Origin of the sequence: Paenibacillus sp. y28 (assembly GCF_037137075.1) — a bacterium.
GTDB lineage: Bacteria > Bacillota > Bacilli > Paenibacillales > NBRC-103111 > JBBBNV01.
The window spans coordinates 1-103,088 of record NZ_JBBBNV010000016.1; the positions used below are offsets into that span (position 1 = coordinate 1).

The following is a 103,088-nucleotide window of genomic DNA, read 5'->3' on the forward strand; positions in this document are numbered from 1 at the left end:
CAAGCCTTTCAAATGGGCATACAAGGGTAAAGCCCTGAGCGTTTAAACGTTGGCCTATTTGCGGAATATAGCACTAGTTTTACGTTTTGAGGATAAGGAAGAACAGAATGTGTTCCAACTATTGGACATTGGAGGAGAACAACTCGTAATTACCGACAATGACGAATTTCTTTGTTAGCATAAAGATTCAACCAAGTCTTCAATATGATTTGTTTGTAAAAAAAGACGCTTCTTTCCCACAGAATTATGATGATGGAGGCGTCTTGCCATAGGGGGAATCGGAAATCAGGCAGTCAGAACGACGTCCTTAGGTTGCGGGTTTCCCCGAAGAAGCTTTTGGCGTATTCATGCTTCACTTCCGAACTGCCTGCGCCCCGTTTAAAACAAATCTTTATTTTTCTTGTAAAAAATCCAGCAGGAAATGACCATCGCAGCCAGCAAAATGTGTATTCCCCAGACCAGCAGCCAGATGCCGAGCGGATTGCCCATGACGCTCACCTTCTTCTTGTTGTTTATGCATTAATGTACACAATGAGGGCGATGACACATGCGATTGTGATGATGAGATAGATCCATGAAAGTCTGGACCAGTTGGCTTTTGTTTTTTGGTCATACCGGGGGTTGCCTTCCCGGTTTTTCTTGGAGACGCCGACCATAATGGTAGCCACGAGTGCAATCAGCATAATGACGGCGAATAAAATATAATAAGGAATTAATGATGACATATTCGATCCCCTCTTTGCGGCGGTTGTTACACCAGAAATATACCAAGCTTTGGCCCGGGAGTAACCATCCAATTGCAGCAGATTTAGCCCATCCAATCCCCATCCAATCCCCATCCAATCCCCATCCAATCCCCATCCAATTCTCATTCAATATGGCAAAAAAGCCGTCAGAACAAGCAATCACAGAAGCGAACGCAGGGCGCGGGCAAATTGGGCGATTCCGTGTCCGATTTCGTTCAGCCCCGGTCTGGCGAAGCTTAACCGGACGTGTCCCGGTCTGGAGCCGAAGACTGTGCCCGGCATGAACACGACTCCGCGTTTGATGCACTCCTCCAGCAGCTTGAAATCATCCACCGCGGAATGAAGCTTGCACCAGAGGTTCAGGCCTCCGTGGGCAGGAACAAACTGCACTTCATCCCCCAGCTCCCGGCGCAGACAGGCCATCATTTCCCGCTGCTTGGCGGCCAGCGACTGTCGGAGCAATCCGATATGCTCGTCAAACAGCGAAGAGCTGATGAATTCGTTGGCCAGCCACTGCGGGATGACGCTCAACCCGAAATCCATCTGCTGTCTGGCATCGGCCAGCCGGCCGACCACGGATTGAGGGGCAATCAGCCAGCCAATCCGGAAGCCGGAAGCGGCGATTTTGGACAGGGAGCCGACATACAGCACGGACCCGTGCGTATCGATGGATTTCAAGCTTTGCGGAAGCTCCCCGTAAAAGGAGGTAAGGCTGAACGGATCGTCCTCTACAAGCGGAATGCCGAGCTCCGCTGCAATGCGGAGGAGCTGCGCGCGTCTGGACGGGTGCAGGATGCTGCCGGTCGGATTCTGGAAATTCGGATTTAAAAACAGCATTCGAATCCGGTGCTGCCGGAATAAGCTGATGATATCCTCCGGCTGGATGCCGTCTTCCTGCACGGGAAGCGGAAACAGGCGAAGGCCCGCCGATTGGAACATCGGAAGCGAGTACGCATAAGAAGGGTCTTCAATCGCGACGGCATCCCCGGGCGCCAATAAGCATTGAGTAATAAGGTAGAGGGACTGCTGGGAGCCGGACGTGATTAAAATGGACGATTCCGTCGTTCGGATATTGAGCCGCTGCTCCAGGAATGGAACGAGGCTTTGCCGCAGCGGCAAATAGCCCTGCGGATCGTCATAGCCAAGCGTGGCTTCGAACGGGGCCTGCTTCAGCAGCTGCTTAACCGCGGCATTGGGAAACAAGTCGGGCGACAACTCGCCGCTGGCAAAATCGATAACCGGCGCTTTGACGCGGAGCACTTCCCGGATACGGCGGATAAGCGGCAGGTTCGGGGCGAATGTGCCGCCCTCCACATAGTTGCGCCAATTGGGAGACAAGCCGTCCGCCGGTCCCCAAGCCTGCTTGCTTACCATCGTTCCGCTTCCTGTCGTGCTCTCCACAATTCCCTTGGCCCTTAATTCCGCATAGGCTTGTACCACGGTGCTGCGGTTGACCCCTATCAGGTCGGCGAGCCTCCGCTCCGACGGCAGGAAGCTTCCCGGCGGAAACTCGCCATAGAGCATTCGCCGCTCCATTTGTTCTGAGATTTGCTGGTAGAGCGGCTTTTTACTTGTGCGATCCGGCTTCCACATCATTATCACCATTTTAATCAGGATAGTGACTCTATCGTACCCAAAATAAGGCACGGCGTCGACCGTGTGATAAATGGATGGGCGGATCTTCGGGGAAATGGACGGTTACAGCTTCCGGTATCGTCAGTATGATGGGCTTAGAACGGATTGTCATGTCAAAAACAAACTGAGGTTCGTGCAAGTTATTTTCCCGCCAAATCATGTAAAGGGGCTGTTTTTATGAGTAACCAGCAGGTTCGTGTGGCCGTCGTGCAAGCGGCTCCGGTTTTGTTTGATAAGAGCTCGGCGTTGGAGCAGATGATGCTTTGGACGCAGGAGGCAGCCAGGCAGCAGGTCCGGCTGGTCGTGTTCCCGGAAGTATTCGTGTCCGGGTATCCGCGGGGGCTGTCGTTCGGAACCCGGGTAGGCAGCCGGGCTGCGGACGGGCGCAAGGACTGGCACCGGTATTGGGAAAGCTCCATTCAGGCTCCAAGTGAAGACACGGCGCGTCTGGGGGAAATCGCCAGAGAAGCGTCTGTTTATCTGGTGGTCGGGGTAGTCGAGCGGGATGCCGAATACAGCAGCGCTACGCTGTACAATACGGTGCTTTATTTTGGTCCGGACGGATCGCTGCTCGGCAAGCACAGAAAACTCGTTCCGACCGGCTCGGAGCGGCTGCTGTGGGGCCAGGGCGACGGGAGCACATTGACCGTGGTCCAGACGCCGTTCGGCCGTATCGGCGGGCTGATTTGCTGGGAAAATTATATGCCGCTCGCCAGAATGGCGATGTACGCGAAAGGCGTGGATATTTGGATCGCTCCGACAGCGGATGCCCGGGATACATGGCAGGCTACGCTTCGTCATATCGCGTGTGAAGGCCGCTGCTTCGTTCTGTCGAGCAATCAGTTTGTCACGAAGGACACCTATCCGAAGGATTTGGCTTACTATGGGGATATTGCAGAGGAACCCGACATTTTGTGCCGCGGTGGCAGCGCCATTGTCGGACCGCTGGGGGAGTACGCCGCTCCGCCGTTGTTTGATCAGGAGGGCCTTCTGATCGCCGATCTGGATATGTCGCTGGTGGCGCAGAGCCGGTTTGATTTCGATGCGGTCGGCCATTACAGCCGCCCGGATGTTTTTCAGCTGCGTGTGAATGAAGCGGTCCAGAAGCATGTTCAGTTTGAGCCGCTGTAAGTAAACTTGCCTAGTTGGTTAGTTCCCGGCTCCGCCGTCCTTGACCTAAGGACAGCGGGGTTTATTTTTGCGTTCTCTTTGGTTAATTTGGTTAATCCGAACAAATGTACAGGATTGTCTGTATTTTTTAAAACCTTCCCCGGCGGATTACGTGATGTAGATAGAATCCTTTCTTTATGTACTTGTCACAACTTGTTATAACTTGTCATCAAAAATAAATTTCTGCAAGCCGCTGTAAAGTTTTGTAGAATACAAAGGATGAGGACGAATTAAGGACACAAGCCGGCTGATAGCCGATTGGCAAGCAGAATACAGAGAGGTGAATCGAATGCACACTCGCAATGTAAAAATTATCGGTACGGGCAAGTACATGCCGAAGCGCCGTGTGAGCGATACGGAGATGGACCGCCTGCTTGGTGTGCCGGATGGCTGGGTGCGCAAAAAAACAAGTGTCCGCTACCGTTATTTCGCCGGGGAGGAGACAGCCTCGCAGATGGGGGCGCGGGCAGCTTATGCAGCGCTGGAGTCAGCGGGCTTAGCCTTTGAGGAGGTGGATTGCCTCGTCTCCACGAGCGGGACGATGGAGCAGCCGATCCCCTGCACTGCCGCGTTGATTCAAGAGGCGATGGGGCAGCAGCAGTCCGGTGTTCCTGCATTTGATATCAATTCCACGTGCTTGAGCTTTGTGGCCGGGCTCGACGTGATGTCCTACATGGTGCAAGCGGGACGCTACCGGCATGTGCTGCTGGTGTCGACCGAAGTGGCCTCCAAAGGGCTGAATTGGCAGCAAAAAGAAAGCGCCGCCCTGTTCGGCGACGGAGCGGCTGCAGCGGTGATCGGTCCGTCCGGTCCGGGAGAGCCGTCGAAAATTTTGTCCGCTGCAATGGAGACGTACAGCGAAGGGGCGCATCTGTCCGAAATCCGGGGCGGAGGCAGCGGGCTGCCCGCAGGGAGCTGCGATCAGACGAAGGCCGAAGATTATTTGTTTGATATGCAGGGCGAGGCGATTTTTCGAATGGCCTCTAAGCGCCTGCCTGCGTTTCTGGATCGCTTGTTAAACGATGCCGGGAGCGAGATCAAGGACCTGAAGCTTGTCATCCCGCATCAAGGCAGCGCCATAGCCATGGAGCTGTTAAGACGCAAGCTGCGCATTTCCAAGGAGCAGCTGCTTTATATTACGCCCGATCATGGGAATACGATTGCGGCTTCCATTCCGATGGGGCTGCATGAGGCCGCCAGTCAAGGGCTTATCAAGCGGGGAGACCGGCTTTTGCTGCTCGGCACCTCGGCCGGATTAACCTTGGGAGGGGTTGTGCTTGATTATTAACCAAGGCGGCGGTTCCCTGCGCGGGACGAGGGTCTTGATTACCGGAGGGCGTGCTCCGGCGGCTCTGGAGCTGGCCCGTCTGCTGTCGGCCGCCGGGTGTGAAATCCATGCGGCGGACAGCATCCGGCACCAGCTGTGCGGCGCTTCCAGGGCAGCGGCCCGCCGCTATGAGGTTCCCGGCCCGGCCCGGGATATGGAAGGCTTCATAGCGGCGCTTGAGCATATTATAGAACGCGAGCGGATAGACTGGCTTATTCCTACCTGCGAGGAAGCCTTTTATGTGTCTGCCGGCGCAGAACGGTTAGGGCGGCTGTGTACGGTATTTGCCGCCCCGCTGCCCCAGCTGCGGAGATTACACAGCAAATGGGAGTTTATCCGGCGGGCGGAGGCGCTTGGATTTGCCGTGCCGCATACACAGCTGGTCCGGTCGCCGGAGGAATGGGATGCTGCCTATGCAGCGCTGGCTCAGGGGCGGCCTGCGGCTTCCTTGGCACAAGGCTATGTCGCCAAGCCGGAGTTCTCGCGGTTTGCGGCCAAGGTTCATATGGTACGCCCCGGCGGGGATAGGGCGCAGCGACTGCAGCAGCCGGATGCTTCCGGGAAAGCGGCAGGCGCAGGCGAAAGCCATGGAGCAGGACGGGCGCTATCCGCCGGGAAGCGGGAAAACCATACAATGGCCGGAGCCGCCGGAATGGAGCTGATTCAAGCCCCGCTGGCGGCGGACTGTTATCCTTGGGTCATCCAGCAGCTTGTTCCAGGGCGGAGCCTGTGCACCTACAGTATTGCTCACCAGGGACGCCTCGCCGCTCATGCGGCTTATGCCGCAACTTATCATGTTCATGGGGGAGCCTGCGTTTATTTCGAGCCGCTGTTCCACCCGCGCGCGACGGAATGGGTGCGGCGGTTTGTGGAGCTGGAGCAGTATACCGGCCAAATCGCGTTTGATTTTATCGAAACGGATGAAGGGGAACTGCTTCCGATCGAATGCAATCCGCGCACAACGAGCGGCATTCATCTGTTTCGGCCGGCTGACGGGCTGGCCAGTGCGATCCTGGCAGCGGACGAAGCACAGGGCGCGCTGCTGGAGCCTCAGCCGGGAACACGTAGAATGCTAGCTTTGCCGATGCTGTTGTACGGTATCCGGTCGGACCGATCCTGGAAGGGCTTCGGGACGTGGCTTCGCAAAAGCGCTGCGGCCCGGGATGTTGTGTTCCGCTGGACGGATGCGCGTCCCGCAGTAAAGCAAGCCCTGCTGCTATGGGAGCTGTGGCGGACTGCAGCGGCGCAAGGCGAAACCGTACTGGAGGCTTCTACCAGTGATATTGAATGGAACGGAGGGACGCGATGAGGGCGCTTGTTACAGGAGGCACCGGCTTTCTGGGAAGCCGTCTGGCGCTTCGGCTGCATGAAGCGGGCTGGGAGGTGACGGCGACGGGCCGGCGGAAGGACCAAGGGGACGCCTTGCAGCGCAAGGGCATCCGTTTTTTTCCTGCGGACCTGCGGGATGAGGAGCGAACCGCTGCCGCGTGCAGAGGACAGCAGGCCGTATTTCACTGCGGCGCGCTCTCCGCCTCCTGGGGACCGTACCGCGATTTTTATGACTGCAATGTCAAAGGGACCGAGCATATCATTGCCGGCTGCAAAAGGCATGAGGTGGAGCGGCTTATTCATGTCTCGACACCGAGTGTTTATTTTGGCGGCGCGGACCGGACGAATGTCCGGGAGACGGATGGCGTGCTGCGCCGCCAGGCAAGCGCCTATGCGGCAACGAAGCGGCTGGCGGAGCTTGCTGTGGAGCGGGCCTGCTCGGAAGGGCTGCCTGCGGTTATGATTCGGCCGAGGGCGTTGTTCGGGCCCGGGGACACAACCATTCTGCCCCGGTTAATTGAAGCGAGCCGCACCCAAGGAATTCCGCTGATTGACGGAGGCGGCGCGCTAATCGATTTGACCTATGTGGATAATGCGGTGGAGGCGCTGCTGCGGTGCCAGGCGGCCCCGGATGACATTATTGGACGGGCTTACAATATTACGAACGGGGAGCCGATGCCGTTTGTGGAGGCGGCCGAGAAGCTGTTCGGCAAGCTCGGTCTCCCGCTCCGCTACAAGCCGCTGCCATATGCAGCGACATACAGCGCAGCCGCGCTGATGGAGCTGGCCTCATGGCTGCTGCCTGGCGGCAGGGAGCCCCGGCTTACCCGGGCGGTGGTCGGGATGCTTGGCCGCAGCCAGACGCTGGACATTCAAGCGGCCCGCAAGGATCTCGGCTACTCCCCGGTTATCAGCGTGGATGCGGGGATGGATGCTTTTGCCCGCTGGTGGAGGGAGAAGCATGAGCGTTAACCAAAGCAAGTCATATCGCGCTGAAGGGGGGCCTGAGGCGGTGAAGGTCAAGCTGCGGCTGTTCGCGGCCGGCTGCTGCACACACCCGGAGTGGGTGACGCTGCAGGGCGGGTCCCTGCGCAGCAGCCGGATTCCGGCGATATTCGCTTGTATCGAGCATCCCCGACTTGGCGTGATTCTGGTGGATACCGGCTACTCAGCGGAATTTAGGAAGGAGACCCGCCGTTTGCCGGCCCGCCTGTATCGATGGATTACGCCGGTCACGTTCGAGGAGAAAGACCGGGCTGTACATCAGCTTGGGGCTTGCGGGATGACGGCCGAACAGGTCCAAAGCATCATCATTACTCATTTTCACGCTGATCATATCGCCGGGCTGAAGGATTTCCCTTCCGCCAGGTTTTTGTATTTGCCCGAGGCATATGACGCGGTAAAGCGGCTGCAGGGCTTGTCCGCGCTGCGCAGAGCTTTCCTTCCGGGGCTGCTGCCGGAACGGTTCGAGCAGCGATCCGCGCTGATTGATCGGGATCGGCAGGTCAAGCTGCATGCCGATGTGCCGTTTCCTTATGCGCTTGATGTACTCGGGGACGGAAGCCTGCTTGCGGTCGATCTGCCCGGCCATGCCGACGGCCAGATCGGGTTATTTTTGTCCACAGAGCAGCATGACTATTTCCTGTGCGCGGATGCGGCCTGGTCCAGCCGCGCCATCCGCGAGAATCGGCCGCCGCATGCTGCAGCAGAAGTCATCATGCCCAGCCGCGAGCAGTACCGGGACAGCTTCGGGCGGCTTGTAGAGCTGCATCGGTGCCGCCCCGAGCTGCGTATCGTGCCGTCGCATTGCCCGGAGGTATGGGCGAACTGGACGGCGGAGGGGGGACAGCTCTAATGGTCATGGATCAGCTTGGTATCGTTTACCGTTATGTATTAACCCGGTACGGGCGCGGCTGGAAGGACCGGGCGGCGCTGGAGCGCTGGCAGGAGACGCAGGTACAGCGGCATTTGGCCAAGGTACGGAGCAACTCTTCGTTTTACCGGGAGCTGTGGGGGAATCGCCCTCTATCCGAATGGCGGGATTTTCCGATCATCGATAAGGATCTGATGATGGAACACTTTAATCGGCTTAATACGGCAGGCATTCGAAAAGAGGAGGCGTTCGCTCTAGCTCAGCAGTCGGAGCAGACGCGGGACTTCACCCCGATGATAGACGGCGTCACGATCGGCCTTTCCTCAGGAACCTCGGGGCACCGGGGGCTGTTTCTCGTCAGCGCAAAAGAGCGTCGGGCCTGGGCCGGGGCGGTGCTGGCCAAAATACTGCCCGGCCCGCTGACCGGCCGTCACCGGATTGCGTTCTTCTTAAGGGCGAACAGCAATTTGTACGGAACGGTCGGCAGCCGGAGGCTTCAATTTGCCTTCTATGATTTGCTGCAGCCGCTGTCGGAGCATGTACGGCGGCTGAATGAGCAGCCGCCCAGCCTGCTTGTAGCTCCGGCCTCCATGCTGCGTCTGCTTGCCGAACGAAAGAGGGCCGGGGCGCTGCGCATTGAGCCTGAACGCGTCGTCTCTGTCGCAGAGGTGCTTGATCCGATGGACCGGCACTATATCGGGGAGACGTTCCGCCAGACGGTCCATCAGGTGTATCAGTGTACGGAAGGCTTCCTGGCCTCGACATGCGCCTATGGAACGCTGCATATGAATGAAGATATTGTATACATACAGAAGGAGTACATTGATCAGGAGCTGCGCAAATTTGTTCCAGTCATTACCGACTTCTCCAGAATGGCGCAGCCGATGGTCCGTTACCGGTTGAACGACATTCTCACCGAACGGCAGCAGCTCTGCCCCTGCGGATCGCCGTTTCTGGCGATTGAAGCGGTAGAAGGGCGCTGCGACGATTTGTTTTATTTTAAGGCTTCATCCGGAGAAGGGCTGGTTCGCGTGTTTCCCGATTTCATCGCACGGGCCATGCTGGCGGCCTCGGATGACATTCAGGCGTATCAGGTAGTGCTGCATGCGCCCGACCGGATGGAAATCTCGCTGCAGACCGGATCGGCGGATCAAGACACCGCGCGCAAGGCGGCGGCCGCCGCCATACATACGCTGTGCGTGCGCCTGGGCTGCCGGCCGCCGCTGGTTACGTTCACGGAGTATGTGTTTGTTCCGGGAGAACGGAAGCTGCGGCGCGTCGAACGGCGCTTCGATGTGGACGGCGATGCTTTGCTCATCCGGTAAGGAACGAAATAATAGGGAGTGAAAGGGGGAGAGAAGCATGAAACAGACTGAACCCGTAGCGCTGGTGACTGGCGCTTCCAGCGGCTTTGGCCTGCTGACAGCGGTCGCCTTGGCCCGGAGGGGCTATCGCACGATTGCGACGATGCGCAATCCCGAGAACAGCACGGATCTGCTCAAGAAGGCGGCAGCGGCAGGCGTAGAAGAAGCCATAGTCGTGCTTCCGATGGATGTGACGGATCAGGCGCAGATTCATCAAACCGTCTCTGCGGTGCTTCAGGCGTATGGCCGCATCGATGTGCTCATTAACAATGCGGGGTTTGCTGCTGGCGGATTCGTGGAGGACGTGCCGATGGACATCTGGAGAAAGCAAATCGAAACGAATGTGTTCGGGGTTATTGCGGTAACGAAGGCGGTGCTTCCCGCCATGCGGCAGCGCGGGTCAGGCTGCATCGTCAATATTGGCAGCGTGGCCGGTCGGATCGCTTTTCCCGGTTATGGGCCGTACAGCACCTCGAAATTCGCGCTGGAGGGCTTTAGCGAGGCCCTGCGGCTGGAGATGAAGCCGTTCGGCGTGCGGGTTGTTCTGCTTGAACCGGGGCCGTACCGGACGGACATCTGGCAGAAGGGCTTCGGCTCCATGAGCGGCCGTGCCGATTCGCCCTACCGCCATGCCCTTCAGCGTGTGCTGCGCTATTCCAAGAAGGCGGCGGAAACCGCCCCCGATCCCGCGCAGGTCGCGGACCGAATTGTGCAGATTGTGGAATCCGCCCGCCCGAAGCTGAGGTACCTCCTGGGGTGGAGCCCGGCTTTGTCGCTTATGGGCAAAGCGCTGCTGCCCTGGCGCTGGTATGAATATATTGTGGAGCGGCTTATGCGGTGAAGCCGGCGGCTGATACGGATCAATGCGTACGCTGTCCCAAAAACAGGAGACCTCGTCCAAGTACGGCGAAGTCTCCTTCTTTGACCCTAAATGTCTAAGAGAATTACCTGGCGTAAGAGAGTAAAAGCTCCCGTGCCGGCTTCCGGAGGCGGCTCCCAGCGCGCCGTATTTCGCTGCATGGCGGAGGTCTGCCGACCCGTATGGTTTTACTGCAAGAAGGCGATCGGTCTCTCGCATGAGGCCGAGCATACGGCATCCTTCCAGAGCGGCGTAGCCGCTACGCCAAATAAAAGGACCTGGTCCGCTTGCTGCCGCTGTTCAGGTACAGCGTTCCCTTCCAGCCGCTCCGGTGCTTCTTCAGCTCAACGGCCTGGAGGTCGATTGCTGTGTTCATATGATCCGCCACGGTAACGAATGTGTCGGTCAGCTTGTCCGTCAAATCCTCCAGAAACATCCCGGAATATGTGTTCTCGGGTAAACTCACCGGTACCCACCGGTTTGCGTAAAAAATACGAAATAACAAGGCGCCCATCCCTTTCTGGTTTTGTGAGGAAGTCCGTTTTCTGCTCCAACCAGTGTATCAAGCGAACCTATAATAAAACTATACAAGCAGGATCGGGCAAAGCGCTGCGCCTTTGCAGCTACACGAATTAACCGAGCGATTCTCGCTGGTTCATCGGCTCAGGAGAACAGGATGTCTCCACGGGTTCGCAGCTTCGGCATGCTCAGTCACCTTTCCGTTGTGCTGGCTTATGTCTGAAGCAGATGGCTTCTAGTCCTGTGCGTGCATTGTGACGAATGGGAGCCCGGCCAGATTTGTAGGCTTTTTGTGGTTCAGGCGGCTATACTCACTTGTTGAGCCTTTCACTACACAGCCAATACAGAATCCGGTATGATAGAACAGTAGAACCATCGAGAAGAGACGCTTACAAGCCAGCGGGCAAGCCAGAAAGGCTATCGGAAAAGATACGGTGCATGTTCGGAGAAGAGGAACTGGAGGGCCATATGAAAGCGTTGTTGGTTGATGATGAGCATTTGGCATTACAGCAGCTAAAGCACATGCTGGAGCAGGAAATCGGCGGAGTGCAGGTCGTCGGGATGTTCTCCGATCCGACCAAGGTCCATGAGGCTGTCCGGCAGCTTCAGCCTGACGTTGTATTTCTGGATATCCACATGCCGGGAATTCAGGGGCTTCAGCTGGGCGAACTGCTGCAGGCCAGTTACCCCGCGGTGGAGGTCGTATTTGTCACCGGCTACGATCAGTATGCGCTGCAAGCGTTCGAGCTGTATGCCCTGGATTATATTATGAAGCCGGTTCAGCTCGACCGCCTGCAGAAGACACTGCAGCGGCTGACTGATAAAATGGGGGCGCCGGCGGCGGCCGACCAGAACACGGAAGCGGCAATCATTTGCTGCTTCAAGCATCTCCGCTATAAAATGCCGGGCGAGGAGCCGCAACCGCTCAAATGGCGCACGAGCAAGGCCCGCGAGCTGTTTGCCTTCTTGCTGCACAACCGGAACCGCACAATGGACAGGGAGGTGCTGATTGAGCTGCTCTGGCCGAGCTTTGACGTGATGCGGGCGGCGCAGCAGCTGTATACTGCCATCTATCATATCCGCCAAACCTTGAAAGGCTGCGGACTGGATATGATCTCCATTACCAGCGGTGATTTGGAGGTCGGATACCGGCTGACACTCCATGAAGTGCGAATCGACACGGACGAATGGGAAGAACAGGTGAAGCAGCTGGAACGGATTAGCTGGGAGTGCGCAGCTGATCACGAGCGGGTCATGAATATGTATGAAGGGGACTATTACGGGGAGTACGAATACCTGTGGGCCGAGCACGAACGGGAGCGCCTGCGTCTGCTATGGCTTCATCACGCCCAGAACCTGAGTGGTTTTTATATGGAGCAGGGGAGCTTGCAGGCGGCGGTGTCCATCAATCATAGCATTCAGCAGCAGCTTCCTTATGAAGAAACGAGCTATTTTACTCTGATGAAGCTGTATCATGAGCTGGGCCGCCCGGAGCTGGTGGAGGAGCAGTATACGCTGCTGCTGTCCAGGCTTGAGGGCGAGCTGGAATCGGCGGTTGATACGGAAATTACTGACTGGTATGAGGATTGGAAGCAGGTTTATTTCTAATTTGTGCTGTGCTGCGAAAAAAGCCAATCGACGAGAAAGCAAAGGCCCCTAAGCCCGCCTGATGGCGAGAATCGGGGCCCTTGCTTTTTTTCAATTCGGGCCTGCTCCATACGTAATAGGATACGGATACCTTTCACGCAGTCCGGCACAGCAGCCGTGCTCACGTATTCGGCCCGCGGGGACAAAGCTCGGATTCAGATTGGCAGCCAGCCTTAGAACGTATTGTCCATCATCACATATCCATGGTCCAATTCGATTTCAACGAACCCTGCCAGGGACTTCGGCTTGTACCCGGCAGGCTTATGACTGCCCATGAGAATCATATTGCACAGGTCAGCCGCATCTCGGCCCGGCAAGCAAAAAACCGTGGTATACGCATAGGTTTGCCGAAGAGTCGTATGGACCGCGTGAAGCAGCTTGTCGTGATTTGCTCTTCCCATCAGATTGAGAAGAACGGCTCCATGCGGGGCCAGCTTGTTCGCCGTCATATCGAAAAATTCCGTGGTCATCAGATGAAGCGGGGTGCCCTTTTTCGTAAAGGCGTCCACAATAATGTAATCCAGAGCTTCCGGCTGCTGGCGGGAAAGAATGTCGCGCCCGTCACCGATGACGACATTATCGAGGCGGTAATCAAAAAAAGCTTTGCTAATCTCTACGACTTTTTCGTCGATTTCGGCAACCGTAAACTGTTTATCCGGGTAATGGCCGGGAATGGTGCCGATTCCGTGTCCAATCATGAAGACGCTGTCAAACGACGGCCGGTTGAATTCCATAAGATGCATCATGGCACGCGGGTATTCCAGCACGATACGCTGCGGGTTCTTTAGATCAATAGCGCCTTGTACGGCATGATCCGAAAACTGCAAAAACCGGAATTTGCCCATTTCCCCATACAGCTGGGTAGCTTCAAGAACCGAGATTTCATTCCAGCTGCTGGACGCCTTCGTAAGTATATGCAAGGTCATCGCTCTCCTTTGGTGCGTCCCGGCAGGCGAATCCCGGTTTGGAGATTCGATCAGGTGCTCGTGGCTGGGGCAACGGATTAAAAGTATAGCAAATCCCGGCGGAGATTTCTAATTTAAACAAGGGGGAGTGAAGCGTATAAGGCGAATTCGCTGTCCTGGTTATGAACAAATCCGCAGACGTATGAACAAGAGAACAACGACTACTTGCCGCGGAGGCGGCGCTTCGGCGCTAGGGGGCAGCCAAAACCTCAGTCACGGACGCGGCTAAACTTCTGATTCCGCCTCAGTCTGCCCTTCCAGCTCAAGCACTACCGACGTTTTGACAGGCGCTTGCGGCAGCCTGCAGCGCTCTCAAGGACTTCGCCTTGCACGCCGATTACTTCTCCGGAATCCGCTTTACAACCAGGAAGGCGAGCAGGAACAAGCCGATATAGCCGAACAGCGTATACAAATGGGAAAGCAGCATAGCATAGCTGATTTGACTGACGATAAAGCAGGCGAGCAAGATCGTCACAATAAGCAATTTGGTCGAGAGGGCGGGGTATAGGCTCTGAATCTGCCTTGTCATCCCGAATACGTTGCCAATCAAGGTGGTAAAGATTTCCCCGTAGATGACCAGAATAAACAAGATGTGCATGAAATGGCCCAGCTCCCTGATGACCTCTGCCATCGGGATGTCAAAATTCAAAATTTGGGGCATCAGCGAATTCATGGAGACATGGCTGGTCAGCAGCAGCAGCCCAATCCCGATTCCTCCCCAAATCCCGCCCCAGGTCAATATCTGCTCATCCTCAATCTCCTTGCCCAGCGGAACGAGCACAGCCTGAAGTGTTGTCAAATTCAGAGCGACATATGCAAACGGGCTAATGATCCATTCCAAATGCTGTACCTGCTTCAGCTGCCAGGCGCTTGTGCCGAACAGGGCGTCGGCCGAAAAATAAGAAATCCCGACAACGAGGGCGAAGAACACCATCATCGGTACAACTAGCGTATTGATAAGCAAAATGCCCTTCAGCTGGCGGCTCAGCACCAAGTAAATCAAAACCAGATTCAGCAGAATCCCCCACTGCTCGGACAGGCCGATTTGCTCTCTGAAGATGGAGCCGGCGCCGGAAAGCATCACCGCAGTAACGCCGAACAGGATGACAAAGCTGATTGCATTGGCTGCTTTTCCGAAATAAGGACCGAACAAATGCGTATTCAGCTCCTGGTGGGAATAAGCCCCAATCCGGCGGGACAGCACCATCATCTTCGTTCCAAGCCACAGAAACAACAGTGTGCTGACCAAAATACCGGCCAGGCCGTAGGCGCCGAAATGGGTAAAATACTGCATGATGGACAGCCCGGAAGCGAAGCCCGCACCTACAACAGTGCCCATATAGGTGGCGGCAATTTGAATAATAAGCCAGCTTTTACGGTTATTGCGCATAGCATCCTCCTGAACAAGCGGGAATTTCCATAATTCAGATGTATGTCCCAATCCCTTATATATTCATGACGATATGAAAAATTTGGACGTCCCCGGCGCTGCATACAGCCCAGAGCAGTCCCGTTGCTCCTAACCGCACTTGCGGGCAGCGTCGGCAAGCGTTCTTCTCATTTAATTCAGAGCGCGGCTTGGGAAAAGGCCTGGGCGGGACCACGATTGCTCTGTGAGCCTGCTTGCGCTGCTGCTGCTTGTCCTGCCGCTGGACATAGACGTGAACGGGCTTATGCCGCAGCGTGTACTCGTCGTCGAAGAGCGCACTTGTGTGCAGACGTTATATTAGTCCTGTTGTAATACATGATTTACATAATATTTCATGCTTCAGCCAGCAATTCCCGGCACCGGTCCAAAAACCCGTGAAAAACCGCTATACATGGTACAAATCCCCTATGAAGGACACAGTTAACGCCGATTACAAATCTGGTTTAAGCTGGTATGCTTAATTCCATAGTCATATCCAGACTCATGCTGCCGGGCTGCACTCGCGAACTTGGGAAGGGGGGGCGTTGATGAGTTTTATCCATGCCGGGGTGACTGCCAGGCCCATTTACGACTAAATTTGTAAGCGCTTTATATTTTGCAATGCCACTTACCGACCAGAGAGGAATTGAGAACGTATGAAACTCGATTGGAGACGCCTGGGCCAAAATTTTAAACTGAAGCTAATTGTCGCGTTTGCCCTTATCCTGATGATACCGACTGTCACCGTAGGTTTTCTTTCCTTCAACAGTGCCCAGTCTGAAGTACGGCATCAAATGATGGTTAGCGCCAATACAAATGTTGCAATCCTGAATGAAATTATTTCCAGCTCTATTGAATCCAAAAATCATGATTTGCAGTTTTTTTCGAAAAAGCTGGACCGCTTTACCTATAACAAGCCGACTGTACAGGCGATGTTCGACGAATATCTTGCGCTGCATCCCGAAGTGAACAGTCTTTCGTTCGGCACGGAGGACGGGCAATTTTACAGCTCCCCCGATATTGATCTTGGGGCGGATTTCAATCATAAGCTTCGTGACTGGTATAAGCTTGCGATGGCATCCCCAAATAAAGCGACCGTTACGCCCCCCTACGCTTCATCAGGGACAGGAGAAGTGATCGTCAGTCTTTCCCAAACGACACCGGACGGTAAAGGGGTGTTCACCATCGGCCTCGATCTCCGCGATTTGAAGAAAAAGGCGGAAAGCGTAAAGATCGGCCAGGATGGCTATATGGTGCTGCTCGATCAAACCGGGAAATTTATTTCCCATCCGACCTATGCCGCAGGCTCGGAGACTGAGGAGGAGTTTTGGAAGAAGCTGTATGATGGAGAGAAGGGCGAGTTCGCATACCTGTTTAACGGGGCAAGCAAAGAGATGGCATTTATGACGAATCCGCTCACAGGCTGGAAAATCGCCGGCACGATGCACACGGATGAAATTTCGAATGCCGTGTCCCCTATCTTCAGACAAACGCTAATTACGATGCTGCTTTGTCTGGCGGCTGGATCGGCGCTTATTGTTTTCATTCTGCGTTCCATTGTCAGACCGATTCAGCGTATGAAGCAGCAGGCGGTGCAGATGAGCGAAGGGGATTTAACCCAAGAGATTCGTATTGAATCCAACGATGAAATCGGCGCTCTTGGACAAGCCTTCGCACAGATGCAGCAAAACCTGCGTTCGCTTGTTGAAAATGTAAATCGCAGCGCCGTCCAGGTCGCGGCCGCAGCAGAGGAGCTTACCGAGAGCGCGAAGCAGACCAGCGAGGCCAGCCAGCAGGTGTCCGGCGCAGTGCAGGAAATTGCGGACAGCGCCGAAACCCAAACCGGCAGTCTGGAGGACAACGCCCGGCAGCTTGGCGATATCGCCTCCGGCATTGCCGTCATTGCGGACAGAACGTCGGCCGTCGCGGATTTGACGAGGCATTCGACCGAACAGGCCCGGGAAGGCGGCGAGGCTGTTCAGCAAACCGTGGAGCAGATGAAATCCATTTCCTTGTCGGTGACCCGGTCTAATGAGCAGATTCAGCAGCTGCACGATCACGTGCAGGAAATTGGCCATATCTCGAATACGATCGGCGATATTGCGAACCAAACCAATCTGCTGGCGCTGAATGCCTCCATTGAGGCGGCCAGGGCGGGAGAGAACGGAAGAGGCTTTGCGGTCGTGGCCAGCGAGGTGCGCAAGCTGGCGGAGCAGTCCCAGGATTCGACCATACATATTAAGCAGCTCATTCAGGAAATACAGCACAATACAGCCGGCACGGTGGCTACGATGGCGAAGGTGACAGGCGAGGTAGAGGACGGCCTGCGAATCTCGAATGATACCATTCTCAAGTTCAACCTGATTGTAGACAGCATGAGTGAAACGGGTCCACTCGTGGAGGAGGTCGTGACGATTGTTCAGCGAATTTCCTCGGGAGTGCAGACCGTGGCCCAGGCCGCGAAGGAGCTGACACTGATTGCCACCGGAAATGCCGCTGTTTCTGAGGAAGTCGCTGCATCCGCTCAGGAGCAGCTTGCGTCCATGGAGGAAATTACGGCATCGGCGGATTCGCTGACCCAGATGGCCGGGGAGTTGAAGCGGCTGATTAGCACGTTTAAATATTAAGGCGCTGGCTGCTGGCGGAGGGTAAAGCAGGAGCCGGAGGCCGCTGATGCCAGCGGCTTTCGGACATAGGCTGCTTGGGCATAAGCATACCCAAGGCGCAAAGAGAAGGCGGAGTCCATGTCAGATGGAGTCCGCCTTCTTAATTGTGCGCCCGGCATGGGCGATAACTTGGCGGTGAAGGTCCGCTACAGACTTGGCAGTAGGAACTGTCAGCTAAAGGCAAGGGTGTCCACCGCGAGGTGGAAGCTGAAGGAAGCCGGAGGCAAACCCTCGGTCTGACGAACAGAAATCACATAGAAGGCATGGTGGGGCGGATGAGCTTGCAATACAAAGCAAAGTCCAATACGGCCCGAATCCCATTATGTAGATGCGGCAGATAGATGAGGGGAAAGTTATCGCTCTTACCCGGAATACGCCGCGAAACAGAGGAAGGTTCTCCGCAAGGAGGACCGCTGTCGCCGCGATTGGCGAACATCTACCTGAACGAGTTCATGTACATCTGGAAGCAATGGAAGAAGCCGAGGACGAAGGTGCAAAACCTGCGAAAGCGAGGGATACCGGAATGGCAGGCTTATCAATGGGGAAACACCCGACGGGGATACTGGCATATCGCAGGGAGCGCGGTGTTGAATCGCTCGGTTACAAAGGAAAAGCTCGCACAGGCAGGGGATTATGATTTCCCTGCCCAGTACGAGCGTCTACGACAATTGCACGCAAACGGTTGAACCGCCGTATACCGAACGGTACGTACGGTGGTGTGAGAGGACGGCTACTCAATGAATGGGTAGTCTCCTGCTCGATTGCTCAAGCTTTTATTTTCCGGCAATAACACGAATTGCTTCACGCAGCGGCTGGACCGGGCGGCCGAGCAGCTTTTCCAGATCAGCACCTTCAACAGCCAGTGCGCCGTGGCGAATCGCTTTCTGCATATCCGTAAAAATATCCACAAGGAAGTCCGGCAGGCCGGTGCCCCGCAGCATCTCCGCGTACGCAGCATCGCTTACGTTTTGGATCTGAATTTCTTGTCCTAGCACCTCTTGTACCAGCTCAACCAGCTCATCCAGTGTGCGGAGCGGGCCCGACAGCTCATAAATCGTATTCTCATGCCCTTCGCCGGCAAGCACCGCAGCAGCGGCATGGGCATAGTCACGGCGGGCGGCCCAGCCGATTTTGGCGGTATCCGTAGCATGGACCCAAGGCGCGCCCTGCATAACGGCCTGGATGCTGCCGGTCTCGTTCTCGATATACCAGTTGTTGCGCAGGAACGAATAAGGGATGCCTGAAGCGCGGATTAGCTGCTCTGTCGAGCGGTGATCGGAAGCAAGATCGGCTGTGCTGTCCTGTGCATTAACAATGCTGGTATAGGCAATGAAGCGCACGCCGGATTGCTTGGCCGCGTCTATCGCCGCTTGGTGCTGCGCAACCCGGTTTTCGCCTGCGGTAGAAATAAGCAGCAGACGGTCCACGCCCGCAAAAGCCTTCTCCAGCGTCTGGGGCTGATCGAAGTCTCCTTGTCGGACATCTACGCCCTTGGCTTGCAGATGAGCGGCTTTATCTGTATCGCGTACACTGACGGCTATATTGGCCGCAGGCACCGTCTGCAGCAGCTTTTCTACCACCAGGGCCCCCAATTGTCCTGTTGCACCGGTAACTAAAATCTTCATTTGTCAATGTCCTCCCTGCATTGGAATGGTTGTTCTGTTTCTTTTGTCCGGTTGTCTTTTACAAAGCCGAACCTGCCAGATTTAATCACAGCCTCGGCTTTGATGGATGTAACCAATAAGATTACAACCAGGATGCAAAAAACATCTCTATGCAGACCGGTTGGCGGCAGCGCCGACTCCCCTCAGGCAGGCTTTTCGGTAAATGCAGCAAGATCCAATACTGCAGCATCTCCGATGCGCACGAATTCGAAGCGCGCGTTGTAGCTGCGCGTCGGTCAAGCAGTCGGTCGAGCAGTCGATCAAGCCTCGGCATGTACCAATCGTCCAACAATGAGAAATTTTATCGTTGTAACTATAATAGTTACAATGAGATGAATTGTCAATTATTCAATCTGAATTTTTCTATGCAAGCGTGATCCGGCCAAAAAATCAGCGGATTGTGCAGCGAAGAAATGAAGAAAACGATGAATCATTCATAAGGAAATACACCGATTCAATCCCGGCTCCTTCTTGTACATAATAGGCAGAAGTCATCATGGTTCCATGGGCATTAAAATGTTATCCCGTCGCCTTGAACGGGGGGAGCGGTCATCAGGCTGCGTTTTGGACCCGTGGCTTCGCCGTAGGCTGCTTACTGGGGGCAGCGGAATATAAATAAGCCCTTCCGGCTTCGTATCGGGCAACGGAAGGGCTGAGAAGCATATTCTAGGACCGCGGCGGCAGCGGCCCCAAATATTGATACAAATTACATTCGATTCGTCCGTTGAACAGCTTGCGCTTCTTGTCGGCATTGCGGCCGAAGAAGTGCTCGAATTGCTTGTCCGGGCTGATAGCGAACACAGACCAGGTCGAGCCCCACAGCATCGCCCGGCCGAGCTGGCGGATAACCTTCTCCGCCTCCTTGTCATCGCCGAGACGTTCGCCATATGGCGGGTTCGTGATGATGCAGCCGTATTTGCCGGCATTCTCCAGGTTCAGCTTGGCGACAGGGGCCACGCTCAGCCGGATTTCCTTGGCCAGTCCGGCGCTCTTGGCGGCAGCCAGGGCAATGTCGATCGTCTCAGGATCGATGTCGTAACCGCTGATGTCCAGCGGCTGGTCGTCACGCACGAGATCGTAGGCTTCGTCCCGGGCCTCGTCCCAGCGATCCGCGCCGATACGATCCCAGTGATCGGCGCTGAATTTGCGCCGCAGTCCGGGCGCAATGTTCCAGCCGATCATGGCGGCTTCAATCGGAATCGTACCCGAGCCGCAGAATGGGTCTACGAGCGGACGTCCCGGAGTCCAGCGGCTCAGCAGCACCATCGCTGCGGCCATCGTTTCCTTGATCGGAGCCTCTGCAACGAGCTTGCGGTAGCCCCGCTTGTGCAGGCTTGGCCCGGTCGTGTCAATTGTCAGGGTGGCGAGGTTGTTCAGCAGCGCGACTTCAATGACGTAACGGGGGCCGGTCTCTTCAAACCAGGAGGTTTGGTAGTGCTGCTTCAGGCTCTCGACAACGGCCTTCTTCACGATGCCTTGGCAGGCCGGAACACTGGAGAGCTGTGATTTATGGGATCGTCCCTCCACGGGGAACTCTGCATCGCTTGGAATCCAATCAGCCCAAGGCAGCGCCTTGGTGCCCTCAAATAAATCTTCAAAGGTGGTTGCCTCGAACCGCCCCATCTCGATCAAAATCCGGTCAGCCGTACGCAGCCACAAATTGGCGCGACAGATGGCGAGCTCATCCCCCTTGAACCGGATTTTTCCGTTTTCGACTTGAACGTCGGTGTAGCCCAAATCCCTTACTTCCCGGGCGACGATTGCTTCCAGCCCCATTGGACAGGTGGCAATCAGCTGTAGTGCTGTCATTCTTGCATTCACTCCATCTGTTCGGTTATTGTTACAATAAGTATAGGGGAAAGACTGGCCGGTTACAAATACAATCGAACCGGCCGTTACGGAGGGTGCTCGGCGTAACAATCATATACGTTCCGTTCTTGACGATGCGTCTGAACGGGCGCTGCCCTTACAGGCGAAATGGAGCCGAAGGATATGGATGACAGCCGCATGATGCAGGCGAAATAACGGCTGTGCATTGCCGGACAGAAATTCATGTCGGCGGAAAGCCGGATGTTTTACCGGAATATTGAGGAGGAAACGAAGGATGAACGAGCAAAACGCAGAGCAGTATATGGAGGCGCTGTATCCCGAGGACGATATGCTGACCCTGGTGCAGCAGGGAATTGCCCGTGCGGGCATGCCGCAGATCTCCGTGTCTCCGGGCTACGGCCGGCTGCTTACACTGCTAGTGCAAATTAGCGGCGCCCGGCAGGTGCTGGAGATTGGGGCGCTGGGCGGGTACAGCGGCATCTGCTTGGCCAGAGGGCTGGGCGAGCAGGGCAAGCTGACCTCGCTGGAGCTTAAGGCGGAGTTTGCCGAGATCGCCAGGCAGCATATGATCGAAGCAGGCTTCGGAGACAAGGTCGATTACCGGATCGGCGAGGCGCTCGATAGCCTGACGCAGCTGGAGCGGGAAGCGGCGCGCTTCGACTTGTTTTTTATCGATGCGGACAAGGCGAACTATCCCGCCTATCTGGAATGGGCAATCCGGCTGGCTAATCCCGGCGCGCTTGTTATCGGGGACAATACACTGATGCGGGGCAAAACGCTTCATCACGAGATGCAGGGTCAGGGTGTACGCGGCATGCGGGCCTTCAACCAGGCCATAGCCACCGATCCGCGGCTGGAGAGCGCCATGCTTCCTGCTTATGACGGTTTGGCAATCGCCCGCGTAAAAGGATAGGACGACCTTCCTGAGATGCAAAAAGCATGATGCAGGTGCAGGAATCCGGCGGAATAGCGCGTTCCATTGCATAATTAGGATGAAAGAAGGCGGGCACACAGGCCGGCGGGCATGTTATAGGAGAGCAGACGGCAAAAGCCGGCAGATGGGCAGCAAAACGGATAGATCAGGGAAGCGCCGGGTCTATCCGTTTTGGCTGCAGCTGACACGGCGTGCGTGAAGAGCGCTACGCTTCGGCATTGTCAGGTCTCCCTACCAGCGTGCGCCGCACCCACAGCATATTCAGCAGCATCAGGCTGCCGGTCATAATAAAAATACCGCGGATGCCCAGCGGGCCGGATAACGCCCCGCCCAGTATCGGACCAAGCATGTTCCCCAGCGCCAGCGCACTGGAATTCATGCTGAAGGAGCGGCTTTCCATGCCGTCGGGCGTGTAGCGCCGGATGAGGGAATTGACCGAAGGCAGCAGGCCGCCGATACACATGCCAAGGAAAAATCGGCAAAGCAGCAGCTGCCAGACCGATGTTACGAATGCATGGGGGATGAACACAAGCCCCGCACCCAAGAGACAAAACATCAGCACCTTCTGTGCCCCGTGTTGATCACTGATGCGTCCAAGAATGGGGGAGGCAATCAGGTTGGAAATTCCGGTTACCGATCCGACCAGTCCGGCGAAGAAGGCCACATATTCTCCGGGCCCAATTAGACGCTGTACAAACAGCGGCAAGAGCGATTGCGGGCTGAGCATGGCAAATTGCAGCAGGATTGTTACGGTAAACAAGGCCTTCAGCTGCGGAACGGAGCTCAGAAGCCGGAAATTTTCCAGAATCGACATGTTCGGCTGCTTGCGCGCGGCCTGCACGTCAAATGACTCTTTGACCACAGCCGCCGTCAGGAGCATGGCCGCAAAGAGCAGCCCCCCGGTTAGGAAGAAGATGTACCGGAATCCGATCCAGACCTCAAGCAAGCCGCCAAACAGCGGCCCAAGAATCGTTCCGGCCACGAAGCCGGATTGCAAAATCCCCATCGCAAACCCCATCCGCTCCTTCGGGGTCGTCGCCGAGACCAGCGCAATGGCCGCCGGATTAAAGCCGGCGACTGTGCCGTTCAGCAGCCGCAGCGCGAACAGCTGCCACGGATGCGTAGCCAGGCCCATCAGGCTGATTACAATCGTCATGCCCAGGCTGGAACGAATCAGCATGACCTTGCGCCCGTGCTTATCGGCAAGCTTTCCCCAAAGCGGCTGAAAGAAGAAGGAGGATACAAAGCTCCCCGCAAAAATAAAGCTGGACCACATCGCTACCTGATGCGTATCCGTAACGCCAAGCTCCTGTACATACAAGGGCAGGAACGGGGTAATCATCGTCATGCCCGCCATCACCAAAAAATTACCAAACCATAGCACGGCTAAATTCAGCTTCCAATTCATCGGTTCCAGTCCCCTTTGTGTGCTGCGCCATGCTGCTTCCGCTCCGGTGGCTTATCGCCTGCACTTCTTATTATAGGCCTTGCCGCCGCTTTTGTACAAACACTTCCAGCTTCTCACATTGAATCGGCCATTTCTTTGTCGTACTATCGTACTATACATTGAGGATCATTCTCAGTAAGGAAAGGTTGAAGTCGAATGCAGCATAAGCTTCATGACGCCCGGCAGCTGGCCTCATATTATTACCGATTGGACAAAATTACATATACCGATTCCGGACGGGCTATGTTCCAGCCAAGCCCTTCATTATATACCCTGCTATTGTTTATGGAGGCGGGCGGGGAGATGATTATCGGCGGACAAGCCTATCCGCTTCGTCCGCAAAAAATGTTCCTGTTTCCTCCACACATCGAAGCGCTTTTTTCCATTCCGGCCGAGTATCCCGTAACCTATTATGAGCTGCGGTTTCAGGCGCTGGAGGCGGCGGCGGAGGGACAGTTCCTTCCGGCCAAGCTGGATCAGCCTTATGAGATCGTCGCGACCCATGTCCAGTTTCTTCTGAAGCTGGCCCATGAAATCGATGACAAGCACAAGAGCGCCGATCCGTGGGATAAAATGCAGGCCAATATTGTGTTTCAGGAAATGATCGTAGCGCTGTTTAAGGAGGCCGGAAACGAACGGAAGCTGGATGCGGATCAGGCTATCGCCAGCACCATAAGATATATGGAGCAAAATTACGCCTCGGCGGTAACCCGGGAGAAGCTGGCGGAGCTGGCCGGGATGAGCGCGGACTATTACTCCAAGCTGTTTAAGAAAAAAATAGGCAAAAGCCCGATGGAGCATTTAAACGATATCCGCATCAGGCATGCCAAGCAGGCGCTGATTTCATCGCGGAATTCCTTCCGCCACATTGCAGGCAGTGTAGGGTTCAGCGACGAATTTTATTTCAGCCGCAAATTCAAGGCCGCAACCGGCATTTCCCCGACCAATTATATAAAAAAAATTAAGTATTCCGACCGGATCGCTTCGCTGAAGCACGGGCTTACGGGGCATTTGATGGTGCTTGGCATCGAGCCGTATGCGGCACTGGTGAATGAGGTATATCCGATTACAACGGAGCTGCGCAATACGATTACTGTTGGCGATTCCAGGCCGGATCTGGAGAAGCTGATAACGGCGAAGCCGGATTTGATCGTAACCGGCGAATCGCGCGATTACGGCAAATCCCAGAAGGAGAAGCTGTTTGAGCAAATTGCGCCGACCATGACCTTAGCGTTTTTTGATACATGGCGTACCCACCTTCAATCGATTGCCAGGCTTGTCGGCAAGGAAAGGGAAGCCGATCTGTGGCTGGAGAGCTACGAGCTGGCGGCAGAAAAGCGCCGGGAGCAGCTTCATCGCCGGCTTGAGGGAGACACCATTCTTGTTCTCGCTATCGGGGAGGGCAAGCTGTGTGTATTCGGCCAGCGGAATATCGGGTCGGTGCTTTACGGCGATTTGCAGCTCGGTGTCCCCAAAGGGGTGGAGAACATACCGCATTATAAAGAAATCCGGATCGAGCAGCTGGCGGATTTCCAGGCTGACCGGATTTTGTTGACCAACTTCAGGAATGACGGATCACCGCAGGTCCGCCAGGCGATCCAGCGGGAGAGAAGCCGTTTGATCTCGCATGAGGTGTGGCAGGACCTTCGCGCGGTACGCAGCGGGACGGTACATACCATTTTTGAAAGGCAGCATCTCTATACCAGCTATAATTCTCTTTCCAACCGTCTCTTAATGGACCGGGCGTACAAGCTTCTAATGACGGATTCATCCAAACAGTAGACGTAAATGTCCATGTTCATCAAGTTCCGATTTCGTATAATTATTAATGATAATCAATATCAATCAAGCGGTTCGAGCGACGGACAAGCGTCATTCTGAAGCAAGCCGCCTGGTTCAAGAGAAAGGAACGGGGACATGTTGAGGGGAAGCAAGCTAGTGCTGATTATCACGGCTATGGTCATGCTGATGATCGGGGTGATGGGCTGCGGGGCGAGCGGCACCGCAGATTCACAGAAGCAAGCAACGGCAGGAAGCGGGGCAGAAAACGGCTCAGCCGCCAAGCCGGACGATGAGGTGCGCCTCATCAAGCATGAGATGGGCACGACTGAAATGAAAGGAACGCCCAAACGCGTCGTCACGCTGTATCAAGGCGGCACGGATGTGGTGGTGGCCTTGGGCGTGAAGCCTGTCGGTGTCGTGCAGGCGCATGGGGATAAGCCGGTTTACGATTATTTGAAAAATGAGCTGGAAGGCGTTCAGCTGCTCGGACTGGAAACGCAGCCGAACCTGGAGGAAATTTATAAGCTGAAGCCGGATTTGATCATTACGTCCAAATTCCGTCATGAAGCCATTAACGATCAATTGTCGAAGATTGCCCCGACCGTAATGGTCAAGGAGCTGTATGAATGGAAAGAAGGCCTGCAGCTGGCGGGCGAAGCCCTGAACCGGCAGGACGAGGCGAAGAGGCTGCTGGCGGACTGGGATAAACGGGTGGTTGATTTTAAAGCCAAAATGGGAGCGCGGCTCCCGATTGAAATTGCCATTATGAATTTCCGTTCGGATCATGCCCGGGTTTATTATATGGGCTACGCCGGCAAAATTCTTCAGGAGCTGGGCTTCACCCGTCCTCCGGGGCATGACAAGGACGTGTGGGGTACCAAGCTGAGCTCCAAAGAGAGCATCCCGGATTTGAACGCGGAGATGATCGTCAATTTCTATACCGGTACGGATACCAAGGCAATGGAGAAAACCTATGAAGAATGGACAAGCCATCCGCTTTGGAAAAATCTCGAAGCCTATAAAAGGAATCAAATTTATATGGTGGATGAGGTCAATTGGAATTTGGCCGGGGGTTATTTGACGGCCCACAAGCTGCTGGATGAGCTGTATGATATTTTCAAGCTGCAGAAGTAAGGCCAAGAGGGAGAAAAGAGAGGGAAGTCGACTCGTCTTTTCTCTTTTTTTACGGCACAAAGCCCGTTCTCTAAAGCATGAGATGAAAAGAGGGGGAGGTGTGTTTCATTTTTTATCGAGTTCAACAGGGAAGGCTGCCGCGAGCTGCTGCTCGTGCTGCTGACTGCGTTTGTTTCGAGCCTTGTTTTCGGCATAACCTCCCGATTCCGCTTGAAGCCGGGACGCTTCAGACTGTATTCCGGATGGGCTGCCGCATTACCGTGGACCCGCTGCTCGGGACGCCGCTATGCATTCCGCACCGCAAGGGAAGGAAGCTGATCTACGGCCGGGAAGAAGGACGCAGAGCTTGTGCCATAGCCGGATCACGGTGACAAGAAAGAGGCTCGCTCCCTCCGCTTTTACCTTTTTGGCCCGGCCCGCCAGAATGAAAATCAGGTATGACTTGTACGGAACTTATGGTAAGCTGTACCTGTGCCAGTTTGTTTTTTTGATCTGATGCCGCTTTAAACCAAGACGCAAACCGAGTACAATGAAGCTAGAACTGCAATGAATCCGTTTTCATCGTTCCAAGGAATGTCTACAATCCAGCGGAAGGAAGGTCAAATGGATGAATCTCATTGTTACTCCGGCAGCTGCATTTTGTTTCTTGAATGAGTGGGGCTATCAGGCGGGGGACTGTATTCGGCTGTACGTGCGTTATGCCGGCGAAGGCGGAAATGAGCCTTTCCGGCTCGGTATTGCCAAGGATGTGCCCTATGAAGCCGGGATTAGTGCCCAAACCGGCAAAATGACCTTTTATATGGAAAGCAGTGACATGTGGTTTTTGGACGGGAAGACGCTGACGGTAGACTGCCGGGGGGAGGACATTGAGTTTCGTCTGGCCTGATACCTGAAGCGTACGAGACATCAGGAGGAGGAGAGAAACATGCTGTCCGGAAAAAAATTAAACGGTTCCGTTGCGCTGGTGACGGGGGGCTCCAGGGGGCTCGGCCGCTGGATTTGCAAGGCCCTGGCCGACGAGGGCACCAGCGTGGCAGTGAATTACAACAGCAGCTCCGCCGATGCTGAGCGGACGGTAGAGCTGATTCAAGAGGCCGGAGGCAAGGCGGCGGCCTTCCGCGCCGACGTTACACAGGAAGCCGGCGTCGAAGGGCTGATGGACCAAATCAGCAAGCATTTCGGGCGTCCGGTCGATATTTTGGTCAACAATGCGACAGGACCGCAGCCAATGCTGTCTATCGAGGAGAGTACATGGGAGCTGTATTTGGACCAGCTTCATTTCTTTGTGAAGGCGCCGCTGCTGCTGGTGAAGGCCGTGCTGCCGCATATGAAGGCCCAAGGCCGCGGAAGCATTATCAATATTGGCAGTGAGGTCGTTCAGCTGGGCAATCCGAATTTCTCCAGCTATGTCACGGCTAAATCGTCCATGATTGGCATGACTCGTTCGTGGGCGAGCGAGCTCGGCCCGTCCGGCATCCGCGTCAACCTGATCGCACCCGGCTGGATTCCTGTGGAACGCCATGAAGGCGTTCAGACGGATCATTACAGCAAGCAGGTGCCGCTCAGAAAAATGGGAGAGCCCAGCGATATCGCATCGGCCATTGTCTTCCTGGCTTCGGAAGATGCCAAGTTTATTACCGGTCAGTGCCTGTCTGTCAACGGCGGAATGACCTTCGGAATTTAATAGGCCGGGACTCGCTCGCAAGCCGAAGCGAGTCCCGTTTGTTTACTTTTATTTCTAGCGGAGAAAGCGGGAGTTCAATGATACTGAATGAAGAAATTCAAATCCGGGATCCGTTCGTCCTCCCCGTAGAGAAGGAAGGAACCTATTATTTGTTCGGCAGCACGGACAAAAATATTTGGGGGCCGGGTACCGGCTTTGACGCGTATGTCGGGACGGATCTGAAGCAGTGGGAGGGTCCCTTTCCCGTGTTTCGTCCCGGCGAGGGCTTTTATTCGGAACGGAATTTCTGGGCGCCGGAGGTGCACGAGTACAAAGGACGCTATTACATGCTTGCCACCTTCCGGCGGAAGGACAATCAACTGCTGGGTACAGCCGTACTGGTATCGGACAGCCTGCTTGGCCCGTATGAGCCGCACAGTGACGGCCCTGTGACTCCCGAGGATTGGTGCTGCCTTGACTGACGGCACCTTGTTTGTGGACGACAGCGGACAGCCATGGATGGTATTTTGCCACGAGTGGCAGCAGGTAGGCGACGGCGAGGTGTGCGCAGTCCGGCTAACGGCAGATTTAACGTCCGCTGCCGGAGCGCCCGTGGTGTTATTTTGCGCTTCCGAGGCGCCGTGGACGACGCCGTTCATCTCGGAGAAATACCAGGATCAATTGAACTATGTTACGGATGGCCCGTTTTTGTTTCGTGCGGCGTCGGGGGCGCTGCTGATGCTGTGGGCCAGCTTCATTAACAACACCTACGCGCTGGGCATTGCCGTCTCGGCAAACGGGCAGATTACGGGGCCGTGGGTTCAGGAAGATCAGGCCTTGTTCCAGAGTGACGGAGGGCATGGCATGGTATTCCGGGCATTCGACGGCCGGCTGGTGCTGGCCATTCACGCTCCGAACCGTACGCCGAACGAGCGGCCGCACTTTTTTGAGCTGGAGGAGCATGAGCGGAGTTTTTCGTTGAAGCAGGTTTAAACTCAGGGCGCAAGGCAAGGCTCCCCTTTGCCGGGTAGGCGAAGGGGTTTTTGTTATGTACGCTTACGGCAGGTGATTTTCTGCGGTAAGGCTGTACTCTGAACAGGCAGAAACAACGGCCATCCGGGGAATCAAATCATCTCCAGCGTGGAGCCGGAAGCTGCGACCAGCTGAAACAAGCTGCAGGCAAACCAACGGCAAGCTCTTGCCCGAGTCACCGGAAGGGAACAAACGGTAGGCCGGCCGGGAAGCGCTTTTCCAGGTTCCCCTGTGTGTGCCGTGAGGAAAACGCCGGCATTTTTACAGTAAAGAGGTGCATAGTTATAATACAGCTGCTCCCGCTTATTTCTGTCTATAAAATAACTGGAGGGCTCTTTTCTTCGTTATATGCCCGCTAATCGAAGAACTTCAAATTTCTGGAAGCTTACAATCCGCTGATAAAATAGAAAGAATTGTAGAAATTTCTTGGTGAATAAAAAGATGATTCTGAAGTTATGGGTATAAAGGACCTTTATTTTTGTTGGAAAATAAAAAAAATTCCTCTGTATATGAAAATTAATGGGTATTTATACCTATTTTATTTGAAATAATGGAAAAATTTATTCGTTTTTGCAATTGACAATAACTGCATATCGGTTTATGATTTCATTTGTATCAGGAAAACAATTACATATAAGGAGAGGTTATAGTGAATCCACAACCTTCAACCAACCCTGGCTTTCAAGCAGCGAATGCTCAAACAGCGCCAGTTTTGACTGTAAAAGATTGGTTTATTACGTACCTGATTACTTTCATTCCTATCGTGAACATCATTATGCTGTTTGTCTGGGGGTTCGGCGGCGACACAAACCCGTCGAAGGCTAACTGGGCCAAAGCAGCACTGCTGTGGCTGCTTATCAGTATTGTTGTTTCGATTATTTTTTATGTTGTATTCGCTGTTTTACTTGCCGGGATTTTCGGTGCTGCTATGAATTCGTCAAACTTCTAAGCCAATAAGCCAATAAGAAACAGATAGCTGTCGACGATAAGGTCGGCAGCTTTTTTTACTCTCGCCTGAACGGAACGGGCAGTGTTATCGTCTGCTCTTTGATCCCCATTGTAATAAAAAAAATTTATACTTGAACAAAAATTGAGATCTGGATAGCGTGCTCTTATCCCGTTGATGGCGCCTTTAGATTTACAAAAAAATAGTAAATGAAGCGGATAACTGATGAATGGGAACGGAAAAAACAATTATAGTAAAACGGGGACTATTCATTTTTGATATAATAGTAGACGGAGAAATTTGTTTACTACATTCATAGAGGAGATTATCGCACATGAGCCTGTCACGGACGGAACGCCGCGAGTTGGAGCGCCAGCGGAGGCGGCGCCGGAACAGCCGCTTGTTCGCCGGTCTGCTCGCCCTTATCGGCCTGCTTTTGATTGCGGCTGTCGTTTTACTGGGCTATAACATCCTCATGTCCAGGCCTGCGCTGCCAGCGTCCAGCGGCATTGAAGCCGGCGCCGGCATGGATGAGGCTGCATCCGCAGGACAGCAAGCCGGAGGCTCCTCCCAAGGCCAGGCGCGGGTCGGGAATTCTTCCGGCAGCAAGCCGGAGACCGCCGTTCCTACAGAAGGCGCAGCCCGGAACGGGAATGCTTCCGGTATAGGCACGGCTGGACAAGGTGCGGCCGGAGGCGGCGCGTCTGTGCCGGAGAAAGCTTCCTCAGGCGATGAGCCGCGTGTGACCATGGCGTTTGTCGGTGATGTAATGTGGGCGAGCACGGTAGAGGATGTGCTGAAGCGCAGCGGCTACGATTATCCTTATCTGGAGGTGCGGGAGCTGCTTCAGAAGGCGGATATCAGCATTGCCAACCTGGAGACGCCTGTAACGGACAGGGGCAAAGGAACGGGTGTAAATGCTTATGAGTACAAGTCTTCACCCAAGGCGCTCTCCGCCTTCAAAGAAGCGGGATTCGATGTGGTGAACCTGGCCAATAATCATATTTTGGACTACGGCGTGACGGGACTGCTGGATACGATAAAGCATTTGGATGCGCATGGCCTGCGCTATTTCGGAGCCGGCTCCAATATCGAGGCGGCCTATGAGCCCGCTATATTGGAAGTAAACGGGTTTAACATCGCCTTTCTCGGCTTCAGCCGGTTTATTCCCGTCGCATCCTGGAAGGCCGGAAAAAACCAGGCCGGCGTTGCGGAAACATACAGCACCATCCTGCCGCTGGAGGCGATCCGCAAAGCCAAGGCAGCGGCGGATTTTGTCATCGTTGTCCCGCATTGGGGCGTAGAGCGCGAAGATACACCGGCGAATTACCAAAAAAATTTAGCTTATCAATATATTGATGCCGGGGCGGATCTCATCGTCGGAGGACATCCGCACGTGCTGCAAGGGTTTGAGACGTACAAGGGCAAATGGATAGCCTACAGTCTGGGTAATTTCATCTTCACCAAAAACCCGCTTGCCAAAACGTGGGATTCGGCAATTTTACAGGCAAGCTGCGGCAAAATCTCCGGCTGTTCCCTGAATGTCGTTCCCGTGCTTACCGAGCTGGCGAATCCGAAGCCGCTGGAAGGAGAAGCGGCCGCGAAGCTGCTGGCGCGATTAAGCAGTCTTTCAATCAATGCCAAGGTGCTGCCGGACGGTTCTGTCCGGGCCAAGGAATAGGAGGACGCCGATGGTTGCAAATCCGTGCTTTGCTCACCGGGGCTGGTCAGGACGGGCTCCGGAAAATACGATGGCGGCGTTTCGAATGGCGCTTGGTAATTCCCGTGTGACCGGAATAGAGCTTGATGTTCAGCTCAGCCGGGACGGCCAGCCCGTCGTCATTCATGATTATACGCTGGAACGGACGACCGACGGGTCAGGCTGGGTTAAGGATACAACTTTTACGGAGCTTGCACGGCTGGATGCAGGAAGCTGGTACAGCCCCGCATTCGCCAAGGAACGGATTCCGCATCTTGATGAGGTGCTGCGTTTGGCGAAGCATCGTACGATGCTCAACCTTGAGCTGAAAACAACGGGCGGTCTGTATCCGGAGCTTGCCTCCGTTGTCGCGGAGCGCATCATCCGGAACGGGATGGAGCAGCAGGTGGTGGTAACCTCCTTTGATCATGAGGCCGCCCGGCAAGTTCACTCGCTGGCCCCGGCTATCAGGACCGGGCTGCTTTTTGAGGGGCTGCCGCCAATGAGCAAGGAACAGCTTGCGGCGGCGGGAGCAGCCATGCTTTCCGTTCATTACCGCTTCATTACCAGAGAGCTGGCGGATTGGTGTGAGGCGCAGCAAATCGGCTTGATGGCGTGGACGGTGGACGAACCGGAAGCTATCCAGGCCTTGGCCGCATGGAGCCCTGCTATTTGGATATGTACGAATCATCCTGATCGGCTGTTGACCTAAAATTTATATTTCGGTACTCAAGGAGGGAAAACGATTTGCTCAACCATATGAAGCCGCTCTGGCTGGCTGCCATGCTGCTGATTTCATCGGTGCTGCCCGGCTTCGGCATCGGGTACACGCATGCGGCTGCCTTGCAGGGAGGCCAGCAAACTCAAGGGGTGTCCATTCATGGTCGCGCTGCAGTGACGGGTCATCAAGACGGACCGGCGGAGGTACGGCGGACGCGTGTCGCTTCACACGACCAATTGGTTGTACCGGGCAAGATCGCCGTCAAATACAGAAGCAATCATGCCGTTATGGGCCTGCGCGCCTATTCTGCGAGCGTCCTTGCGGACACCAGTCCGGCCCCGTCCTATGAGGAAATTGAAGTTCCCTCCGACAAGACTGCGGATGAGACCATCCTGGCTTTGCAGAACCATCCCGATGTTGAATACGCCGAGCCGGTCTATTGGATGAAGGCGCTGGAGGCGCCCGCTGTAACTGACGCAGGAAGCGGCGGCGAGTCTGACCCGCTTGCAAGCCCCAATGACCCGGACTACACGGCGGGGAAGCAGTGGGGGGCAACGGTAACGAATATGACATACGCATGGAGCAAGGTGCCTGATCGCAGCAGCGTTAAAATCGCTGTCCTCGATACCGGTGTGGACGGGCAGCACGAGGAATTGGCCGGCAGGGTAATGGCAGGCTATGATTTCGTGAACAATCGTCCGATTGTGCAGGGCGCGCAAAGCGACGACAACGGGCACGGCACCGCGGTAGCCGGTGTTATCGCCGCTGCTGCGAATAATCAGCTCGGTATCGCCGGAATTGCGGCGGGGGCCTACATTATTCCGGTCAAGGTATTGGATGCGAGGGGCAGCGGCACTTCCACTGCCACCAGCGAGGCCATTCGCTGGGCGGCGGATCATGGAGCCGATATCATTAACCTCAGCATCGGACGGGAGCGGTACCGGATGGTGGATGGCGTGCAAAAGGAAAATACATCCTCCATGGAGATGGATGCCGTGAATTATGCTGTTTCCCGGGGAGTTGTCGTCATCGCTTCGACAGGCAATGACAGCAATCACTATACCGCTGGTCAGCCCGGCGATCTGCCGAGCGCCAACATACCGGATAACAGCATCGCCTATGATGTGCCGGTTAATTTCCCGGCGGCTCTTCCGAATGTCTTGGCGGTAGGCGCCGTAGATTTGGTGAACGGAAAGGTGCAGCTGGCCGATTTCTCGAATGTGGGGCCTGAAGTGGATGTTGTGGCCCCGGGCGTCCGGATCTATACCCTGAGAAACGGCGGCGGGTATGTGCAGGAGGCTGGAACCTCTGTGGCGGCGCCGTATGTTTCCGGCTTGGCAGCGCTGCTCAAGGCCGCTAATATGAATGTCGGCCCGGAGCAGATGAAGCGAATATTAAAGGAAACCGCGCAGGATCTCGGCACTCTGGGGAGCGATTCCTGGTATGGCAGCGGCCTGATTGACGGCCAGGCTTCCTTTGCTGTACCGAGGCTGCACATGACACACACCGGGGGCGAATTAAACCGGCAGGGTGAGCTGAACTTTAGAATCGAAAGCGAGGATTATCAAGGGAACGTCGCGGAGCTGGTTTACGGAACAGCCGCTCTGAATGTCAAGCTGACCGATCCGGCCACAGGCCAAACGCTGCGTGAGCAGCGCAGTACGATAGCCAAGACGGATTTCGGTCATGTTACTTTTGCGCTTACCGAGGCGGGGACGTATGAGATTCAAGCCGACGACAGTGATCAGGAGAAGCTGGTAGCCAGTGAGGTTACTACAGCGTCCATTTTACCGGAGCCTCCGAGTGCTAGCCCGGGGTCCGGCACCTACATAAGCACGGTTGCAATCCATCTGACAAGCACGGAGACGGGGGCGGCCATTTATTACACGACGGATGGAAGCACGCCGGTTGCGGGCACGACGCCGACGATGCAGTATACAGGTCCCTTTACGCTTAAGAACAGTACCAATTTGAAGGTTATAGCAGTCAAACATAAAACGGTCAGCCCCGTCAAAACGTTCAATTACACGATCATAGGCAGCTCGTCGGGAGGCGGCGGAGGCGGGGGCGGGATTTATCTGGAGCCGGAGGAGCCGAAGCCGGAAATTACAGGCGAAACGCTGACGATCCAAGGCAACGAAGACTCGTGGAAAAAAACGCTTGCCGCCGAGGATCAGCAGGCCTTACTTATTGATGCGCGTGCCGATCGCCCGATTCAGGTCGTGCATGTCGTCATGAATGCTTCGGTCATCAGCTTGGCCGAAGAACGGAATAAACCCATCCGTATCCAGACAAACAAACAAATCCTCGAGCTGCCGCCGGGCGTACTGTTTGTCGGGAACATTACCGGCACAGTGGAGCTTACAATTACCGACCGGGCGATGAGCAGCCGGATGCTGAAGGCGAAGCCGCAAAACCTGCTGGACAAAATGGCGGTCAGCGATCTGGAGCTTAAGGTAGAAGGCCAAGCGATTCAAGGCTTGAATAAGCCGGTTACTGTGGTCTGGCTTTTGCCTGACGGGATGACAGGCGACTCGAAGAAGCTGGGAATTTATTATTATAACACGGCGTCCGGACAGTGGGGCTACATCGGCGGCCGGATTCAGGACAGCGGGGAGAAGCAAGGGATCAGCGCTGCACTAAGCCACTTCTCGTCTTATGTGGTCATGGAGTACACCGGAACGTTCGAAGATTTAGCCGGTCATTGGGCCAGAACAGAGGTCGAGCTGCTTGCAGCCCGGCATGTGATCAGCGGGGTAAGCGACAGCAGCTTTGCCCCCGAGACGAAGGTGTCCCGCGCCGAATTTGCCGCACTTCTTGTGCGGGGACTCGGCTCCAAGGCCAAGGCCGGTTCTGTCAGCAAGCCGCGAATTTTTACCGATGTGCTGGACACTGCCTGGTACAGGGACGTCGTCTACATGGCTTATGAAGCCGGACTGATTAACGGCATTAGCGAGAGCCGGTTCGACCCGCAGGCTCCGATTACCCGCGAGCAAATGGCATCGATGCTGATGCGGGCGTACAGGACCGCTGCCGGCCAAGTCTGGGACATGGAGGAGGGGGGCGAGACGGAGCGGAGCTCCTACGCCGATGAGGACTCCATCTCGGAATGGGCGAGACAAAGTGTTTACGGCGCTGCAGATACAGGCTTGATGAGCGGGCTTCCCGGCGGATTTTTTATGCCGCTGGATCACGCGACGCGCGCCCAAGCTGCGGTAGTCGTCAAGAGACTGCTTGATTTGACGGACGGTTCGGACTAAGGGAATGCCCTGGAAGACGCTGGACATGCGGCGGCTTTCGGGGCGTTTGTTTTTCGGCTTGCCCGGTGGCAAGGAAGCTGAGCAGGGCGAGTATGAGTTCTGTTTTTGTCCAGCCTCCGAATTGAGCTATAATGGAGGAAGTGCCTTATACAACAAGCGGTTGAGACAAAGGAGAGAAATCGAATGAGCGCTTTGGATGGGATTCGCAACATTTACTGTGTCGGCCGTAATTACCGGCTGCACGCCGCCGAACTGGGCAATGATGTACCGGAGGAGCCGATGCTGTTTACGAAGCCGACGCACGCGCTGGTGCCGCTGGATGGGCAGGTCATTACACTTCCCGGCGCAAAGGGCGAGCTTCATCATGAAGTGGAGCTGGTTGTTCGTATCGGCCGCAGCTACGAGCCGGGGGTAACCGCAGACGAGCTGATTGACGGCATGGCGCTTGGGCTTGACTTGACCTTGCGCGACGTGCAGAGCGTATTGAAGAAAAAGGGGCATCCGTGGCTGGCAGCCAAAGGGTTCCTGCATTCGGCTCCGATTACAGCCTTCCGCCCTTTTCCGGGCGTAGAGCAAGCTGGATTGAAGTCTTTTTCCCTACTCAAAAACGGCGTACAGGTGCAGCGCGGGGTGACAACGGACATGATTTTCAGTCTGCAGCACCTGCTGGATTACTGCGCCCTTCATTATGGCTTGGGGGCAGGGGATATTATTTTTACCGGCACACCGGCCGGAGTATCTCCGCTGGCAGACGGCGACCAGGTAAGCTTGCGCTGGGATGAAGAAACATGGGGGGAGGCAGCCTTCCGGTTGATATAAAATAATGAACTGGGGCTGCCTGGCCTTCAAGTGCCGGGCAGCCCCATCGTGCAGAACGTTCAGTTCAGGCCTACATATCCTTGTATAGGTTTTGTATTTTCAATATATCAGGCAAGCTTTTCATCAGCACATCTACAATTAGCGGGTCAAAATGCTGTCCCCGTTCCTCCTGAAACAGCTGCAGGATACGGTCCAGCGGCCATGCCTTTTTGTAAACCCGTTCACAGCTTAAGGCATCGAACACATCGGCCACGGCGGTAATACGCCCGTACAGGTGGATCTCATCCCCCTTCAGGCCGCGCGGATACCCCCCGCCGTTCCATTTCTCATGATGCTCATGGGCCACAATAGCCGCAGCTTGGAGCAGCCGCCGGGTGGAAGCTTTGAGCAGGTTATAGCCGATGGTCGTATGGGTTTTCATCAGCTCAAATTCCTCTTCAGTTAATTTGCCCGGCTTATTGAGAATAGTATCCGGAATCGCCACTTTACCGATATCATGCATGGGAGAAGCGACCTTGAGCAGCTCGGCTTCCGTAGGGCTTAAGCCTAAACCCAGTGCCAGTATATAGGAATATTCGGCCACACGCTTTACATGGCAGCCGGTTTCCTGAGAGCGGCTTTCGCCGATTTCGCCCATTGTAAAAATAATTTCCTTCTGCGTTTCCTCGATTTCCTGCGTTAGCTGGGCGGCTTCCAGCGATTTGCCGGAGTAGGAGGCGGCGAGGGTCAAATTCCGGACATCGGCTTCGGTAAATACCGCACTCGAGGTCAGCTTGTTAATTGCCTGGTATGCGCCCATCATCTTCCCTTCGTTATTGCGGAACGGAATGACCATAATGGCTTTGGTGCAGTATCCGGTCTCCTTATCGGTATTGTACCAGCGCGGGTCCAGATAGGCGTCATCGATGAACACCGGCTCGCCGGTTTCAATCGCGTGGCCGACAAGGCCGCTGCTGCTCGGAATTTTCAGCTCGGGTACGCCATGCGCCACCTTGGTTCGGAGCCATTCTCCCTCCAGCAGCCAGACCGTGCAGCGGTCGGAAACGACGATTTCTTTGCCCATATCCGCCATGAGCATCAGGACGTTATCCAGATTGCGCTCGTTGGCGATTTTGGCTGTATAATCAAAAATAATCCGAAGCAGCTCCTCGGAATCAGGCTCTGATTGGTAAGGGTGCTGCCCGAATTGCTGCCCGAATTCAGATGAATCGTCCACGGAGGGCCCTCCCTTGTCGTGCAATAACATGCTGAAAAAGATGCTTCATAACTGTATTCCCCGCTAACAGGGAATCTTCCTGCTTCGGTTAAAAATAATTCATCGATAAATGTCGAAAATTGAATCCTCCGGGCTTGTGCCGGATTGAATTGTCGGAAGGGAGCGTGCAAATCCATGGATTGGTGGATTGGCGGGGCGGGTAGTCTATGCATTGCAGCGCTTGCCTATTGGCGCGGCTGGTTGTCGCGCAGCGGGGCCATCGCCGCAGGATTGACGGGAACGCTGCTGTATGCGCTTGGCACATCGCCATGGTTCGGGCTGATGATCGCCTTTTTTATCACTTCTTCCGTATTGTCCAAATGGAAGCGTGAACGTAAACGGCAGGCGGAAAGCGGATATGAAAAAAGCGGAGCCCGTGATGCCGGACAGGTGCTTGCCAACGGGGGGATGGGGGTGCTGCTGTGTGTGCTGCATGCGTTATGGCCGCAGGAGGCCTCCCTCTGGGCAGCCTATGTCGGGGTCATGGCGGCGGTAACCGCCGATACGTGGGCGACGGAGGTGGGGGGTCTTAGCCGGACAGCGCCCCGTTCGATATTAAACGGCCGGAAGGTGCCGGCCGGCACCTCCGGCGGGGTAACGCCGCTGGGAATCATGGCGTCCCTTGCCGGAGGCACATTTATCGGCGCGGCTGCATGGGGGCTTGCAGCGCTGCTGCCCGACGCCTCCCGGCCGCATGAGGCTGCGCTGCCACTGGCACTGCTGCCTGCGCTGGGCGCCGCCGGAGGGCTAATCGGCTCATTGGCGGATTCGCTGCTCGGGGCAACCCTCCAGCAGACGTACCGCTGCACCGTATGCGGGCGCGAGCTGGAGCGAAGCGAGCACTGCGGCCGCTCGGCCATGCGTGCGCGTGGGCTGCGCGGCATGAACAACGATGCCGTGAACGTCCTCGGATCATGGATCGGCGGGGCGGCAGCGGTGCTCTTGTGGGTTATTATTCGTTGATAAGTGCAGCTGCAGCTAACCTGTCTAACACGCTCGTTTAACCCATTCGGGGCGCTTTGGAGCCCGCGGTCATTTCGTGCTGCAGCAGCAGCTCGGCTTCCCCGGCGGGAACGGGACGGGAGAAATAATAGCCCTGCATTCGTTCGCAGCCGAGCTGGCGGAGGGCGAGCTGCTGGGATTCGTGCTCCACACCCTCGGCGAGCACATTCAGCTGCAAACTGTGGGCAAGGGAGAGAATGGATTGTACGAAGGTGATTCCATTTTCTGCAAACGTCATATCACGAATGAAGGAACGGTCGATTTTGAGCGTATCCACAGGCAGCCGCCGCAAATAATGCAGCGAGCTGTACCCGGTGCCGAAATCATCGATGGCGATACTGACGCCGAGCTGCTTAATCCGCTCCAGCTTTTCAATAACCTGTTCTGTGCCTTGAAGGCCGACACTCTCTGTAATTTCGAGCTCCAGTGTGCCGGGCTCCAGGCGCTGTTCTTGTACAATTCGTTCCACGACAGATATAAGCCGTTCTTCCTGAAACTGGCGCATGGAAATATTTACGGCGATCGTGATGGGCGGCAGTCCGGCGTCCCGCCACAATTGGTTTTGCCGGCAGGCTGTTTCCAGCACCCATTCCCCCAGCGGAACGATGAGCCCGGTTTCTTCTGCCAGCGGAATGAAATCCTGCGGCGGAACCAAGCCGCGCTCCGGATGCAGCCAGCGCAGCAACGCTTCCATGCCCGAGATACGCCCGCTCGCCCCGTCGATCTGAGGCTGATAATAGAGCATAAACTGCTTTTTCTCCACAGCCTGCCGAAGCTCCTTTTCCAGCGTCATGCGCCGCTGGATCGTTTCATTCATTTCCGTTTCAAAAAAAATATAGCCGTTCTGCTGCTTTTCCTTCATCCGGTACATCGCAATGTCCGCAAATTGCAGCAGCTGCTCGGCGGTGCTTCCATTTTCAGGGTACAGGCTGATGCCGATGCTCATAGAAACGAACAGGGAATAGCCGTCCCAGGTGACAGGCTCGCTGAAATTGGAGATCATCCGCTGGGCAAGCTGCTCGGCGTCGGCGGGCAGGGCATTTTGGAGCAGGATGACGAACTCATCCCCGCTTAGCCTGGCGAGTGCTCCACGTCCATTCAGACAGCCGTTGATCCGATTGGCCGTTTCTTGAAGCAGGCGATCTCCTGCCGCATGGCCCATCGTATCGTTAACCAGCTTGAAGCGATTCAGATCAATAAACAGCAGCGACATCGGCGATCCATCTCGGGCGGATTGCTCAATGGCACCAGAGAGCATCTGAAAAAACAGCAGCCGATTCGGCAGCCCGGTTAATGTATCATGGTAAGCCAAATGCTGAACGGTTGCCTCCGCCATTTTGCGGATGGTGATATTTTGGGCAATCACGTAAGCGCCGACTAAGCGATCCTCGACGGTGATAGGGATAACGGTCATATTCACGTCGATGAGCTGCTCTTTTTTGTGCTGGAGCCGGATTTCAAACTGCATGGAGCCCGCTTCATTCCGAAGATTGGTCAGCATCGACAGGACGGCTCCCCTGTCGTCTGAATGAAACAGCATCGTGAAGGGCTGCTCCAGCAGCTCCCGTGCCGTGAAGCCGGTCAATCGCTCTGCGGCTGGATTTACACTCAAGAAACGGCCGTCCAGGTTAAGCCACACCACCATATCCGGATTGTGCTCAAACATGGATTTATAGCGCTGCTCACTGACCATCAGCCGCTTCTCGTCCCATTTTTGTTTTGTGATGTCGTGGGTAATGAGCATGTAGCCAATCGCCTTGCCCCGCCATCCTGCCAGCCGCTTGGCTTTGACCTGCACAATGCTGAACGGGCCCTGCTTGGGCTTAATCCACATTTCTTGAACGACGGACTGCTCTCCGGCGAGAAGCCGTGCCATCGGGTGCTGGCTGGGCTCCAGCGGGGTCGTACCGTCCATATGGTACAAACCGGTTTCCATGCCGGGTTCTGCCGGATCGGGGGGCAGCCCCAGCTTGCGGCCGGATGAATTCACGAGGCGCTGCCGCCCTTGGCAGGTATAAATATAAATTCCGTCGTCCATATGATCCAGAACGGCCTTGACGTAATGCCGCCTCAAATAAAGGTTCTCCAGCAGCCATCTCGCCCCAAGAAAGGCCGCATACAGGAAGAACGCGGCGGCAAGGATCAACAGGCCGCTGGATAGCTGTGGCGGAACAGGAAAGCGCATCTAAAAACACGTCCTTGAGAAGTAGTAAATGAATTACATTTCATCTTAATCGATAATCATTCTCAATGTCAAACGGGAGGATGGATGCAGAACCGGCGAGGAGACAGAAGGCGCAGCGCTGAACATGAACCAGATCAAATAGAACCGCGTGAACAGAACGTCGTCCCAATTACTGATGCAGCCTAGCAATTGGGGCGTTCTTATCGGGCGGTTCTTAAGGTTTTATTTCATTTGCGGCGGTATTAGATCATGTACAGCCCTCTCGCTACTACTCCTCGACAGGCTCGGAAGGCTCGGCGGAAGGCTTGGCTGTTTCGGGCAGCGCGGGGCTTTGAGGCTCCTTCTGAAGCTGCGACTGAGCATCCAACTGCTTCTCGAGTGCGCGGATGCGGCGCTGCAGCTTATACTCGCGTACCAGGCTGAAGCAGCCGATAATCAAACCGCCGAGCAGCACGGAGCCGAGAATGACCAGAATCAACGGAATGCTGGCTTCTCCAAACATGTAGTTCACCTGTACCGGGGCCACGTTGATGACCGCGAACACAGCTGTCAGCAAAGCAAAAAGCAGAGCGATTAGGACAGTCCACTGCATTTTCATTGTTCATCTCCCTTAACAACGTTAACAACGCATTCAACCAGACAACAAGCGATCCGTGGGCGCTTCGTCTCCTGTTTATTTCTTCTCCCGAAACGCCTGCAGCTTGATTGGGTGCTCTCGATTTATTTCCGGCTTTCTGCGGTCTTCCTTTTCGATTTCTCTCGGGTTTTCTTTTCCGTCTCTTTGTCCAGTAGGCAGCACTGGTTTGAAAACCAAGTGTACGGCTGCAGCCGGGGAGGTCTTTCCCGCTTCAGCCAGGTCCGGCTAAAGTGAGCCGTCGAGCAGCCTTTCGATGAGCTTTGCTACGCCAAATTGATCATAAGGCGCGGTGACCCAGTCTGCCTCATGCTTCAGCTCCTCGGGCGCATTGCCCATAGCGACACCGAGTCCGGCCCAGCGCAGCAGCGCTTTATCATTCAGTCCGTCGCCTACAGCGGCAACCTCCTCGGCGCGAATGCCGTACAGGCTGCAAACATGCTGCAGGCCCGAGGCCTTGCTTACACCCGGAGGGTTGACATCGATTTTGTGCTCGCCGGACATGCTGATTTCATAAGAACCCGTCTCCCGAAGCGCCTTCAGCAGCTCCGCCTGCTTGTTCTCATCGCTTTCCCGGTACAGCATCATCAGCCAATTCAGCTGAAGAGCCTCCTGTTCTTCGGGAAATTCCTCCGGACGCCGGAATACTCCCTCCGCTGCATAGCCCTGCGTCACGATGCCGAGCCGAGCGCCGATTTGCCGAAACTGCTGAACATCCTGCCAGCTCATCTTCTCCCTGTGAATAAGCTTGTCGTCCGCTCCCCAAATTTCGCAGCCGTTGGTCGTCACGACCGGCATCGGAAGCTGAAGCGCTGCCCTGTAGTCCCGAACCTTATCGATATGCCGTCCGCTGGCAAGTACGACCTCTATGCCGGCCCGACGGGCTCGTTGTATCGCTTCGGCGTTCTCGCGGGGAACGCGGTGTTCATCGTCCAGCAATGTTCCGTCCATATCAAGCGCGAGCAGTTTCCATGATTTCGTCATGCTGCAATCGTTCCTTTCTCGTGAAGCCTGACCTTATTCTACCATAGGTTTGCAAAACCTGCAGGAGTGCTTTCGGCATTCCGGCCGCACCAGAGAGCACATACCAATGAGCAATGGACAATGGACAACGACCAATAACCAACAACCAATGAGCAATTGACCCGAGGGGTTGACCAGGGCCCTGTGACGGATAAGACAAAAAACAGCCAAGACCGGCAGAGGCACGCCCCTGCAGTCTTGGCTGTGGTTTACGGTAACTAATTATTTTGCAAGCTGCTCCATTTGCTCAATCAGCTCTTTAAAGACGCTCATCGCTTGGCTGACGGGCTCCGGTGTGGACATATCCACTCCGGCCCGCTTCAGGATATTGATCGAGAAGTCGCTGCCGCCGCTCTTGAGGAAGCCGAGGTAACGGTCCACCGCCGGCTGCCCCTCCTCCAAAATTTTCTTGGCGAAGCTTGTTGCCGCCGAGAAGCCGGTCGCATATTTGTAGACATAGAAGCTGGTATAGAAGTGGGGGATACGTGCCCATTCCATCTCAATGTCTTTATCCACAACCATGTCCTTGCCGTAGTATTTTACGTTCAGATCGTAGTAGATTTGGCTGAGCAGCGCTGGAGTAAGCGATTCGCCTTGTTCGGCCTTCTCATGGATGATTTTCTCGAATTCGGCGAACATCGTTTGTCGGAACACCGTCGTGCGGAACTGGTCGGCATAATAGGTGAGCAGGTACATCTTCGCCTTTGGATCAGTGGTCCGCTCCAGCAAATAATTCATCAGCAGCGCCTCATTCAACGTAGAGGCTACTTCGGCGAGGAAAATGGTGTACTGCGCGTAACGGTATTCCTGATTCGTGTCGGACAGGTAAGAATGCATCGCATGGCCCATCTCATGAGTGAGGGTGAACATGCTGTTCAGATTGTCCTTATGGTTCAGCAGCACATACGGATGTGTGCCGTATGCGCCCCAGCTGTAAGCGCCGCTGCGTTTGCCTTCATTCTCGTAGACGTCAATCCAGCTGTTGTCGAAGCCTTGAGACAGCACCTTCAGATAGTCCTCGCCAAGCGGCTTCAAGCTTTCCAGCACTGTTTTTTTGGCTTCTTCATACGGAATCTCCATCTTGAACTCTTCCACAAGCGGAGCGAACAAATCGTACATGTGCAGCTCGTCAACCTTCAGCAGCTTTTTGCGCAGCTTGACATAGCGGTGCATGAGCGGCAGGTTATCCTCGATTGTGCCGATCAGGCTGGTATACACACTGGTCGGGATATTGTCGCCGAACAGCGACATTTCCAGCACGGATGGATATTTCCGCGCTTTGGCGTAAAACATGTTCTTGCTCACATTGGCCGAAAGTGTGGCGGCAATTGTATTTTTTTGCTTGGCGTAGGTTGCATAAACGGCTTCGAACGCGTTTTTGCGTACCTCGCGGTCTTTACTTTCCAGGAACTGAATGTAACGGCCGTGAGTCAGCTCGATCTCCTCGCCGTTTTCGTTTTTAACCTTAGGGAACTTCATGTCTGCATTATTAATCATGCCGAAAATCGTATTCGGTGCTTGAGACATCGAACCGACCTGCGCCAGCAGCGCTTCCTCGGCCTTGGACAAAATATGCGCCTTCTCGCGCTTCATTTCCTCCAGGGTATGCTTGTAAAAAGCGAGCTCCGGGCTGGCAATAAGCTGATCGATCTGCTCATCGCTCAAGCTCAAAATTTCCGGCGTGATATAGGACATCGCCTCGCCGACTTCAACGCTCAGCTTTTTGGATTTGTCGGACAAAGCCTGATAGGTCTGGTCGGCCATGTCTTCATGATGCCGCATGTTGGCATACACGTACAGCCGTTCCGTATGTAAGGAAATATCGTCGTCGAGCTTGAAGCATTCTTTAAGCGCGGCGGGATCGCTAAGCTTGCCTTCGAAGGCTGCGATGGAGGCCAGCTTTTGTTTAACTTCCTTATACTCCTTGTCCCATGCGTCTTGGCTCGGGAACAAATCCTCCAGCTTCCATTTATGCTCGGCTGGCACCTCGGAACGTTTCTGGACCTGATTCATGGAATCCCTCCTGGCTTTTTGAACTGGTTTCTCCGCGCTGCCTGCTGCCAGCGGTGCGGCACATAAAAAGGCAGACAGCGCAACGGTTAATCCGAGTGGAATAAGGCGGCTTGGCATGAAGCTCGGCACCTCCCAAAGCATGTGTCGTCCTGAAGACGCATCGCTTTAGTATAGCCGCTTCTGCCAAATTTCATCATCCCGCCTGGAAAAAGCTGTACACAATCAAAAAGAACGCACAGCTGACCATAAAAATGGCCACAAGAGCAAGAGGCCGGCGCAGCGCCGCTGGAATGGTGTTTCGCGTCATAATCAGGATCGCTCCGTAAGCAAACGCGACAACGGAAAAAAGTGCAATTGAACCGACATCGACCATATGTCACCTCTTGACTGAAAAATAGCCTTGTACGTCCCCGGTTGCAAGCCGGATTAAGGTTAGAATGTACCCGGATTGCGGGCTGGCCTAACTAATGGCGCATAACGTAATCATACCACAATCTCCCAACCCGATGCTATGGCAGGACGGCAGGGTGCTGCATATGCTTTATCATATGAGCCGATGGTCTTCGCCATGCGATCGAACGCGGCTTGGATGAGGACACGGCAGCCTGATCGACGGTTATCTCCTTGATTAGGATGAATAAGGACTCTGTCTGTGACGGGAGCCAAGATCACTTCAGGGTGCTGCATGTGGTTATTCAACAAAAAGACCAGCCTGCGCTTGCAGGCTGGCCTATCTGACAAGTCAAAGAAACGAATCTGACTGGAATGCCGCTTTTTAGCAGCTTCTTTCGTCTTTCGTGCCGCAGGGAACTGCCTCGCCCGGCATCACGCCTGTCCGCATGACAGCCTGTATGAGGCAGATCCGGGAGGCTCAAGGTGGCTATCAGGCTCGATGCGAAGCTTAAGCCTCCGCGTCGGCCAGACTTGCCGCCTTCTGCTTGCGTCTGCCCAGCAGCAGTACACCGGCCAAAACCACGGCGACGAACAGCCATTTCAAGGCAGGAGCGGCAAACCAGGTATGCAGCATCGGCTCGTCGGTAATCATTTTAGCTGCCGTAAAGGCCAGCACCCCGGCCCCGGCAAATACGATAATCGGGAAGCGTGTCATCCAGCCCAGGATAAGCGTGCTGCCCCAAACCATAATTGGAACACTGACCAACAGCCCGATAATAACGAGCGAGAAGCTGCCGTGAGCCGCAGCTCCTACCGCCAGCACATTGTCAATTCCCATCGCGGCATCGGCAATAATAATGGTACGAATTGCAGCCCATAAGTTGTCTTTGGCGGTAATATCATGCTTCTTGTCCTCAGCCAGCAGCTTGTAGGCAATCCAGACCAGCAGCAGGCCGCCGAACAAACGCAGCCCCGGAACCTGAAGCAGCCAGACGACAGCGAGTGTCGCGACAGCCCGGATTACAATGGCGCCGACGGTTCCCCAGAGAATAACCTTTTTTTGCTGTTCCTTGGGCACATTCCGTGCAGCCATCCCGATAACGATTGCATTGTCGCCTGCCAGCACCAAATCAATAAGAATAATACCCAGCAGCGCAACTAGCCACTCCATGCTAAACAATTCCAATTCGCCCACACTCCTTTAACTGGTTCTAAAAAAATAACGACCCTCACTTGGCCGCGTGAAGGTCGCATCTGCTCAGGACAGGGGAGCAAACAAAAAGACCTTCACCGGGCATTTGCCGGCAAAGGTCTTGCTTACAACAACATCGTTGTTGCCAATAACGCCGGGGATGTTCAATCCCGTAATGACGACGCTATTGTAGTAGCTACTCCCCTTTGGAGTTCGGACGTATTCATTTACAGCTAGTATAGCCGCAGGACAAGCCTGCTGTCAAGCCGCATCCGACATTCATTTGCCCTGCTATAGCTTATGCGCCGGGTCTTGTATTATACTTCCCGGAACCGTGCCAAAATTTGCTGCCGCTCTTCCTCGGTGCCTTTGAAGCGCTCTTCCGAGAAGTGGTGCTCAGCCCAATGCATCAGCTCCGGACGGCTTTTGAACTCAAAATTGTCCTCGCCCCACTGATCTGAAATTTCACGGACAATGATCGTCGAGCCGTGTACCTCGGCAAACAGCATGTTCCATTTGTCTTGTTTGTATATTTCAACTTTTTTAATCATTTGCGTTCCGCTTCCCCTTTACATCCGACAAGATTACAACCATATGTCAGGATCATAACGCAGCCACCGTGGAAAAGCAATTGATTTGGTTGAATTCCGTACGTTTCGGCCTGTTCTTGCTTGCCCCCTCCGCCATCTCATGCTATAATTTCCACCAACCGCTGCCCGTTTCTGGCAGCCGGAGAGAACCAGGGGGAGCCTGCTTCGCCTTGAGGGAAGTTTGGAATGGAAAAAGTTTGAAATGAGAAGAGCCTGAGATGAGATGGTTGAGACGAGCTTTCAGAAGAAAGTTTGGCTGAACTGAGATGAGATGAGGAGAGCTGAGACATGAATTCACAGGACAAGTATGAGCAAATTGGCGTAGCCATGACGTGCCGGTCGTTCGAGGAATACACCCGCATGTTTGATCTGGATGATCGGCTGCTTGGCAGCGGACCGATTCTGGATGTGGCGGGAGGGGCGTCTTCCTTTACAGCGGAAGCACGCGGACGCGGGTTTGAGGCATTTGCTGCCGATCCGCAGTATGCCTTATCTGCTGACGATATGGAAGAGCAGGGACGGCGGGAGATTGACGTATCGACAGCCAAGCTGGCGGCATTACAGCACAAATTTGACTGGACCTACTACGGATCTATTGAACGCCATCGCGGCGACCGGGAGCAGTCATTGACTCGATTTATGGCGGACTACCGGGCCGACCGTAACGGCCGAAGCCATGGGGAATCGGTTAACCCGGCTGGCGGCAGGACGGATATTTATACGGCAGGCCTGCTTCCGCAATTGCCTTACGCCGATCATACCTTTTCTCTCGTATTGTGCAGCCATTTTTTATTTTTATATCAGGCGCAGTTCAGCCATGAATTTCATTTGGAAGCGGTGCGTGAGCTTCTGCGCGTTTGCCGACCCGGCGGAGAGGTGCGGATTTATCCGCTGTTGTCCCTGAAGTGGGAAGGCTATCCGAGGATGAACGAGCTGCTTGCCGGCGTGGAAAGCATGGCGGGACGGATGGAAATGCTCCCCTCGAAGCTTCCTTTTATTCCCGGATCGACTACATTGCTGCGGCTCATGAAATCGTGAGATCAGCTGCTTTTTATACAACACCAAGCTTGCATTTTACTGCAAAAAAAGGTACAATTAAGCCATTCGCCATATAGGGCGGTATTTTTAGGAGGTTGTTTACTTGAAAGGTACAGTTAAATGGTTTAACGCAGAAAAAGGCTATGGCTTCATTCAAGTTGATGGCGGCGAAGATGTATTCGTACACTTCTCGGCAATCCAAGGTGATGGCTTCAAAACGCTCGAGGAAGGTCAAGCAGTTGAGTTCGACATTACTCAAGGCAACCGTGGACCTCAAGCAGCGAACGTGATCAAGCTGTAATTCGCTGATACGTGATAAAAGGCAGTCCGGACAATCGTCCGGACTGCCTTTATTGATCCCGCAGAATGGGGGGGGATTTAACCCTCTTCATTCTGCGGCCGCTTGGCGGGCCGTGTTCAGACCTTAACAAGCAAGTGTTAGCCTTGAGAGGGAACGGCTTCACCGCCGGGCGATGTCTTTACCGGACGAAAGTGCTGCTGTGCTGGATAGACATCCTTACTGTTCTTCTTGTTCCACCAGTTGAGCAGAATCTTCGGGCAGCCGGTGATGCGGGTAAACATGCCCTCCCCCATGATAACCGTGGTGGTACGGGTAATACCCGTGTCCATAAGGGAGCACGCTGCCAAGCAGCAGCAGATCGAGTGGAAGGTAGGGCGAATACGGATACGTGTAGTACGGATAATAGCCATACGGATTATAAGGATTGTACGGATAATAGGGCTGATAAACCGGGCGGTTCATTGCAGGTCACTCCTTTTCGATTGGACCCGGATAAGCTGCTGTCCCGTTTAGGTTCAGTTGAAAGCTACTTATCCGGCTTGATAAACGGGCGCCGTCCTTGATGCGGGCGGGCCGTTTTTTATAGTCCCTATAAGCTATGCGGATGCCTACCGGATTGGTGAATCCCGGATAAAATCCCTGTGAAAGCTTTTGACCTTGGAGCCGGACAAGTGGTAAACTTAAGGATGCAATCTTTACAATAGGGAGCGTCGGTTATGAAGTTCAAATTGTTCAAAGAACGTAAAGGCAAGGCAGACCAAGCCAAAAATAACCAATTCGTTAAATTGGGCCGCGAAATTTATATGGCTGTGCGCAAGGGCGGAGCTAATCCGGATGCGAATACAACCTTGAAAACGGCGATTGCCAATGCGCGTGCCATCCAAATGCCGAACGATAACATCGAACGTGCGATTAAGAAAGCGCTCGGCGCAGGTGAAGGGGAAAACTACGAAGAGATTTTTTATGAAGGCTATGGCCCTGGCGGTGTCGCCATTATGGTCAAATGCCTGACAGATAACCGCAACCGCACAGCGGCTGACGTAAGGTCCATTTTCAACAAGCGGGGCGGCAACATGGGGGAGAGCGGATGCGTTGCCTACATGTTCAATGAAAAGGGTGTCCTTGTCATTGACCGGGAGCAGTTCGAGACGGATGAGGATACCATCATGATGCAGGCGCTGGAAGCCGGTGCAGAGGATGTAATTGTCAGCGAGGAGAGCTATGAGGTTCTGACACACCCGCATGAATTCGATGCGGTGAAGGGCGCCTTGGAGCAGGAGGGCTATGCCTTCTCAAGCGCGGGCATCCGCTGGATTCCGCAGAACAGCGTCAACGTTGAAGGGGAGAATGCCGAGAAGCTCCTCAAGATGATGGACTCGTTTGACGACAATGACGATGTCCAGGATGTTTATGCCAATTTCGAAATCACAGATGAAGAAATGGCGAAAATCGGTTAAACCAGCAGCCTATACGACAAAAAGCGACAGCACCGGAAGGAACGGCCCCAATCGGGCCGATCCAGGCGGTGCTGTCGCTTTTTTACAACTCCCTGCCGGGGTGAAAATTATTATTGCAGAACGACGGTTTCGCCTTCCGTCAGCCCGCTGAGCACTTCGGTTTTATCTGCTGTCTCAAGACCGATTGTAATGGTGCGGCGCTCGGCTCCTCCGTCCGGCGTTTCGACAAATACATAATATTCATCCTTATCCCGCATCACCGTCAAGGTCGGCACGACGATAGCTCCGGCCTTGCTTTCGATTTGAATCGTACCCGTCAAGTCCATCCCGGCAATAAACTGCTCGCTGTTTTCCAGCGAAATGATGACCTCGAACTGGGCCGCTCCGGTGGCAGTGCCGCTGGCGGAGCCTTTGGCGAACCGGGACACACTCAGCACCTGCCCGCTCAGCTTGCTTCCCTTCAAGGAGTCCGAACGAATCGCTACGGGCATTCCCGGCGTAATCCGGAATACCTCGTATTCCCCGACACTGGTCACAAGCTGCAGCTGAGACATGTCCACAATTTTACCGACCGTTTGATATTCGCTAAGCGAAGGGGGATTTTTCTTATCGGCCTCCAGGGTGGACAAGTAGATACCGCTAATTTCGGCGGTCACTTTGGCCTGCCCGATCTTTTCCTTTTTGTCCTGGAGCTGAGTTTTGGCGGCTTCCATTGTCAGACGGTCCAGCTCATCCTGCAGCTTGGCCTGCTCGCTGCTTGTATACCGCTTGAAGGCATCGGCCTGCGAGGTGACCGTTTCAGAGGCCGTTTTGTCTTCCTGCGCCTGTTGGCTTTTTTTGATTTTCATTTCGAGCTCCTGCCGGCGAATGGCCAGCTCCTGCTGCGTAATCTCGTTTTGCAGCGCCTTGGTGTCCATCTCAAACAGGATATCGCCTTTGTTGACCTGAGTGCCTTCCTTGGCATTCCAGGAGAGCACGCTGGCCGAATAAGGGGCCTGAACAACCGTTTCCTGCACATAGGCGGATTTGCCCTTCACATCAATACTGCTGCCGATATCCTCCCGGGTCACAGGGAATTTAAGGGTTTGCGCCATAGCAGACATGCCTGACGGCCCTGGCGGTATTACGGCTCTGCCGTTTTGGATGTACAGTACGGCGGAAATTCCAATGACAACGATGGCAATAGTGAGAAACAGCACAACTTTCTTTATTCGCATGAGGCCGACTCCTTATTCTCTCTTGATTGCTGTCAGGGCGTCCGTTCGCGACGCTTTGACGGCCGGGTATATGCCCGAAATAATGCCGGTAAGCAGCGCGAAGAACAAGCCGACAGGCAATATCCACAGGCTAATAAACAGCAGCTGCTCGTCCATTCCGCCGCTGAAGTGGTTCACGACAATGTTAATGGCCCAGATGACCCAGTAGGAGAGTACAATTCCGCATAATCCGCCAAGCAGGCCAAGCAGCGCAGACTCAACGATGAACATATTGCGGATTTGGCCCAGACTGGAGCCCAGCACCTTCATAATGCCGATTTGCCGGCGCCTCTGATAGGTTGACATTGTCATGGCAACGACAATGGAGATGGAGGCCACGAACAGGACGAACAAGCCCACCCCGCCGAATACGAGCCGGATAATGACGAATTGATCCTTCATCTGTTCTTCCATGTACAGGTTGGTGTTCACATCAAGAGGCAGCTTCCGGAGCAGCTCTTCCAGCTCTTTGACATTTGCGGACGAATCTGCTTTAACGGTGAGCTGTTGAATCCCCTTCGGAGTGGAGGAGGCTTCATTCCCGTTAAGGCCGGAACGGAAATCATTGATTTTGCGGGCCAGCGCTGGCGAGATATAACCGATTTTGTTGTGCATGAGCATCCGGTCATCCATCCCCTCCGGCTTCTTCAGCACCCCGACGACCCGGACCGGAATTTCCAGCTTTCTGCCCGCAGCTTCTCCTTGGGGCCCTCCACCGCCAAAATCACTGAGGATCAGCTGCTTCTGGTACAAAGGATATACAATTGTTTGCTGTCTGATATATTCGTCACGGACTTCCCGGGAGTTCAGCGTTTCCTGCTGCTGCTGCTGCATGGCACGCATACGTTCGGTCCGCTCGTCATAGAGTCCCATCGTAGCGCCGTAATTGAGAATAATAACATTTTCCTCATCCCGGGCGGCGCCTTGGGCGAACTCGTTGCCAAACGCTTCCAGCGTATTCAGCTCGGTTGCAGTTAAATTGACATGGCTTCGCTTCGTATCATCTACACGGAATTCCATCATGCCAAGCTGCTCTTGAGAAGCGACGGTCTTGACATGCGGCAGGCCGCGAATAATGTCGATGAGCTGGTCCGAAATTCCTTGCTGCTGGCTGCCGGAAGCAGATCCCGGGCTTCCCGAAGGGTCCATGCCGCCGGCGCCTCCGGTCTGCCGTTTCATGACGGTAATCTCATCGGTCTTCATGTATTGCATCATCTGCTGCTTGCTATAGTAGGTGACCGATTCCCCGAAGGCCAGCGCCACAATAATGGAGGAGGACCCGATGGCAATTCCCATCGCGCATAGCGCCGTGACTACCTTGCGCCGCCGGAGCTGATCCCAGCCAAGCCGGACATAATCTCTCAGCTTCATGAAGCATCACCTTCCGCTCTGCCGCCAGTGAGGGTGTCATCAACCAGACGCCCGTCCCGAAGGTGGATGATACGTTTGGTGCGCATGGCGACCTCGTGCTCGTGAGTAACGATAATAAAGGTGGTGCGCATCGACTCGTTCAGATCAATCAGCAGGTCGATAATTTCTTTTTCGGTCTTGGTATCCAGATTCCCTGTGGGTTCATCGGCGAAAATCAGGGCAGGCTCGGTGACCAGAGAGCGGGCAATACTGACACGCTGCTGCTGTCCTCCGGAGAGCTGCGAGGGAAATAAATCGGCTTTCTCGGGGATACCTACCTTGGCAAGCAGAGCCTGGGCCCGCTTCCTTCGTTCCTTGGGAGAGATGCCCTGAAACACGAGCGGAAGCTCGATGTTCTCACAGACTGTCAAATGAGAGATAAGCTCATAGGACTGAAAAATAAAACCGATGCTTTTGCGGCGGAACAGCGCCAGCGCGTTCTCGGACATACGCTGGATCGGTTGTCCGGCAATAATGATTTCCCCTTCCGTGGGCTTCATTAAACCGGCCATCAGGTTAAGCAGCGTCGACTTGCCAGATCCGGAGCTGCCGAGCAGGGCGACCATTTCACCTTGGGCGACATGAAAGTCGATTCCCTGCAGCACCGGAGTCTGTTCACTGCCATTCATAAACGAATGGGACAATTGCGTAATACGCAGCACGGCAAGCGTTCCTTTCTGTCATATTTGGACTGAATTCCAGAATACCTGACATTTCTTAATTTTCCATGTTGTGAATTATGAAGAAAATCTTAAGTCATCGGGTCAAAGGGGATTGGCAGGAGATGAAATGGCTGCATCATGTCAGGCGAGCGGCTTCGTTAGCTCAGGGGATAGGATAGAATCGCTCAGGATTAGGATAGAATCGCCCAAATTAGGGGGGAGGGAGGAAAGGGATGCTTTTAGCGTAGTTGCCATAGAGCACCCCGGCATATTAATGTCCGTTGCGGAAATGGAAGAGCAGAAAGCCCAGACTGGCGAGGAAAGAGAGGATGGCCGCCCACCAGTATACGGCTTCAGGGCCAAGGGAATCAAAAATCCAGCCTCCGGTTGTCCCGGCGGTAATGCCGGCGCAGCCCGACCATACGACGGTGAACATGGCCTGACCGGAGGAACGGTATTCGTCGGGTATCAGCTGCTGCAAAAAACGCAGTGCCGTCACGAAATAAATACCGAAGGAGAGGCTGTGCATCCCCTGGATTGCCACGATTAGCAAGGGATCTGTTGTAATGGCCATCAACACGAAGCGGATAAAATACATCAGGGAAGCGATAACGAGCAGCGGCAGCTCCCGGAAGTGATGGCCATAACGGGCAAGCAGAAAGAACATCGGAATTTCACTGATAGCGGACATGGTCCATGTCCATCCGACAATCGTTTCCGGGGCGCCCAGTTTGAGCAGGAATAAGGACAAATAGCTGTCGTTAATCCGGTGGGCCACCGAGATAATAAACACCAGCAGGAAAAAAGCCAGCAGCCGGCGGGAACGCAATATGTCCAGCAGTCCGTTAAACTGAACCTTTCCTTTGCCGCCCGGGCGGTCGGACACGATAAAGGACAAGAGCAGCGAAATGAAAATCGTGCCTAGCGCCATATACAGTGTCCAATCCTGGCCGATGCGCTGCAGCAGCATTCCGAATCCTACGGCCGCAACCGCGAAGCCGAGCGATCCCCAGATGCGGAAGGAAGCGTAGCTTTTGCCGGTCTGGCTTGCGGCCAGAAGGGCCAGGCTGTCGCCGAGCGCGCTCATTGGCGTTTGAAAGAAGAAGAAGCACGTAATGGTAATAAACAAGGCCGCGAACAAGTCCAGATTCAGCATTATGGTAACCATGATTAGCTGGCCGGCGAGCAGGACGTGCATCAGCCTTTTGATCGTCTGGAACTTGTCGCTAAGCAGCCCCCACAGGATATTCGAGAATATTCCGATCAGCGGGCCGACGGAATACAGAATTCCGATTTGGATTTTGGAATAGCCCCGCGCATCGAAGTAAAGCGGGAAATAGGCGGTCACCAGCGCCCCCGTCATAAAAAATGCAAACGTGAAGCATCGCAGCAGCAGCGCCGAACGATAAGGATTCAACCCCGACATCTACAAGCCTCCCGCGACGCGGCCGCGAAGCTTGCCGACCTGATACATTCCGAACAAAACGACACCAAGCTCAGCAGCGACCCCGAGCGATTGCGCGAGCGCCCCGATAACCGCATTCCACTGCGGGGCAATAGCAACGAATACGATGAGGGAGAGGACTGTAATCGTCACGTTGGCGGCCTGGGACCAAGCCATAATTTTCGTCTGTCCGTTCAGCATGACCTGCCCGTTCATGTAATCGAGCCACGGGAAAATGAGGGTTGTCAGCATGAACATCCGGATAGCCTTTATCGACTCGTCAAGCAGTTGATCGCTGACCCCGATGACATGCTTCAGGAACAACGGCCCCAGCTCGGTGTAGCCGACTGCCGCCAGGAGCGCCGTCGGCAGCAAGGAGCACAGCAGCATGAACCGGCGCACCTGTCCGGGGTCCTTCCGGTAAAAATTCAGTACAATCTGATGAATGTAGGAAAAAAAGCTCTGCATCAGCTGCGTCATGTTGGCCGCAATGGCAAAGGATGCGATGGCCAGCTGCATGTTGCCTGTTTTGCCGAGCATGGCGTTAATCGTTGGCGCAATAATAATGGCGATGACACCGGAATACAACAACGGGCGATAAAATCGGAAAACATCGCGCCGGGTTTGTACCGAATGATCCTCCAGCCGTTCGGGCAGCCGATTGGCCAGCTTGCGCCCTTCCAGAAAGGCCACGAGTGCTTCGACAATCATCCCGACTGCAAAAATAAACGCTCCGACCCAGCCTCCGCTTACAGAGTTCGTTTGAATAAATAGTTGCGAAACTGCATACATCGCAAGCAATCTGATGACCATTCCGATCGTCAGCCATTTGGTGCGCATATTGACGATAATAATGCCGTGAAACAGGCAGCGTATACCGGAGAAAATGCTGACAACCATCAGAATCCGGTACACATTGAGAACAGAGGGCAGCAGCTCTTCATCCACATTCAGCAGGCCCGTAAAGAGCCAATGCCCAACGGGGGTGTAGGATAAAAGCAAGCCCAGAACGATAATCGTTCCGAGCACAATGGTTGCCACGCTGTTCATGGCCCGGTATGAACGTTTATCCCGGACAAGCGCCGAGCAGGTTTGCCGCAGAAGCACTGCCGGACGTTCCGTGATGGACAGAACGCTCATGGCGATGGCATAGCTTGAAATAATGAGCTCCGGGTTTGCGGAACGGGCCAGGGTGCTGTTAATAATCGAGTGGGACATCGTAACCAAGCTTGCAGAAATACCTAATGGAATAAAAAATTTAAAAATGTCGGTTAGCCGAACGGAGGCTGAGCGCGTGTTCATCTTTGAAGTTCTCCCTTAGGCGAATGGCAGTTGTCATCCGTCTTTCATTGATATCAACCATTTTTATGAGAGATAGTATACCACGTACTGAAGCTTCATGGGGGATATTTATTCCGATTACCCCTGCCGATTTTTTCTGGCCTGCAATCCGGCTTTACCTGTAAGCGACAGACGTGGTACAGTAAAAGAAGCGAATCATGAGGTGATCGAAATGAACTACACGTTTCAATATAATGAACGACTCGGCATCCGGCTGCCGGTGCTGCATCAGGAGTGGGAGCTTATTCCGCTGGATCAGCAGAGCAGGCTTTTGCATGAATGGGAAGTCGTCCGGGGCGCGATACCGGACCGGATTAAGGCCATTGAAATGGTTATTGTCCAGAAGCAAAATCAGCTTAATGTGGAAGACAACTTCGCCGTATCCTGCCGGCTGAATTATGAAATTTCGGAAATGGCCAGCGTAATTACGGATTTGCACTTGTGGTACCGGGTCGATCAGGATATTGCGGAGAAGAGTCACCAGTAGCCTTAACCGTGCGCCGCGCTTAAGAATGTACTATAATGGTAATAACGAAGCGTATAGGCCGTTTTACAGGAGGAGCTTTGGTTGACCACAGCAAACAAAAGGGATGGCGGCCGCGCGCCGCGCAGCGCGGTCCAATTGATGTACCGGCTGTACAAGTCTGTGCTTCCCGAGGTGGCTCGGCAGCTGGATGACATTCGTACGCATGCAGAGCGTATGCCTGATCCGGAATTAAGGACGCAGGCGATAGCCAGCATGACATCCAAACGGTTTCATTGTCAGGGCGGCTCAGTATATGCGGCGGCCCATATGCCGATGAGCGGGGTGTTAGTGCCGCTTATTGTCGCGTTTCAAACGATAAGCGATTATTTGGATAACCTGTGTGACAGGAGCACCTCGCTTGATCCGGAGGATTTTCGCCTGCTGCATCAGTCGATGCTGGATGCCGTTAATCCGCACGCCGGGCCGACGAACTACTATGCGAAGCGGCAGGAGCAGGAGGATGGCGGTTACTTGGCCGGACTGGTCCGGACGTGCCAGACATGCTTGCTGCAGCTGCCTTCCTATGCGGCGGTGCAGGACCACGTGCGGGAGTTGGTCGGATTGTATTGTGATTTGCAGGTGTACAAGCACATCCGCCACGATCTCCGCGAAGGAGAGCTGTTCCGGTGGTGGGGGCTTCATCAGGCTCAATACCCGGACCTTCGCTGGAACGAGTTTGCCGCAGCAACGGGGTCGACGCTGGGAGTGTTTTATTTGTTTTTGGCTGCATCCCGTCCTGGACTGAACGAAGCGGAGGCCGTACGAATAAAGCGCGCTTATTTCCCGTACGTGTGCGGCCTGCATATTTTGCTCGACTATCTGATTGATATGGAAGAGGACCGGATCGGCGGCGATTTGAATTTCTGCAGCTATTACAGCGGGGAGCAGGAGACGGCCGAACGGATTATCGGCATTGTCCGCAAAGCCCGCCGGGAGGCGGAAGCCCTGGAGGATTCTCCCTTTCACCGTATGATTATTGAAGGGCTGCTTGCGGTCTATTTGTCCGATCCGAAGGTGAAGCCGCAGCGCGGCGTGCAGGCGATATCCCAGGCACTGATGCGAGGCAGTCCGATGACACGGATTTTTTTCTGGTTGAACACGATGCTCGTTCGGTCCAGAAAGTTATAATACATACATTAATTACTTGCCAGGGAGGAAACAACATGTCATTAAAGTCAATTGCAGTTCTAACGAGCGGCGGGGATTCCCAGGGGATGAATGCGGCTGTACGTTCTGTTGTACGGAGCGCCTTGTTTCACGGGCTGGAAGTGTATGCGGTGCAGCGCGGCTATTACGGCTTGATTCATGATGATATCCGTCAAATGGATTTGCGGAGTGTGGGCGATATTATTCAGCGCGGCGGCACCATTTTGCAGACAGCCCGCTGTAAGGAGTTTATGACGCCTGAGGGCCAGCAGCTTGCTGCAGATCATTTGCGCAAGCGCGGTATCGACGGGCTCGTTGTAATCGGCGGCGACGGTTCATATCAGGGCGCGAACAAGCTCAGCAAGCTCGGCATTAAAACGATGGGCCTGCCTGGAACGATTGACAATGACATTCCTTACACGGACTTCACGATCGGGTTTGATACGGCGGTAAGTATTGTAGGAGATGCGATTAACAAGCTCCGCGATACGATGTCTTCCCATGAGCGGGCTTCGGTCGTTGAGGTGATGGGACGTCACTGTGGCGATATCGCGCTTTATGCCGGCCTTGCCAGCGGCGCGGAAACAATTCTGGTCCCCGAAGTTCCGTATGATCTGGACGAGATTGCCAGCCGGATGAAAGAAAACTTCGATGCGGGCAAACGCCACTCCATCATCCTCGTTGCTGAAGGCGTCGGCAGCGGGCACGAAATCGCCAACGAAATTACGAAGCGCAACGGCATTGAGCCGCGTGTAACCGTACTGGGCCATGTGCAGCGGGGCGGCGCGCCGACGCACAATGACCGGAATCTGGCCAGCCAGCTGGGCGATTTTGCGGTGCGCAAGCTGATTGAAGGAGAATCCGGCAAAGCGTGCGGCATTGTCAAGGGCGAGCTCGTTACGACGGATATTGATAAAGTCGTCAACAGCAAGAAGCCGTTCAACATGGAAATGTATAATTTGGCGCTCCGGCTGTCGCAATAACAGCGTTATTTCCGGTGCCTATACAGAGGAAGAGCCGCCCATGAGGCGGCTCTGGATGTTTAACAGAGATGCAAGAAAGAATATCCTGGCGTGGCTGTCAAATCATTCGGTGTAAACTTGCCTAGGCTGGTGTAGTCTGGAACGCGGCGAGTATGTCGGAGGTAGACGGGTTTCCCTTTTGCGCAAACACGATCGTCCCGTCTTTTTCAATGGCATAGACAAGACGCTGCTGCCCGAACAGGCCGAAAATTTTGCCAACGTCATACAGCTGGCGGATGCGGCCGTCCGTATCGGAAATAAGCGGGAAATCATACCCGTGCTTATCGGCAAAAGCCTGATGATCCTCCAGCGACCCGGGATTGACGCCATATACCTCTGCGCCGGCACTTTCGTACTGCTTGCGTGAATCACGCGCGGCGCATAGCTGCTTGGTGCATACCGGGGTATTGTCCTTCGGGTAAAAAATAAGCACGATTCGCTTCTTGCCGAGCGATTCCTGGAGATGGACGGTGCCAAGTGTGCTTGGAGCGCTGAATGCCGGCGCTTTGCTTCCTTTAGTCAACATCGATGTTTCTGCCTCCCGTTATGGATTTTTCGCAGGTCAAAGCAAGGCTCTTATACAGTGTTCTTATCCAGTATTGTAGCTTAAAATCTGGTCCCCGGTAAAACCGGTGCCTTGGAGGGAAAAAATAATGTATTTGTACAAAATCGAAATTGAACTGGTTGAAGCGGATACCGCACATCTTATTGTACTGGCGGAAACGGATGAAAAAGCGTTTGGCTATGTGGAGGAAAATCTGGCCCGCCATTTTGTTGCTGTTCCGGCAACCAAGAGTATCGCGATTATTCAAAAGAAGCGAATTGAGGCCGGAGCGGGCTATATTATTGAATAGTGGAGCCGCTGAATCATCGTGTTGATGTGTCAATGTGAATTATTTAACATTTCTAAGATGAGCATAAGTATTAACAGAGTAAACCTATCTGTTCTATAATGGAATCTGCTGTTGATAATTGCTGCTATTTGCCAGTTTGTGATGATGAAGGGAAAATATTTGTTCCTTTCCATGTCGGCGCAGCTGTAATCAGACGGTCAATACATAGAACAGGGTGGGAAGAACATGCTCAAAAGATGGATGGCTTTGCTAATGGCGTTCTGTATGCTGCTTGCGGCCGCATTCCCGGCAGCAGCGGCGGAGGAAACGCCGGTGTTCGCTGACTTGAACAATCATTGGGCGAAAGCGGACTTAGAGCTTTTAGCGAAAAAAGGGATACTGAACGGAGTTCAGGACAATGGGCAGCTGGCAGCTTTGCCGGATAAGCCTATTTCCCGGGCGGAATACGTCAAGCTTATTGTCAACGCACTTGGCTGGACGCAGAGTGCAACGCATACAGATGTGTTCTCGGACGTGTCTGCCGGCCATTGGGCTGCACCATATGTGAGTGCTGCCGTGGCGCACGGTCTCACGGACGGATACCAGGATGGCACGTTTAAGCCGGACAATCTGGTTACCCGTGCGGAGATGGCGGTGCTGCTGGTACGCGCTTTTGAACTCAAGCAGGGCGAAGCGAGCGCGGTTGCATTCACGGATGTGGATGAGTCCCACTGGGCTTATGCGGCCATTCAGACTGCCGCTTCGCACGGCATTATTGACGGGCTGGAGCTGAACGGAAAGCGGGTATTCCAACCGGGAGATACGGCAACCCGGGCTCAAGCAATGACGGTGATTGCCCGTCAGTTGAAGCAGCTTCCTGATACAGAGGCGGAGAAGCCAGAAGAAAAGCCGGGCATAGATACGCCGGCTGTTGAGCCGGGCGCGCAGGCGGGAGCTTCCACAGGAAGCAGCAGCGGCAGTAAACGGGACAAGAAAACCATTAACGTCAGCCTGAACGGCGAGTCGATTAAGGATCAGCTCAATGGCGGCAATGACTTGATTCACACGGACCCGCTGAATAACGTTGTTGAGCTGGTTGGCCTTGATATTACCGGCTTCCGCGGTACGGCATCGAATATTCAGGTGGCTTTCGAGAATTCATCGGATGTGTTCAGCGACGCCGGGCTGAGCGTTCCGGGCTTGACGGGTCCGGTTGTCGAGTTTACTACAAACGGCTATACCTTCTCCCAAGCGACCCTGTCCTTCGATGTTTCCGGCGTTGCGGGCCAAGACAACCTTGCGGCAGCGTATTACAATGAGACGGCAAACAAATTCGAGTTCCTGCCGACAACGTATGATGCAGCTGCACAGAAGCTGAGCTTTGTCACCACGCATAACAGTAAATACGTCCTGATTGACAAAACGGCGTGGGAGCAAGCATGGCGCAGCGCGATCAGTGTAACGGACGAGACGTACAAGCCGTTTATTGATTTTGCATTTGTCATTGACAGCTCGGGCAGTATGACCTGGACGGACCCGCTTGATTTGCGAAAAAGAGCGGTGACGGACTTGGTTTACGGCTTGAAATATGACGCTCAAAGCCCGCTGGTTTCCGAAACCGTGACGGTTGCCCTGGCTACCTACAGCTATGGGCCGAATTATACCGGCGAGTACACGACCGTAACGAATTCGGTATACTCGGCATCTGACCGGGCGTCAATAATTGATTTTGATGATGTTGCCGTCACAGGCGCAACCTTCTCAGCACATTCGCAAACAGTAGCCGAAGCGGTTTACAACATTAACAGCAGCGGCGGAACGAACATCTTCGGCGGACTTCGCCAGGCTGTACACGAATTCAAGCAGAACGGCAATCCGGATAACCGCTGGGTGATTGTGCTGCTGTCGGACGGCCAGAATACGTACGGAAATGACTTCGAGGCTGTAAGAGAAGCCTATGCCCAAGGGATTGTTATTTTCACCATGGGCTTAAGTGAAGAAGCGGATGAAAGCCTGCTGCGAAATATCGCAATTCAAGGCGGAGGCCAATATTTCTTTATTCAGACTGCAGAGCAACTGGAAGCGAATTTCCAGACCATTGTTGGAACCAGCCAAGATAAAACAAAGGACGAGGACAACGATGGACTGCCGGATTATTATGAAGCGACAGGCATGCTGCTTGAGAACGGCATGATTATTCGGACCAGCATTGATCCGGTTACCGGCGCAGATACCGATGGAGATGGCTTTACCGACGGGGAAGAGATGGGGCAGCCGGTGGAAATCGTCATCACGGCCGATATGGTTCCGGATGGCAGCACGCTGGTTGGTGAAACAGTACTCGTATTCAAAAACTACAAAAGCTCTCCAACCAATGCAAGTTCAACACCATTAAATCCGTAATCATTCATTTATTTTTGTAAAAAGCGCACAACAAAAGGGCCTATCTCCTGCACGGTTTTCACCGTAAAGGAGATAGGCCTTTCATTTGAAGGCGTTTTGAAGGCGGGTTAAAAAACAGAGGCTTATATAGTACAGCCGGGGGGGGGGGACTGCGGAATGTAATACCGTACCCTCCCCCGGTACAATGGCCCATTTCCTTACGGACTAACGCCGTCAGCCTTATTGCTCGACAATTTTGTAGTCTACATCCCCGGTATAATTGTTCCCGGCGTTCCACAGCAGAAACTCCTCAACTCCGGTTTCCTTTAAGCCGCGAAGCTGCTCTTCGATCTCGTGCTTGCCGTAGCGGATATAACCGGGTATCCAGGAGGCGGTGAAATCCTGCAGCCATGGCCGGATAACGGGCTTTGCGTCTCCAAGCGGGTCAAGCTTCTTGTGAGTGTCGAGCATCGAGCCGTGAATCGTAGCAAAAGGAGCCGCGTCCGGGACTTTGGAGCCGAACCAGCCGGTCGTGTAATGGCTCGGGTACACCATAGGACAAATAACATCGACGAAGCTGGAAATTTTCTCGAAATCTTGGCCGATGCCTTCTGCGGCGGGTACCGAGGCGGCATAGCCGAAAATATCGACTGATATACGCACGCCGAGCGGGCTGAGCTGTTCATGCGCGTAGCGCACGAATTCTGCAACCGCATCCACACGGGAACGGTCGTCCTTCGTATAATTCAGCACATCGGCCCGTTTCTCGAAGCCTTCCGGAAACCGGACATAGTCGAATTGAATTTCTTTAAAGCCCGCCTTGGCCGCTTCCTTGGCGACGTTGATATTGTAGTCCCAAACCTCCTTCATGTAGGGATTGACAAAACTATCCGGCGGATTTTTGCTGTTGCCCCACAGGGAGCCATCGGGATTCAAATAAGACAATTCCGGTCTTTTTTTCGCCAGCACGGTATCCTTGAAGACAACAACACGCGCGATCGGATATACATCGTGCTCCTTCATACGCTCCATCAGCTTGGGCAAATCCTTAATAATCGGCTGTGTGGTTCCCATCGCCTCAAGCTCCGGATTATTCGTGTTGTAGGTGATGTACCCCCAGTCGTCTTTTATGTCAACGACAATGCTGTTCAGCTCCGTTTCATCCATCAGCTTCAGCAGCGTTTCCATTCGCGCCCCCCCGGCGCTATGGGCTGTAGCATACACCCCTTTAACTTTCGGAGAATCCTTCTGCGGGTCTTTTTTGACGAAGGTTCCGGTGCTTTGGGTTCCTTCGACAATCGGATGGGTCGATTCCTCAGCGGCTTGAACGAGCTGTTCCATCGTTAAATCCGGTTGTGAAGCTGTTAAATTTCCCCACACAAGCAATAGCGATGCCAGTAATACTTCCATTGCATATCTCCCCCAATACGTACAAGCCTTGTCTGTCCGTGATGAACCTTGTCGGTTCCTGATAGCTCTCCTTATTATAAAGCAAGGGCTTTAATTCAGCCCATAGGAATTTTGGCGGAAATTCCGTACATTTCCCGTCTTGGATTTAAAAAGAGTCCGGCATGGGTTTGACGGACTTATTTCAAATGTATATTCCTGTACGTCAGGGTCTCATTCATAACAGCTTCTCACCTGCTGTCATTTGACCGAAAGTGAGTGAAGCTGAATGGGAGGCGCAAATCCAATCGTCAACTACAGCCGATGAAAAGCAGCTATATAAAAAAAAAAGACGCCTGCTATTGCAGCAGGGCGTCCTTGTGATGCTCAGAAATGCTGTATTGGATAATTTCGAGAACGTCCTCTCTATCCAGGGCGTCCAAGCCGTATCGGAGCACAATGTCCGAATCAAGTTCGGAAGTACTTAAGCAAGGAACAACTTCCGGGGTCAATTTCATAACAATCCTGGATAATTTCACTGTTTCCATGTACATCACCCTTCCTGATAGAATGGCCTGACGACGGGAAAACAAAGAAAACGTATATGCTTCATTCTCAGATGTATAAACCAGAACGTAATGAAATTACTACTCTAGTATAGCATACTCACGAGAAGAATAACATCATAATTGATGTCAAATCCGCCTGAATTCACCAAGCACTTCAATCGTCTGGACTATGTTAACGAAGGCCCTGGGATCCGTTTCCCGTATAATATGGCGCAGCTGGGCCAGCTCGTAGCGGGTCGTGACCGTCATCAGCATTTCATTATGGCACTCCGTATAAGCTCCCGAGGTTTGAATGACAGTTACGCCTCGCGGCAGCTGCAGGAGCTGCTGAAGCAGCTTCGTTTTCTCTTGCGTGACGATAAAGGCGGTCATTTTCAGATGGCGGACGTGAACGGTATCCATGACGCGGACAGTCACATAGATGGAAAGCATGGAATACAACGCCAGGTCCCAGTTGTTTAGGGAGCCAAGCGCCAGAATCACAATTCCGTTCATAGCCAGTATGGCCGTTCCCAGAGGAAAATCCCGCTTGCGGGTCAGGATGGAGCCTATAATATCAAACCCGCCTGTCGAACCGCCGCTGCGTAAGGAAAGCCCTGATCCGAGTCCGACGAGCACCCCTCCGAACACAGAGCCGAGAATCGGCTCCTGCACCACGATTTCCTTGGGAAGCAGCTGCATAAACCAGGTTGCGGCGGCAACAGACAGGATGCTCAGAGTAACAAAGCTTCGTCCGACAGCAAAGAAGCCCCACGCCAAAATCGGCACATTAATAATCAGGTAGAGCCAGCCGATATTCCAGCCTGTAAAATAACCCGCAATCATCGCCACACCGGATACGCCTCCGCTGAGCAATTGATGCGGAATAAGGAACAGGTTAAACCCTGCTGAAACCAGCAGGGCTCCTGTAACGATCATTAGGCATTGTGCCGTATAATGCTTCACCGCGTTTCTCCTCCGGAAGGAATTTCGGGCGGCGTCATTTATCTCCTCTTCGAGGAGAAGCTTCCCGTTCGCGAGCTGGTGCTCGGGGAGCTGCTCGATTTGCTGGAGGAGGACGATTTAACCGATGACGTGGAACCATCGTTTTTGCGCGTCGATGACGACGAGGACTTGCTGCTGCTGGAGCTGCTCTTGGACGATGAGGCTGAAGTGGAGCTGCTGCTCCTGGAAGCTGAGCTGGTTCCGCTTGTGCTGAAGCTCCCTGTCCTTGATGACGTGTCCGGGGCGCTCCCTGTCTCCGCAGCCTTACTGCTCTTAGAGCTTGTGCCGGAGGAGGAGGAGCCTGAACTCGTTCCGGTCGTTCCAGTTGTTCCCGCCGAGCTTGATGTTGTCCCGGGCTTCGTGCTGAAGCTTCCGCTGCGGTCTGTTGTGGCCGGCTTGGAAACATCGCTTCCGCTGCTTTTGCCGCTGGATGATGATGACGTCGTTCCCGTTCCTGTATAGGATTTGGAATATCCGCGGTAATCATTCGGTTTTTTTTGCTTGAACCAGTCGCTGCTGAACACCTGATTCAATATCGTTGCGGTTAAATAGCCTTCCAGGAAGGAGGAGTCGTAATGCTCCTTGGCGTATTCAATGGTATCTACCTGGGCCAGCGTATTCTCTGCATTCTCCGGATCCTGCTGCAAATTGATCATGCGGTTGGTGTAAACAAGGAACATATTCTCCAGGTCTTCCTTGCTTATTTCCTCCGGCTCTTCCTGCTCGGCCAGCTCCTTGGCGGCTGCGGGCACGTTCTTGCCCTCAATTAGATACACCTTGGAATTGTTTTTGCCGACGCCATCCACATTGACAAGGGGATAATCCTCTTTTAAATAATTCGCAGCATTTCCGCAAGCGGTGAGCAGTGTAAATATAAGCAGCAAGCCAATCCACTTCGACCAGCGGAACAAAGCCGTCACCTCCAGATGATACTGCTTACGCAGCAGGTTATTTTAAAAGTAATGATGGCTTGTATCAAGGGGTTTTGACAGCCTTCATAAATTTCACTTCGGCCGGAGAGACGCGCTCCCCGGTGGCGGCGACAAATTTGCCGTCCTGCCATTGGAGGAAGAAGCGGGAATTCTCATCCCCGATGTACCGCCAGAACAGCACTTCGTCATTGCTGCGGAAATCGGTACGGCCTTCAACCCTTGTCGTGTCTTTGCGGTGATGCTCGAGCTCGAAGGCCTGATCCTCGTCCAGCACGAGCCGGGTAGGCACATCATTCGGGTCATCGAGCGCACCCTCCAGGAACTGGCTGTAGAAGCAGTCGTAATTGCGCCCGACTTCCACGAACAGGCAGGAGATGTTTTTACCGTTTTGCAAATAATAAGCATAGCGGTGCGGAGCGTAACCCCGGTCAAAATAAATGACTTTGCCTGAAATCACGTGTTCCTCCAAGTCAACCTCGACGATGTCGCCGACGGAAGCATCCTCGAAAGGACGGCCCGGCTTGGTTTCGGGGACTTCTTTATTGCTGCGCAAAATGGCGCCGATTCGTTTGAAGATAGACATGATGCGATCGCTCCTTTTCATAGCGTTGCTGGAGAGGCCAGGTGCAGCTCACCGGCTAATTCTTATTATGTTATACGCGCTAAGGGGGCGGCAAGTTTCGACGAATTTTAAAGAGACCGTCTTGGAGGAAAAAGTATACATGCTGCGTAAGGGGGAAAGATAAAATAAGTGGGGCAATTTCACTGGTAATCACAGTGCATGGTATGGTATAATAACTTAGATATTCTTAGGTTCGACCATAATTTTCCTGAATGGGAATGTTTTTTAGATACAATAGGAAATAGCTTCGATTTTTGAAAAAGAGAGAACCTTTCAAAAACGGATGGAGTCGTACTTAAGGGTACATAAAGTAGGGATATTTATACCCTTAATCAAAAGGAGATTGAACTGTATTGAAAACTTTTCAGGAATTTGATTTGGATCCAAAGGTGCTTCGGGCGATTACAGAAATGGGCTTTGAAGAGTCAACACCTATCCAAGAAAAAACGATTCCGCTTGGTCTTGAAGGACGCGACCTCATCGGTCAGGCACAAACCGGTACAGGGAAGACCGCAGCCTTCGGTATTCCGCTGATCAGCAAGATTCAAACCACTGAAGAAAAAATCGTGGCGCTCGTCATGTGTCCGACCCGTGAGCTTGCGATTCAGGTCGCAGAAGAAATCAGCAAGCTCGGACGCTTCAAAGGAACCCGTTCCTTGGCAATTTACGGCGGTCAAGATATCGTAAAGCAAATCCGCGCGTTGAAGAAGAAGCCGCAAATTATTATCGGTACCCCTGGACGCTTGCTCGACCACATCAACCGCAAAACCATCAAGCTGGATGATGTTACGACTGTCATTCTTGATGAAGCGGATGAAATGCTGGACATGGGCTTCATGGACGACATCCAGTCCATCCTGAAGCTTGTACCGGAAGAACGCCACACGATGCTGTTCTCCGCGACGATGCCGTCGAACATCCAGAAGCTGGCTCATCAATTCCTCCGCAACCCGGAGCACGTATCGGTCATTCCGAAGCAAGTCAGTGCGCCGACGATTGCACAATCCTACATTGAACTGCAGGAAAAACAAAAATTCGACGCCCTGTGTCGTCTGCTCGACATGGAAGCGCCGGAGCTGGCTATTATTTTCGGCCGCACCAAGCGCCGTGTCGATGAATTGTCCGAGGCGCTGCAAAAACGCGGTTATTCCGCAGAGGGCCTGCACGGGGACTTGTCCCAAAATCAGCGCGACCATGTCATGCGCAAATTCCGTGACGGCAGCATCGATGTGCTCGTAGCTACAGACGTAGCGGCACGCGGTCTGGACGTATCCGGCGTTACGCACGTAATCAACTTTGACCTCCCGCAGGATCCGGAAAGCTATGTGCACCGTATCGGCCGGACTGGCCGCGCAGGTAAAGAAGGCAGCGCGTGGACGTTCGTCACGCCTCGTGAAATTGACCACCTGCATTTTATCGAGAAGCTGACTCGCCATCGCATCACTCGCAAGCCGCTGCCTAGCTTGGCCGAAGCGATTGAAGGCAAGCAAAAAGCGACTGCGGAGAAGCTGCTGGAAGTCGTAAACAGCGATGATTTCAATGAATATAAAGCAATTGCGATTCAGCTTCTGGAGCAGTACGATTCCGTACATCTGGTCGCTTCCGCAATGAAGCTCCTGACCGGTGAGAAAAAGGATGTAACAATCGAGCTCACGCCGGAAGATCCGCTTCGTGCGAAACGCAGAAGACCGGACGTGCGCTCCAGCGGACGCCGGGTAGATTTTGGCCGCAGCGGAAGCGGCGGCGGTCGTGGCGGCTATGGCGGTGGCGGTGGCGGCGGAAGCCGTTATGGCAGCAGCAGCGGCGGTTCGCAGCGTAAAAACTATGGCAGCAGCGAAGGCCGCAGCAGCTACGGCAACCGTGAAGGCCGCAGCGAAGGCGGACGCAGTGACGGCGGCCGGGGCCGTCGCGAAGGCGGATATGACCGCAAGCCGCGCAGCAGCTCGGAAGAATTCGTAAACAACTAATCTTGTTCTAACAAAAGACGAAGCCGTTTTTAACGACTTCGTCTTTTGTCCTTATTTGGAATGGATGAACGGATACCGTCGTTCCCCGTCGACTTGAGCGCACGAGGTCAGGGCCAACTCGACGGCAACAGGCTATTTGTATTATAGTGAATATATTCGCGCAGAAGGGGGATACCGATTTGGAATTTCGTGGCATGATGGGCGGACTGTACCGTATATCTGAATGGATTATGCGTTTCTCCGTAACCAACGTATTGTGGATTATATGTTCAATCCCGTTTATATTTGTAACGGTTGTACCGTTTTTGAACCCCGAAGCGGTCATGAGTCTCGACCAGATGAAAAGCGTGCTGCTCATTGGCATGGTTGTCGCGCCGTTTTTTTTGTTTCCGGCGACAACGGCTATGTTTACAAGCGTGCGGAAATGGATTATCGGCGAAGAAGACGCGCCATTATTGAAAACGTTTTTTCGGGGCTATAAGGAAAACTATGTGCAAAGCTTGATTACGGGCTGGATGTTCATGCTCATCTATTTGCTGCTGTACTTAAACTATTCCTTCTACAGCGGCAAGGGCGGCGTACTGGGGATGGTCGCTATGGTATTTCTGTCCCTGTTCCTCATTACATTTGCGGCGATGATTCACTCCTTCTCCATTATGGTTCATTTTCATATGAAGGTGCTGCAAATTCTAAAAAATTCGTTTCTGATTACATTGGGTAATCCGTTGACCGCAATTATGATGCTGCTCGCAGACGGATTCGTCATTTACATGAGCTCGCAGTTTACTTTTTTAATCCCGTTTTTTGCGGGAACGCTGATGACGTATTTGTCGTTTATTAGCTTCTACCGGGTATTCCAAAAAATGCAGGCCCGTCAGGAGAAGCTGAACGAGCAGCAGAAGCTGAAGGAAGATCAAGCTGAGCTCCCGGGCGCGGCAGAGGCAGAGCAGCCGGTTCGTCTGGAATCCGCCGCAAGCTCTCAAGCGGAAGGGGAAGTATCTGTTCATCCAGAGCAAGCGGAAGCCAGCGCCAGTGCTGCGCAAAGCCCGGGTCAGCCTGCTGAACAAACGAACGGCCACAAAACCGCTGCGAACCAAGCAGAGGAGCAGGGAACGCTGTATGTGGAGAACGGGCCTTACACGGATTTCCACAAGCGCTTTAACAAGTCGGAATCCGGCGGCAGCGGAGACAATAATTCCGGTAAATAATGGCTCTCAACCCCCCGGCTTTCACTGCGGCTGACAGTCATTCTATAGCTGCATTGCCGCAGCTGGCAGGCTGCGCATGGTTGAAATGAGATGGCCGGTTTGGCACCGGACCGGAGCTGCCGTGTGAGCCAATCGCGAATTTATGTTTTTTCCGGTTTACTTTCGGCACTCAGATGTCTATAATAAGGGTACACCAACAACATCATCCTGCGTTGCCCGTCACGGTTTATAGTTGTTTTAAACCAATGATTGTTTCTAGGGAGACCTACATCGCCCTTCGGCTGAAATGCCCCCAAAAGGGGACTTCAAAAGAACGGCTGCGGACACCCACCTGCGAGAGCAGGTTTGAAACACGAAATCGGACGGCATCCGCGGGGGATGTTGTTTTTGTGTTCCGGAAGCGCAAAATTTTCAAGAATCGGGTTCGCATCTGAGCCCTAATGATGTTATGATGTAGTCAAAGCATTGACTATAGACAACGCGGTCTCGCGCGGATTTTGTTGCTTGCATTAGGAGGAATGACGTATGCATTATATCAGCACAAGGGGAAACGTTGGACAAATCGGATTTATCGACGCTTTTTTGATGGGCCTGGCCGATGACGGCGGCCTTCTGGTTCCGGGGGAAATTCCGGTTATTTCTGCGGACAAGCTGAAGGAATGGGAGAAGCTGAGCTATCAGGAGCTGCTGCTGGAGATTTTCTCCTATTATACCAATGATGAAATTCCACAGGATGATCTGAAGGCGATGGTTAAGGCCAGCTATGCCACCTTCCGGGATGCAGAGGTAACGCCGGTTCGTAAGCTGAACGACCGTCTGTATCTGCTGGAGCTTTTCCACGGCCCGACCTTCGCTTTTAAAGATATTGCCCTTCAGTTTATGGGCCAATTCTATTCCTATGTCTCGACCAGGCACAGCAAAACGATTCATATTCTTGGCGCGACTTCGGGCGATACCGGCGCATCGGCTATCGAAGGCGTACGCGGCAAAGAAGGCATTAAAATTTGCATCCTGCACCCGCACCAGAAGGTGAGCAAGGTTCAAGAGCTGCAAATGACGACCGTTCAGGACGAGAACGTGCTGAATTTGTCCGTACACGGCAATTTTGACGACTGCCAGCGGATTATCAAGGATTTGTTTGCTGATGTGGAATTCAAAGAAAGAAATCACCTGTGCGCGATTAACTCCATCAACTTTGTCCGGATTTTGGCGCAAACGGTTTATTATTTTTATGCTTACTTCCAGGTTCGCCAGCAAGCGGGCGATCAGGAAATCAATTTCAGCGTACCGACAGGCAATTTCGGCGATATTTTCGCAGGCTACCTGGCGAAGCGGATGGGACTGCCGGTGAACAAGCTGATTTTGGCTACGAACGAGAACAATATTTTGGAGCGGTTCATTAAGGAAGGCGTCTACAAGCCGGGGCAATTCCGCAGCACGTACAGCCCGTCCATGGATATTCAGGTGGCCAGCAATTTCGAGCGGTACTTATATTACATCCTGGGTGAAAATGCGGAAGCTGTGTCGTCGCTGATGGCCCAGTTCAAGGCTGCTGGCGAAATTGTGATTGCGCCGGAGCTGCTCTCCAGGGTGCAGGCCGAATTTGCTGCTCACGGGGTTGAAGGCCAAGAATGTCTGGATACGATTAAGAAATATTACGCTTCAAACAGCTATCTCCTTGATCCGCATTCGGCATGCGGTGTGGCGGCGGCGGAAGCATGCGGGGAGAGCGGGGTAACCATTTCCCTGGCAACAGCACATCCGGCCAAATTCGATGAAGCCATTCGTTTGTGCGGCATTGAGCAGCAGTATCCGGAGCCGATTGCCCAGTTGTTCCAGAAACCGCAGCGTCAAACGGTGGTCGATGGATCGGCGGAGGACATTACGCGCGAGCTGGTGCAGTTTTACAACCGTGGTTAAATGCAGCACGAATGAATATACATTGCAGGTGCAACTCCGAAATTTCGCGTATTAGAAAATGAACAAGGCAGACGGCGGGCGTGATATGCTTCCCTTTAAGTAGACAGGTTGAATAAATAAACCGCTACGGGAAAGGAAGCATATCAGAAGCTGGCTGTCTTTTTTTATGTCTGAAGCTTTATAGAAGCTAGTAAAGGCGCGGGGTGATTTTAGCTGCAAGCTTGCATGTCCGAGCAGTTCTTCTTTTTCCATAAAAGATGCTGTCCCGCTCAGATAAGTATGGTATTCGCTCCGCAGAATGATATAATGGATTCGGTCACATATCTAAGTAGCCATGAATAGGGATGGAGGGGGACGTTATGGAAAGAGAGCTGGCGTTAGAACTAGTACGGGTAACAGAACTGGCGGCACTTGCATCAGCCAAATGGGTCGGCCGGGGGAAAAAGCATGAAGCGGATGACGCGGCAACGAGCGCAATGCGCAAAATGTTCGATTCCGTTTCCATTCGCGGCACAGTTGTTATCGGGGAAGGCGAAATGGACGAGGCCCCGATGCTGTATATCGGGGAAGAGGTCGGAAGCATGAACGGCCCCGAGGTTGACGTAGCGGTTGACCCGCTGGAAGGAACAGACATTGTGGCGAAGGGGCGCGATAATGCCATTTCCGTGCTTGCCATTGCAAATAAAGGGAATCTGCTTCATGCGCCGGATTTATATATGGAGAAGCTCGCATTCGGTCCGGAGCTGGCCGGCAAGCTGAGCATTGAGGCGCCGATAGAAGAGACGCTGCACACGGCTTCGCGTATTTTGAAAAAAAGCTTGAGTGATTTGACGGTGATGATCCTCGATCGGGAGCGTCATTCCTCGCTGATCAGCACGCTTCGCAAGGTCGGAGTGCGCATCCGCTTCTTGGCTGACGGTGACGTAGCCGGGGCCATCGCGCCTGCGATGCCCGAAAGCGGGGTGGACATGTATGTCGGCTCCGGTGGAGCGCCGGAGGGCGTGCTGGCCGCGGCTGCATTGAAATGTCTGGGCGGCGAGCTGCAAGGGCGGTTAATGCCTGGCAATGCGACGGAATACCAACGCTGCATCGATATGGGGCTGACGAATCCGTATCAGGTGCTGACGATGAACGATATGGTCGGCGACGGCGATGTTATTTTTGCAGCGACTGGGGTAACCAGCGGCAGCTTCCTGAAAGGGGTTCGTTATATGCCGGGGGATCGGGCGGAGACGGATTCGCTCGTTATGCGCGCCAAAACACGGACCATTCGCCATATTCAGGCCATCCACTACCTGCCGAATAAGTCGGTGCTGGGGTAAGCGATAGAACGGACAAGCCAATAAGCCGGTGGCGGCCGGTTGCGGGTATTGAGGCAACGTCGAAAGGCGTGTCCGGGACCTGCGCTTGATTTGGCCGGTAATAAGAACGTTATTTGCGGCTGCGGGTTTGTTTATTGGAATGGGCTGCCGGGCAAGCCGCAGTAACATAAACAGAAGCAAGGGAAAAGGCGGTTCTCGACAAGGCCGCTTTTTCTATTGAATCGATTCGAATTCCCTAAGCCTCCCGCGTAAAGCGGGTTGAAGCTCAAGCGGCTATCCCGAGCATTAGAATGGGATTCGGAGAGTGTGTTACTTCATTAACGTCATGAAAAGGGAACTTGATGCATGCAGCGTACTTTGAGCCTGATTTGGAAATATAAAGCGCATTATGTGATTGCATTTCCGGCAGTACTGCTTGTTTTGCTTATTAAACGGATTCCAATGATAATTAGTGTGGCGGCGATCGGCTACGCGAGGATGCGTCCGGACGAGGGAAATGCGGGCGCTGGCTTTGCACAACAGCGTATGCTGTAGCGGCCGGCATCCCTTCAGGCGAGCGCAAGGTAAAGACAAGCTATCATTTTTAACCTCGATATGATGTAAAAAATGCCCCCTTCGCGCAGGCAACGGCATAAACCTTCGGGTTTATAACCGATGCCGGCTAAGGGGGCATTGGTGATCCGGCTGTGCCGGACGACGTCCTGCTGCTTCAAGACGCTCTCGATTCAATAGCAGCTGTATGCTGTCCGGCTAACCGCGAGTTCAGCTTAGCCTTGGGCCAGTCCGCTGAGCTGGTGCATCGTAGCGCGCAGCGTCGGATACAGGCTGCGGTAGACGGCATAATACGGCTCGTATGCCGCCTGGTTGGCCGGAATCGGCTCAACCCGGTCAACAACCTGAATCCAGGCCTCACACAGCTCGGAAATATCACGCTGCAGCACACCGGATGCAGCCATGACTGCAGCGCCGTAGGCCGGTCCGTCGGTGGAATTGACGGTTACTACCGGCAGGCCGAAAATGTCGGCAAGCATTTGCCGCCAAAACCTGCTGCGGGCCCCGCCGCCGTTCACACGAAGCTCGGTTACGGCAATACCGGACTGCTTCACCAGCTCCAGGGAGTCGCGCAGGCCGAAGTTGATGCCCTCAAGCACGGCGCGCGTCAAGTGCGCTTTGCTGTGCCGCAGGTTCAGGCCGATAAAGCCGCCGCGTGCCTGCGGATCCGGGTACGGTGTGCGCTCGCCGGTCAGGTAGGGCAGGAAAATCAGGCCTTCGCTGCCAAGCGGAGCGGTCTCGGCAAGGGCGGTTAAACATTCATAAACATCCTTGCCTTCGGCCTGAGCCTGCTGCAGCTCTTCGTAAGCAAAGTGATTTCTCCACCATTGGAACGAGCCGCCTGCAGCAAGCATAACGCCCATTCGGTGCCATTTGCCCGGTACGCCGTGGCAAAAGGAGTGCAGCCGGCATTCGGCATCGACCTGATAGCTGTCATCATGGACGAAGACCACGCCGGAGGTGCCGAGTGCAACAGAGGCAATACCTTGCTTGACGACCCCGACCCCGACAGCTCCGCATGCCTGGTCGCCGCCGCCGGCGACAACTGGCGTGCCTTCGGCAAGACCGGTCAAGCGCGCCGCTTGGGCAGTCAAATGGCCGGCAACGTCATTGCTCTCGAACAGCGGCGGCAGCCATTCCATCGGAATGCCCAGCTTGGCGGTAACGTCCTGTGACCATTTGCGGCCGGCCACATCCAGCAGCAGGGTGCCGCTGGCATCGGCTACATCCATGCCGAAGGCGCCGGTCAATTGCAGGCGGACATAGTCCTTGGGAAGCATCAGATGCTGAACCTTGGCGAAATTGTCCGGCTCGTGATTGCGAAGCCAGACGACCTTCGGCGCTGTAAAACCGGTCAATGCGCGATTGCCGGTAAAAGCCGCCAGCTGCTCCTTGCCAATCGTTTGCTCGATCCAGCCGCATTCGGCAGCCGTTCGCTGATCGCACCACAGGAGTGCCGGGCGGACGACCTGGAGCTGCACATCAAGGAAGACGGAGCCGTGCATTTGCCCGGACAGGCCGACCCCGGCTACGTCCGCCTCGGTGACGCCGCTTTTGTGAAGCAGGTGTTTAATGGCTTCCGCAGTTCCGTTCCACCAATCCTCCGGGTTCTGCTCCGCCCAGCCCGGATGGGGCTGCAGCAGCGGATATTCGGTGCTGTGGCTTGCTTTTACTTGACCGTTCTCGTCAACCAGAATACATTTGACGGCCGAGGTGCCAAGGTCAATCCCTAAAAAGTAACGCAATGTAATCCCTCCACCAAAGGTTTGAAATGCGAACGGAATGCCGATCCTAATTCCTTAGTCATGCGCAGACAAGCTTTGAATGCGCCTTGTTTTCCGTTCAACTATGTTTGTTTATTAAATATACAAAGTTATTATACCCGATTGTCGAGGCTGTTTCTATTACAATTTTGTCATGTTTATGATAACGTAAAAGCTGAAATGACAATTTACGGGAGAAACGGAGATTCAGCTGATGCGGTACAACTATACGATTTGCTTCATCCGGCGCGGCAGCGAGCTGTTGCTCCTTAACCGCCGCAAGGCGCCCAATATGGGGCTATGGAACGGTGTCGGCGGCAAGCTTATGCAGGGCGAATCCCCGCTGCAGGGGGTGCTTCGGGAGGTCCGGGAGGAGACGGGGCTGACGCTGTCGCAGGCGCGATTTGCCGGAACAGTGGCCTGGCCGGAGGAGGAAGCCTCTCCACGCGAAGCCCAATCGCGCGTTGCGACACTGCGTGGCGGTCGGTCGAGCCCCGCACAGGCCGGACAGGAGACGGGAGTCGGCGTGCCCGGGCGCGGGGGGATGTTTGTATTTTTGGCCGAGGTTCCGGATAACATGCATGTACAGACCCCGGCTGCTACGGATGAAGGCGTGCTTGACTGGAAGCCGCTGGAGTGGATTACAGACCCGGATAATGCGGGGATCGTGGAAAATATCGCCTTATTCCTGCCGCCGATGCTGTCCGGAGAAGCTCCGCTTGAATATTTCTGCATTTACGAGGGACGCCGGATGCAGAGCTGTACGCCGGAGCCTGTTGCAGCAGACGTGCTTGATTTGGTGATGGAGAAAGGGAGCGTGCAGCGATGAAGACGTTACATATGGACCGGCTGGTTCAGCAAATTCAATTTATTGTTGAGGTAGATAAGCTGAAATCGATCCAGCGCCAATCGATGGTGACCGACCGCACCCGGCAGGAGAACGATGCCGAGCATTCCTGGCACCTGGCCTTAATGGCCATGATGCTGGCCGAGCATGCCAATGAGCCGGATTTGAATGTCATGCGGGTGATTCAAATGGTGCTGATTCATGATTTGGTGGAGATCGATGCGGGGGATACTTTTGCCTATGATGATAAAGGGCAGGAGGACAAGGCCGAGCGGGAGCAGCTTGCCGCCGAGCGGCTGTTCGGGCTGCTGCCGGACTATCAGCGCGCTTTGTTTTTTGAGCTGTGGAACGAATTCGAAGCCCGGAATACCCCGGAGGCGCGGTATGCGGCAGCGCTTGATCGGCTGCAGCCGATGCTGCTGAATTATCATACTGACGGGGCCGCCTGGAGAAAACACGGCGTTACAAGCGACCGGGTATTCAAACGAAACGCACATATCGCGGAAGGCTCCGAGGCGCTGTGGCGCTATGCGGAGCAGATGATACATGACGCTGTGGAAAAGGGCTTTTTGCAGAAATAAGAGACAGCGCAAGCACATAGGCCAACATGCGTGTTATAACGCGCAGCATGTAGTGTGTACGGAGGGAAACTTCAATGCAGGGGGGAGTCCGCACAAATGAATCCAGTGGCCAAGCTGCTGATTATCGGTGGCGTCGTGCTCATTGTACTCGGCCTGCTGTGGCAGGTCGGGGGACGTTTTCTCCATTTGGGCCGCCTGCCGGGTGACATTGTGGTAGAAAAAGAAAACGTCCGTTTTTATTTCCCGATTGTAACGTGCATTATTGTCAGTGTGGTGCTGTCGCTTATCATGTACGTCATCCGGCTGTTCAAATGAGAGACAGCTTCATCTCATGCCAGGCGATGCCGCCGTGCGTTGAAGCCGAAGGACGCACATAGGTGAAGCCCAGCGCCTCATAAAAAGGAATCAGATGCTCCTCGCACATCAGCAGGATGCCCTGCAGCCCGGCGGAACCGGCAGCGGCAAGCAGCTCGCGCATAAGCGCAAGTCCAATGCCCTGCCGGCGCCACTCGGGATGGACCGCAACGGTCAGCACGCAAAAATAAGCGCCGTCCTCGCTTAACCCGGAGTCCCCCTTTAAGCCTTCATTGCTCAAATCAGGGTGATCGGTCCGGATGCCGTTGACGACGCCGACAAGTTCTCCGTTTTCCGCCTCTGCTACGAAATACAGCCCCGGAAACCTCCGCCTGCGCACTAAAAAAGCCTCCAGGGTCGCCGCCGCATCAGGCGGGTACGACTGTTTTTCGATTTCGTACACGGTATGTACTTCCTGATCGCTTGCCACAGGCCGAATGCGAACGCTCTGATCAACGCTCTGACTATTCATAGATTACACCCGTAAGTGATCCGGCTGCCAGCTGCGGATCGCTTTTTTGATCTGCGCCGGTGCCAAGCCTTCCTCGGCTGCCCGGGCGGCAAGGCCGGCAAGCTCCTCGTCGGAGGCGAACCGCAGGGCGATGATTTGCTTAAGCGTCAAGGAGCCGGGCAGCGTCCCGCCTGTCAGCATATAGTAGCGCAGCTGAAGCTCGGTGCGGATTATCCGGTCCTGCAGGCACAGCGCATACAGTCTCAGCTTCATAACGACGACGAGCAGGCAAAGCGAGAAGAGCAGCAGAATAACGCTGAGCAGCCGGTTCTCGCCTGCGGAGAAGCTGGTAAACAGATACACCAGCACAAGAATAAACACGACGAAGGAGCCAGGCATGAGCAGCGGGTGATACAGCGGGTCAAACCGCTTGTGATTATCGACATTTTGACTCGGGCCAGTGGGTTGTGCAGCCATAATAAAAGTCCCTGCCTCTCAATGGAATTGAAGCTATTTTAACATAAATCGGGCCAGCAACTTTATTGTTGATACTAAATGTATCATCTAATATAATAAGCTACACAACGTATCTAAGACGAGCTGTATTCAAAGGAGGGACGCAGATTGGACGGGACGAATTGGCGCCGTTCTCACTATTTAAAATCAAAACTGAACCGTGTAAAAAGCAATCTCTACATTCACCCCAGTGACCCCCAGTATTATGAGAAAGTGATTCGCTTTGTAGATCCCCATTCTCCCGAAGCGCATTACCGGGTTGGCGAGAAGCTGCTGCAGCAGGGCAATAAGCAAAAGGCGGCGATTCATTTTCAAGAGGCGGCCAAGCATCCGTCACCGTTTAATTACATGGCCCGTAAAGAATTAATACGTATGCAGCCGCAGCCGGTTCAGCCGGTCTCTCTCGAGCGCTATGCGGCCTCCAAGCGCGCCTCCCGCTCTGCAGCCGCCGCAGATGAAAGCGCGCGCAGGCAGCTGTCCGGCCGCCAAATGGTGCCTTTTATTCTTATGCTGGCTGTGTTTGCTGTACTGATTGTGTATCTGCTTCAATCCCCCCATTTCAACCGGACGGTCGTCAGCAAGGCGGGCCTGAGCGAGGTCGGGCGGAACGTCGTGTATGAAACGACGGAGCTGCCTTATGTTATCTATTTCGAGGAAGGCGAAGACAAAGCGCAGATCGAAAAAACGCTTCACCAGAAGGCGCTTGATCTGAGCGCAGGCTATCCGGACAGGAAGCTGATGATTTACGGGCTTCGGACACAGGATAAAAGCCTGCTGCACAAGGCCCAGCCGATGAACGGCGAGAAGTGGAAGGATCTGGCCTTCGTCGTCGTCAACTATTTTCCGGCGGTGGACAAGGCGGTAAACATCCGTTTTCTGGATCGCAGTCAGGTCATCAGCCTGGGGGAAGAGGAAGGAGGCGGTGCCGGCGGGCGCCGCCTGCTTGTTTATGCGGTGAACTCGGTGCGTACTGCGCTTGCCCAGTATATGGCCGATTATGGCAGGCCTCCGGCTCGTATTGAAGATCTGGTGCGGCCGTACCCGGACAATTATTTGAGCTTTCTTCCCCGGGAGCCGCTGACGGGAAGCCTGGAGGTTTCCGGTCAATGGGACGGACGCGGCGGCTGGGTGTACCGTCCGGAGCGTACGACCCCGGAAACGATGTTTATCCCGAACGTGAAGCTGGAGCAAGAAATCGGCTTTGCGCCTGTAGAGCTGATCATCGGCAAAGCGGAGCATGTGCTGCTGCTGGAAAGCGGCGGCGTAATTGTGGCCCGGATGCCTGTAGGGCTTGGCGAGCAGGACGGTACGCCGGAAGGACGATTCTCCGTCGATACGCGGGTCCGAAAGCCGCAGGGCCGTCAGCAGGGAAGCTATGGAGCGGCGGCTCTGGGCTTCGGGAGCTATGCCGTTCATGGAACGGCGGATGAATCCTCCATCGGCGTCAATGCTTCCCTAGGCTGCGTACGGCTCCTGAACACCGATATGCGCAGTCTGTACCCCCTTGTGCCGCGCGGCGCGCAGATTCATATTACACGTTCTTTGTCCCCGGCGTACGGTCAGCAGGAACCGCTGCTGGCCCCTGCGGCGCTAGGCGGGCTGATCCCGCCGGGTTTGGCCGAGGAGCCGGAGCGGGGCGACGGCCAGCATTTTTATTGGCTGGGATAGCGCAGGACATGCGGCTGGCGTTTGTATGCGGCAGTCATAGGGAATTGTGTAAGGAAGCCGCCAAACCGGCCGCACTATGATATGATGGATGAGGAGCAGAATGCCCGCGAACACGGGGGAAGCAGAGAACGAAGTGAGGAAGAACACAAAGTAGAATCGAAGGTAGGCTAGAATGCCGCGCTATGGCGGAGAAACGGGGGAACGGGAATTGGAAAGAATACTGAAGGTAGGCTTAATCGGCTTCGGTCTGGGCGGCAAAGTGTTTCATGCCCCGATGATTACCGCGGTGCCGGGCCTGAAGCTGGCTAAGGTAGTGGAACGCCGCGGCAAATCGAGTCAGGAGCTGTACCCTGATGTGGAGGTCGTCACGTCCATTGAGGAGCTGCTGGTCGCTCCGGAAATCGAGGTCGTCGTTGTAGCCACGCCGAGCACATATCACTACGAGGCGGCGAAAGCAGCGCTGCTGGCCGGGAAGCATGTGGTCGTAGAGAAGCCGTTTACCACCACAACCGAGGAAGCGGGTGAGCTGATTGCCCTTGCCAGGGAAAAGGGATTGCATCTGTTTCCATATCAAAACCGGCGCTGGGACGGAGACTTTCTGACCGTGCGCCGTATTCTGGAGCAGGGCATAATCGGCCGCCTGGTGGAGTACGAGGCCCGCTGGGACCGCTATACGCCGCAGCTCCAAAGCTCGCCGTGGAAGGAGCTGGATGCACCGGGAACCGGGCTGCTGTATGATCTGGGGGCTCATCTCATCGATCAGGCATTGTGCTTGTTCGGACGGCCTCAGACCGTTACGGGCGATCTCCGATCCTTGCGTGACGGGGGACAGGCAGTCGATTATTTTGATGTGACGCTGGGGTATGAGCATGTGAAGGTGTCGTTAAAATCCTCACGCCTGGCCCGGATTCAGGCACCGCGTTTTACGCTTCACGGCACGCTGGGCTCGTATATCAAGTATGGCATTGACCCGCAGGAGGAAATGCTGAAGCAAGGTCTGACCCCGCTGTCGCCGGGCTGGGCTCTTGAACCGGAAGCAGGCTGGGGCATGCTGCATACGGAGAAGGAGGGGCTTGGCTTTCAAGGCAAGGTCGCGACAGTGACCGGCGGCTACGAGCATTTTTATCAAAATGTATATGACGTCATTGTGCATGGAACGGAGCAGGCTGTGAAGGCCGAGGAAGCCCGCGACCTGATCCGGGTGGTCGAGCTTGCTTATGCCAGCCGGACATCAGGCACGAAGGTCGTCTGGAGCTAGCCGCAGGCGCACAGGGGGAAATCAGTCACCGCAGGGCAAACGCCTGCATACGATGAGACCAGATACTCTATTGCAGATGGGAGTTTGTTCCATGCGGGTTCAAGCGGGTCTGGTGCTCATCCTTGTGTTGTTCGTGCTGCTTGCGCTGCTGCTCATTCTGCTCGGCGGCATCATCGTATAGTTTATGGAAATCCGGGGAACCGGGCTGTGAACAGCCATCCGCTGCGTGCGGATAGGCTGTTTTTATTTTGGAGAAAATGAAAGCACAGCTTTAGCAGAGGAGGAAGTCACATTGCCTAATAAAGATAAAATGACGACCCCGGCGCAGCAGGCGTATCAGCAGCTCGCAAAAACGAAGGAGCCGCGGCGGCCGGTGGTTTCCAACTGCGTGAAGGCTTTTGTGGTGGGAGGCATCATCTGTGTTATCGGACAGGCGATTAGCGAAGGCTTTATCCGCTGGTTCGGCTTCACGAAGGAAACGGCAGCGGCCCCGACAGTGGCTGTGCTGATTTTTATCTCGGTGGTGCTGACCTGCTTGGGGGTATATGACAAAATGGCTCAATGGGCCGGAGCGGGAACCGCAGTGCCGGTTACCGGCTTCGCCAATTCCATGTGCTCGGCTGCCCTGGAGCACCGCAGCGAGGGGTATGTGCTCGGTGTTGGTGCCAATATGTTCAAGCTGGCCGGCTCCGTCATTGTATTCGGGGTCGTTGCCGCCTTTGTCATCGGGCTGATTATCGCTATTTTTGGTACGGGAGGGATACACTGATGCTGCAGGGAAAACAAACGTGGTTGTTCCGGAACAAGCCTGTGCTGACGGCGGAAGCAACGATTGTAGGCCCGGATGAAGGTCAAGGTCCGCTAAAGGACCGCTTCGATGTGGTGCATCCCGACTTAATGCTGGATCAGGACAGCTGGGAGAAGGCCGAGAAGCTCATGATGGAGCAGGCGGCGCAGCTGGTGTTGAAGCGCTCCGGCTTGCAAAAGGAGCAAATCCAGTTTTATATCGGCGGCGATTTGCTGAATCAAATTATAAGCAACAGCTTTGCCGTAAGGAAGCTCTCGATCCCGTACATTGGTGTATTCGGGGCCTGCTCTACGTCCATGGAAAGCCTGGCGCTGGCATCCATGATTGTGGACAGCGGCGGGGCCCATCATGTGATGGCCGGCACGTGCAGCCACAACTGCACTGCTGAGAAGCAGTTCCGTTATCCGACGGAATACGGCTCCCAGAAGCCGCCGACAGCCCAATATACAGTGACCGGCGCCGGGGCGGCCATTGTATCGGCAACCGGGGAAGGACCTGTCATTACGGCTGCAACGATCGGCAAGGTCGTGGATATGGGCATTAAGGACCCCTTTAATATGGGAGCGGCGATGGCGCCGGCGGCCGCGGACACGATCGCCATGCACTTCAAGGACACGCAGCGCGAGCCGGGCTATTATGATTTAATCGTGACGGGGGATCTGGCTTCGGTCGGATACGCCATTAATCTGGACCTGTTGAAGCAAAAAGAGGTCGATATCTCACAGACGGAATATAACGACTGCGGGCTAATGATTTTTGATATGGAAAAGCAAAAGCAGCTTGTTCAAGCCGGCGGCAGCGGCTGTGCCTGCTCGGCTGTCGTTACCTATGGCCACCTGATCAAGCTGATGCGCGCCGGAGAGCTCCGCCGGATTCTCGTTGTCGCCACCGGGGCGCTGATGTCGCCGATATCGTTCCAGCAGGGGGAGAGCATTCCCAGTATTGCTCATGCTGTAGCAATTGAGAATGGGGTGAACTGAATGCAGTATTTGTGGGCATTTGTAGTTGGCGGGGCGATTTGTGTTATCGGCCAGATTTTGATGGATGTATTTAAGAAAACACCGGCTCATACGATGAGCATTTTGGTTGTGAGCGGAGCGATTTTGGACGGTCTCGGCATTTATGATCCGCTGGTCAAGTTCGCCGGAGCGGGCGCCAGTGTGCCAATTACAAGCTTCGGAAACTCTCTGGTCCACGGGGCCATTAAGGAGCTGAACGAACACGGCTGGATTGGCGTCATTACCGGAATATTCCAGGTTACCAGCGCCGGGATATCGGCTGCGATTATTTTTTCCTTCATTGCGGCGTTGTTCTGCAAGCCCAGGGGCTGAAGGATCTGGACAATTTTACAAACAAATTCAGCGTTTTATCGTTTGTGTTCGCTCCTTCCGATACGGTAGTATAAGGGTAGAATGGCAACATTATTGTACCTGAGGAGGAGCGGCGCAAATGGAAGCGGGAATGAACGAAGACATTCGGTTGCTGAATGAGCTGAGAACAAACTTGGAATCATGCATTTTTGGAAAAAGTTACGAAATTACGCTGCTGCTTACCGCACTGCTCGCCGGAGGACATGTTCTGCTTGAGGATGTGCCCGGTACGGGAAAAACAGTGTTAGTTAAATCACTTGCCAAATCAATCCAGGGCGTATTCCGCCGGATTCAATGTAATCCTGATCTGCTGCCTACCGATATTACCGGGGTTTCGATTTATCATCCGAAGGAAGAGACGTTTTTATTCCGGCCCGGCCCGGTCATGGCCAACATCCTGCTTGCCGATGAAATTAACCGGGCTACGACCAAAACACAGGCTGCCTTGCTGGAGGCGATGGAGGAGCGCCATGTTACGGCGGACGGGGAGCTATATCCGCTGCCGGTGCCTTTTCTGCTTCTCGCTACGCAAAATCCGATAGATTTCGAGGGTACATATGTACTGCCGGAGGCCCAGCTGGACCGCTTCATGCTGAAGCTGAGTCTCGGCTATCCGGACCGCATGACCGAGAAGCAAATGATTTTGTCCCAGACCAGGCAGCAGCCGCTGGATAGATTGAAAGCGGTTGCGGATGTAGAAGCCATTGCCGCTCTGCAATCTCGCGTCAGAGAGGTGTATTTGGACGATTCGGTCGCTGAATATATCGTGGATGTCGTGGGGGCGACCCGCAATCACAACGCCATTTATTTAGGCGCCAGTCCCCGCGCGGCGCTTTCGCTTACCCATGCCGCCCAGGGCTATGCTTATTTGCACCACCGCAATTATGTGATTCCCGATGATATCAAAACGCTGGCGGCGCCGGTCCTGGCCCACCGCATGGTGCTGACCTCGGAAGCACGGATGGCGGGTAACAGCGTGGAATCGGTGCTGCAGTCTGTATTCAGCCAAATCCGGGTTCCCGTGCGGTTGGAGAAATAAGCGATGATTAGCGGAGTTCGCATCGTCAGAGAACAGCGTCCGCGCCAAACCGTCCGCTTCTGGGCGGTCCTTGTGTGCTTTGTAGCGAGCACCTTATTTTTGTTGTTCCAGGGCGGCAAGCTGGCCGCGCTGGTGTTTACGGTCGTCAGCATATTGTGTGCCTATTTGCTGCTTGGCCGCTGGAGCGGGATTTCCCGGACGTCGGGAACCCGCGGCCTGCAGGATTCGCAGGGCGGTCAGGTTCAGAGCATTCAAGCCGGCGATCATGTCACGGTGCAGCTGGAAATTACGATCCCGGGATTTTGGCCGATTCCGTATGTGTTTGTCAAGGATCGGCTGGTCAGGCAGGGCGGCGGCGAAGTCCTCTTTCATACCTCTTTGGTTCCGGATTGGCGGCGGCGCGGGCAGATTAGCTACGAGACGCCGCCGCTTCTGCGGGGGATGTATTATTTTGACCGGGCGGAATGCGTGACAGAGGATGTGTTCGGCCTGTTCGAGCACAAGGGGGAGCTGGTCTTGGACAGCCCGTTCCGGGTGCAGCCGCAGCGCATCGCTATCCGGGAATGGCCTCAGCTGCAGCGTCATGCTCATGGGAGCCGGCATCATTCCTCCATGGCCACAACACACCGGGAGACAACCCAAATAAATGGGGTGCGGGAATATATTTACGGCGATCGTCTGTCCCGGGTGCACTGGAATGCAACGGCCAAAACAGGCACATGGAAATCCAAGGAGTTTGAAAAGGAGTCGCTGCCGCGAACTATCGTGGTGCTGGACCGGGATGAAAAGGCCTATTCGTCCAGAGAGCAATATGAGCTGGCCGTCAGCGTAGCCGCTTCGTTGTTCGAGTTCGCCGCGCAAAAGGATTGGAATATCGGGCTGCTGTCTGCGGGAAACCAGGTGTTTTCCATGGAAGCCAGACGCGGCAAGGGAATGCTGAATGAGGTGCTGCACCATCTGACCGAGGCCGAGCCGGACGGGAAGTTTGGTCTTCTGGAGGTCATGAAGGAGGAGCAGCTGCGTTTTTTCACGCCGGGCAGCTTTCTGATCGTCGTAAGTCCGCGCCAAGGACAGCCGTTGCTTCAAGCGTTTAACTGGCTCTATTACCGGCAAATAAATGCCTGTCATTTGTGGACGCAAGCCGCAGGGCAGCAGACAGAAGGCGGAGCGGAGACGGCCGGAGAAGCCCGGTGGAGAGCGGAGCTGAACCGGCAAGGACATACCGGCTATGCCGTTCAAAGGCTGCAGGATCTTCCTGGCGTGCTAAGGGGGCGAAGCGGTTGAAAGAATCACGTCTATTGCAGCTGCTTCTCCAGTTACTGGCCGATTGGCCGCAGAAGCTTACGGTTTTGCTGACCGGGTTGTTTTTATCTCAATACTTGAGCTGGATTCAGGCCGAGGCATTCTTGTTGCCTGAAACCGATGAAATGCTGCGAATTACGCTTTGGTCGGTCATTGTGCTGCAGCTGTTCACCCGGAAGGCGCCTGCCTGGCTGAGGCTGGGGCTGCAGCTGGCCGTTGTTATCGGCATCACGACGCAGTATGCGGATTACGATGTTTCTTATTTTGAGGGACCGCTGCGGCAGGCGGGCTTATATGGCGTCGTTAAGCTGTTTCCCTGGATTTGGTTCTCAGGCGGGGCATGGCTGCTGATCTTGTTCGCTCTTTGGAGCGTCCAGTCCAAAATGCGCATTTATACGCTTATATTGGTGACGGTATTCGGATTTGCCGTAAGGGATTCCTTCAGCCTGCTAGTCTTGTGGGATGAGGTAGCCATCGTTTTGTTCTCCGGCTTGTTTCTTCTCATCCTTCAGCATCTCGGGGAATTGAAGCGGCGCAGCCCGGACAGCTGGGTGTATTTGTCCGAATATCCGATTATGCTCGCAGGCCCGATAGTTACGATTATCGGCCTGACGATGCTGCTGGGGACGCTGGCCCCGGATATTCGTCCTATGGTGCCGGACCCGTATACCTTATGGAAAAATTACCGGGGCGAGACGTTTACGACGGGCGGCAAGGTAAGCGAGCCGATCGTTGCCGGAGAATTGCGGGTTTCTTCTTCGGGATACAGCCGCAGCGACGGCTCCTTGGGCGGCTCGTTTGATTTCGACTATGCGCCGGTGATGAATGTCGATTCGAACTACCGCAGCTATTGGCGGGGCGAGACGAGATCGCTGTATACGGGACGCGGGTGGGAAGCAAGCGAGGCGGACAACCGTGCCGAGCTGACGCCGGTAACAGCCGGCGGCGTACTGGCCGCCGATTCCCGCATTGACCGCTCCAAGCTGAAAGCCGTAGAGGTCAAACAAACGGTTACGATGCTGCAGCCGGACCAAAGCTATCCCGTCCTGTTCGGGGCCTACCCGGTCTCTTCCGTGACCAGAAGCGGCAGCTCGGCTGCAGGGCGGCTGTCCGGACTATCCTGGACCCCCCGTCTGGGCGAATTGCGGATAAGCGGCAGCCAGGCGTACCCGGAAACCTATGAGCTGGTATCCCAGATTCCGGTGCTGGATGAGGCCGGCCTGCGGGAGGTAAGCACCGTCTCATTGAACCCGGCACAGTGGGAGGATTATTTGCAGCTGCCTGCGAATTTGCCACAGCGTGTGCGGCAGCTGGCGCTGGACGTCTCCGGACCGGGGGAGACCATGTATGATAAGGTCAAGCTGCTGGAGAAGCATCTGGTGCTTAATTACAACTACACGAACAAGCCGGATGTCAGCAAAGGGCGCAGCAGAGACTTCGTGGACCGGTTTTTGTTTGATATCAAGGAAGGCTATTGTGACTACTATTCGACAGCCATGGTCGTCATGGTGCGATCGCTCGGCTTTCCGGCCCGTTGGGTAAAGGGCTATGCGCCGGGCACGACTCCAGCGGATGATTATGAAGCTTCAGGAATCGAACCTGCTGAATGGCTTCATTCGACTGCGGGCGGCTTGTTCACGGTGCGCAATGCGGATGCGCATTCCTGGGTTGAGGTCTATTTCCCTGGATACGGCTGGATTCCGTTCGAGCCGACAAGCGGGTTCACACTCCCGCTGGTGACCCCTGAGGGCGAGCCGGTGCCATTGCCGGAGGTATCGGCGGAGACGGCGGCTGAACCGGAAACCGCGGCTGGTTCAACTGTGCATACCGGCTGGGTAACCGTCAGCGCGGTGCTGGGCAGCATGGCATTGCTTGCCGCTGCGGTATGGCGCTACCGTAAGCAGCTTTACAACCGGCCGTGGATTAAGCGTTTGCTTCAAGCGGCAGATCGCTTGGGCTTCAAACTCAGACTGCCGGGGAGAATGCCTGACGGGACCAATGAACGGGTGATTGCCGAATTCAACCGTCTTATTAAATTTGCAAGGCGCAAAGGGTTTGGCCGCAGCGATCACGAGACGATTCGCGAAACCGCGGCCGGCTGGCTGGAACGCAGCGGTGGCCTGCGCGGCGATTTGGAGCAGCTGCTCGAATTGTTCGAGAAGGCGAAGTACAGTCCGGTGCAGCTGACAAGCGAGGAAGCGGAGCAGGCCATTCGAACGGTCCAGAAGCTGCGCGAGCAAATGTAGTCAGCGGTGAATGAAAAAAATCTTTTTATACAACAAAAACGGGTTGCAATTGCAGCCGGTTTTTTGTTATCTTATTTATGACTGACACGTCAGTCATGTTGTGAGGCATAAAGATGACAAGATAACCATGTACTGATGTGAGGGAGAGTGAAACGATGTCTAATCCATACCGCAAGCTGTCAACAAGCGGCAAGATGAAGCTGTTCGGGGCACTGCTAACGGCTTCCGCCCTGGCGCTTACCGGGTGTGCCGCGCAAGGAACGGCGCCGGCAGCCGCGCAGGAGCAGCTGCTTAAGGTTGTGAAGACTACGGAGGTAGGCACCGCTTCTTGGGAAAGCGCCGCTACCCAAGTGGCTGATATATTACCGTCCTTGCAGCTGGATGTTGTGCTGAAGACTGATGGGGATGTGCTGCAGGTCGTGCGGAAAAAAGGAGATTTGGTCCGCGAAGGGGATGTTATCGCTGTACTGGACAGCGTGGATGTGCAGCGGCAGGTCGAGAAGGCGAGCTACAGCCTTCAAAGTGCCGAAGAGCAGCTGTCCAAGGCCAAAAAGGATCTCGCCGACAGCCAGAACGAGCTGTCCGGCAGCTTGACCAAGGCGCAGGATGCTCTGATGGAAGCGCAGAAGGAATATGACAAGCTGCGCAACGATTACGATGTGGGGGAGGCTACCGAGCGGCAGCTGGAGACGGCGGAGACGAACCTCAAGGCGGCCCGTATCGACATCGACACGTTGAAGCGCAAGAAGGAAACGCTGGACACCACGAACAGTGTTTCGGCGCTGGAGCTGCAGCTGAAGGCAAGTCAAATCGCTGCTGCGGACGCCGATAAGGCCCTGGAGAACTTCACGGTAAAAGCACCGGCCGATGGCCTGCTTACGGAGATGATTGCCGAAGAGGGCATGACCCTGTCCAGGGGAACCAAAATCGGAGTGCTGCAAAAGCAGGAGAAGGTCAAGCTGAAGGCGGAGCTGACGGATGCGGCTTACAAGGCGGTACAGGGTAAAAGCGAGCTGCCGTTTACTGTGAGCGGAAGCAATGAGACGCATACCGCCCGCATTACGTATCTGTCCCGGGTTGCGAACACCACGACCAAAACCTTCTCACTGGAGCTGGAGGCCGACAACAAGGGCGGTTCTCTTCTGCCTGGCGGACGGGTACAGCTGAACCTCACAAGCGCAAATGATCAGCAGACGGTTGCGGTTCCGTCCGCCAGTGTCATTCGAGAGAACGGGGAAGCCTACGTCTTCGTGCTGTCCGGCGACCAGGCCGAGAAGCGCAAGGTCACTATCGGGCGTACGAAGGATAACCGGTTTGAAATTACAGACGGCTTGAAAAGCGGGGAGAAGCTGATTGTCGTCGGCCAAAGCCAGCTGAAGGACGGCGAGCAGGTGAAGGCGCAGCAGTAGGATTCGTGCGGGACTAAGCATTCTAAAAGCACAAGATGCATAGAAAATCAGCTTTGGCGCTGACGGGCTGTACATGAAGTCTGAGCCGAGGCCAAGGTGAATATATGCGGCTCCTTCGCCTAATAGCGGCTGGGCCAAGGCAAGTATGGAGGGATGAATCAATGCCGGATTATGAAACGCGAGATAAAATTATGAACGCAGCGCAGAAGATTTTTGCCGAGAAGGGGCTTCATGTCGCCAAGGTATCTGACATTGTGAAGGAAGCCGGGGTTGCGCAGGGGACGTTTTACTTATATTTCAAAAATAAAGAAGAGCTGTTTCAAGCTATCGTCGATACCAATTTTGAAGAAATGAACGGTGTCTTCGAACGTCTTCGCGGCCTGCCTGAAACGGCGTGCTCCCCGAAAATCGTGCGGGAGCATCTGTATGGAATATTTACAGAGCTGCTGCTTAATTTTTATCAGAATAAAGGCCTCCACACGATGATGCATATGCACGGCATCAATTCGGAGAAGGTCGACAACGTCTGCAACCTGTTTCATAAACGGTTGTCCAGCTTGATTAGCGCGGAGCTTCGCCGTTTCGGCTATGCGCCGGGTTATTCGGAGGAACAGATGGAGGTTGCTACCTTCGCTGTGATGGGGATGTTCCAGGAGGTCGCCTTCCAATGGTTTATCGAGCGGGGAGCGAAGGATACGGTTATACCCGGGCTGGCGGAGGTGCTGACGGATATGCTTCTTTGGCTCCTTGTCGGGGAGGAAGCCGCGCGGCTGGGAGCAGCCGGTTGCCAGAACAGCGTCGAGATGACTGATTAAATGGGGGTGAGGGTGTGATTGCCAGATTACTGCGTTACCGCAAAATTACGCTGCTCTTCTTCCTGATGGCCGTCCTGGTGGGCTCCTTCAGTTTTTTGATGCTGAAACAGCGTGAAAATCCGGAAATCGCGGTTACGACCGCGATTGTCCAGACGATTTATCCCGGCGCATCGCCGGAAAAGGTTGAACAGCTGGTAACGAAGCCGCTGGAGGAGAAAATCAAGGAAATGAACCACATCTCCGTCCTCAGTTCCACCTCGGCGGCGAATGTTTCGATTATTACGGTGGAGCTGGAGCCCGGTGTTGATAACGAGGCGTCCTGGGATAAGCTTCGTCAGAAGGTGCAATTGGCGCAGGCTGATCTGCCTGCAGAGGCGCATCAGCCGGAGGTCAATGACGATTTGGCCAGAATCGCGGCGCAAATTATACACCTGGTGGTGGACAGCGCGGATGATTTGGAATCGCTTCGGCCCGTTTCGGAGCAGTGGAAAAACCAGCTTCGCAACGTTTCCGGGGTCAGCAATGTAGAAGTGGTAGGGCTGCCGGAGCAGGAGATCCGGGTCACGCTGCAAATGGATAAGCTGGAGCAGTACCAGCTGCCGTGGGGAACGGTGATGCAGGCTCTGCAGGCCGCCCACAACCGCACGCCAATCGGCAACATTAACGAGGACCGGCGGAGTGTGTACCTGCAGCTGACAGGGGAATGGGGCTCGGCGGAGGACATTTCCGAAACGATCATCTACCGGACGCCCGGAACCGGGGAGTCTGTCAAGCTGAAGGACGTTGCGGGCGTGAAGCTGAGCGAGAAGAAGCAGGAGCAGCACGTCTATTTTGAAGGCAAGCCTGCCGTTGATATTGTCATTAATGCGGAGAAGGGCCAAGATGTGCCGAGCCTGCAGGAGCGTATCGATGTTGAAGTGAACCAGCTCCAAGCGCAGCTGTCGCCTGATATCCATATGGAATCCATGTTTTCCCAGCGGGAAAGTGTGAAAGAGCTGTTCTCTGAATTAAGCCGTGAATTATTAATCGGTATGATTGCGGTTGTTATCGTGTGTTCGCTTGGCCTTAATCTGGGAACGGCGCTTATTGTTTCCTTGGCGATCCCGGTCTCGATTGCAATCGGGTTTATTCCGGTCGATGCGTTAGGTATCGATTTGAACCAAATCACGGTCGTTTCGCTCGTTATTGTACTGGGGATCTTGGTGGACGACGCCATTGTCGTCAACGATAACATTGAACGAAGGCAGCAGCTGGGCGATACGCCGACGGTAGCTGCGCTGCAGGGCAGCCGTGATGTGGCGATTTCGATTACGACGGCGACAATTGCTACGGCCGCTGCATTTTTCCCATTGTTTTTCCTGAAAGGGAACATTGGCGATTTTATTCGTCCGATTCCGATTGTGATCAGCTTGACGCTGTTTTCCTCGATGATTATGTCCTTGACGGTGATTCCGATTTTCCGCGAATGGATCGGCAACCGGAAGCTGGCAAGGCGGAACAATCATCCGGCAGCAGCCAAATCAGGCGGGACAGTCTTATCGGGGAATGGAGGCCAAGCCGAAGGGGGAGCAACGGGAGCGAAGCCGGATGCAGCGCATCAGGAGGCCGTCACTGAGCACAAATCGCCCGGGTTTCTGGGCAAGCCGCTGGAGCGCTTGGCCATTTTCTACGAGCGCCAAATTCACAAGTTTTTGGCTAGGCCGATTTTGACCGGAATTATCTCTCTGGTTATCGGCACAAGCAGCTTTGGCCTGCTTCCGCTGCTCGGGGTTCAATATTTCCCGACGGCGGATCGGGAGGAATTCCTCATTGATGTGAAGACACCGGTAGGGAGCACGTTCGCGGAGACGGACGATGCCGTGCTGAGCATTGCCGCTTGGGTCCGGGATCAGCCCGGAGTCAAATCCGTATCGGCCTATGCAGGACGGACTGCGCCGAAATTTTATTACACAGAGAACGAAACGACCGGCATTCGGACAGGGCAAGTGTTCGTGCATATCGATAAAAAGCAGGTCCGCTCCGGCGAGCTGGTGAAGCCGTGGAGACAGCAGCTGCAGGCGATGTACCCGGATCTGGAAATTAATCCGCGTGAGCTGGAGCAGGGACCTCCGGTCGGGGCGCCGATTGCAATCCGGATCTCGGGGCCGGATCTAACGGTGCTGCGGGAGCTGTCCGAGCAGCTGCAGGGAACTTTGTCGGCAATTCCGGGCGCGGTCAACGTAACCGATGATATCGGTATCGACATGTATACCGTGGATTTGGAGCTGGATCGCGATAAAGCGAACTATTACGGCGTGCTGGAGAGTGACTTGTCCGCTACTGTCAGGCTTGCGACAGAGGGTGTGACCGCCAGTGAATTCCAGCTGGACGATAAATTAATTGATGTCACTCTGTACAGTGTATCGGAAAGCGATATGATGCAGCAGGCGCTGGACCGGCTCACTGTTCCGTCGCAGACGGGCAAGCTGTATCCGCTTAGCGAATTTGCGACACTGGAGCCGAACCGGATGATTAATTCCATCTCGCACCGCAATTTGATGCGTACGGTTACGGTACGCAGTTACACGGAGGACCGGCTGCCGGATGACATTGTGAAGGAGCTGAATCAGCAAGTATCGGGCTGGCAGCTTCCGGCAGGCTATACGATGGAGTTTGGCGGAGAAAACGAAGAACGCAACGACGCGTTTATTGCAATCGGCCAGCTGTCGATTATCGTCATGCTGCTCATCTATACCATTATTGCGATGCAGTTTTATTCGTTATCGATTCCGATTCTGGTGCTGTCGACGGTGTATTTGGCGGCAGGCGGCGCCTTGATTGGCCTATACGTGACAGGGGCGCCAATCGGATTTATGGCCTTGATGGGCATGGTCAGTCTGGCGGGCATCGTGGTCCGCAACGGTATTGTGCTTGTCGAATTTATCGAACAGGCCCGCGAGCACGGCTTGCCGCTGCATGAAGCGATCGCCCAGGCGGGACGGGCAAGGCTCAGGCCGATTTTGCTCACCTCGGCGACAGCGGTGTCCGGCTTGACGCCGATGGCTATTATGGGCGGGAGCCTGTGGCGGCCGATGGCGGTTACGATTATTTTCGGCCTGATTTATTCGACTGTGCTTACACTTATCGTTGTTCCGTCGCTCTATGCGAAGCTTGCCCAGTGGCGTGATCAGCGCGCCAGCCGCAAGGGCGGGCATGCTGCAGGCCATGGGTCTGCTCATAGTCCGGGCACGGCCAATCTTGAGATGTGATTCGGCTTGAGGGGGCTGTTCTTGGCGCTTTGTTTGCAACAAGGCGGCTTGCCCGAGGAAGCTGATTGTCCGATGCTCGGCGCCTGAAGGTTAAGGTGACAACAAGCGCAGCACGGGTTCACGACGCTCGGCAAATCTGCACGGCGCGCAGCTTCCGGCGCGTGGTGTTTTACTGCATGACGGCGGTCGGTCGACCGCTGTCATTCGGCGAAATCCCGCCGCGCTGGAAGCTGAATGCGGTGCGGCGGTTGTTTGTGCCGGAATATATGAACAGCTTGCTGGTTTTTCTCTAATTAATGAGCACGGGTACGTCTGTGCACAGGTACGTCCTTTATTTTCAACGTTTTCTCGGCTGTGTCTGCTTGAAGCAATCGCTTCTGGAATTGCTTGCAGTTCGCTATTATTGTCGTATTCCATTTCTTGGCACTTCAACCCCCGGTCCGCCGGGGTTTTTCTTTTGCAAGAGAAAGCCAAGGTATGGTATAGTTTGTGCTATATGTCTAATGTCCGGGGGGAGCAGTGCGTGCTAGGCAAGCTGATTCCGCAGCTGCGGGTAAGTACCATTTATGAAATTGATACGGATATGCTCAAGAGGCAGGGAATCCGCGGGATTATTACGGATTTGGACAATACCCTTGTCGGAGCCAAGCGCCCGGATGCGACGCCGGAGCTGCTGGAATGGCTGAAGCGGCTCAAGGCCGAAGGCTTCCAGGTTGTTATCGTTTCCAATAACAGGCATTTGCGGGTGGCGCGGTTCTCGGAGCCGATAGGAATTCCGTTTATTTATAGCGCGCGCAAGCCGTTTGGACGGGCATTCCGCCAGGCGATGGGGCAGATGGGGCTGACCAGCAAGCAGACGGTGGTAATCGGGGATCAAATGCTGACCGATGTGCTTGGCGGCAACCGTATGGGCCTGTATACGATTATGGTGGACCCGATTGCGATGGCGGACGAAGGATTTTTTACAAGAATCAACCGCCGTATTGAAAAGGTGGCCACCCGTTTGATGAAGACCGGCAACAAGAAACGTATTTAACCAGGGAGGAACTTATGTCCGACACGCAACATGCGATTCCGAAGCAATGCGCCGGCTGCGGCGTGAAGCTGCAAACCGAGCGCCAGAAAGAACCGGGCTATACGCCGGCTGCTGCGCTGTCCAGAACTCCGGTTGTCTGCCAGCGCTGTTTTCGGATTAAACATTATAATGAAGCCATTGGCACAACATTGAATCAGGACGATTTCCTCAAGATTGTGGGCGGTATTGCGGCTGAGGAAGCGCTTGTCGTCAATATTGTGGATTTGTTCGATTTCGAAGGAAGCTTAATCGGCGGATTGCACCGGTTTGTAGGCAATAACCCGGTTATTCTCGTCGTGAACAAAGTGGATTTGGTGCCCAAAAGCATTAACCCGAACCGGATTATTAACTGGGTGCAGCGCCAAGCCAAAGAAAACGGACTTCAAACCGTCGATATCGTGCTTTGCAGCGCCAAGAAAAACATCGGCTTTGAGCGGGTGATTGAATCGATTCAGCGGCATCGGGCCGGCAGAAATGTAGTGGTGGTTGGGGCCACGAATGTCGGCAAATCCACGCTTATTAACCGGCTCATTCGTGACTACAGCGATTTGGACGCCGAGCTTACGACGTCGCCGTATCCCGGCACGACCCTTGATGTAGTGCGGATTCCGCTTGATGACGGCAAGGCGATTATTGATACGCCCGGACTTGTTTATACGCACCGGCTGACGGAGCTGGTGGAGAAGAAGGATTTGGGCGTCATTATGCCGGATAAGGAAATCAAGCCGATGGTGTATCAGCTGAACAGCGGACAGACGCTGTTTTTCGGCGGGCTTGCCCGGATGGACTTTGTGCGCGGGGAGCATCAATCCTTTACCTGCTATGTGGCCAATTCGCTCGGAATTCACCGGACGAAGCTGGAGCGGGCGGATGAGCTGTACGCTAACCACCAAGGCGAAATGCTGTCGCCCCCGGACAAGGAAGGGCTGGAGAAGCTGCCGCCGCTGTCCAAGCAGGCGGTACGTATTCCGCGCGGCGGACAGCAGGATGTGCTTATTTCCGGGATTGGCTGGATTAAGGTCAATAGCGACGCAGGGTGCGAATTGAACATTTATGTGCCGAAGGGTGTCAAGGTGGCGATACGCCCATCGTTAATATAGGGAGGCAGCTACATCATGGCGGGGAAAAATTCGGTTCCGATCAACACGGAGACGGTGCTTTACGGCGTATTCGGCGATCCGGTGCGGCAGTCCAAATCGCCGCTGATGCTCAACCGGGCCTTTCAGGAAACGGGAGTCAATGCGGCGTATGCCGCTTTTCATATTACGCCGGGCACACTCCGGGCGGCAGTAGAAGGGATTCGGGCGCTCGGCTTCCGCGGGGTCAATGTCACGATACCGCATAAGCTGGAAGTGATGCAGTATTTGGACGAAATTCATGAGGATGCCCGGGTCATCGGCGCCGTGAATACAATTGTCAACGAGAACGGGCGGCTTACCGGCTATAATACGGACGGAATCGGATATGTGCGTTCCTTGAAGGAGGAAACCGGGATTCAGCTTGCCGGCAAGCGGGTGCTCATTGTCGGTGCCGGCGGAGCGTCTCGGGGCGTAACCTACGCGCTTGCTAAAGAAGGTCCCGCACAGATTTGGATTGCCAACCGGACCGTTGATAAAGCCCAGGCGCTGGCGGCGGACTTGGCCGGACTGACGCAAACGACGGGCATGGGATTGGATCAAATAACCGATATTAAGCATGAGGTGGATCTGGTGGTCAATCTCACCAGTCAGGGCATGCATCCGAATGTAGCTGGTGTTCCGCTCGATACGTCGTGGTTCCGGCCGGGGCTCGTCGTCAGCGATACGGTATATAATCCGCTCCTTACCCGCATGCTGAGGGAAGCGAAGGAAGCAGGAGCAACCATTCATCCCGGGCTGGGCATGTTTATATATCAGGGCGCGTTTGCATTTGAATATTGGACAGGAATCCCTGCTCCGGTGTCCGCCATGCGAGAAGTGGTGGAAGCCGCGCTTGCGGGCGCCTAAAGCGGCCTGAGCGAACAGCTTTGAAATTATAGGAATAGAATAGAGGTATATGGAATGTTAACGGGGAAACAAAAACGGTTTTTACGGGCTGAAGCGCATCATCTGAAGCCGATTTTTCAAGTCGGCAAGGGCGGTGTAAATGACCAGCTCATTCGTCACATCGAAGAAGCAATCGAAGTCCGGGAGCTTATGAAGGTCTCCATTCTGGATACCTGCGCCGAGGACCGCCATGAGGTGGCGGAGGCATTGGCCGAGGGCGCGCGGGCTGAAATTGTGCAGGTTATCGGCCGGACCATTATTTTATACAAAGAGTCGCGCGACAACAAACAAATCGTGCTGCCGTAGCCGAAGGGTGGGAGCGGAGAATGAAGGTCGGCATTATGGGCGGCACGTTCGATCCGATTCACACCGGTCATCTGCTGGCGGCGGAGTGGGCGCGGGAGGAAGCCGGTCTGGAAGAGGTATGGTTTATGCCGGCCGGCGTTCCGCCCCATAAGCCGAACGCCCCCAAGGCGTCGGCTGACGAGCGGCTGGCGCTGGTGCAAGCGGCAATCGCCGGTCATGACAGCTTCCGGATTTGCGGCATCGAGCTGGAGCGGGAGGGCCCTTCCTATACAGCGGATACGATGGAGGAGCTGGTTCAGCGGCATCCGGGTGTACAATTCTCCTATATCATCGGTGCGGATATGGTACAGTTTCTGCCTCATTGGAACCGGATCGAGCGGCTCGCGGAGCTGATTACCTTTGTGGGCCTGCAGCGTCCGGGGTATCCGCTGGAACTGGAGGAGCTGCCGGAGGCAATAGGCCGGCGGGTTCAGCTCGTTCCGTTTATTGGACTGGAGCTGTCCTCTACCGAAATCCGGCGTCGTCTGGCCTCGGGCCGCTCTGTGCGGTATATGGTGCCTGAGCCGGTGTACACGTTAATCAGGGAGAAGGGTTTATATGGATCGTAACGAGCTGATGCGCCTGACACGGGAGCAGATGCCGGAGCGCCGCTGGACACATACGGTCGGTGTAATGGAAACCGCTGTTGTCCTGGCCGAACGTTTCGGCGGGGATACGGAGAAAGCGGATTTGGCTGCGCTTCTTCATGATTATTGCAAGTTTTGGCCTATGGAGCGGCAAATCCGGACAGCCGTTGAGAGCGGGATTGCCGGGGATATGCTGGATTATGATCCGCAGCTGCTTCACGCGCCGCTGGGGGCATGGATTGCGGAGCATGAGCTCGGCGTTGGAGATACAGCGGTTTTGGCTGCGATTCGTTACCACACCTCGGGCCGGATCGGGATGACGCAGCTGGATAAAATCATTTGCCTGGCGGACTATATGGAGCCTGGGCGCGATTTTCCCGGGGTTGACCTGATCCGCAAGCTGGCCGAGACGAGTCTGGAACAGGCTTTGGTAGCTGGCTTCGATTCCACCATTTTGTTTTTGCTGCAAAAAGGAAAAAAGGTATATCCGCTCACATTACTGGCGCGCAATCATTTGCTGGATGAGCTGAAGGCGTCGCGCGGGTAACTCTATAGGGAAGATAGAACCTGGCTTTACTTAACCATTGCGGTTTCGACCGCCATATTCAGGAGGGATTGGATGATTCAATCAGACGTATTGGTGAAGGCGGTTGTGAAGGCTGCCGATGATAAAAAAGCGCAAAATGTAATGGCTCTGGGGCTGCATGGAATTTCTCCGCTGGCGGACTATTTCGTCATTTGCCACGGGAACTCGGATGTACAGGTGCAGGCGATTGCGACGGAAATCCGCAAACAGGCCGATTTGCTCGGCGTTCAGGTTAAGGGGACGGAGGGCTTTGATACCGCCCGCTGGGTGCTGGTTGACCTTGGTGATGTGGTTGTCCATGTATTCCACCGTGAGGATCGTGAATATTACAATATCGAGCGGCTGTGGTCAGACGCGAAAGTGGTGGAATTCGCATGACATTGGAGGCTGGCACCAGGGCGCGGCTGCAGGTTGCGCGCGAGGTTGCGCCGAACGGATTTTTCTTGACTGACGGCGAGCGGGACGTGCTGATGCATTACAGCGAAATGACCGGTTCTGTGAAGGTAGGCGACACAGTCGAGGTGTTCCTGTTTCACGATACGGACGACCGTTTTGCCGCAACGATGAAAACCCCTCTTCTCCAGTATGGGGAGCTGGGATTACTGGAAGTCGCGGACATTCACCCGCGCCTGGGCTGTTTTCTGGAGATGGGTCTAGGCCGTCAACTCCTGCTTCCGCTTAGTGATCTGCCTGAAAAAATCGAGCTGCGTCCCGAGTTAGGGGACAAGGTGTATGTGGTGATGACCCGGGACAAGCAGGGCCGTCTGCTGGCCAGACTGGCAAGTGAGGCGGAGCTGATCGAACGTTCCTTCCCGGCGCCTTCATCCTGGAAAAACGAATGGAAAACCGCGCGTGTATACAAGCCGCTGCAGATGGGCTCCTTTGTCGTTATCGATGGAGGAGTAATCGGCTTCGGGGCAATTGGGCTTATCCACGAAAAGGAACGGACCCGGCTGCTGCGTCTCGGCGAGCAGGTGGAAGTGCGTGTTTCGTTTATCCGGGAGGACGGGCGCGTTAATGTAAGCATGCGCCAGCTGCAGTATGTTAGCCGTGATGCGGATGCCGACAAGCTGCTTGCGTTCCTCAAGGATCGCCCGAACCGGGCGATGCCGTATTCGGATGAAACGCAGGCCGATTTAATTCAGCAGCGCTTCGGAATGAGCAAAAGCGCGTTCAAGCGTGCGCTTGGCAAGCTGATGAAGGAAGGCCTGATAGAGCAGAAGGGCAGCTGGACCCATCTGAAGGACGAAGAAGGCGGAACAACGGAATCATTCGCAAGGACAGAGTGATTCGCTATTCGAGTATGACAGGCCAGCTCGTCTGTACGTGGCAGCATGTGTAGGAAATTCGCCTCCCGAACGCGGAGGGGGTTTCCTTTTTGCTGTTTGAGGCGGCTGTGCGTTAGACCGGTTGAAGCTTATCTGCTAAGAGCGGATATTAAATCAGGGCGTGCTGCCCGTAAAGACGTACATTATATTGCAGCGATGTACTGGCCTGAGAGTGATCGGGTATTGCTGCGAGCACAGCCGTCGGCTGTCTGATGAAAGGAGAGCTGCGCGACAATGCAGTATGGACAATTTGCATCCCATTATGACCGGCTAATGGCTGACGCCCCGTATGCGGAATGGCAGGCTTTTTTGAGCGCTGTGTGGAACAAGCACCGGCTGGCGCCCCGGACAGTGGTTGATTTGGGCTGCGGGACCGGCCGACTGGCTATTCCACTGGCGGAGCAGGGCTTGAATGTCATCGGCGTCGATTTATCGGAAAATATGCTGGCAGCCGCCAATGCCCGCTATGAGGAACGGCAGCGCGAGGGGGCCTTTGCTTCCGGCGGCCATGTGATCTGGCAGGAGCAGGATATGCGCGAGCTGGAGCTGGCGGAGCCTGTCCCGTGTATTTATTCCTTCTGTGACTGCCTGAATTACGTGCTCGAAGAAGAGGGTGTTTGCGAGGTGTTCCGGCACGTATACGCGGGTCTGGAAGAGGGCGGGCTGTTTATCTTTGATGTTCACACGCCTCGCCAAATCGAGCAATATTACACCAATCAGCCTTATGTGCTGGATGAGGATGACATGGCTTATATTTGGACGTGCGAGCTCAATGAGGAACGCTGCGAGGTGGAGCATGCGCTGACTATTTTTTATCAGCAGGCGGACGGCTCGTTCCAGCGCTTCGAGGAGACGCACCAGCAGCGGGCGTACCCGCTGGAATGGATTCGCAGTGAATTGTCGGCAGCAGGCTTCAGTCAGGTAGCCAGCTATGGGGATTTTACGTTTCGGGCTCCAACGAAGGCGACCGAGCGGGCTTTTTTTGTCGCTATGAAATAAATCCTGTCATGCGTGCTGCTCCCTTCATACAGGGTGGCGTCACATCGCGGCGGTTAACATGTATAGCCTTACGATAGCGGAGACGGGTATTATTTTTCTTAAATGAAGCTCTAGGACTGCCATACGGCAGTCTTTTTTTGATTTGTTAGGAATTTGTCAAAAATAATTCCAAATTTATAGTTATTTTTCTAAAAGCTATCGAATTCCTTGGCGAATTATGGTAAGTTTTGTTGGAATAGAAATGAAAAAAGGGTGGGAAGCATGGGGAAACGACTGATTTGGGTGTTGGTGCTGGCCTTTTTCTTGGCCGGGGTAGCAGTGCCGTCAGCTTATGCAGATGACGACGCATCAGGCTATCAAATTTATATTAATGGCGAGAAGTTTACGTATGATTACGGTCCGATTGTGCATAAGGATGCGGTGTATGTGCCGTTTTACGGCGTGCTGGGACAGATGAATATCTCCCCGATTGCCGGCAAAAGCACCGGCGTGCTGCGGATCGAAACACCGACACATGTTTATTTGACGAAGCCGGATTCCAATGTGCTGTACAGCTTCGCTCTTGATGCGAGCAATACGAAGGACAAGTCCGAGAATCCGACTTTCACGGGTTTTGATTATGAGTTTATTCGTCTGGATTACCCGCTGATTGTGAAGGACTGGGTCATCTATGTGCCTATTCACTTCTTGACGAATTACATGGGAATTGAAGCTGCTTGGGGAGAAGACAACACGATTTCCCTGTACGGCGGAAATTATGATGTCACCGCGGGCTGGGAGAAGGTCCATCAGGACATCGTAGCCAAGTACCACAAGCCGTACAGCTACGAGCAGATCAAAGACTATTTTCTGGACAAAGGCATTAACGAAAACGTTGAAGAATTGAGTGTTTTTACAGAGGCGGAAAGCTTATGGTCGCAATATTCGACCCTGTGGCTGGATAAATTGAGCTATGATTGGGGCGATGAGCACGATCATATGCAGGAGGTTCACTTGGTCGGCTACAGCGGTTTGTCCGCAACGTTCAGCAGCAGCAGTCACGGAGAGTTTACTCACACCTTCAAAAGCGTGTACGCGATGAAGAGCGCGTTCTATGCTGAGGACCCTTTTGCGGGTACAGGCTGGTCCTCGGAGGTGATCAACCTCATTAAGAAGCAGAATATCCAGGTCGGAATGACGGAAACGATGGTGGTGTACGCTTGGGGCAAGCCATCCAGCGTCAATCAGTATGGCGGCTTGACTCAGTGGTCGTACCGCAAAGGGAATGGTCTTCCATACGTATACTTCTATTTCCAAGACGGTGTGCTTACATCGATTCAGAAGGTGTAAATAGCCCTTGCTTGACCGGTACAACTAAAATTAACAAGTCTTTCGTAAACAGGAAGCTCGCGCTTCATCATCGATTTCCCGGTATGAAGTGAAGTATGGACTTTCCCATTTCACAAACAAGAAGCCCGGTCCCACCATGGTGGAACCGGGCTTCTTGTTTGGTATGAAGCTGAAGCAGAACGACGCTTTAGGATTAGGAGCGGCGTCCTCGCCCGCCGCCGGTATTACGTCCGCCACTCCGTCCACCGCCTGCGCCGCGCGGTCGCTGACCGCCAGGTGCTGAACCCGTTCGTTCGCGTCCGCCGGAGCCGCTGCCCCGGTGCTGATCACGGCCTGTGCCGCGGGTATCTTCGCGCCGAACGCGTCCTGTACCGTCAGCAGTCTCCCTTGAACCGTGCGTGCGTGCAGTTTCCCTGGTTCTTTCCCGCTGCACCAAAGCTCTGCCTTCCGGAGCTTCCCAGGACGAGCGACCTTGACCGCGCGCCGCACCCGCGCTTGCTTCACGCACAGGTCTGCTGTTACGGCTTGCTCCGAATTCGTCTCTTGTCCGTGCCGGAGGTTTGCTTGCTGCCGCTTCCCAGGACGAGCGACCTTGTCCGCGCGCCGCCGCAGAGGCCTGCTCACGTTCCGAGCGTGACCCTCGGCCAGCATGGACAGTTCTTCCTCCTGCGCCGAGGCTCCGGGCGCCGCGTCCGCCTCTGCCGCCGCCAGATCCACCCTCGCCGCCGCGCCGTTTTTCTCCGCGCAGCTCCCGTTCCACAGCCAGCACATCCTTGTCCTTTTTCTCCCGCTGGACAAGTGCTTTAGATCTGGCTGCACTGGCGGCTGGACCGCTTTGACCAGGTTTTCGTTTGTTCAGCGGCATCTTGATTTTTTTCTCAATCAGCTCCAGGAAAAATTCATCCCGCGGCGCCGCAAATGTGACGGCAATTCCCCGCTCCCCGGCTCTTCCGGTCCTGCCGATGCGGTGGATATAGCTTTCGGCGTCATGAGGAATGTCGTAGTTGAACACATGGGTGACACCTTCTACGTCCAGACCGCGCGCCGCGATATCCGTAGCGACCAGAATTTGAATTTTTGCCTCGCGGAACCGTTTCATGACTTGCTCGCGTTTGGCCTGGGACAAATCGCCGTGCAGCTCATCGGAAGCATAGCCGCGCTCCAGCAGCGCTTCATTTAGTGTAGAGGCCCGTCTTTTGGTGCGGCAAAACACCATGGCCAGGTAAGGCCGGTACTCATCAATTGCTTGACAGAGCGCATCCTGCTTGCCGCGATCCGTTGTTTGAACGACTACCTGCTCAATATCGCTGACAGTAACCTGCTTGGTCTGGATTTTGACCTCCTGCGGCTGGCGCATGTACTGCTGGGCCAAGTCGCGAACCTTTTGCGGCATTGTCGCCGAGAAAAGGAGCGTCTGCTTTTTGTAAGGCGTCTGGCGGATAACATCCTCTACTTCGTTCAGAAAGCCCATATGCAGCATTTGATCCGCTTCGTCAAGCACCAGTGTGCTGAGACGGTCAAGCTGCACAGAGCCGCGGCGCAAATGATCCAGAAGCCTTCCAGGGGTCGCCACGATAAAATGAACAGCTCCCTCCAGCTTACGAAGCTGCCGCTCCACATCTTGTCCGCCGTATGCGGCAAGTACGTTGATCCCGAGTGCGGGCGCGATGTTGCTCAGCTCCGCCGTGATCTGAATAGCCAGCTCGCGTGTCGGCGTCAAAACAAGTCCTTGGACATGGGTAGCGTCCGGTTTCATCCGCTCAAGCATCGGCAGCACAAAAGCAAATGTTTTGCCGGTCCCGGTTTGCGATTCCGCGATAATATCTCCTCCCGCCAGAACGAGCGGGATCGTTTGTTGCTGTATTGGTGTCGGTTCTGTAATTCCCTGGCTTTCAACCTGCCGGACGATTTCGTCTCGCAGGCCAAGCTGTGCAAATGGTTGCAGCATGATGTTAGTTCTTCCTTTCCGTACTTTGGTCATTCTACCTATTCTACAGGATAAGCGGACAAAAAGAAATCCCGCGGGACATATGCGGTAAAATTCAGCTTGTTTCTATTATTGACGCAATTCCGGAATTATGGTAATTTGAACTCATATCTGTGCGGAAGAACCGCCTATGAACTCGCAATAGCT

Annotated in this window: 92 protein-coding genes, 1 other RNA gene and 1 pseudogene; 62 read left to right on the forward strand and 32 right to left on the reverse strand. The window is 54.5% G+C overall.

Going from position 1 to position 103,088, the window contains the following annotated elements; translation table 11 throughout:
* Positions 1–512: 512 nt before the first annotated feature.
* On the reverse strand, positions 513–725 hold the full coding sequence (locus WBG83_RS13755; RefSeq protein ID WP_336745676.1) for a hypothetical protein: 213 nt from the start codon (positions 723–725) through the stop codon (positions 513–515).
* 180 nt (positions 726–905) lie between these two features.
* Positions 906–2,339 carry an aminotransferase-like domain-containing protein gene (locus WBG83_RS13760; protein ID WP_336745776.1) on the reverse strand — a complete coding sequence of 478 codons (1,434 nt, stop codon included), beginning with the start codon at positions 2,337–2,339 and terminating at the stop codon, positions 906–908.
* A 219-nt stretch (positions 2,340–2,558) separates the two neighbouring features.
* On the opposite strand from WBG83_RS13760, the gene WBG83_RS13765 reads away from it, so the two are divergent.
* The 7 genes from WBG83_RS13765 (at position 2,559) to WBG83_RS13795 (ending at position 10,285) form a co-directional block, all read left to right on the forward strand.
* Positions 2,559–3,512: a carbon-nitrogen hydrolase family protein gene (locus tag WBG83_RS13765; RefSeq protein WP_336745677.1), complete on the forward strand. Its 954-nt coding sequence runs from the start codon at positions 2,559–2,561 to the stop codon at positions 3,510–3,512.
* A 328-nt stretch (positions 3,513–3,840) separates the two neighbouring features.
* Entirely contained in the window at positions 3,841–4,839 is a 999-nt protein-coding gene (locus tag WBG83_RS13770; protein WP_336745678.1) for a beta-ketoacyl-ACP synthase III, read from the forward strand.
* Positions 4,829–6,187: an ATP-grasp domain-containing protein gene (locus tag WBG83_RS13775; RefSeq protein WP_336745680.1), complete on the forward strand. Its 1,359-nt coding sequence runs from the start codon at positions 4,829–4,831 to the stop codon at positions 6,185–6,187. The genes WBG83_RS13770 and WBG83_RS13775 overlap by 11 nt, the downstream gene beginning before the upstream one ends.
* The gene (locus tag WBG83_RS13780; RefSeq protein ID WP_336745681.1) at positions 6,184–7,179 is read left to right on the forward strand and encodes an NAD-dependent epimerase/dehydratase family protein; all 996 of its coding nucleotides are present in this window, start codon (positions 6,184–6,186) and stop codon (positions 7,177–7,179) included. The genes WBG83_RS13775 and WBG83_RS13780 overlap by 4 nt, the downstream gene beginning before the upstream one ends.
* Positions 7,169–8,062 carry an MBL fold metallo-hydrolase gene (locus WBG83_RS13785; protein WP_336745682.1) on the forward strand — a complete coding sequence of 298 codons (894 nt, stop codon included), beginning with the start codon at positions 7,169–7,171 and terminating at the stop codon, positions 8,060–8,062. Before WBG83_RS13780 ends, WBG83_RS13785 begins: the two co-directional genes overlap by 11 nt.
* Complete coding sequence (locus tag WBG83_RS13790) at positions 8,062–9,405, forward strand: F390 synthetase-related protein (RefSeq protein WP_336745683.1); 1,344 nt, start codon at positions 8,062–8,064, stop codon at positions 9,403–9,405. Before WBG83_RS13785 ends, WBG83_RS13790 begins: the two co-directional genes overlap by 1 nt.
* Before the next feature lie 37 nt (positions 9,406–9,442).
* A complete protein-coding gene (locus WBG83_RS13795) occupies positions 9,443–10,285 on the forward strand; it encodes an SDR family oxidoreductase (RefSeq protein ID WP_336745684.1) in 843 nt (280 codons plus the stop codon).
* A 277-nt stretch (positions 10,286–10,562) separates the two neighbouring features.
* Here the strand turns inward: WBG83_RS13795 and WBG83_RS13800 are convergent, their stop codons facing one another.
* Positions 10,563–10,769 (reverse strand): hypothetical protein, encoded by a 207-nt coding sequence (locus WBG83_RS13800; protein WP_336745686.1) that lies wholly within the window; start codon positions 10,767–10,769, stop codon positions 10,563–10,565.
* Between the two features lie 521 nt (positions 10,770–11,290).
* On the opposite strand from WBG83_RS13800, the gene WBG83_RS13805 reads away from it, so the two are divergent.
* Positions 11,291–12,430, forward strand: a complete 1,140-nt coding sequence (locus tag WBG83_RS13805; RefSeq protein WP_336745688.1) for a response regulator — start codon at positions 11,291–11,293, stop codon at positions 12,428–12,430.
* Between the two features lie 212 nt (positions 12,431–12,642).
* On the opposite strand, the gene WBG83_RS13810 is transcribed toward WBG83_RS13805, so the two are convergent.
* Together WBG83_RS13810 and WBG83_RS13815 are read right to left on the reverse strand one after the other, a co-directional pair.
* A complete protein-coding gene (locus tag WBG83_RS13810; protein WP_442955839.1) occupies positions 12,643–13,389 on the reverse strand; it encodes a spermidine synthase in 747 nt (248 codons plus the stop codon).
* A gap of 382 nt (positions 13,390–13,771) precedes the next feature.
* Positions 13,772–14,824, reverse strand: a complete 1,053-nt coding sequence (locus WBG83_RS13815) for a YkvI family membrane protein (RefSeq protein ID WP_336745690.1) — start codon at positions 14,822–14,824, stop codon at positions 13,772–13,774.
* Positions 14,825–15,498: 674 nt separating this feature from the next.
* Here WBG83_RS13815 and WBG83_RS13820 point away from each other — a divergent pair.
* Positions 15,499–17,469 carry a methyl-accepting chemotaxis protein gene (locus tag WBG83_RS13820; RefSeq protein WP_336745691.1) on the forward strand — a complete coding sequence of 657 codons (1,971 nt, stop codon included), beginning with the start codon at positions 15,499–15,501 and terminating at the stop codon, positions 17,467–17,469.
* Between the two features lie 812 nt (positions 17,470–18,281).
* Here WBG83_RS13820 and WBG83_RS13825 read toward each other — a convergent pair.
* Entirely contained in the window at positions 18,282–19,133 is an 852-nt protein-coding gene (locus tag WBG83_RS13825) for an SDR family oxidoreductase (RefSeq protein WP_336745692.1), read from the reverse strand.
* Positions 19,134–19,838: 705 nt separating this feature from the next.
* On the reverse strand, positions 19,839–20,981 hold the full coding sequence (locus tag WBG83_RS13830) for a THUMP domain-containing class I SAM-dependent RNA methyltransferase (RefSeq protein ID WP_336745693.1): 1,143 nt from the start codon (positions 20,979–20,981) through the stop codon (positions 19,839–19,841).
* A 295-nt stretch (positions 20,982–21,276) separates the two neighbouring features.
* On the opposite strand from WBG83_RS13830, the gene WBG83_RS13835 reads away from it, so the two are divergent.
* On the forward strand, positions 21,277–21,915 hold the full coding sequence (locus WBG83_RS13835) for an O-methyltransferase (RefSeq protein WP_336745694.1): 639 nt from the start codon (positions 21,277–21,279) through the stop codon (positions 21,913–21,915).
* Between the two features lie 226 nt (positions 21,916–22,141).
* Here the strand turns inward: WBG83_RS13835 and WBG83_RS13840 are convergent, their stop codons facing one another.
* Entirely contained in the window at positions 22,142–23,344 is a 1,203-nt protein-coding gene (locus WBG83_RS13840; RefSeq protein ID WP_336745695.1) for an MFS transporter, read from the reverse strand.
* 195 nt (positions 23,345–23,539) lie between these two features.
* Here WBG83_RS13840 and WBG83_RS13845 point away from each other — a divergent pair, with 195 nt between their 5' ends.
* From WBG83_RS13845 to WBG83_RS13895, 11 genes are all read left to right on the forward strand, one after another.
* Positions 23,540–25,165: an AraC family transcriptional regulator gene (locus WBG83_RS13845; RefSeq protein WP_336745696.1), complete on the forward strand. Its 1,626-nt coding sequence runs from the start codon at positions 23,540–23,542 to the stop codon at positions 25,163–25,165.
* A 156-nt stretch (positions 25,166–25,321) separates the two neighbouring features.
* Complete coding sequence (locus WBG83_RS13850; protein ID WP_336745697.1) at positions 25,322–26,299, forward strand: ABC transporter substrate-binding protein; 978 nt, start codon at positions 25,322–25,324, stop codon at positions 26,297–26,299.
* A gap of 607 nt (positions 26,300–26,906) precedes the next feature.
* On the forward strand, positions 26,907–27,185 hold the full coding sequence (locus tag WBG83_RS13855; RefSeq protein ID WP_336745698.1) for a HesB/YadR/YfhF family protein: 279 nt from the start codon (positions 26,907–26,909) through the stop codon (positions 27,183–27,185).
* Between the two features lie 39 nt (positions 27,186–27,224).
* On the forward strand, positions 27,225–27,983 hold the full coding sequence (locus tag WBG83_RS13860) for an SDR family NAD(P)-dependent oxidoreductase (protein ID WP_336745699.1): 759 nt from the start codon (positions 27,225–27,227) through the stop codon (positions 27,981–27,983).
* A gap of 77 nt (positions 27,984–28,060) precedes the next feature.
* Entirely contained in the window at positions 28,061–28,444 is a 384-nt protein-coding gene (locus WBG83_RS13865; protein ID WP_336745700.1) for a family 43 glycosylhydrolase, read from the forward strand.
* Entirely contained in the window at positions 28,437–28,955 is a 519-nt protein-coding gene (locus WBG83_RS13870) for a family 43 glycosylhydrolase (protein ID WP_336745701.1), read from the forward strand. The genes WBG83_RS13865 and WBG83_RS13870 overlap by 8 nt, the downstream gene beginning before the upstream one ends.
* A 688-nt stretch (positions 28,956–29,643) precedes the next feature.
* Positions 29,644–29,943 (forward strand): hypothetical protein, encoded by a 300-nt coding sequence (locus WBG83_RS13875; RefSeq protein WP_336745702.1) that lies wholly within the window; start codon positions 29,644–29,646, stop codon positions 29,941–29,943.
* 331 nt (positions 29,944–30,274) lie between these two features.
* A complete protein-coding gene (locus tag WBG83_RS13880; RefSeq protein WP_336745704.1) occupies positions 30,275–31,621 on the forward strand; it encodes a CapA family protein in 1,347 nt (448 codons plus the stop codon).
* A 10-nt stretch (positions 31,622–31,631) separates the two neighbouring features.
* Positions 31,632–32,351, forward strand: coding sequence for a glycerophosphodiester phosphodiesterase (locus WBG83_RS13885; RefSeq protein WP_336745705.1), 720 nt, complete (start codon positions 31,632–31,634; stop codon positions 32,349–32,351).
* Between the two features lie 35 nt (positions 32,352–32,386).
* The gene (locus WBG83_RS13890; protein WP_336745706.1) at positions 32,387–35,620 is read left to right on the forward strand and encodes a S8 family serine peptidase; all 3,234 of its coding nucleotides are present in this window, start codon (positions 32,387–32,389) and stop codon (positions 35,618–35,620) included.
* 183 nt (positions 35,621–35,803) lie between these two features.
* Positions 35,804–36,439 carry a fumarylacetoacetate hydrolase family protein gene (locus tag WBG83_RS13895; protein WP_336745708.1) on the forward strand — a complete coding sequence of 212 codons (636 nt, stop codon included), beginning with the start codon at positions 35,804–35,806 and terminating at the stop codon, positions 36,437–36,439.
* 70 nt (positions 36,440–36,509) lie between these two features.
* On the opposite strand, the gene WBG83_RS13900 is transcribed toward WBG83_RS13895, so the two are convergent.
* Positions 36,510–37,655, reverse strand: a complete 1,146-nt coding sequence (locus tag WBG83_RS13900) for an HD domain-containing phosphohydrolase (protein WP_336745709.1) — start codon at positions 37,653–37,655, stop codon at positions 36,510–36,512.
* 174 nt (positions 37,656–37,829) lie between these two features.
* On the opposite strand from WBG83_RS13900, the gene WBG83_RS13905 reads away from it, so the two are divergent.
* The gene (locus WBG83_RS13905; RefSeq protein WP_336745710.1) at positions 37,830–38,657 is read left to right on the forward strand and encodes a DUF92 domain-containing protein; all 828 of its coding nucleotides are present in this window, start codon (positions 37,830–37,832) and stop codon (positions 38,655–38,657) included.
* 37 nt (positions 38,658–38,694) lie between these two features.
* On the opposite strand, the gene WBG83_RS13910 is transcribed toward WBG83_RS13905, so the two are convergent.
* From WBG83_RS13910 to WBG83_RS13940, 7 genes are all read right to left on the reverse strand, one after another.
* Positions 38,695–40,881, reverse strand: coding sequence for an EAL domain-containing protein (locus tag WBG83_RS13910; RefSeq protein ID WP_336745712.1), 2,187 nt, complete (start codon positions 40,879–40,881; stop codon positions 38,695–38,697).
* A 268-nt stretch (positions 40,882–41,149) separates the two neighbouring features.
* Positions 41,150–41,479, reverse strand: coding sequence for a LapA family protein (locus WBG83_RS13915; protein WP_336745714.1), 330 nt, complete (start codon positions 41,477–41,479; stop codon positions 41,150–41,152).
* A 264-nt stretch (positions 41,480–41,743) separates the two neighbouring features.
* Complete coding sequence (locus WBG83_RS13920; protein ID WP_336745715.1) at positions 41,744–42,499, reverse strand: Cof-type HAD-IIB family hydrolase; 756 nt, start codon at positions 42,497–42,499, stop codon at positions 41,744–41,746.
* Between the two features lie 261 nt (positions 42,500–42,760).
* Positions 42,761–44,551, reverse strand: coding sequence for an oligoendopeptidase F (gene pepF, locus WBG83_RS13925; protein ID WP_336745716.1), 1,791 nt, complete (start codon positions 44,549–44,551; stop codon positions 42,761–42,763).
* A 193-nt stretch (positions 44,552–44,744) separates the two neighbouring features.
* Positions 44,745–44,924, reverse strand: a complete 180-nt coding sequence (locus tag WBG83_RS13930) for a hypothetical protein (protein WP_336745717.1) — start codon at positions 44,922–44,924, stop codon at positions 44,745–44,747.
* Positions 44,925–45,452: 528 nt separating this feature from the next.
* Complete coding sequence (locus tag WBG83_RS13935) at positions 45,453–46,130, reverse strand: TerC family protein (RefSeq protein ID WP_336745718.1); 678 nt, start codon at positions 46,128–46,130, stop codon at positions 45,453–45,455.
* A 323-nt stretch (positions 46,131–46,453) separates the two neighbouring features.
* Complete coding sequence (locus WBG83_RS13940; RefSeq protein ID WP_336745719.1) at positions 46,454–46,687, reverse strand: hypothetical protein; 234 nt, start codon at positions 46,685–46,687, stop codon at positions 46,454–46,456.
* A 327-nt stretch (positions 46,688–47,014) separates the two neighbouring features.
* Here WBG83_RS13940 and WBG83_RS13945 point away from each other — a divergent pair, with 327 nt between their 5' ends.
* Both WBG83_RS13945 and WBG83_RS13950 read left to right on the forward strand, forming a co-directional pair.
* Positions 47,015–47,764, forward strand: coding sequence for a methyltransferase domain-containing protein (locus tag WBG83_RS13945; protein WP_336745720.1), 750 nt, complete (start codon positions 47,015–47,017; stop codon positions 47,762–47,764).
* Positions 47,765–47,867: 103 nt separating this feature from the next.
* Complete coding sequence (locus tag WBG83_RS13950; protein WP_336745721.1) at positions 47,868–48,065, forward strand: cold shock domain-containing protein; 198 nt, start codon at positions 47,868–47,870, stop codon at positions 48,063–48,065.
* Positions 48,066–48,281: 216 nt separating this feature from the next.
* On the opposite strand, the gene WBG83_RS13955 is transcribed toward WBG83_RS13950, so the two are convergent.
* On the reverse strand, positions 48,282–48,527 hold the full coding sequence (locus WBG83_RS13955; RefSeq protein WP_336745722.1) for a hypothetical protein: 246 nt from the start codon (positions 48,525–48,527) through the stop codon (positions 48,282–48,284).
* A 254-nt stretch (positions 48,528–48,781) separates the two neighbouring features.
* Here WBG83_RS13955 and WBG83_RS13960 point away from each other — a divergent pair, with 254 nt between their 5' ends.
* Entirely contained in the window at positions 48,782–49,522 is a 741-nt protein-coding gene (locus tag WBG83_RS13960; protein WP_336745723.1) for a YebC/PmpR family DNA-binding transcriptional regulator, read from the forward strand.
* Positions 49,523–49,632: 110 nt separating this feature from the next.
* Here the strand turns inward: WBG83_RS13960 and WBG83_RS13965 are convergent, their stop codons facing one another.
* The 5 genes from WBG83_RS13965 to WBG83_RS13985 form a co-directional block, all read right to left on the reverse strand.
* Positions 49,633–50,739 (reverse strand): efflux RND transporter periplasmic adaptor subunit, encoded by a 1,107-nt coding sequence (locus WBG83_RS13965; RefSeq protein WP_336745724.1) that lies wholly within the window; start codon positions 50,737–50,739, stop codon positions 49,633–49,635.
* 12 nt (positions 50,740–50,751) lie between these two features.
* Entirely contained in the window at positions 50,752–52,149 is a 1,398-nt protein-coding gene (locus tag WBG83_RS13970; RefSeq protein WP_336745725.1) for an ABC transporter permease, read from the reverse strand.
* Positions 52,146–52,850 (reverse strand): ABC transporter ATP-binding protein, encoded by a 705-nt coding sequence (locus tag WBG83_RS13975; protein WP_336745726.1) that lies wholly within the window; start codon positions 52,848–52,850, stop codon positions 52,146–52,148. The genes WBG83_RS13970 and WBG83_RS13975 overlap by 4 nt, the downstream gene beginning before the upstream one ends.
* 271 nt (positions 52,851–53,121) lie before the next feature.
* Entirely contained in the window at positions 53,122–54,276 is a 1,155-nt protein-coding gene (locus WBG83_RS13980; RefSeq protein ID WP_336745727.1) for an MFS transporter, read from the reverse strand.
* Complete coding sequence (locus tag WBG83_RS13985) at positions 54,277–55,596, reverse strand: multi antimicrobial extrusion protein MatE (protein WP_336745728.1); 1,320 nt, start codon at positions 55,594–55,596, stop codon at positions 54,277–54,279.
* Positions 55,597–55,807: 211 nt separating this feature from the next.
* On the opposite strand from WBG83_RS13985, the gene WBG83_RS13990 reads away from it, so the two are divergent.
* From WBG83_RS13990 to pfkA, 3 genes are all read left to right on the forward strand, one after another.
* Positions 55,808–56,122, forward strand: coding sequence for a hypothetical protein (locus tag WBG83_RS13990; protein WP_336745729.1), 315 nt, complete (start codon positions 55,808–55,810; stop codon positions 56,120–56,122).
* Positions 56,123–56,260: 138 nt separating this feature from the next.
* On the forward strand, positions 56,261–57,289 hold the full coding sequence (locus WBG83_RS13995) for a tetraprenyl-beta-curcumene synthase family protein (RefSeq protein WP_336745777.1): 1,029 nt from the start codon (positions 56,261–56,263) through the stop codon (positions 57,287–57,289).
* A gap of 35 nt (positions 57,290–57,324) precedes the next feature.
* Entirely contained in the window at positions 57,325–58,290 is a 966-nt protein-coding gene (gene pfkA / locus WBG83_RS14000; RefSeq protein ID WP_336745730.1) for a 6-phosphofructokinase, read from the forward strand.
* A gap of 121 nt (positions 58,291–58,411) precedes the next feature.
* Here the strand turns inward: pfkA and WBG83_RS14005 are convergent, their stop codons facing one another.
* Positions 58,412–58,855 carry a peroxiredoxin gene (locus WBG83_RS14005; protein ID WP_336745731.1) on the reverse strand — a complete coding sequence of 148 codons (444 nt, stop codon included), beginning with the start codon at positions 58,853–58,855 and terminating at the stop codon, positions 58,412–58,414.
* 127 nt (positions 58,856–58,982) lie between these two features.
* Between WBG83_RS14005 and WBG83_RS14010 the strand changes: the two genes are divergently transcribed.
* Positions 58,983–59,183 carry a DUF3906 family protein gene (locus WBG83_RS14010; protein ID WP_336745732.1) on the forward strand — a complete coding sequence of 67 codons (201 nt, stop codon included), beginning with the start codon at positions 58,983–58,985 and terminating at the stop codon, positions 59,181–59,183.
* Positions 59,184–59,408: 225 nt separating this feature from the next.
* Positions 59,409–61,565 carry an S-layer homology domain-containing protein gene (locus tag WBG83_RS14015; RefSeq protein WP_336745733.1) on the forward strand — a complete coding sequence of 719 codons (2,157 nt, stop codon included), beginning with the start codon at positions 59,409–59,411 and terminating at the stop codon, positions 61,563–61,565.
* A 219-nt stretch (positions 61,566–61,784) separates the two neighbouring features.
* On the opposite strand, the gene WBG83_RS14020 is transcribed toward WBG83_RS14015, so the two are convergent.
* The 3 genes from WBG83_RS14020 to WBG83_RS14030 all read right to left on the reverse strand — a co-directional run bounded on the left by WBG83_RS14020 (position 61,785) and on the right by WBG83_RS14030 (position 64,417).
* Entirely contained in the window at positions 61,785–62,954 is a 1,170-nt protein-coding gene (locus WBG83_RS14020; RefSeq protein WP_336745734.1) for a putative glycoside hydrolase, read from the reverse strand.
* A 335-nt stretch (positions 62,955–63,289) separates the two neighbouring features.
* Positions 63,290–63,484 (reverse strand): hypothetical protein, encoded by a 195-nt coding sequence (locus tag WBG83_RS14025; RefSeq protein WP_336745735.1) that lies wholly within the window; start codon positions 63,482–63,484, stop codon positions 63,290–63,292.
* A 141-nt stretch (positions 63,485–63,625) separates the two neighbouring features.
* Positions 63,626–64,417 (reverse strand): YitT family protein, encoded by a 792-nt coding sequence (locus WBG83_RS14030; protein WP_336745779.1) that lies wholly within the window; start codon positions 64,415–64,417, stop codon positions 63,626–63,628.
* Positions 64,418–64,435: 18 nt separating this feature from the next.
* On the opposite strand from WBG83_RS14030, the gene WBG83_RS14035 reads away from it, so the two are divergent.
* Positions 64,436–64,945: a hypothetical protein gene (locus WBG83_RS14035; RefSeq protein WP_336745782.1), complete on the forward strand. Its 510-nt coding sequence runs from the start codon at positions 64,436–64,438 to the stop codon at positions 64,943–64,945.
* A 5-nt stretch (positions 64,946–64,950) separates the two neighbouring features.
* Here the strand turns inward: WBG83_RS14035 and WBG83_RS14040 are convergent.
* Positions 64,951–65,403: pseudogene (locus tag WBG83_RS14040) on the reverse strand (DUF4247 domain-containing protein); the annotation flags it as partial.
* Positions 65,404–65,458: 55 nt separating this feature from the next.
* Positions 65,459–65,998 (reverse strand): DUF4178 domain-containing protein, encoded by a 540-nt coding sequence (locus tag WBG83_RS14045; protein WP_336745736.1) that lies wholly within the window; start codon positions 65,996–65,998, stop codon positions 65,459–65,461.
* 392 nt (positions 65,999–66,390) lie between these two features.
* Between WBG83_RS14045 and WBG83_RS14050 the strand changes: the two genes are divergently transcribed.
* From WBG83_RS14050 to WBG83_RS14075, 6 genes are all read left to right on the forward strand, one after another.
* On the forward strand, positions 66,391–68,004 hold the full coding sequence (locus WBG83_RS14050) for a DEAD/DEAH box helicase (RefSeq protein WP_336745737.1): 1,614 nt from the start codon (positions 66,391–66,393) through the stop codon (positions 68,002–68,004).
* Between the two features lie 179 nt (positions 68,005–68,183).
* Positions 68,184–69,212 (forward strand): YesL family protein, encoded by a 1,029-nt coding sequence (locus tag WBG83_RS14055; RefSeq protein WP_336745738.1) that lies wholly within the window; start codon positions 68,184–68,186, stop codon positions 69,210–69,212.
* A 201-nt stretch (positions 69,213–69,413) separates the two neighbouring features.
* Positions 69,414–69,594, forward strand: a non-coding RNA gene (ssrS, locus tag WBG83_RS14060) — 6S RNA.
* Between the two features lie 143 nt (positions 69,595–69,737).
* Positions 69,738–71,132 (forward strand): threonine synthase, encoded by a 1,395-nt coding sequence (gene thrC / locus WBG83_RS14065; protein WP_336745739.1) that lies wholly within the window; start codon positions 69,738–69,740, stop codon positions 71,130–71,132.
* 359 nt (positions 71,133–71,491) lie between these two features.
* The gene (gene glpX / locus WBG83_RS14070; RefSeq protein ID WP_336745740.1) at positions 71,492–72,454 is read left to right on the forward strand and encodes a class II fructose-bisphosphatase; all 963 of its coding nucleotides are present in this window, start codon (positions 71,492–71,494) and stop codon (positions 72,452–72,454) included.
* Between the two features lie 345 nt (positions 72,455–72,799).
* The gene (locus WBG83_RS14075; RefSeq protein ID WP_336745742.1) at positions 72,800–72,988 is read left to right on the forward strand and encodes a hypothetical protein; all 189 of its coding nucleotides are present in this window, start codon (positions 72,800–72,802) and stop codon (positions 72,986–72,988) included.
* A gap of 233 nt (positions 72,989–73,221) precedes the next feature.
* Here the strand turns inward: WBG83_RS14075 and xylB are convergent, their stop codons facing one another.
* On the reverse strand, positions 73,222–74,751 hold the full coding sequence (gene xylB / locus WBG83_RS14080) for a xylulokinase (protein WP_336745743.1): 1,530 nt from the start codon (positions 74,749–74,751) through the stop codon (positions 73,222–73,224).
* 232 nt (positions 74,752–74,983) lie between these two features.
* On the opposite strand from xylB, the gene WBG83_RS14085 reads away from it, so the two are divergent.
* The 3 genes from WBG83_RS14085 (at position 74,984) to WBG83_RS14095 (ending at position 76,512) form a co-directional block, all read left to right on the forward strand.
* A complete protein-coding gene (locus WBG83_RS14085) occupies positions 74,984–75,598 on the forward strand; it encodes an NUDIX hydrolase (protein ID WP_336745744.1) in 615 nt (204 codons plus the stop codon).
* Entirely contained in the window at positions 75,595–76,197 is a 603-nt protein-coding gene (locus tag WBG83_RS14090) for an HD domain-containing protein (RefSeq protein ID WP_336745745.1), read from the forward strand. Before WBG83_RS14085 ends, WBG83_RS14090 begins: the two co-directional genes overlap by 4 nt.
* Positions 76,198–76,293: 96 nt before the next feature.
* Positions 76,294–76,512 (forward strand): DUF2905 domain-containing protein, encoded by a 219-nt coding sequence (locus WBG83_RS14095; RefSeq protein ID WP_336745747.1) that lies wholly within the window; start codon positions 76,294–76,296, stop codon positions 76,510–76,512.
* Here the strand turns inward: WBG83_RS14095 and WBG83_RS14100 are convergent.
* Together WBG83_RS14100 and WBG83_RS14105 are read right to left on the reverse strand one after the other, a co-directional pair.
* The gene (locus tag WBG83_RS14100; RefSeq protein WP_336745748.1) at positions 76,505–76,954 is read right to left on the reverse strand and encodes a GNAT family N-acetyltransferase; all 450 of its coding nucleotides are present in this window, start codon (positions 76,952–76,954) and stop codon (positions 76,505–76,507) included. The genes WBG83_RS14095 and WBG83_RS14100 overlap by 8 nt on opposite strands.
* 72 nt (positions 76,955–77,026) lie before the next feature.
* The gene (locus tag WBG83_RS14105; protein WP_336745750.1) at positions 77,027–77,479 is read right to left on the reverse strand and encodes a DUF6526 family protein; all 453 of its coding nucleotides are present in this window, start codon (positions 77,477–77,479) and stop codon (positions 77,027–77,029) included.
* A 147-nt stretch (positions 77,480–77,626) separates the two neighbouring features.
* On the opposite strand from WBG83_RS14105, the gene WBG83_RS14110 reads away from it, so the two are divergent.
* From WBG83_RS14110 to WBG83_RS14215, 22 genes are all read left to right on the forward strand, one after another.
* Positions 77,627–79,186 (forward strand): L,D-transpeptidase family protein, encoded by a 1,560-nt coding sequence (locus WBG83_RS14110; protein ID WP_336745751.1) that lies wholly within the window; start codon positions 77,627–77,629, stop codon positions 79,184–79,186.
* 208 nt (positions 79,187–79,394) lie between these two features.
* Positions 79,395–80,444 (forward strand): Gfo/Idh/MocA family oxidoreductase, encoded by a 1,050-nt coding sequence (locus tag WBG83_RS14115; RefSeq protein WP_336745752.1) that lies wholly within the window; start codon positions 79,395–79,397, stop codon positions 80,442–80,444.
* A gap of 310 nt (positions 80,445–80,754) precedes the next feature.
* Entirely contained in the window at positions 80,755–81,213 is a 459-nt protein-coding gene (gene spoVAC, locus WBG83_RS14120; RefSeq protein WP_336745781.1) for a stage V sporulation protein AC, read from the forward strand.
* A complete protein-coding gene (gene spoVAD, locus WBG83_RS14125; RefSeq protein WP_336745753.1) occupies positions 81,213–82,232 on the forward strand; it encodes a stage V sporulation protein AD in 1,020 nt (339 codons plus the stop codon). Before spoVAC ends, spoVAD begins: the two co-directional genes overlap by 1 nt.
* Positions 82,233–82,583 (forward strand): stage V sporulation protein AE, encoded by a 351-nt coding sequence (gene spoVAE, locus WBG83_RS14130; RefSeq protein WP_336745754.1) that lies wholly within the window; start codon positions 82,233–82,235, stop codon positions 82,581–82,583.
* Positions 82,584–82,701: 118 nt separating this feature from the next.
* Positions 82,702–83,661 carry an AAA family ATPase gene (locus WBG83_RS14135; protein ID WP_336745756.1) on the forward strand — a complete coding sequence of 320 codons (960 nt, stop codon included), beginning with the start codon at positions 82,702–82,704 and terminating at the stop codon, positions 83,659–83,661.
* Between the two features lie 3 nt (positions 83,662–83,664).
* Positions 83,665–84,945, forward strand: a complete 1,281-nt coding sequence (locus WBG83_RS14140; protein WP_336745757.1) for a DUF58 domain-containing protein — start codon at positions 83,665–83,667, stop codon at positions 84,943–84,945.
* Positions 84,942–87,209 carry a DUF4129 domain-containing transglutaminase family protein gene (locus WBG83_RS14145; protein ID WP_336745758.1) on the forward strand — a complete coding sequence of 756 codons (2,268 nt, stop codon included), beginning with the start codon at positions 84,942–84,944 and terminating at the stop codon, positions 87,207–87,209. The genes WBG83_RS14140 and WBG83_RS14145 overlap by 4 nt, the downstream gene beginning before the upstream one ends.
* Before the next feature lie 155 nt (positions 87,210–87,364).
* Positions 87,365–88,618, forward strand: coding sequence for an efflux RND transporter periplasmic adaptor subunit (locus tag WBG83_RS14150; protein ID WP_336745759.1), 1,254 nt, complete (start codon positions 87,365–87,367; stop codon positions 88,616–88,618).
* Positions 88,619–88,779: 161 nt separating this feature from the next.
* Entirely contained in the window at positions 88,780–89,433 is a 654-nt protein-coding gene (locus WBG83_RS14155) for a TetR/AcrR family transcriptional regulator (protein WP_336745760.1), read from the forward strand.
* A 14-nt stretch (positions 89,434–89,447) separates the two neighbouring features.
* Positions 89,448–92,681 carry an efflux RND transporter permease subunit gene (locus WBG83_RS14160; RefSeq protein ID WP_336745761.1) on the forward strand — a complete coding sequence of 1,078 codons (3,234 nt, stop codon included), beginning with the start codon at positions 89,448–89,450 and terminating at the stop codon, positions 92,679–92,681.
* A 65-nt stretch (positions 92,682–92,746) separates the two neighbouring features.
* Positions 92,747–92,974: a hypothetical protein gene (locus WBG83_RS14165; protein WP_336745762.1), complete on the forward strand. Its 228-nt coding sequence runs from the start codon at positions 92,747–92,749 to the stop codon at positions 92,972–92,974.
* A 230-nt stretch (positions 92,975–93,204) separates the two neighbouring features.
* Positions 93,205–93,717 (forward strand): YqeG family HAD IIIA-type phosphatase, encoded by a 513-nt coding sequence (locus WBG83_RS14170; RefSeq protein ID WP_336745763.1) that lies wholly within the window; start codon positions 93,205–93,207, stop codon positions 93,715–93,717.
* A gap of 14 nt (positions 93,718–93,731) precedes the next feature.
* Positions 93,732–94,856 carry a ribosome biogenesis GTPase YqeH gene (gene yqeH / locus WBG83_RS14175; RefSeq protein WP_336745764.1) on the forward strand — a complete coding sequence of 375 codons (1,125 nt, stop codon included), beginning with the start codon at positions 93,732–93,734 and terminating at the stop codon, positions 94,854–94,856.
* Between the two features lie 15 nt (positions 94,857–94,871).
* Complete coding sequence (gene aroE, locus WBG83_RS14180; RefSeq protein WP_336745766.1) at positions 94,872–95,741, forward strand: shikimate dehydrogenase; 870 nt, start codon at positions 94,872–94,874, stop codon at positions 95,739–95,741.
* A gap of 54 nt (positions 95,742–95,795) precedes the next feature.
* Positions 95,796–96,086 carry a ribosome assembly RNA-binding protein YhbY gene (gene yhbY, locus WBG83_RS14185; RefSeq protein ID WP_336745767.1) on the forward strand — a complete coding sequence of 97 codons (291 nt, stop codon included), beginning with the start codon at positions 95,796–95,798 and terminating at the stop codon, positions 96,084–96,086.
* Positions 96,087–96,106: 20 nt separating this feature from the next.
* A complete protein-coding gene (locus tag WBG83_RS14190; RefSeq protein ID WP_336745768.1) occupies positions 96,107–96,694 on the forward strand; it encodes a nicotinate-nucleotide adenylyltransferase in 588 nt (195 codons plus the stop codon).
* The gene (yqeK, locus tag WBG83_RS14195) at positions 96,684–97,259 is read left to right on the forward strand and encodes a bis(5'-nucleosyl)-tetraphosphatase (symmetrical) YqeK (RefSeq protein WP_336745769.1); all 576 of its coding nucleotides are present in this window, start codon (positions 96,684–96,686) and stop codon (positions 97,257–97,259) included. Before WBG83_RS14190 ends, yqeK begins: the two co-directional genes overlap by 11 nt.
* A 72-nt stretch (positions 97,260–97,331) precedes the next feature.
* Complete coding sequence (rsfS, locus tag WBG83_RS14200; RefSeq protein WP_336745770.1) at positions 97,332–97,676, forward strand: ribosome silencing factor; 345 nt, start codon at positions 97,332–97,334, stop codon at positions 97,674–97,676.
* Entirely contained in the window at positions 97,673–98,587 is a 915-nt protein-coding gene (locus WBG83_RS14205) for a CvfB family protein (protein ID WP_336745771.1), read from the forward strand. The genes rsfS and WBG83_RS14205 overlap by 4 nt, the downstream gene beginning before the upstream one ends.
* Positions 98,588–98,860: 273 nt before the next feature.
* A complete protein-coding gene (locus WBG83_RS14210; RefSeq protein WP_336745772.1) occupies positions 98,861–99,625 on the forward strand; it encodes a class I SAM-dependent DNA methyltransferase in 765 nt (254 codons plus the stop codon).
* A 261-nt stretch (positions 99,626–99,886) separates the two neighbouring features.
* Positions 99,887–100,954, forward strand: coding sequence for a stalk domain-containing protein (locus WBG83_RS14215; protein ID WP_336745773.1), 1,068 nt, complete (start codon positions 99,887–99,889; stop codon positions 100,952–100,954).
* A gap of 193 nt (positions 100,955–101,147) precedes the next feature.
* Here the strand turns inward: WBG83_RS14215 and WBG83_RS14220 are convergent, their stop codons facing one another.
* Positions 101,148–102,902: a DEAD/DEAH box helicase gene (locus WBG83_RS14220; protein WP_336745774.1), complete on the reverse strand. Its 1,755-nt coding sequence runs from the start codon at positions 102,900–102,902 to the stop codon at positions 101,148–101,150.
* Between the last annotated feature and the right edge of the window lie 186 nt (positions 102,903–103,088).

Bases quoted from the DNA above. Each gene is read 5' to 3' on its own strand.
- WBG83_RS13755 (WP_336745676.1), bottom strand. From the start codon at position 725: ATGTCATCATTAATTCCTTATTATATTTTATTCGCCGTCATTATGCTG.
- WBG83_RS13760 (WP_336745776.1), bottom strand. From the start codon at position 2,339: ATGTGGAAGCCGGATCGCACAAGTAAAAAGCCGCTCTACCAGCAAATC.
- WBG83_RS13765 (WP_336745677.1), top strand. From the start codon at position 2,559: ATGAGTAACCAGCAGGTTCGTGTGGCCGTCGTGCAAGCGGCTCCGGTT.
- WBG83_RS13770 (WP_336745678.1), top strand. From the start codon at position 3,841: ATGCACACTCGCAATGTAAAAATTATCGGTACGGGCAAGTACATGCCG.
- WBG83_RS13780 (WP_336745681.1), top strand. From the start codon at position 6,184: ATGAGGGCGCTTGTTACAGGAGGCACCGGCTTTCTGGGAAGCCGTCTG.
- WBG83_RS13785 (WP_336745682.1), top strand. From the start codon at position 7,169: ATGAGCGTTAACCAAAGCAAGTCATATCGCGCTGAAGGGGGGCCTGAG.
- WBG83_RS13790 (WP_336745683.1), top strand. From the start codon at position 8,062: ATGGTCATGGATCAGCTTGGTATCGTTTACCGTTATGTATTAACCCGG.
- WBG83_RS13795 (WP_336745684.1), top strand. From the start codon at position 9,443: ATGAAACAGACTGAACCCGTAGCGCTGGTGACTGGCGCTTCCAGCGGC.
- WBG83_RS13805 (WP_336745688.1), top strand. From the start codon at position 11,291: ATGAAAGCGTTGTTGGTTGATGATGAGCATTTGGCATTACAGCAGCTA.
- WBG83_RS13815 (WP_336745690.1), bottom strand. From the start codon at position 14,824: ATGCGCAATAACCGTAAAAGCTGGCTTATTATTCAAATTGCCGCCACC.
- WBG83_RS13820 (WP_336745691.1), top strand. From the start codon at position 15,499: ATGAAACTCGATTGGAGACGCCTGGGCCAAAATTTTAAACTGAAGCTA.
- WBG83_RS13825 (WP_336745692.1), bottom strand. From the start codon at position 19,133: ATGAAGATTTTAGTTACCGGTGCAACAGGACAATTGGGGGCCCTGGTG.
- WBG83_RS13830 (WP_336745693.1), bottom strand. From the start codon at position 20,981: ATGACAGCACTACAGCTGATTGCCACCTGTCCAATGGGGCTGGAAGCA.
- WBG83_RS13835 (WP_336745694.1), top strand. From the start codon at position 21,277: ATGAACGAGCAAAACGCAGAGCAGTATATGGAGGCGCTGTATCCCGAG.
- WBG83_RS13840 (WP_336745695.1), bottom strand. From the start codon at position 23,344: ATGAATTGGAAGCTGAATTTAGCCGTGCTATGGTTTGGTAATTTTTTG.
- WBG83_RS13845 (WP_336745696.1), top strand. From the start codon at position 23,540: ATGCAGCATAAGCTTCATGACGCCCGGCAGCTGGCCTCATATTATTAC.
- WBG83_RS13855 (WP_336745698.1), top strand. From the start codon at position 26,907: ATGAATCTCATTGTTACTCCGGCAGCTGCATTTTGTTTCTTGAATGAG.
- WBG83_RS13860 (WP_336745699.1), top strand. From the start codon at position 27,225: ATGCTGTCCGGAAAAAAATTAAACGGTTCCGTTGCGCTGGTGACGGGG.
- WBG83_RS13865 (WP_336745700.1), top strand. From the start codon at position 28,061: ATGATACTGAATGAAGAAATTCAAATCCGGGATCCGTTCGTCCTCCCC.
- WBG83_RS13880 (WP_336745704.1), top strand. From the start codon at position 30,275: ATGAGCCTGTCACGGACGGAACGCCGCGAGTTGGAGCGCCAGCGGAGG.
- WBG83_RS13885 (WP_336745705.1), top strand. From the start codon at position 31,632: ATGGTTGCAAATCCGTGCTTTGCTCACCGGGGCTGGTCAGGACGGGCT.
- WBG83_RS13895 (WP_336745708.1), top strand. From the start codon at position 35,804: ATGAGCGCTTTGGATGGGATTCGCAACATTTACTGTGTCGGCCGTAAT.
- WBG83_RS13905 (WP_336745710.1), top strand. From the start codon at position 37,830: ATGGATTGGTGGATTGGCGGGGCGGGTAGTCTATGCATTGCAGCGCTT.
- WBG83_RS13910 (WP_336745712.1), bottom strand. From the start codon at position 40,881: ATGCGCTTTCCTGTTCCGCCACAGCTATCCAGCGGCCTGTTGATCCTT.
- WBG83_RS13915 (WP_336745714.1), bottom strand. From the start codon at position 41,479: ATGAAAATGCAGTGGACTGTCCTAATCGCTCTGCTTTTTGCTTTGCTG.
- WBG83_RS13920 (WP_336745715.1), bottom strand. From the start codon at position 42,499: ATGACGAAATCATGGAAACTGCTCGCGCTTGATATGGACGGAACATTG.
- pepF (WP_336745716.1), bottom strand. From the start codon at position 44,551: ATGAATCAGGTCCAGAAACGTTCCGAGGTGCCAGCCGAGCATAAATGG.
- WBG83_RS13930 (WP_336745717.1), bottom strand. From the start codon at position 44,924: ATGGTCGATGTCGGTTCAATTGCACTTTTTTCCGTTGTCGCGTTTGCT.
- WBG83_RS13940 (WP_336745719.1), bottom strand. From the start codon at position 46,687: ATGATTAAAAAAGTTGAAATATACAAACAAGACAAATGGAACATGCTG.
- WBG83_RS13945 (WP_336745720.1), top strand. From the start codon at position 47,015: ATGAATTCACAGGACAAGTATGAGCAAATTGGCGTAGCCATGACGTGC.
- WBG83_RS13955 (WP_336745722.1), bottom strand. From the start codon at position 48,527: ATGAACCGCCCGGTTTATCAGCCCTATTATCCGTACAATCCTTATAAT.
- WBG83_RS13960 (WP_336745723.1), top strand. From the start codon at position 48,782: ATGAAGTTCAAATTGTTCAAAGAACGTAAAGGCAAGGCAGACCAAGCC.
- WBG83_RS13965 (WP_336745724.1), bottom strand. From the start codon at position 50,739: ATGCGAATAAAGAAAGTTGTGCTGTTTCTCACTATTGCCATCGTTGTC.
- WBG83_RS13970 (WP_336745725.1), bottom strand. From the start codon at position 52,149: ATGAAGCTGAGAGATTATGTCCGGCTTGGCTGGGATCAGCTCCGGCGG.
- WBG83_RS13980 (WP_336745727.1), bottom strand. From the start codon at position 54,276: ATGTCGGGGTTGAATCCTTATCGTTCGGCGCTGCTGCTGCGATGCTTC.
- WBG83_RS13985 (WP_336745728.1), bottom strand. From the start codon at position 55,596: ATGAACACGCGCTCAGCCTCCGTTCGGCTAACCGACATTTTTAAATTT.
- WBG83_RS13990 (WP_336745729.1), top strand. From the start codon at position 55,808: ATGAACTACACGTTTCAATATAATGAACGACTCGGCATCCGGCTGCCG.
- WBG83_RS13995 (WP_336745777.1), top strand. From the start codon at position 56,261: ATGTACCGGCTGTACAAGTCTGTGCTTCCCGAGGTGGCTCGGCAGCTG.
- pfkA (WP_336745730.1), top strand. From the start codon at position 57,325: ATGTCATTAAAGTCAATTGCAGTTCTAACGAGCGGCGGGGATTCCCAG.
- WBG83_RS14005 (WP_336745731.1), bottom strand. From the start codon at position 58,855: ATGTTGACTAAAGGAAGCAAAGCGCCGGCATTCAGCGCTCCAAGCACA.
- WBG83_RS14010 (WP_336745732.1), top strand. From the start codon at position 58,983: ATGTATTTGTACAAAATCGAAATTGAACTGGTTGAAGCGGATACCGCA.
- WBG83_RS14015 (WP_336745733.1), top strand. From the start codon at position 59,409: ATGCTCAAAAGATGGATGGCTTTGCTAATGGCGTTCTGTATGCTGCTT.
- WBG83_RS14020 (WP_336745734.1), bottom strand. From the start codon at position 62,954: ATGGAAGTATTACTGGCATCGCTATTGCTTGTGTGGGGAAATTTAACA.
- WBG83_RS14025 (WP_336745735.1), bottom strand. From the start codon at position 63,484: ATGTACATGGAAACAGTGAAATTATCCAGGATTGTTATGAAATTGACC.
- WBG83_RS14030 (WP_336745779.1), bottom strand. From the start codon at position 64,417: ATGATCGTTACAGGAGCCCTGCTGGTTTCAGCAGGGTTTAACCTGTTC.
- WBG83_RS14035 (WP_336745782.1), top strand. From the start codon at position 64,436: ATGCTTCACCGCGTTTCTCCTCCGGAAGGAATTTCGGGCGGCGTCATT.
- WBG83_RS14045 (WP_336745736.1), bottom strand. From the start codon at position 65,998: ATGTCTATCTTCAAACGAATCGGCGCCATTTTGCGCAGCAATAAAGAA.
- thrC (WP_336745739.1), top strand. From the start codon at position 69,738: ATGCATTATATCAGCACAAGGGGAAACGTTGGACAAATCGGATTTATC.
- glpX (WP_336745740.1), top strand. From the start codon at position 71,492: ATGGAAAGAGAGCTGGCGTTAGAACTAGTACGGGTAACAGAACTGGCG.
- WBG83_RS14075 (WP_336745742.1), top strand. From the start codon at position 72,800: ATGCAGCGTACTTTGAGCCTGATTTGGAAATATAAAGCGCATTATGTG.
- WBG83_RS14085 (WP_336745744.1), top strand. From the start codon at position 74,984: ATGCGGTACAACTATACGATTTGCTTCATCCGGCGCGGCAGCGAGCTG.
- WBG83_RS14090 (WP_336745745.1), top strand. From the start codon at position 75,595: ATGAAGACGTTACATATGGACCGGCTGGTTCAGCAAATTCAATTTATT.
- WBG83_RS14095 (WP_336745747.1), top strand. From the start codon at position 76,294: ATGAATCCAGTGGCCAAGCTGCTGATTATCGGTGGCGTCGTGCTCATT.
- WBG83_RS14105 (WP_336745750.1), bottom strand. From the start codon at position 77,479: ATGGCTGCACAACCCACTGGCCCGAGTCAAAATGTCGATAATCACAAG.
- spoVAC (WP_336745781.1), top strand. From the start codon at position 80,755: ATGACGACCCCGGCGCAGCAGGCGTATCAGCAGCTCGCAAAAACGAAG.
- spoVAD (WP_336745753.1), top strand. From the start codon at position 81,213: ATGCTGCAGGGAAAACAAACGTGGTTGTTCCGGAACAAGCCTGTGCTG.
- spoVAE (WP_336745754.1), top strand. From the start codon at position 82,233: ATGCAGTATTTGTGGGCATTTGTAGTTGGCGGGGCGATTTGTGTTATC.
- WBG83_RS14135 (WP_336745756.1), top strand. From the start codon at position 82,702: ATGGAAGCGGGAATGAACGAAGACATTCGGTTGCTGAATGAGCTGAGA.
- WBG83_RS14140 (WP_336745757.1), top strand. From the start codon at position 83,665: ATGATTAGCGGAGTTCGCATCGTCAGAGAACAGCGTCCGCGCCAAACC.
- WBG83_RS14150 (WP_336745759.1), top strand. From the start codon at position 87,365: ATGTCTAATCCATACCGCAAGCTGTCAACAAGCGGCAAGATGAAGCTG.
- WBG83_RS14155 (WP_336745760.1), top strand. From the start codon at position 88,780: ATGCCGGATTATGAAACGCGAGATAAAATTATGAACGCAGCGCAGAAG.
- yqeH (WP_336745764.1), top strand. From the start codon at position 93,732: ATGTCCGACACGCAACATGCGATTCCGAAGCAATGCGCCGGCTGCGGC.
- aroE (WP_336745766.1), top strand. From the start codon at position 94,872: ATGGCGGGGAAAAATTCGGTTCCGATCAACACGGAGACGGTGCTTTAC.
- yhbY (WP_336745767.1), top strand. From the start codon at position 95,796: ATGTTAACGGGGAAACAAAAACGGTTTTTACGGGCTGAAGCGCATCAT.
- WBG83_RS14190 (WP_336745768.1), top strand. From the start codon at position 96,107: ATGAAGGTCGGCATTATGGGCGGCACGTTCGATCCGATTCACACCGGT.
- yqeK (WP_336745769.1), top strand. From the start codon at position 96,684: ATGGATCGTAACGAGCTGATGCGCCTGACACGGGAGCAGATGCCGGAG.
- rsfS (WP_336745770.1), top strand. From the start codon at position 97,332: ATGATTCAATCAGACGTATTGGTGAAGGCGGTTGTGAAGGCTGCCGAT.
- WBG83_RS14205 (WP_336745771.1), top strand. From the start codon at position 97,673: ATGACATTGGAGGCTGGCACCAGGGCGCGGCTGCAGGTTGCGCGCGAG.
- WBG83_RS14210 (WP_336745772.1), top strand. From the start codon at position 98,861: ATGCAGTATGGACAATTTGCATCCCATTATGACCGGCTAATGGCTGAC.
- WBG83_RS14215 (WP_336745773.1), top strand. From the start codon at position 99,887: ATGGGGAAACGACTGATTTGGGTGTTGGTGCTGGCCTTTTTCTTGGCC.
- WBG83_RS14220 (WP_336745774.1), bottom strand. From the start codon at position 102,902: ATGCTGCAACCATTTGCACAGCTTGGCCTGCGAGACGAAATCGTCCGG.